The following is a 113,911-nucleotide window of genomic DNA, read 5'->3' on the forward strand; positions in this document are numbered from 1 at the left end:
ACGCGGACGTTCCCCGCGAACTCCGTCACCGTCCTCCGCATCCCGACGAGGTGAGCCGCACCATGGACACGACCACCACCACCGTCACCGACGGCCCGGGCGGCCCGTCCCGCCGCAGCATGCTGATGGCCGGCCTCGGCCTCGGCGCCCTGGCCCCGCTCGGCCTCGCCGCGACGGCGGGCCCCGCCGCCGCGGCGGCCGCACCGCAGCCCGTCCTCACCGACGCGCAGGTCTACGGCGTCACCACGCGCGACCCGCTCGTGCTGAACCGCGCGGACCCCTTCGTCACCCCCCGCACCGACGGCACGTACTTCTTCACCGGCTCGGTGCCCGAGTACGACCGCCTCGTCGTCCGCGGCGCCCCCACCCTCGAGGGCCTCGCCGACGCCGAGGAGAGCGTCATCTGGCGGCGCCCGACGAGCGGCGTCACGGGCGGGTACGTCTGGGCCCCGGAGCTCCACCGCATCGACGGCCGCTGGTACGTCTACTTCGCCGCCGGCGACGCCGGGGCGCCCTTCGACATCCGGATGTACGTCGTCGAGTCGGCGTTGGCCGACCCGCGCGACCCCGCCGGCTGGTCGGCGCCGCGCGAGGTGACGACGCCGTGGGGGTCCTTCAAGCTCGACGCGACGACCTTCGCCCACCGCGGGCAGCGCTACTACGTCTGGGCCCAGGCCGAGCCGGAGATCGCGGTCAACACGAGCCTCTACATCGCCCGGATGTCCTCGCCCTCCGACATCGCGGACGAGCCCGTCCGCATCTCGACGCCGACGCTGGCGTGGGAGCGGCAGGGGTTCGCCGTCAACGAGGGGGCCGCGGTCCTCGTCCGGAACGGCCGGGTCTTCATGACCTACTCGGCGAGCGCCACGGACGCGCGGTACGCGATGGGCCTGCTGACGGCCGACGAGGACGCGGACCTGCTCGACCCGGCGTCCTGGTCGAAGTCGCCGGAGCCGGTCTTCCGCAGCCACGCGCCGACGTCGCGCTTCGGCCCCGGGCACAACTCCTTCACGACGACGCCCGAGGGCCTCGACGTCATGGTGTTCCACGCCCGGGACTACGAGCAGATCACCGGCGACCCGCTGTTCGACCCGAACCGGCACGCCCGCGTCCAGCGGCTGTACTGGGCGCACGACGGCACGCCCCTCTTCGGCGTCCCCCTCGGGGCGGGCGCGGCGCCGCCCGTGCGGCTGTCGCCGGTGGCGCGGCCGCAGTCCTTCGTCCGCCACCGCGGCGACGTCGTGTCGGTCGACCCGAACGTGCGCGAGCTGGGGCAGACCCAGTGGCGCCTCGTGCCCGGCCTCGACGGCGGGGCCACCGTGTCGGTCGAGTCCGCGGACACGCCCGGCTCGTACCTGCGCGTCGTCGACGGCACCGTCCGGCTCGAGGCGCTCGCGGCCGGCGCGGAGGGGGCGGCGCAGGCGTCCTTCCTGCGCACCACCGACGAGCGGGGGACGGCGCTGCAGCTGGTCGGCGACCCCCGGGGCGGATGGCTGCGGCACGGCTCCCGCACGCTGACGACGGGCCGCCAGGGCGCGCTCAGCTGGTTCGCCCTCTCCTAGAGCGGGCGCCGCAGCGGGTCACCGCGGACGGGACGGCGGACGCCGTCCCGCCCGCGGTGGTGCGCCCGCACGGCCGGCACCGGCGGACGCCGCCGTCAACACCGTTGCCGAAGCGCAACATGCGACATGTCCCGAAGTGCTTGACGACGACCGATGTGAACGTTCACTCTTGCTCCTGCGACCGCAAGGGTGCGGCGCAGCAGGGGGTCCGCGAGGAGGCGGGCGCCCCTCCACCACCGGCTCCTCGAGGGAGCCCCCACCGTCTGGAGGACCACGGTGCTCACCACCACCACCCGCGCGGCCGCCGCCGCTGCCGCCGCCACGCTCGTCCTCGCCCTCTCGGCCTGCGGCTCGGGCGGCGACGCCCCGGCCGCCGGCGGGGGCGCGGGCGGCGACGACGACGCGATCGTCATGGGCTTCGCCCAGGTCGGCGCGGAGAGCGGCTGGCGCACCGCCAACACCGCCTCGATCCAGCAGGCCGCCGAGGAGGCCGGCGTCGAGCTGCAGTTCTCGGACGCGCAGCAGCGACAGGAGAACCAGATCCAGGCGATCCGCTCCTACATCCAGCAGCAGGTCGACGTCATCGCCTTCAGCCCCGTCGTCGAGACCGGCTGGGACACGGTGCTGCAGGAGGCCAAGCGGGCCCAGATCCCCGTCATCCTCACCGACCGCGCCGTCGACTCCCAGGACGACACCCTCTACGAGACCTTCCTCGGCTCGGACTTCGTCCTCGAGGGTGAGAAGGCCGGCGAGTGGCTCGTGGAGAACACGCAGGGCGAGGACCAGGTCAACGTCGTCGAGCTCCAGGGCACGACGGGCGCGGCCCCGGCCATCGACCGCAAGGAGGGCTTCGAGTCCGCCATCGCCGACGCGGGCAACATCGAGATCGTCGCCTCGCAGACCGGCGACTTCACCCGCTCCGGCGGCCGCGAGGTCATGGAGGCCTTCCTCCAGAGCCAGCCGGACATCGACGTCGTCTACGCCCACAACGACGACATGGGCCTCGGTGCCATCGAGGCCATCGAGGCGGCCGGCAAGGTGCCCGGCCAGGACATCCGGATCATCACCGTCGACGCCGTCAAGGACGGCATGACGGCGCTGTCCGAGGGCAAGATCAACTTCATCGTCGAGTGCAACCCGCTGCTCGGCGACCAGCTCATGGAGCTCGCCGAGCAGGTCGTCGCCGGCGAGGAGGTCGAGAAGCGCGTCCTCGTCGAGGAGAGCACCTTCACGCAGGAGCAGGCCGCCGAGGTCCTCGCCGACCGCCAGTACTGAGCCCGCCCCGACCGCAGCACGCACCACGGGCGGCACCGCGCGCGGCGTCGCCCCCCGGACCACGGTCCCGGGGGCGGCGCCGCGCGGTGCGGGCCCGGGCACCCCACCGGACCGCCGGAAGGACGCGGAGACGGCCATGAGCACACCAGCAGCAGCACCCGTCGTGGACGGGGCGCGCGCCCCCGGCAGCCCGGGCGCGGAGCCCGCGCCCGTCCTGCAGGCCCGGGGCCTGTCGATCGAGTTCCCCGGCGTGAAGGCCCTCCAGGAGGTCGACTTCCGCCTCCTGCCCGGCGAGGTCCACGCCCTCATGGGGGAGAACGGCGCCGGGAAGTCCACGCTCATCAAGTGCGTGACCGGCGTCTACACGCCCACGGCCGGCGAGGTCCTCCTCGACGGCCGTCCCGTCTCCTTCGCGGTGCCCGCCGCCGCCCAGCAGGCCGGCGTGAGCACCGTGTACCAGGAGGTCAACCTCTGCACGAACCTCACCGTCGCGGAGAACATCCTCCTCGGCCGTGAGCCCCGGCGGCTCGGCATGGTCGACGGCCGCGGCATGCGCGCCCGGGCCGGGGAGGTGCTGGCCCGGATGGGGCTGGCGGTCGACCCCGCGTCGACGCTCGGCAGCCACCCCATCGCCGTGCAGCAGCTCGTCGCCATCGCCCGCGCCATCGCCGTCGACGCGCGCGTCCTCGTCCTCGACGAGCCGACGTCCAGCCTGGACGCCGACGAGGTGGCCGAGCTCTTCCGCGTCGTGCGGGACCTGCGCGACCGGGGCGTCGCGATCCTCTTCGTCAGCCACTTCATCGAGCAGGTCTTCGAGATCTCCGACCGCATCACCGTCCTCCGCAACGGGCGGCTCGTGGGGGAGCACCACGTCTCGCAGACGTCGCGGCGCCAGCTCGTCGGCGAGATGCTCGGCCGCGAGCTCGCCGCCGTCGAGCAGGTCGGCCGCCGCGCCGAGGACGCCGCCACGCCCGACGCCGCCGAGCCGGTGCTGCGCGCGACCGGCCTCGGACGCCGCGGGGGCGTCGAGCCCTTCGACCTCGAGGTCCGCCCCGGCGAGGTCGTCGGCCTCGCCGGCCTCCTCGGCTCGGGACGCACCGAGCTCGTCCGGCTGCTCTTCGGCGCCGACCGGCCGGACAGCGGCGAGCTCCTCGTCGACGGCCGCCGCCTCGGCGCGGGCCCCCGCGCCGCCATCGACGCCGGCATCGCCTTCTGCTCCGAGGACCGCAAGGCCGAGGGCGTCGTCGGCGACCTGTCGGTGCGCGACAACCTCGTCCTCGCCCTGCAGGCGAGCCGCGGCTGGATGCGCCCGCTGCCGCAGCGGACGAAGGACGCCCTCGTCGACGAGTACATCGGCCGGCTGGACCTGCGGCCGGCGTCGCCGGACACGCTCGTGCGCAACCTGTCCGGCGGCAACCAGCAGAAGGTGCTGCTGGCGCGCTGGCTCGTGACGAAGCCCCGCCTCCTCATCCTCGACGAGCCCACGCGCGGCATCGACATCGGCGCCAAGACGCAGATCGCGCAGCTCGTCACCGAGCTCGCCGCGGCGGGCACCGCCGTCGTCTTCATCTCCGCTGAGCTCGAGGAGGTGCTGCGCCTGGCGAACCGGGTCGTCGTCATGAAGGACCGCCGCAAGATCGCCGAGCTGCCGGGCGGCGCCACCGTCGACGAGGTCATGGGCCTGGTCGCCCGGTCCGAGGACGAGGCCGCCGCGCCGCAGCCCCCCACCACCCCGCAGGCCGCCGACGGCCACGACGTCCGGAGGGTCCCGTGAGCACCACCCCCACCAGCCCGGCGCCGGGGACCACCGGTCGGGCCGCCCGCGGGGACGGCCCGGGCCGCCTCCAGCGCGTCACCGGCAGCCGCCTGCTGTGGCCCGTCCTCGCCCTGGTCGCCCTGCTCGCGCTCAACACCGCGGTCAACCCGGGCTTCCTGTCCGTCGAGCTCCGCGACGGCCGGCTCTTCGGCAGCCTCGTCGACATCCTCAAGAACGGCGCCCCGATCCTCCTCGTGGCGGTCGGCATGACCCTCGTCATCGCGACCCGGGGCATCGACCTGTCGGTCGGCGCGGTCGTCGCCATCGCGGGGTCGGTGGCCTGCGTGATGATCGCCGCGTCGCCGGACCCCACCAGCCCGGCCGCCGCGCTCGTCGCCATGACCACCGCCGTGGCCGTCTGCGTGCTGCTCGGGCTGTGGAACGGCTTCCTCGTCGCCGTGCTCGGCATCCAGCCGATCATCGCCACGCTCGTCCTCATGACCGCCGGCCGGGGTGTCGCCCAGCTCATCACCGACGGCCAGATCGTCACGGTGAACAACGACACCTTCACCGCCGTGGGGGCCGGCTTCCTCGTCCTGCCTGTCCCGATCCTCATCAGCCTCGCCGTCCTCGTCGCCGTCGGGCTCGTCACCCGGCGCACCGCCCTCGGCCTCTTCGTCGAGTCGGTCGGCATCAACCCGGAGGCGAGCCGGCTCGCCGGGGTCCGCTCGCGGACGATCCTCTGGACCGTCTACGTCTTCTCCGGCCTGTGCGCCGGCGTCGCCGGGCTCATGGTCAGCGCCAACGTCAACGCGGCCGACGCCAACAACGCGGGCCTGTGGATCGAGCTGGACGCGATCCTCGCCGTCGTCATCGGGGGCACCTCCCTCGCCGGCGGCCGCTACTCGCTCACCGGGACGCTCGTCGGCGCCATGATCATCCAGACGCTCACGACGACCGTGTACTCCATCGGCGTCCCGCCCGAGGTGACGCTCGTCTTCAAGGCCGTCGTCGTCATCGCGCTGTTCCTGTCCCAGTCGCCGGCGGCGCGGGGCGCCCTGCGGCCCCGCCGACGCCGTCCCCGGCCCGCCCCGGCCGGCGGTCCCCCCGCGGGGGACCCCCCCGCCGCGGCCGGCAGCACCGGCGCCCCCGCACGCCCCGAGCAGAAGGTGGGTCAGCGATGAGCAGCGACCTCCGTCACCGCCCGACCGGCGCCCCCGGCGTCCCCGGCGGGGTCCCCGGGGGCACGGCCGCCCGCGACGCGAGGGGGCACGGCGTCCGCGGCTGGGTGGACGCGCGGTCGCGCTTCGTCCCCGTCGTGGCGACGCTCGTCCTGTTCCTCGTCATGTTCGCCACGGGCTCGGTGCGGCACGAGAACTTCGGCTCGCCGCAGGTCTTCGCCAACCTCTTCATCGACAACGCGCACCTCATCGTGCTGGCGGTGGGGATGACCTTCGTCATCCTCACGGGCGGGATCGACCTGTCGGTCGCCTCGGTGCTGGCCCTGTCGGCCATGGTCGCGGCCGCGGGCCTCGAGGCGGGCTGGTCCGCGCCACTCGTCGTCGTGCTCGTCCTCGTCATGGGGGCGACCTTCGGGCTGCTGCAGGGCCTGGTCATCCACTACCTCGACGTCCAGCCCTTCATCGTCACCCTCGCCGGCCTCTTCCTCGCCCGCGGGCTCTGCTACGTCATCTCGACCGACGCGATCTCCATCCAGGACGAGACGTTCCGCGCGGTGGCCGGGACGTACTACCCGCTGACGGACGCCGTGACCATCACGCCCAACGTCCTCGTGGCCCTCGTCGTCGTCGTGGTCGCCGTCGTCGTGCTGCACCTCACCCGCTTCGGCCGGACGATCTACGCCGTCGGCGGCGGGCAGGCGTCGGCCACGCTCATGGGCCTGCCCGTGGCCCGGGCCCGCGTGGGCGCCTACGCCATCAGCGGCCTCTGCGCGGCGATCTCCGGCCTGCTCTTCAGCATCTACTCGCTGTCCGGCTACAGCCTCACGGCGCTGGGCCTCGAGCTCGACGCCATCGCGGCGGTCGTCATCGGCGGCACGCTGCTCTCCGGCGGCGTCGGCTTCGTGCTCGGCTCCGTGCTCGGCGTGCTCGTCCTCGGGGTGATCCAGACCCTCATCTCGTTCGAGGGCACCCTCAGCTCCTGGTGGACGCGGATCTTCGTCGGCGCGCTGCTGCTCGTCTTCGTCGTCCTCCAGCGCGTCGTCGTCCGCCGACGGCGGTGAGCGCCGGGACCACCGCCGGCGGGCGCCGCCCCGTCATGCAGGACGTCGCCCGTCGGGCGGGGGTCTCCCACCAGACCGTCTCCCGGGTCCTCAACACGCCGGACGACGTCCGGCCGGCGACGCTGGAGCGGGTCCGCCGGGCCATCGGCGAGCTCGGCTACCGCCCGGACCCCGTGGCCCGCAGCCTCGTCACCCGCCGCACGCGGACGCTGGGGGTGCTCACCTTCGGCACCGAGCACCACGGCCCCGCGTCGACCCTGTGGGCGGTCGAGCGGGGCGCGCGGGCCGCCGGCTACGCCGTGACGACCGCGGGCGCCGTGTCGCCCGCGCCGGACGACGTCCACGCCTGCGCCGTGCGGCTCGTCGAGCAGGGGGTCGAGGGCGTCGTCGTCGTGGCCCCCCGCGACGGCGCGGCGGCCGCCGTGGCCGCGGTGCCGCCGGGCACCCCCGTCGTCCTCGCGGCCGGCATCCCGGTGGCGGGCGTCCCGTCCGCCGTCGTCGACCAGGACGCGACCGCCCGGCTGGCCGTCGAGCACCTGCTCGGGCTCGGCCACCGGACCGTCCACCTCGTCGAGGGCCCGCCCGGCTGGGACGAGGCACGGGCGCGCACCCGCGGCTGGCGGACCGCGCTCGAGGCCGCCGGTGCGCCCGTGCCGACGCCCCTGCCGGGGGACTGGGGCCCGGCCGCGGGCCACCGCGCGGGGCAGCGGCTGGACGAGAGGGCGACGGCGGTCCTCGCGGCCAACGACCACCTGGCGCTCGGGGTGCTGCGGGCGCTCGCCGGACACGGCCGGCGCGTGCCCGAGGACGTCAGCGTCGTCGGCGTCGACGACCTGCCGCAGGGCGCGTTCTTCTCGCCGCCGCTGACGACCGTCCGGCAGGACTTCGCGGCGGTGGGCCGCGCCGCCGTGGGCATCCTCCTCGCGCAGGTGGAGCGGGGGGAGCGACCGGCGGGGGTCGTGCTGGCGCCCGTCCTCGTCGAGCGCGCCAGCACCGCGCCGCCGCCGAGGGACGACGTCCGTCCTTGACGATCGTCCGGTCTGTCCGCTTCACTCCGGTGTTAGCGCTAACTGGTCGGCGAGCCCGGGCGACGACGCCCGGACCGGTCCGCCCCGGCGCCCCTCCCAGCGCCGTCGTCCGACGGCGACGACGCCCGCGCAGACCGGAGCGACGATGCCGTCACCCCGCCCCCTTCCCCCCGTCCCCGCCCGCCGCCGGGCACCGGCCACCGCCCTCGCGGGCGTGCTGGGGCTCGGCCTCGCCGCCGGCCTCCTGGCCCCGGTCGCCGTGGCCGCCCCCGCCCCACCGGCGCCCGCTGCCGCGGCGTCGTCGGGGGAGGTCGTCCGGTACGCCTTCGACGCCGAGGGCGACGGGGGCACGCGGCTCACCGACACGAGCGGCCACGGCCGTGACGCCGTCGTGCGCGGCGGCACCTTCACTGGTGAGGGCTCCCTCCGTCTCGACGGCGACGGCGACCACGTCGACCTCCCCGACGACCTGCTCGCGGGGCTCACCGACATCACGGTCGAGGCCGAGGTGCTCGTCGACCCGGCGATGAGCGGGCAGTACATGCTCTGGGCCGTCGGCAACACCACCGGCGGCGTCGGCGACGGCTACCTCTTCGCCGACGGCGACCCCTACCGCACGGGACTGTCCCTCGGCGACTGGTCCGACGAGCAGGTGGTGCAGACCTCCTCGTCGCTGGCGCGCGGCGTCTGGACGCACCTGACCTACACGCTGTCCGACGGGACGGCGGTCCTCTACCGCGACGGCCTCGAGGTCGCGCGCACCGAGGGCGTCACCGCCGCACCCGGCGCGATCGGCGACGGGCGGACGACCGCCGCCTACCTCGGGCGGTCGGTGTACGACGCCGACCCGACCCTGCGCGGCGAGCTCCGGGAGTTCGCGGTGCACGACCGCGCGCTGTCCGCCGCCGAGGTGCTGCAGGCGTCCGGCGGCACCGCGGCCGTCGCGGACGTCACGGAGCCGTCGCTCAAGGTGCCCGCCGTCGTCGACACCGCCGCCGGCACCGTGCTGCTGCCCGTCCGGCCCGGCACCGACCGCACCGCCATGGCGCCGGAGCTGGTGCTCGCCGACGGCGCCACGTCCGTCCCGCCCTCGGGCTCGCGGCAGGACCTCTCCGGGGACCCCGTGCCCTACGTGGTGACGGGGGCCGACGGCGCCACGCGCACGTGGCAGCTCCGCGCCGTGGAGATGCGCAGCCCCTCGCTGCCGGGCCTGCACGCCGACCCGACGATCATGGCCGGCGACGACGGCCGCTTCTACCTCTACCCCACGGAGGACGGCTTCCCGGGCTGGGGGAGCACCACCTTCCACGCGTACTCGTCCACGGACCTCGTCGAGTGGACGGACCACGGCACGGTCCTCGACCTCGGGCCGGACGTGGCGTGGGCCGACGGCCGGGCGTGGGCGCCGGCGGCGGTGCAGAAGGACGGGAAGACCTACTTCTACTTCAGCGCGGACCAGAACATCGGTGTCGCCGTCGGCGACTCACCGGCCGGGCCCTTCACCGAGCCCCTGGGACGCCCGCTCGTCGACAAGGCCGACCACGGCGGTGCCCAGCAGATCGACCCCGCCGTCTTCACGGACGTCGACGGGCAGTCGTACCTGTACTGGGGCAACGGCCGCGCCTACGTCGTGCCGCTGGCCGACGACATGGTCTCCTACGACCCCGCCCAGGTCCGCGAGATCCCGGGTCTCGACGGCTTCCGCGAAGGCCTGTGGATGCACGAGCGCCAGGGCACCTACCACCTGACCTGGTCCATCGACGACACGCGCAGCGAGGACTACCGCGTCGGCTACGCCACCGGGCCGTCGCCGACGGGGCCGTGGACGAACCGCGGCGTCGTCCTCCGCAAGGACACCTCCCTCGGGCTGCTCGGCACCGGGCACCACTCGACCGTCCAGGTGCCGGGCACCGACGAGTGGCTCGTCGCCTACCACCGCTTCGCCGTGCCCGACGGCGACGGCACGAACCGCGAGGTGACGATCGACCACCTCGAGCACGGCGCCGACGGCCTGCTGCGCCCCGTGCGTCCGACGCTCGAGTCGGTGACCCTGGCCGAGGTCCTGGGGCCCGACCCGGAGCCGGAGCCGGGCGACGGGCCCGAGCCCGTCGTCGCGTACGACTTCCGGCTCGGGAGCGGGGAGGTCGTCACCGACGCCTCCGGCGGCGGGCGCGACGCCCGGGTCGTCGGCGGCGGCGCGCGGTCCGCCACCGACGGGCTCGTGCTGGACGGCAGCACCTACGTCGACCTGCCGGACGACCTCCTGCGGGGGCTCGACGACGTCACGGTGAGCACCGAGGTGCTCGTCGACCCGTCGCAGCGCGGCAGCTACTTCCTCTGGGGGCTCGGCAACACGCGCGGCGGCGTCGGCGACGGCTACCTCTTCGCCACGGGCGACCCCTACCGCACCTCGATCACCCCGACGAACTGGTCCGGCGAGGAGACGGTCGCGGGCGAGGCGGGGCCCCTGCCCCGGGGCGTCTGGCGCACGCTCACGTACACCCTCGAGGACGGCACGGCCCGGCTCTACCTCGACGGCGACCTCGTCGGCACCCGCACGGGCGTCGCCACCCGCCCCGGCGACCTCGGCGGCGGTCGGACGACCGCCAACTACGTCGGCCGCTCCCTCTACGACGCCGACGCCCGTCTGATCGGGAAGGTCCGCGACTTCCGCGTCTACGACGGCGCCCTGGACGCCGACGCGGTGGCCGAACTGGCCCCGGACCCGGCGGAGCGCGTGGCCGCCGACCTCGCGGCCCTCGACCTCGGCGACACGTCCGCCGTCACGGAGGACCTCGAGCTGCCGGCGTCCGGCCCCGCCGGCACGACGATCACGTGGGCGAGCGACGCACCCACGGTCGTCGCCGCCGACGGGACGGTCACGCGTCCTGCCTTCGGGCAGCCGGACGCCGTCGTCACGCTGACCGCCACGGCGACCGCCCGGGGGGTCTCGGCCGGCAGGACCTTCACCGTCACGGTGCCCGCGATGCCCGACGACGCGACGCTGGCCGCCGAGGCTGCCGCCGCGCTCGCCGTGCCGGACGCCGACCGGGTGCGCGGAAACGTCACGCTGCCGACGACGTCCCGCGGGGCGACGGTCGCGTGGGCGTCCTCGGACCCCGCCGTGGTCACCCCCACGGGCGAGGTGACGCGCGGCGACGGCGACGTCACGGTCACCCTCACGGCGACGGTGACGTACGGCGGGGCGACGACGACACGCGACCTCGACCTCCACGTCGTGGCCGCCGTCGACGTCGAGCCCTTCGAGGGCTACGCCTTCGCGTACTTCACGGGCGACAGCCTGGCCGGCGAGAACATCTTCATGGCCGCCAGCCGCGGCAACGACGCGCTGCGGTGGGACGAGCTGGACGACGGGCAGCCGGTCCTGCGCTCGGAGCTCGGGACCCGTGGGCTGCGTGACCCCTTCGTCGTCCGGGCGCCCGAGGGGGACAGGTTCTTCATGATCGCCACCGACCTGTCGATCGGCTCCGGCACGAGCTGGGACGACTCGCAGCGGCGGGGCAGCCGGTCGATCAACGTGTGGGAGTCCGACGACCTCGTCACGTGGTCGGAGCAGCGCCAGGTCGTCGTGTCGCCGGAGAACGCCGGCAACACGTGGGCGCCGGAGGCCTTCTGGAGCGAGGAGCTGGGGTCCTACGTCGTCTTCTGGGCGTCCAAGCTCTACCCCGAGGACGACCCGCAGAAGGCGTCGGCCCAGGCCAACCGGATGATGTACGCGACGACGCGCGACTTCCGCACCTTCACGGAGCCGGCCGTCTGGCAGTTCCCCGGCACCTCCGTCATCGACACCACGGTGATCGAGGAGGACGGGACCTACTACCGCTTCGTCAAGGACGAGGGCAGCGGCGTCACCGGCTGCACCGACATCATCCAGCAGCGCAGCCGCGACCTCCTGGCGGTCGACCTGGAGGACGGCCCGCAGACGTGGGAGACGCAGGACGAGTGCATCGGCCGCGACGCCGGCCTCCGGGCGGTCGAGGGTCCGACGGTGTTCGAGGCCAACGAGGGGGACGTCAACGGTCCCGGGTACCACCTCTTCCTCGACGAGTACGGCGGCCGGGGCTACCTCCCGCTGCGGACGGCCGACCTCGACGCCCCGGACTGGGAGGTCGCGGAGTCCTTCGACCTGCCCGCGAACCCGCGCCACGGCACCGTCGTGCCGGTGACCGCCGCCGAGCTGGCGACGCTCCGTGCCGGGCTCGACGGCGAGCCGCCCGCCGAGCCGGAGGCGCCCGGTGCGCCGACCGGCGTCACCGCGACGGCGGCCGACGGGGCGCTGGACGTCGCGTGGACGGCCCCCACCACAGGTGGCCCGGTCGCCGGCTACACGGTCACGGCGTCGCCGGGCGGGGCCACCTGCTCGACGGACGGCGCGACGACCTGCCGGGTGGGGGGTCTCGAGCGCGGGACCGCCCACACGGTCGTCGTCGTCGCCCGGGGGACCGACGGGGCCGAGGACTCCGCCCCCACGGCGGCCTCGGCGCCGGCGACGCCGGGCTGGGCGCCCGGCAGCGCCGACGGCGTCGCGGCCTCCGTCGCCGCCACGCTGTCGTGCGACATCCGGCGGACCACGCTGACGGCATCGGTGACCAACCGCGAGGCCGGACGGGTCGGCGTCCGCGTCGTCGTCCGGCGGGCGGACGGCACGCGCGTCGGCCGGCCGACGGCCGTCCGGCTCGCCCCCGGGACGACGCACGAGCACGTCGTCGCCCTGCCCCGCGGCGTCGACGACGCGACCGCCACCGTGACGGTGTCCCGCTGGCAGCGCGACGGCTCGGTCCGCTCGACGTACGAGGTGGGCACCACCGGCACCGGCTGCGCCTGACGCCGGCAGGACGACGACGCCCCCGGCGCCGCCCCGCGAGGGGGGCGCCGGGGGCGTCGGCCGTGGTGGGCGGCCGGGGTCAGGACGGGCCGCGGGGCCCCCGGGGCCGCTGGTCGTCGTCGCCGCGCCGGCGCAGGTAGCGCTCGAACTCGCGGGCGATGGCCTCGCCGCTCGCCTCGGGCAGCTCGGCGGTGTCCTTGGCCTGCTCGAGCTGCTGGACGTACTCGGCGATCTCCTCGTCCTCGCCGGCCAGCTCGTCGACGCCGCGCTCCCACGCCTCGGCCTCCTCGGCCAGGTCCTCGAGCGGGACGGCCGCGCCGACGACCTCCTCGACGCGGCCCAGCAGCGCCATGACGGCCTTGGGGGAGGGGGACTGCCCGACGTAGTGCGGCACGGCCGCCCACAGCGAGACCGCCTGCAGCCCACGGCTCGACGCCGTGTCACCGACGACGCCGACGATGCCGGTGGGGCCTTCGTAGCGCGACGGCTCGAGGGCCAGGTGCTCGAGGCCCGGGTCGTCGCTCGTCGACGTGATGGGGATGGGCCGCGTGTGCGGGACGTCGGCGAGCAGGGCGCCGAGGATGACGACCGTGCGGGCGCCGAGCGCCTCGGCGTGGTCGAGCACCTCGCGCGTGTAGGCCCGCCAGCGCATCGACGGCTCGATGCCGTGGACGAGGACGACGTCGCGCCCGCCCCCCGGGGGCCGCGCCCACGCGAGCCGCGTCGTCGGCCACGTGATGCGGCGGCGGCCGTCCTCGTCGAAGCCCGTGACCGGCCGGTTGACCTGGAAGTCGTGGTAGTCCTCGGGGTCCAGCTCGGCGAAGGTCGTCTCGCCCCAGACCCGCGCGAGGTGGTCCAGCGCGCCGCTCGCGGCCTCGGCGGCGTCGTTCCAGCCCTCGAAGGCCGCGAGCACGACGGGGTCCCTCAGCTCCGGCACCTCGGTGCCCCGGGACCGTCCCACCTGCTCGCTCACCACGTCCTCCTCGTCGGTGCCCCTCGCGGGCGCGGCGCCTGCTCGCCGGGGCCGCTCCACCCTACGGGCGCGCCGTGGACCCGCCCGTCGCACGGGCGGCGGACGGGCCCACGAGGGACGCCCTCGCCGGACATCGGGGCAACCGGCTCCCGCAGCCCGACTTCGCTGCCGAAGTCGTCGGGAGAGCACCCCATCACCCCACTTCGCTGCCGAAGTCGGCGGAAGCGCGTCCTGTCGTCCTACGTCGGCAGCGACGTCGACGGCAGAGGGCCCGTGGCCCACCTTCGGCAGCGACGTCGAGAAGGAGGGGCTCGTCGTCGGCTGCCCGGAGGGCGCCGGGGCGACGGGAGGGGCGGCTCCGGCGGCGGTACCCCGGGCGCGCCTGGGAGACTCGGGCCATGCCCACCCCCACGACGCCCGACCGCCCCGTCCCGCTCGCGGCCGCGATGCCGGCCGCGGTGCTGTGGGACATGGACGGCACGCTCGTCGACACCGAGCCGGTGTGGTGGGCGGCCGAGCGGGCCCTCGTGGAGGCGCACGGCGGCACGTGGTCGGACGAGCAGGCGCTGGCGCTCGTCGGCAGCCAGCTCGAGGTCTCGGCCGAGGTCCTGCGCGTCGAGGGCGGGGTCGACCTGCCCGTGCCGGAGGTCATCGAGGTGCTGGCGGCGTCCGTCGTCGCGGACCTCGTCAAGGGGCCGCGCTGGCGGCCGGGGGCGCGCGAGCTCGTCGCCGAGCTCGCCGAGGCCGGTGTGCCCCAGGCCCTCGTGACGATGTCGTGGCGGCACATCGCCGACGCGATGCTCGGCCACCTGCCCGAGGGCACCTTCGCCGCCGTCGTCACGGGCGACGTCTGCGAGCGCGGGAAGCCGCACCCCGAGCCCTACCTCCGCGCCGCCGAGGCCCTCGGCCTGCGCCCCGAGGACTGCCTCGCCGTCGAGGACAGCCCCACGGGCGTCGCGTCGGCCGCCGCGGCGGGGGTGCCGGTCGTCGCCGTGCCGCACGCGGTCGTGGTGCCCGCACGGCCCGGCGTCGCCGTGGTCGGCAGCCTCGCCGGGATGACCACCGGCGACCTCGCGGAGGTCCGGCGCGGCGTCCTCGACGCGGAGGGCGCACCGCCGCAGGGCGACTGACCCCGGTACGGCCCGTGTCCGACTCGTGACCTCCGGCGCCGTCGGGCTTCCCCCGGCCGGGCGGCCGCAGGGTTAGCGTCTCTTCGCCGTCGGCCGGACCGGTCGCGGCAGAGCTGACCCCAGGGAGACGACCATGGTCCGAAGCACGAGGAGCCGGGCCGCGGCCCTCCTCGCGGCGGGTGCGCTGCTGGCGACCGCCGGCTGCGTCCAGAGCGAGCGGGACGACACGGCCGGCGGGGGCGGCTCCTTCGTCTTCGCGGCGAGCTCGGACCCCGTCGTCCTCGACCCGGCCTTCGCCAGCGACGGCGAGACCTTCCGTGTGGCGCGCCAGATGTTCGAGGGCCTCGTCGGCACCGAGCCGGGCACCGCGGACCCGGCCCCGCTGCTCGCGGAGTCCTGGGAGACCGACGACGCCGGCGTCGTCTACACCTTCGACCTGCGCGACGACGTGACCTTCCACGACGGCACGACGTTCGACGCCGCGGCCGTCTGCGCCAATTTCGACCGCTGGTACAGCTGGACCGGTCTGCAGCAGAACGAGAACATCTCGTACTACTACAACTCGCTGTTCCAGGGCTTCGCCGAGAGCGAGGACCCCGAGCTCGTCGGCGGCCTCTACGACAGCTGCGAGGCGCAGGACGAGCAGACGGCCGTCGTCACCCTCACGCGGCCCTTCGCCGGCTTCATCGCCTCGCTGTCGCTGCCCGCCTTCTCCATGCAGAGCCCCACTGCCATGGAGGAGTACGACGCCGACAACCTCTCCGGCTCCGAGGACGACGTCCGCTTCAGCGCCTACGGCACCGAGCACCCCACCGGCACGGGCCCCTTCCAGTTCGACTCCTGGGAGCGCGGCCAGTCGGTCACCCTCACGCGCTACGACGACTACTGGGGCGACGTCGCCCAGCTCGACGAGGTCGTCGTCCAGACCATCGCCGACGGCAACGCCCGCCGGCAGGCGCTCGAGGGCGGCCAGGTCGACGGCTACGACCTCGTGGCCCCCGGCGACGTGCAGGCGCTCGAGGACGCCGGCTTCCAGATCGAGAACCGGGACCCGTTCAACGTCCTGTACCTCGGGCTCAACCAGGCCGTGCCGGAGCTCGCGGACCTCCGCGTCCGCCAGGCCATCGCGCACGCCATCGACAAGGACGCCGTCATCAGCCAGTCGATGCCCGAGGGCTCGACCGCGGCGACGCAGTTCATGCCCGACATCGTCACGGGCTTCTCCGACGACGTCGAGACCTACGACTACGACCCGGAGCGGGCGAAGGAGCTGCTCGCCGAGGCCGGCCAGTCCGACCTCAGCATCGACTTCGTCTACCCGACCGGCGTCTCGCGGCCGTACATGCCGAGCCCGGAGGACACCTTCGTCGCGCTGCGCAGCCAGCTCGAGGCCGTCGGCATCACGGTCAACCCGGTCGCGCTGCCCTGGTCGCCCGACTACCTCGACCGCATCCAGGGCAGCCCCGACCACGGGCTGCACCTGCTCGGCTGGACCGGCGACTACAACGACCCCGACAACTTCGTCGGCGTGTTCTTCGGCACGGAGAAGAACGAGTGGGGCTTCGACAACCCCGAGCTCTTCTCCGCGCTGGCGGCGGCCCGCGAGCTGCCCGACGCCGACGAGCAGGGCCCCGCGTACGAGGCGATCAACGACCAGATCATGGAGTTCCTGCCCGGCGTCCCGCTGGCCTCCCCGGTGCCGTCGCTCGCCTTCGCCCCCGAGGTCGAGGGCTACGAGCCCAGCCCGGTGCAGGACGAGGTCTGGAACGGGGTGACGGTCAGCTGACCGCCCCGCTCCCCGTCGCGGCCGTCGCCCCCTCCGGGGCGACGGCCGCGGCCGGTCCCCACCCCCGCCGCAACGCCGCGGCGTCCCCGACCCACGGCGAGGAGGCCGGGCCGTGCTGAGGTTCGTCGTCCGACGGCTCGCCCTCGTCGTCCCCGTGCTGCTCGGCCTGTCCGTGCTCCTCTTCGCGTGGCTCCGCGCGCTGCCCGGGGACCCCGCGCGCACGCTCCTCGGCGAGCGGGCGACGCCGGCGGCCGTCGAGCGCATCACCGTCGCCTACGGCTTCGACCAGCCGCTGCCGCTGCAGTACCTCACCTACCTCGGCCGGCTCGTCCGCGGCGACCTCGGGACGTCGGCCCGCACGGGGGAGCCGGTGCTCGAGTCCTTCCTCCTGCGCTTCCCGGCCACGGTCGAGCTGGCGCTGGCGGCCCTCCTCGTCGCCGTCCTGCTCGGCATCCCGCTCGGCTACCTGGCGGCGCGCCGTCACGGCAGCGCCCTCGACTCCTTCCTCGTCGGCGGCTCGCTGCTCGGGACGGTCATCCCCGTCTTCTTCCTGGCGTACCTGCTCAAGCTCGTCTTCGCGGTCCAGCTGGGCTGGCTGCCGACGGCGGGACGCCAGGACCCGCGCATCGACGCGACGCACGTGACGAACTTCTTCGTGCTGGACGGCCTGCTGACGGGGGAGTGGGACGCCGCCTGGGACGCCCTCGTCCACCTCGTGCTGCCCGCCGTCGCGCTCGGCACCATCCCGCTCGCCATCGTCGTGCGGATCACCCGCGCGTCCGTGCTCGAGGTGACCGGCCAGGACTACGTCCGCACCGCCGAGGCCAAGGGCCTCGCGCGCTCGGTCGTCCGCCGCCGCCACGTGCTGCGCAACGCCATGCTCCCCGTCCTCACGACGGTCGGGCTCCAGACCGGCCTGCTGCTGTCGGGCGCCGTCCTCACCGAGACGGTGTTCGCCATCAACGGGATCGGCTCCTACCTCTTCGAGTCCATCTCGACCCTGGACTACCCCGTGCTGCAGGGCTTCATCCTCTTCATCGCGCTCGTGTACGCCCTCGTCAACCTCCTCGTGGACGTGGGCTACGGCGTCGTCGACCCCCGGGTGCGTGCCGCGTGAGCGGCGTCGTGCTCCCGCCGTCCTCGGGCCCCGTGGGCCCCGGGGGCTCGGCCGGCGGTGACCCCGTGCCCGGCCTCCCGTCGGCGCTCGTGCCCGACGCGACGGCGGCCGACGAGCGCGGCACGAGCCTGTGGCGCGGCGCCTGGCGCCGGCTGCGGCGCGACCCGGCGGCGATCGTCGGCGCGGTCGTCGTGCTGGCCTTCGTCCTCGTCGCCCTGCTCGCGCCGGTCATCGCGCCCTACGCGCCGGCCGGGGCCCAGTGGGCGAACCAGGTGACGCCGTCGTCGGTGCCCGGCCCGAGCGACGAGCACCTCCTCGGGCTCGACTCCTTCGGCTCGGACCTCTTCACGCAGCTCGTCTACGGCGCCCGCCAGTCGCTCGTCATCGGCGTCGTCTCGACGGCCATCGGCCTGTCCTTCGGCGCGGCGCTCGGGCTGCTGGCCGGCGCCTTCGGCGGCTGGGTCGACACGCTCGTCATGCGGGTCGTCGACATCATGCTGTCGATCCCGAGCCTGCTCCTCGCCGTGAGCATCGCCGCGCTCGTCGGGCCCAGCCCGACCGCGCTGATGATCGCCATCGGCGCCGCGCAGGTGCCGATCTTCGCGCGGCTGCTGCGCGGGTCGCTGCTGAGCCAGCGGCGCGCGGACTACGTCCTCGCGGCGTCGTCGCTCGGCCTGCGGCACCGCACGGTCGTCATGAGCCACATGCTGCCCAACTCGCTGAGCCCGGTCATCGTCCAGGCGACGCTCGTGCTGGCCACGGCGATCATCGAGGTGGCCGCGCTGTCCTACCTCGGGCTCGGCGACCCCAACCCGACGGTCGCCGAGTGGGGGCGCATGCTCGTCCGCGCCCAGGACCGCCTGTCCACCGACCCGCACCTGGCGCTGCTGCCCGGCGCCTGCATCGCCGTCACCGCGTTGGGGTTCACGCTCCTCGGCGAGGCGCTGCGCGAGTCCCTCGACCCCACCTTCCGCCGGTGAGCGCCCCCCGCGGCGCCGGCCGCACCGCACCCCCCGGGAGCACCGTGCCCGACCCCGCCGACCGCCCCCTCGTCCCCCCGCCCGCCCGGGCGGAGCCCCTCCTCGAGGTCCGCGACCTCGGGGTGGAGTTCCGCCGCCGGGGCGCGCCGCCCGTCCGCGCCGTGGACGGCGTCAGCCTCACCGTCCGCCCCGGCGAGGTCATGGGCCTCGTGGGGGAGTCCGGCAGCGGCAAGTCCGTCACGTCGCTCGCCGTCATGGGGCTGCTGCCGCGGCGCAGCGCCGTCGTCACCGGCTCGGTGCGCCTCGCCGGCGAGGAGCTCGTCGGCGCGTCGCCGAAGCGCGTGGCCTCGCTGCGCGGGGCCCAGATGTCGATGGTCTTCCAGGACCCGATGACGTCGCTCAACCCCGTCGTGCCCATCGGCACCCAGGTCACCGAGGTGCTGCGCGCGCACACCGACGCCGACCGCGGCGCCGCCCGCGACGAGGCCGAGGACCTCCTGCGCCGCGTCGGGATCCCCGACCCGCGGCGCCGCCTGCGCGACTACCCCCACCAGCTGTCCGGCGGCATGCGGCAGCGCGCGCTCATCGCCATCGCGCTCGCCTGCAAGCCGCGCCTGCTCGTGGCCGACGAGCCGACGACGGCCCTCGACGTGACGATCCAGGCGCAGGTCCTCGAGCTGCTCAAGGTCCTCGTCACGGGGTCGGGCACGGCGATGCTCCTCATCACCCACGACCTCGGCGTCGTCGCGGGCCTCTGCGACGACGTCACCGTCATGTACGCCGGCCGTGTCGTCGAGACCGCCCGGCGGAAGGAGCTCTTCGCGCGGCCGGCGCACCGGTACACCGAGGGCCTCCTCGCCTCGGTGCCCCGCCTGGACACCCCGCGCGGCGAGCCGCTGCGGCCCATCCCCGGGACGCCGCGGGACACCGTCCCGTGGTCGCGGGCGTGCGCCTTCGCGCCGCGGTGCCCGCACGCGGGCGCCGGGTGCGACGACCCGGGGCTCGCGCTGGCCGTCCCGGCCGCGCTGCCCGCCGACCACCTCGTGCGGTGCGCCCACCCGGCGCTGCCGCAGCCGGCCGCCGCGGGGGCGGGCGCATGAGCGCGGCGCCCGGGGCCCGGCCCACGACCGGCACGGGCGACGCCGCGCGGGACGACGACGTCCTCCTGCGCGTGCGCGGCCTGCAGGTGCACTTCCCGATCCGCCGCGGCCTGCTGCTCGACCGGACGGTCGGGCACGTGCGCGCCGTCGACGGCGTCGACCTCGACCTGCGGCGGGGGCAGACGTACGGCCTCGTCGGCGAGTCGGGCTGCGGCAAGTCCACCCTCGGCCGCGCCGTGCTGCGGCTCGAGGAGCCGACCGCCGGCACCGTCGAGCTCGACGGGCAGGACGTCCTCGCCCTGGGCAGGCGCGACCTGCGGACCCTCCGGTCGCGCATGCAGATGGTCTTCCAGGACCCGATGGCGAGCCTCGACCCGCGGCAGAGCGTCGAGAGCCTGCTCACCGAGCCGCTGCGGGCCCACGGCGTGCCCGGGGGGAAGGCGGCCTGGCACGCCCGCGTCCGCGAGCTGCTCGAGGTCGTCGGCCTGCCGGCGTCCGCGGCGGCCCGCTACCCGCACGAGTTCTCGGGCGGCCAGCGCCAGCGCATCGGCATCGCCCGGGCGGTGGCGCTCTCGCCCGACCTCGTCGTCGCCGACGAGCCCGTCAGCGCCCTCGACGTGTCGGTGCAGGCGCAGGTCGTCAACCTCCTCGAGGACCTCCAGGACCGGTTGGGGTTGACGTACCTCGTCATCGCCCACGACCTCGCCGTCGTGCGCCACATCAGCGACGTCGTCGGGGTCATGTACCTCGGCGTCGTCGTCGAGCAGGCCCCCAGCGACGACCTCTACGCGCAGCCGCTGCACCCGTACACGCTGTCGCTGATGTCGGCCATCCCCGTGCCGGACCCCGCGCACGAGGACGCGCGCGAGCGCATCCTCCTGTCCGGCGACCTGCCCAGCCCGGCGGCACCGCCGTCCGGCTGCCGCTTCCACACGCGGTGCCCGTTCCGGCAGGCGACCCGGTGCCACGACGAGGTGCCGGCGCTGCGGGAGCTGGCGCCCGGCCACGTCGTCGCGTGCCACTGGGCCGAGGACGTCCGCGACGGGAAGGTCGTGGCCTCGGCCGCCGCGCACGACCCGACGGCCACGACGGCCGCCCCCGCCGCCGCGCCCGCCGCGGGCTGAGGTCGCCCCGGCCGCGGACCGCCCCCCGCCCCGGCGAGGGAAGGGTCCGCGGCCGGGGCGGGTTGCGGCGGACGTGCCCGCGCGCGACGTCCCCCTGCAGCAGCTCGGCTTCCTCACCATCGGCACCTTCGACGGCGACGACCCCGGTCCCGGGCTCGAGGCGCTGCTCGTGCAGCTCGAGCTGGCGGAGGAGCTCGGCCTCGACAGCGCGTGGCTGCGCCACCGCCACCTGCAGCACGGGGTCTCCTCGCCCGTCGCCGTCATGGCCGCGGCCTCGCAGCGGACGTCCCGCCTGCGGCTCGGGACCGCGGTGACGCCCATCGCCTGGGAGAACCCGCTGCGGCTCGCCGAGGACCTCGCGACCGTCGACGTCCTCTCGGGCGGGCGGGTCGAGGCGGGCCTCAGCGCCGGCCCGCCGATGCGCTGGGACGACGTCAAGGACGCCCTCTACCCGGCGACCGCGGACGTCGAGGACCTCGGCTACGAGCGCGTGAGCCGCTTCCTCGCCATGGTGGCCGGGGAGCCGGTGGCGCCCGCCGCGACCCTCGGCGCCGAGGTGTACTCGTCGCGGGTCCAGCCGCACAGCCCCGGCCTGCGCGACCGCGTCTGGTACGGCGCGGGCAGCCTGCGCTCGGCCACCTGGGCCGCGGAGCAGCGCCTGCACCTGCTGACGTCGAGCGTCCTCACCGGCGCGACGTCCGCCGACTTCGCGGCGCAGCAGGCCGAGCAGGTGCGCGCCTACCGCGCCCTGCACCCGGCCGGCCGTGTCTCGCAGGGCCTCGTCGTCGTCCCCACCGACTCCGCGTCGCCGGCCCAGCGCGCGCGGTACCGCGCCTACGCCGAGGCCCGGCTGCCGCGGACGACGGCGCCGCAGGGCCCGGGCCGGCTCCTCTTCGCGCCCGACCTCGTCGGGACCTCGGAGGAGATCGCGGAGCGGCTGCACGCGCACGAGGCCTTCGCCCTCGTCGACGAGGTCGCCTTCGCCCTGCCCTTCGGCTTCGAGCACGAGGACTACGTCCAGCTGCTCACCGACCTCGCGACCTCCCTCGGCCCGGCGCTCGGCTGGTCGCCGGCCACGGGCCGGGCGGGGGCGACGCCGGGGGCGACGCTGGACGGTGACGGGCCCGCCCCGCCCCGCCCGTAGGCTCGCCCGGTGCACGCCCCCGCCGCCCGACCCGAGCCCCCGGCCGCGGGCGCACCGACCCGCGACCCCGAGGGCTGGCGGCTCGGCACCGTGGCCGGCGTGCCGCTGTACCTGGCCCGCTCGTGGGTCGTCATCGCGGTCGTCGTCACGCTGCTCTTCGCGCCCGTCGTGGCGCGGACGGCGCCCGGCCTCGGCAGCGCCGGCTCCGTCGTCGTCGCGCTGACCTACGCCGTGGTGCTCGCGCTGTCCGTGCTCGTGCACGAGGTCGCGCACGCCGTCACGGCGAGGTCGGTCGGCCTGCCGCCGACCCGCATCGTCCTCACCCTCTGGGGCGGGCACACGACCTTCGCCACGGAGGCGTCGTCGCCCGGCCGCAGCGCCCTCGTCTCGGCCGCGGGGCCGCTGTCGAACCTCGCGCTCGCCGGTCTCGGCGGGCTGCTCGTGCTGCCCGCCGAGCCCGGGGGGCTGCCGTGGCTGCTGCTGTCGGCCCTGGCGCTCGCCAACCTCTTCGTCGCGGTCTTCAACGCGCTGCCCGGCCTGCCCCTCGACGGGGGGCGGGTCCTCGAGGCCGCCGTGTGGGCCGTGACGGGGGACCGGCTGCGCGCCACCGTCGTCGCGGCGTGGGCGGGGCGCGTCCTCGCCGTCGTGGCCGTCGTCGTCCTGCTCGGCCTGCCGCTGCTGCGCGGCGACCGGCCCTCGCTGCTCCTCGCTGTGTGGGCGGTGCTCGTGGCCGGGACGCTGTGGACGGGTGCCACCGCCGTCCTGCGCGACGCGCGGCTCCGGGGCCGCGTGGCCTCGCTGCGGGCGCAGGCGCTGCAGGTGCCGGCGGTCGGGGTGCCGGCCGGGGCCGTCGTCGCCGAGGTCACCCGGGCGGCCGACGCCGCGGGCGCCGCCGAGGTCGTCCTCGTCGCCCCGGACGGCCGTCCGGTGGCGCTCGTCGACCGCGACGCCGTCTCGCGCGTGCCGCGGGAGCGCTGGGAGGTCGTCCCGGCCGCGTCGGTGGCCGTGGGCCTGGCCGGTCCGCCGGTCCCCTCGTCCGCCGCCGGCCAGGGCCTGGTCGAGCTGCTCGCCCGCGCCGGGGGCCACCCCGACGCGGTGACAGGGAACGAGGTGGCCGCCGTCGTCGACGCCGCCGGCCGCGTCGTCGGGGTGCTGCGCGGTCGCGACGTCGTCGCCGCCGCCCGTCGGGAGGGAGCCGCGTGAGCGTCGAGGAGAGCCGGGCCGTGACGGAGGGATCCCGCCCCGAGGCGGTGGGCGCGTCCCAGCGGCGCGGGCTGCTCCGCGAGGGCGAGCGCGTCCAGCTGACCGACCCGCGCGGGAAGCTGCACACCATCACGCTGCGGGCGGGCGGGCAGTGGCACACCCACCGCGGGCACGTGAAGCACGACGACCTCATCGACGGTCCCGAGGGCGTCGTCGTCACGAGCACCGCGCTCGTCGACTACCTCGCCCTCCGCCCGCTGCTGGCCGACCACGTGCTGTCGATGCCGCGCGGGGCCGCCGTCGTCTACCCCAAGGACGCCGGCCAGGTCGTCGCGATGGCCGACATCTACCCCGGCGCCCGCGTCGTCGAGGCGGGCGTCGGCTCCGGCGCGCTGAGCATGTCGCTGCTGCGCGCCGTGGGGGACAGCGGCTCGCTGCACTCCTTCGAGCGGCGCGAGGACTTCGCCGACATCGCCCGCGCCAACGTCGAGGGGTTCTTCGGCGGCCCGCACCCGGCCTGGCGCATCACCGTCGGCGACCTCGCCGAGGCGCTGCCCGCGGCCGAGGAGCCCGGCAGCGTGGACCGCGTCGTCCTCGACATGCTCGCGCCCTGGGAGTGCCTGGACGCCGTCGCCGGTGTCCTCGCGCCCGGCGGGGTGCTCATCTGCTACGTCGCCACGGCCACCCAGCTCTCGCGCACAGCCGAGGACCTCCGGGCCGACGGGCGCTGGACCGAGCCGTCCGCGTGGGAGTCGATGGTCCGCGGCTGGCACCTCGAGGGCCTGGCCGTGCGCCCGCAGCACCGGATGGTCGGGCACACCGGCTTCCTCCTCACGACCCGGCGGATGGCCGAGGGCGTCGTCGCCCCGCTGCGCCGCCGTCGCCCGGCCAAGGGCTCGTCCGCCTCGACGCCGGGCGCGCGCCAGGGCGCGGCGGGGGAGCGGACCGAGCCGGCCGGCGCGGTCGACGAGGTCGACCCCACGACGGGCGCCTGGGACGCGGGCGAGGAGTGGACCCCCGAGGCGCTCGGCGAGCGCGCCGTGTCCGACAAGAAGGTGCGCCGCGTCCGGCGCGACGTGACGAAGGGGCGCCCGGTGTCCGGCGGGGACGGCGCGGACGGCGGGAGCGCCGAGGACGGGGACGACGCCGAGGCCTGAGCCGCTCGGCGGGCCGTCGCCTGCCGACGGGCCGCGACGTCGACGTCCGCGTCAGCCGAGCGCGGCCGACCGCGGAGCCTCGTGCACGCCCGGACGGCGACCGGGGAGCACCCGGCAAGGCCGCAGCCCCCGGAGCGGTGCACCACGCTCCCCGGTCGACGCCGCACCGTGCAGCAGGCTCCCCGGTCCGGCCCGGCGCCCCCGGGCGCAGGGGGCCGGTCGGGTCCGGACCCGGCGGGGGGCCGTCCCGTCGTCGGGGGGCCGGGCTACTGTCGCGGCGTCGCCACCCGAGCCGGCGGTGCGGCTGCGCCGCCGGCGGCCCCGCCCGGAGGTGTGCCCGTGGACAGCCAGCCCACCCAGCCCGAGGACCCGCGCCCCGAGCCCGGACGGCAGGACGCCGCCGCGGGCGGCGCGCCCTCGTCCCCCGAGCCCCGGCTGTGGGCCGCCGGCCCGGCCCGGGTCCGCGCGCTGCAGGACCAGGTGGGCGAGCTGGCGGCCCGCAACGAGCGCCTCGTGCGCACCCTCGGGGACGCGCGGGAGCAGCTCGTCGCGCTGCGCGGCGAGGTCGAGCGCCTCGCCCAGCCCCCCAGCGGCTACGCCACCTACCTCGGCCCGTCCGGGGAGGGGAGCGTCGACGTCCTCCACCAGGGACGGAAGATGCGCGTCGCGCTGTCGGCCGCCCTCGACGTCGCCGACCTCGGCCCCGGCCAGGAGGTCGAGCTCAACGAGGCCCTCAACGTCGTGGCGCTGCGCGGCTACGAGCGCGCGGGCGAGGTCGTCACCTTCAAGGAGCACCTCGACGGCGACCGCGCCCTCGTCGTCGCGCACGGCGACGACGAGCGCGTCGTGCACCTCGCCGCCCCGCTCGTGGGCCGCCGCCTCAAGGCCGGTGACGCCCTCGTGCTCGAGGGGCGCTCGGGCTACGTCCACGAGGTGGTGCCGAAGGCCGAGGTCGAGGAGCTCGTCCTCGAGGAGGTCCCCGACGTCGAGTACGCGGACATCGGCGGGCTCGGCGCGCAGATCGAGGTCATCCGCGACGCCGTCGAGCTGCCGTTCAAGCACCCCGACCTCTTCCGCGAGCACGGCCTCAAGGCGCCCAAGGGCGTGCTCCTCTACGGCCCGCCCGGGTGCGGCAAGACGCTCATCGCCAAGGCGGTGGCGCACTCGCTCGCGCAGCAGTCCGCCGAGCGCGACGGGCGCGAGGTGACGGCCGGCTACTTCCTCAACGTCAAGGGTCCCGAGCTCCTCAACAAGTACGTCGGCGAGACCGAGCGGCACATCCGGCTCATCTTCGCCCGCGCCCGCGAGAAGGCGAGCGAGGGCCACCCCGTCGTCGTCTTCTTCGACGAGATGGAGTCGCTGTTCCGCACCCGCGGCTCGGGGGTCAGCTCCGACGTCGAGACGACGATCGTCCCCCAGCTCCTCGCGGAGATCGACGGCGTCGAGCGCCTCGACGACGTCATCGTCATCGGCGCCTCCAACCGCGAGGACATGATCGACCCGGCGATCCTGCGGCCCGGTCGCCTCGACGTGAAGATCAAGGTCGAGCGGCCGGACGCGGAGGGCGCCAAGGAGATCTTCGCCAAGTACCTGACGCCCGACCTGCCGCTCCACCCGACCGACCTGGCGCACCACGACGGGGACCCCGACCGCACCGTCCAGGCGATGATCGCCGCGACGGTCGAGCGGATGTACAGCGAGGACGAGGAGAACCAGTTCCTCGAGGTCACCTACGCGGGCGGCGACAAGGAGGTCCTCTACTTCAAGGACTTCAACTCCGGCGCCATGGTCCAGAACATCGTCGACCGCGCGAAGAAGACGGCCATCAAGGACTTCCTCACGACCGGCACGAAGGGCCTGCGCGTCGACCACCTGCTCGTCGCCTGCGTCGACGAGTTCAAGGAGAACGAGGACCTGCCCAACACGACCAACCCCGACGACTGGGCGCGGATCTCCGGCAAGAAGGGCGAGCGGATCGTCTACATCCGCACGATTCTCCACGGCAAGAAGGGCACCGAGGCCGGCCGCTCGATCGACACGGTGACGAGCCCCGGCCAGTACCTCTGACCCGCGGGCCCGCCGCGTCAGCCGGCGCGGCGGGCCGCGACCCGGGCGATCGCCCGCCAGCCGAGCAGCAGCACGGCGAGGACGAGCGTCGTCACGAGGAGGAAGGGGGCGGGCGCGCCCTGCCCGCTCGCGAGGCGCAGCACCGCCCCGACGACGACGGCGCCCGCCAGCACGAGCACGCCCGCCGGCACGAGGCGCGTGGGGTCGCGGTGCACCCGCGGCAGCGCCCACGCCAGCACGACGCCGACCCAGAACGGCAGCGCCACGAGCAGCACCGTCCCGAGGCCGGTGCCCGCGCCGTCGCCCGCGTGCGAGGCCCGGCCGACGAGGGCGAAGACGAGGACGGCCACGAGGTCGACCGCCAGCCCGGCGGCGGGCGGGCGCGCCGGTGCCGACGGCGCGGCGGGGGAGGGACGGCGGGACGGGCGGCGGCTCACGGGGCCACCGTAGGCTCGCCGTGATGAGCAGCGACGCCGCCACGGCCGGTCCGACCGACGACGCCGGCCCGGCCCCCGCCGCGGGCCGCAGCCCGGGCACCGGCGGCCGCGCCGACGGCCCGTGGGGCCGTGACGGCGGCGTCCGCCGGGTCATGGGCCTGGAGACGGAGTTCGGCATCAGCGCGCCGGGCGAGCCGGGGGCGAGCGCCGTCGTCCTGTCCGGCCGTGTCGTCGCCGCGTACGCCCAGCCCGCCCCGGGGTCCGGCCCCGTGCGCCGGGGCCGGCGGCCCACGCGGTGGGACTACGCGGACGAGGCGCCGCTGCGCGACGCCCGGGGCTTCGAGCTCGACCGGGCCCGCGCCCACGCCAGCCAGCTCACCGACGTCCCGCCCGACGTGGCCGCCGAGGTGCGCCCGTCGGCCGGCCTCCACGTCGCCGAGGAGCTCGAGGAGGCGGGCCTGGCCAACACCGTCCTCACCAACGGCGCCCGCCTCTACGTCGACCACGCGCACCCCGAGTACTCGGGCCCCGAGGTGACGACGCCGCGCGACGCCGTCCTGTGGGACCTCGCCGGCGACGAGGTCGCCCGCGAGGCGATGCGCCGCGTCTCGGCGTCCCCGGGCCTCGGCGAGCTCGTCCTCTACAAGAACAACACCGACGGCAAGGGCGCCTCGTACGGTACGCACGAGAACTACCTCGTCCCGCGGTCCGTCCCGTTCCGGGACCTCGTGCGGGCGCTCGTGCCCTTCTTCGTCAGCCGTCAGGTCGTCGCGGGCGCGGGCCGGGTGGGCCGGGGCCAGACCGGCGAGCAGACCGGCTTCCAGCTGAGCCAGCGCGCGGACTTCTTCGAGACCGAGGTGGGCCTCGAGACGACGCTCAAGCGGCCCCTCGTCAACACGCGCGACGAGCCGCACGCGACCGCGGAGCTCTGGAGGCGGCTCCACGTCATCGTCGGCGACGCCAACCTCAGCCCCGTCGCGACGCTGCTCAAGACCGGCACGACGTCGCTCGTCCTCGCCATGGTCGAGGCCGGCGAGATGCCGGACCTGTCGGTCGAGCAGCCCGTGGCCGCCGTCCGCGCCGTCAGCCACGACCCGTCGCTGCAGCACCTGCTGACGCTGCGCACGGGGGAGCGGCTCACCGCCGTCCAGCTCCAGTGGCGCCACCTCGAGGCCGCCCGGGCCTTCGTGGCGCGGCGCCAGGGCGACGCCGTCGACCCGGACACCGCCGAGGTCCTCGACCGCTGGGAGCAGGTCCTCACCGACCTCGAGGCCGACCCGCTGCGGTGCGCCGACCGGCTCGACTGGGTGGCCAAGCTGCGGCTGCTCGAGGGGTTCCGGCGCCGGGAGGACCTGTCCTGGGACGCCGCCCGGCTGCACCTCATCGACATCCAGTACGCCGACCTCCGTCCCGAGCGCGGCCTGCACGCCCGGCTCGTGGGCCGGGGCGCGGTCGAGACGCTGCACACGCCCGCGGAGGTGGCGCACGCGGTGACGACGCCGCCGGAGGACACGCGCGCCTGGTTCCGCGGGGAGTGCGTGCGCCGCTACGGCGACGCCGTGGCCGCGGCCAGCTGGGACTCCGTGGTCCTCGACGTGCCCGGCCGGACGTCGCTGCAGCGCGTGCCCGTCCTCGAGCCGCTGCGGGGGACGCGGGCCGCCGTCGGCGCGCTGCTCGACCGCTGCGGCACCGCGGCAGACCTCGTGGCCGCCCTCACCGGCGGGCGCCCGGCGTCCTGACCGACCGCCCGTCCTCTCCGTCCTCTCCGTCCCCCCGGTGACCGGGACCCCGGCGGGCCTACCATCGGCGACGTCGGCACGGGCGGCCCGCACGGGCCCCGAGCACGGGAGCAGCCATGGCAGGCCAGGAGCAGCGCAGGCACGAGCGGCGCGAGGTCGAGACCGACGAGGTCGTCGAGCCCGTGCCCCCGGCACCGGCGGCCGGGGCCGCGACGACGTCCGCGTCCGACAGCGAGGTCGACGACCTCCTCGACGAGATCGACGACGTCCTCGAGGCCAACGCCGAGACCTTCGTCCGCTCCTTCGTCCAGAAGGGCGGCGAGTAGCCGCTCCGGCCGGACCCCGGCGCGGCGGCCGTCGGCCACGGTCCCACCTCTGCTGCCGACGTCGAACGGGCGACGTCTCCTGACCCGACGTCGCTGCCGACGTCGAACGGGAGACGTCTACTGAGCCGACTTCGCTGCCAAAGTCGAACGGGAGACGTCTCCTGGCGCGACTTCGCTGCCAAAGTCGAACGGAAGACGTCTCCTGGCCCGACTTCACTGCCAAAGTCGAACGGGGAAGGCCTCCCGGGACGACTTCGCTGCCGAAGTCGAACGAGGAAAACCCGCTGGCACGACGTCGGCAGCGACGTCGGGGTGGGCGCGCCCGGCCCGCCGCCGCGGCGACGGCGGGAGATCGGGTCCGCCTCTCGGCGGGCCCGCCGTCGGGGGCCGTGGCTAGGGTCGTCCGGGTGATGCCCGCCGCTCCCGTCCCGCCCCCCGGAGGCCCGTCGGGCCGCCTGCCCGCGGCCTTCCACGTCGCCGGCGCCGCCTCCTTCGTCGACCTCGTGGCCGGGACCGACCCCTCGTTGCTGCCGGGCCGGCGCCCGCTGCCCGCCGGGGCGCTGCCGCCGGAGCTCGACCCGCCGCACGCGACGACGATCGTCGCCCTCACCTACCCCGGCGGCGTCGTCATGGCGGGCGACCGCCGGGCCACCGCCGGCTCGACCATCGCGCACCGCGAGATCGAGAAGGTCTTCCCCGCGGACGCGCACTCGTGCGTCGGCATCGCGGGCACGGCCGGGATCGCCGTGGAGATGGTGCGGCTGTTCCAGGTCGAGCTCGAGCACTTCGAGAAGATCGAGGGCGCCGTCCTCTCCCTCGACGGCAAGGCCAACCGGCTGTCGGCGATGGTGCGCGGCAACCTCGGCCTCGCGATGCAGGGCCTGGCCGTCGTGCCGCTGTTCGCCGGCTACGACGCCGCCCTGGGCCGCGGGCGGATCTTCAGCTACGACGTCACGGGCGGCCGCTACGAGGAGCGCGGGCACCACTCCGTCGGCTCCGGCTCTGTCTTCGCCAAGGGCGCGCTCAAGAAGCTGCACCGGCCCACCCGCGGGGTGGACGACGCCGTCGCCACCGCCGTGGAGGCGCTCCACGACGCGGCGGACGACGACTCCGCCACCGGCGGCGTCGATCTCGTCCGCGGGGTCGTGCCGGTCGTCGCCGTCGTCGACGAGGCCGGGTACCGGCGCGTGCCGGACGAGCGGGTGCTCGCCGTCGCCCGCGAGGTGCTCGCCGCCCGCACCGCCCGCCACGAGGAGGACACGCAGCCGTGACGCAGCCGTTCTACGTCTCGCCCGAGCAGCTCATGCGCGACCGGGCGGATTTCGCGCGCAAGGGCATCGCCCGCGGCCGCTCGGTCGTCGTCCTGGGCTACGACGCGGGCATCGCGCTCGTCGCCGACAACCCCTCCCGGGCGCTGCACAAGGTCAGCGAGATCTACGACCGCATCGCCTTCGCCGCCGTCGGCAAGTACAACGAGTTCGAGAACCTGCGGGTGGCGGGCGTGCGCTACGCCGACCTGCGCGGGTACTCCTACGACCGGGCCGACGTCACGGCCCGCGGCCTCGCCAACGCCTACGCGCAGACGCTGGGCAGCGTCTTCACGACGGAGAGCAAGCCGCTCGAGGTCGAGATCGTCGTCGCCGAGGTCGGCGCCACGCCCGACGACGACCAGGTCTACCGGCTCACCTACGACGGGTCGGTGGCCGACGAGCGCGGTGCCGTCGTCATCGGCGGGGCGTCCGAGGCCCTGGCGGGGGTGCTCGCCGAGGGGTGGCGCGCCGACCTGCGGCTGGGCGACGCGCTGGCCCTGGCGCGCCGCGTCCTGGCCACGGACCCGGCCGCCGCCGCCGCGGGCCCGGCCCGGGAGCTCACGGCCGCGTCGCTGGAGGTCGCCGTGCTCGAGCGCGGCCTCCCGCGGCGCTCGTTCCGCCGGCTCACGGGCCCGCTGCTGGACCGGCTGCTGTCGACCGAGGACCCGACGGCCGACGCGCCGCCGGCCCCCGAGGTGGCGCCGCCGCCCGGGGCCGCCCAGGTCGCCGACCGCGCCCACCCGGGCCTGCCGGACGACCGGCCCTCCGGGCCGGCGGCGGGCTGAGCGTGCCGCCGACCGGGCGACGGGCCCGGACGTAGGGTCGCGCCATGGAGCGCCGCATCTTCGGGCTGGAGACGGAGTACGGCATCACCTGCGTCACCGAGGGCTCACGGCGGCTCACGGCGGACGAGGTGGCGCGCTACCTCTTCCGCACCGTCGTCGCGTGGGGCCGGTCGAGCAACGTCTTCCTCGGCAACGGGGCACGGCTCTACCTCGACGTCGGCTCGCACCCCGAGTACGCGACGCCCGAGTGCGACGACGTCACCCAGCTCGTCGTCCACGACCGGGCCGGCGAGCGCATCCTCGAGGGGCTCGTGGCCGACGCCGAGGCGCGTCTCGCCGAGGAGGGCACGACGGGGGAGATCTTCCTCTTCAAGAACAACACGGACTCCGCCGGCAATTCCTACGGCTGCCACGAGAACTACCTCGTGCCGCGGGCGGGGGAGTTCAGCGCGCTGTCGGACGTCCTCATCCCCTTCCTCGTCACCCGGCAGGTGCTCGTGGGCGCGGGGAAGGTGCTGCAGACGCCACGGGGCGCCAGCTACGCCTTCTCCCAGCGGGCCGACCACATCTGGGAGGGCGTCTCGAGCGCGACGACGCGCTCGCGGCCCATCATCAACACCCGCGACGAGCCGCACGCGGACGCCGAGCACTACCGCCGCCTGCACGTCATCGTCGGCGACTCGTCGATGGCCGAGCCGACGACGATGCTCAAGGTGGGCGCCGTCGACCTCGTCCTGCGGATGCTCGAGGCGGGGGCGCCGCTGCGGGACATGGCCCTGGAGAACCCGATCCGGGCCATCCGCGAGGTGAGCCACGACCTCACCGGCCGCCGCCCGCTGCGCACCGCCGGGGGCCGGCGGCTCAGCGCGCTCGACATCCAGGGCGAGTTCCTCGAGCGGGCGCGCGCCTTCGTCGAGCGCGGCGACGCCGGTGAGGTCACGGCGACGACGAAGGCCGTCCTCGACCTGTGGGAGCGCGGCCTACGGGCGGTGGCCACGGGGGACACCTCGCTCGTGGACCGCGAGCTGGACTGGGCCATCAAGAAGCGGCTCGTCGAGCGCTACCTGCACAAGCACGACCTCACGCTCGCCAGCGCCCGGGTCGCCCGGCTCGACCTCGCCTACCACGACGTCTCGCGCACCCGGGGGCTCTACCACCGCCTGGCCGAGCGGGGCCTCGTCGACCGGGTGACGACCGACGCCGACGTCGAGGACGCGCGCACCGTGCCCCCGCAGACCACGCGGGCCCGGCTGCGGGGCGACTTCGTCCGCGCCGCGACGGCCGCCGGGCGCGACTTCACGGTGGACTGGGTGCACCTCAAGCTCGGCGACCAGGCCCAGCGGACGGTGCTCTGCAAGGACCCCTTCGCCAGCGTGGACGAGCGGGTCGAGCGGCTCATCGCGGCCGTCTGAGCGGGCGACGACCGCCCCCCGCGCCCCGCCGCCACGGATCTCCCTCCGAGCGGCCCCCCAGGGGCCCGGGCTACCGTGCGGGCGGCCGGCGACGTCGCCGGCCCGACCGCCGGGCACGAGCCCGGCCCGACGAGAGGTCCCCGTGCGACACCTGCTGCACCGGCCCGCCCGGTCCCCCCGGCCCGGCCGCCCCGCGTCCCGACGCCCGGCCCTGGCGGTCACCGCCGGCGCCGCCGCGCTCGTGCTCGTCCTCTCCGGCTGCGGCGACGACAGCAGCGGCACCGACGCCGACCAGCCGGAGACGTCCGACCCCTTCAGCCAGGTCGAGGTCGTCGGCGAGCCCGACGCGCCGACGCTCGAGGTCGACGCGCCGCTCAGCGTGACGACGACCGACGTGAAGGTGATCGACGAGCCCGAGGACGCCGACGCGCCGGTCGTCGCCGAGGGCGACCTGGTCTCGATGGACGTGCTCGCCGTCTCCGGCGGGACCGGCGACACGCTGCAGTCGACCTACGGCTCGCCGACCCAGCTCGGCCTCCTCGCCGACCCCGGCACGACGGTCCAGGGCCTCGTCACCGGCGTCGTCGGCCAGCAGGTCGGCTCCCGCGTGCTCGTCGCCGTGGCGCCCGAGGACTTCCCCGTGCAGACCCCGCAGACGTCGACGACCACGGGCGACGGCTCCGTCGTCCTCCTCATCGACATCGAGGGCGCCAGCACGCCGCTCGAGCGCGCGGAGGGCGAGGAGGTCGCCGTCCCCGAGGGCCTGCCGTCGGTCGAGCGGGCCGAGGACGGTGCGCCGACCATCGGCGCCGCCGAGGGCGACCCGCCCACCGAGCTCCGCGTCGAGACGCTCGTGCAGGGCACGGGCGAGCCCGTCGCCGAGGGCGACACCGTCGCCGTCCGCTACAGCGGGGTCGTCTGGGGCGAGACCGAGCCCTTCGACTCCGCCTGGGTGGACGACCGCCCGCCGTTCGTCTTCGCCGTCGGCGCCGGCCAGGTCATCCCGGCCTGGGACCAGGGCCTGCAGGGCGTGCCCGTCGGCAGCCAGGTCATGGTCGTGGCCCCGCCCGACACCGCCTACGGCGACAACGAGCAGGGCGCCATCCCCGCCGGCTCCACGCTCGTCTTCGTCGTCGACGTCCTCGCCGCGGTGCCCACCGCGCGCTGACGCCGCCCCCGCCGGGCGCCCCGCCCGGCCGTCCCGACCGACCCCACGCACCCGGAGGTGCCCGTGACCGACAAGCCCGACGTCCAGATCCCCGCCGGCGACCCGCCCGCCGACCTCGAGCTCGAGGACCTCGTCGTCGGCGACGGCGAGGAGGCCACCGCCGGCCGGACCGTCCACGCGCACTACGTCGGCGTCTCGTGGTCGACGCAGCAGCAGTTCGACGCGTCGTACGACCGCGGCCAGCCGCTGTCCTTCCGGCTCGGCGCCGGCCAGGTCATCTCCGGGTGGGACACCGGGATCCAGGGCATGCGCGTCGGCGGCCGCCGGCGCATCACCATCCCGCCGCACCTCGGCTACGGCGACCGTGGCGCCCCGCCCGTCATCGCCCCCGGCGAGACGCTCGTCTTCGTCGTGGACCTCGCCGGGGTCTCCTGACCCGCCGACCGACCGACCGCCGTCCCGGGACCTCCCGGGCCGGCGGGCGGCGTCGTCTCACCCCGTCGTGGGGGAGGCCGCCTCCCGGCCCGCCGCCGCCGCAGCGAGGAAGGGCGCCGGGTCGACGTCCGGCCCGCGCCCCATCGTCGACAGCCCCACCGGGCTGGCCGCCAGGGCGACGTCGAGCCCCTCGACGTCCACCTCGACGAGGCGGTGGCGCCCGCCCCCGTCCGGGCCGAGCGCCCGGGCCTGCTCCCGCACCCGCTCGCCGAGCGCCCCGCCGAGCCGCGGCACGACGACGTCGGCGGCCGCCAGCGCCACCCGCCCGTAGGCGGTCAGCGAGTGGTGCGAGACGCCCCGGTGCCGCTCGCGGGCGTCCGCCCCGGACACCCGCAGCGAGGCCAGGGGTCGCCCGCCGAGCGTCGCGACGGCGTTGACGGCCTCGCCGCACGCCACCCCCGAGAAGCCCCACCGGGTGCCCGTCCCGAGGTTGCCGGGGCCCTGCGCGACGACGACGAGGTCGGCGCCGAGCACATGTCGGGCGGCCAGCAGCCCCGTGTGGAGGGTCACCGCCTCCACGTCACCGCCGAAGGACTGCCCCGTCGACACGACGGCGTCGAGCCAGCCCGCGGCCCGCAGGCCCGCCGTCGTGCGCGACAGCGCCGCCGGCAGCGCGCCGCCGTCCGTCATGACGTAGACGCACCGGCCCGGCCCGAGCCCTGCCGCCGCCCTACCGGCGCGCCACCCCGCGAGGACGGCGGGGAGCGCGGAGTGCAGGTCCGCGACGACGACCGGCAGCCCGCCGAGGTCGTCGGCGTCCACGAGCGCCCCGTGGTGCGGCGACTCCTGCTCGTCGACGCCGAGGACCATGGCCTGCAGCGGGGTGTAGCGGGCCTTGACGAGGTGGCCCGGTGCGGGCGGCGGGTCGGCGGGCAGCCGGTCCGGCAGCGCGACGACGCCCGCGGACCCGCCCGTGCCGAGGCCCCGCGCGAGCGCCGAGACGCTGAGGACCACGGCGTCACCGGGCTCGGGGGCGCCGACGACGTCGACGAGCGCCACGGCGCGGACCCGGTCGGCCGCACCCTCTCGCGCCGCCTCCTCGTCGGGGGCCCCACCGAGCCGGGGGAGCGGCACGTCGAGGTCGACCTCGACCTCGCGCGCCCCGGGCCACTCGCGCACGAGGCGGTGCACGCGCCCGCGCCGCCAGTGCACGAGGCCGCGCCGGACGCCCGCCCCGTCGTCCGTCGTCGTCGCCCCGTCGCCGCCCTCGCGCTCGTCCACGCCCCGACGCTAGGGGGGAGCGCCCCCCGGCTCGGGTAGCGTCGCCGGGTGGCTGCCGCCGAGCGCACCGAGCGCCTGCTCAACCTCGTCATCGCGCTGCTGTCGACCCGTCGCCGGCTGCGCAAGGACCAGATCCGCCAGGCCGTGCCCCAGTACGCCGCCGCGGCGACCGACGAGGCCTTCGACCGGATGTTCGAGCGCGACAAGGAAGAGCTGCGCGACCTGGGCGTCCCCCTCGTCACCGGCAGCGACGAGGCGTGGTTCGAGGACGAGGTGGGCTACCGCGTCGACCGGGACGCCTGGGAGCTCCCGGCCGTCGACGTCACCCCGGCCGAGCTCGCCGTCCTCGGGCTCGCCTCGCGGGTGTGGCAGCAGGCCAGCCTCGCCGGGCCGGCGTCGCGCGCCCTGGTCAAGCTGCGCGCCCTCGGCGTCGAGCCGGACGAGTCCTCCCTCGTCGGCGTCGAGCCGCGGGTCCGCACGACCGAGCCCGCCTTCGGCCCGCTCTACGCGGCCACGCGCGACCGCGCCCCGGTCGCCTTCCGCTACCGGACGGGGGCCACGGGCGTCACCGCGCGGCGCCGCGTCGAGCCCTGGGCCATCACCTCCTGCTACGGCCGGTGGTACCTCGTGGGGCACGACCTCGACCGGGAGGCCCCGCGCGTCTTCCGCCTCGACCGCGTCGCCTCCTCGGTGACGCGCACGGGGAAGCCCGCGACGGCGCCCGTGCCGGAGGACCTCGACGCCCGGGCCCTCGTGCGCGGCCGCACCGAGCAGCCCGCCGAGCGCACCGCCCGCGTCCGCCTCGCCGGCCGCGCCGGCGCCGGCCTGCGGCTGCGGGCCGGGGCCGCCCCGGACGCCGGGGTGGTCGACGTGCCCTTCGCCGACGTCGACGAGCTGGCCGCCGAGGTGGCCGCGCTCGGTGCCGACGCCGTCGTCCTCGACCCGCCCGACCTCCGCGACGCCGTCGCGGCGGGCCTGCGGGCCGTCCTCGCGGCGCACGACGACGCCGCGGCGGTGGCGTCGTGAGCCCCGCGGCCCGCTCGGGGCCGGGCGGCGGCCGGGTCTCCGGCCCGCCCGCGGTCGCGCCGGGAGCGGGGGCGGCCGACCGCCTCTCGCGGCTGCTCGCGATGGTCCCGTGGCTGCTCGAGCGGCAGGGCGTGGCGCTCGACGACGCCGCGCGGCACTTCGCCATCACCACCGACCAGCTCGTCGACGACCTCGAGCTGCTCTTCGTCTGCGGCGCCCCGGGCCACATGCCCGACGACCTCATCGAGGCGGAGTGGGAGTCGGGCCGGGTCTACCTCGGCAACGCCGACGCCATCTCGCGGCCGCTGCGGCTCGGGCAGGACGAGGCGCTCGCGCTCCTCGTCGGCCTGCGCACCCTCGCCGACCTCGAGCGGCCCGGGGGAGGGCAGGACGCCGTCGTGCAGAGCGCCCTCGCCAAGCTGTCGGCCGCCGCGGGGGACGCCGCGGCCGCGGCCACGTCCGTGCAGGTCGACATCACCGCCGGCGCGGACCCGGGCGTGCTCGCCGTCGTCCGGGGCGCCCTGGCGCGCGGCCGCCGCCTCCACCTGCGCTACCTCGTCGCCACCCGCGACGAGGTGACCGAGCGCGACGTCGACCCGCTGGACCTCGCGACGCTCGACGGGCGCTGGTACCTCCAGGCCTGGTGCCACCGGTCCCAGGGGCTGCGCCGCTTCCGGCTGGACCGCGTCCTCGCGGCCGACGAGCTCGAGGTCGCGGCGCGGCCGCCCGCCGACGTCGCCGACGCCCGCTTCGGCGACGAGCTCTTCGCCCCGGACGAGCGCGGGCCCCTCGTCGTGCTCGACCTCGCGCCGGCGGCGCGGTGGGTCGCCGAGTCGGTGCCCGTGGAGGACGTCGCCGAGCTCGACGCGGGCCGCGACGGCGAGCCCGTGCTGCGCGTGCGACTGCGCGTCGTCGACGACGCCTGGCTGCGCCGGCTCGTCCTGCGGCTCGGCGGCGCCGCCCGCGTGGTCTCCCCGCCGGCGCTCGCCGCCGAGGTGGCCGCGGCCGCGCGGGCCGCGCTCGCGGCGGCCGGGGACGCGCCCTCGGGCCCGGCTAGGGTCGACCCGTGACGTGGTGGGCGTGGGTGCTGCTCTGGCTGCTGCTCGTCGGCGTCTCCGCCGTCGTGCTCGTGCGCCTCGGCCTCGGCGTGTGGCGCAAGGGCACCGCCGTGCTGGCCGAGGTCGGCCGGGCGGGCGCCGTGTCCGCCGAGCTGTCCGCGCAGGTGACGCGGCTGCGGGCCGAGCAGCCGCGCGAGCCCGTCGTCACCACCGCCTTCGACGACCCCGTGGCCCTGCGGCGCGAGCGCACCGCACGGCTCGCCCAGCGGACCCGGGCCCGGCGACGCCGGTCCGGGCTCGTCGGGCGTACATTGCACCGGTAAGAGCCGACGACGACCGGTCGGGCCGAGCAGCGGCGTGACCACCGTGACGAGGAGACCCGCACCATGCGTCCCGAGCCGTGGCACATCCTGATCCTGCTGATCGTCATCATCGTGCTGTTCGGCGCCAAGCGGCTGCCGGACATCACGCGCAACGTCGGCAAGTCGATGCGGATCTTCAAGACCGAGGTCAAGAGCCTCCGGGACGAGGACACCCCGGCGTCGGGCAGCACGGGCACGACCGGCACGACCGGGTCCGCCGCCGACGAGGCGCCCCGCGCGTCGCTCGAGGGCAGCGCGGTCGACGAGGCGCGCGAGCACGAGCGCCGCCGCGCCGACGAGCACCACCGCCCCTCCGCCTGAGCGTGGCCCTCCGCACCCCCAGCCGCCGCCGCGGGCCGAAGCGGGACCCCGAGGGGCGGATGCCGCTCGGGTCCCACCTGCGCGAGCTGCGCAACCGCCTCGTCATCGCCGCGGTCGCGGTCGTCCTCGGGGCGGTCGCGGGCTGGTTCCTCTACAACCCGGCCATCGAGGCGCTCAGCGCCCCGCTGACGGAGGCCGCCGTCGCCCAGAACCGCGAGGGCGACATCGAGCTGAACTTCAACAGCGTCACGAGCCCCTTCGACCTCAAGGTCAAGGTGTCGGTCTTCCTCGGCATCCTCGTCTCGAGCCCGATCTGGCTCTGGCAGCTGTGGGCCTTCGTCACCCCCGGCCTCACGCGCAAGGAGAAGCGCTACGCGGGCGGCTTCGTCGTCGTCGCCGTCCCGCTCTTCCTCGGCGGGGCCGCGCTGGCCTACCTGGCCCTGCCCCGGGCCGTGGCCTTCCTCGTCGACCTCACCCCCGACGGCACCGTCAACTACGTCGACGCCCAGGTCTACCTGGGCTTCGTCATGCGGATCCTCCTCGCCTTCGGCATCGCGTTCCTCCTGCCCGTGGTCCTCGTGGCGCTCAACATGGTCGGGCTTCTCGCCGGGCGGACGATGCTCAAGGCGTGGCGCTGGGTCGTCGTCGTGTGCTTCACCTTCGCGGCCGTCGCGACGCCGAGCCCCGAGGTGACGGCGATGTTCACCCTCGCCCTGCCCATGTGCGCCCTCTTCTTCCTCGCCATCGGCATCTCCATGCTGCTCGACCGCCGGCGGGCCAAGCGCGAGGGCTACGCCGACCTCGCCGACGACGAGGTCAGCCCGCTGTGAGCCGAACGACCCCGACGCCCGGCCGACGCGCGTGAGCGCGGACGACCCGCTCGTCTGCCTCCTCACCAACCCCACCTCGGGGGCCGGCCGCGGCCGGGGCGCGGCCAGCGCCGTCACCGCGGAGCTGCACCGCCTCGGGGTCCGCTTCTTCGACGCCACGGGCAGCAGCGCCTCCGGCTCCCTGCGCCGGGCCCACGTGGCCGCCGCCGGGGCGGACGCCGTCGTCGTCGTCGGCGGGGACGGGATGGTCCACCTCGCCGCGGAGGTCGCCGCGGCCCACGACCTGCCCCTGGGCGTCGTCCCCGCCGGGACGGGCGACGACGTGGCCCGCGGCCTGGGCCTAGCCGTACGCGACCCGGGCGACGCCACGCGCGCCGTCGTCGCCGCGCTGCGCGCCGGCCGTACCCGCCCCGTCGACGTCCTCGCCGTGCGGGGCGGCGACCCCGCCGGCTCGCCCGAGCACCGGGGCTCGCCGCGCTCGGCCGGCAGCGACCGGTACGAGCGGGTCGTCCTCGGCGTCGTCTCCGCCGGCTTCGACGCCCTCGTCAACGAGCGCGCCAACGGGTGGAGCTGGCCGCGGGGGAGGGCCCGGTACGTCATGGCCGTGGCCCGCGAGCTGCCCGGGCGCCGCTCGCTGGACTACTCCCTCGTCGTCGACGGCGTCCCCGAGCACCGGCAGGCGCTGCTCGTCGCCGTCGCCAACACGGCGAGCTTCGGCGGCGGCATGCGGATCGCCCCCGACGCCGACCCGGGCGACGGCGTGCTCGACCTCGTGGTCGTCGCGCCGCTGCCGGCGTGGGAGCTGGCGCGGGTCTTCCCCCGGGTCTTCAGCGGCACCCACGTCGGCCACCCGGCCGTCGAGGTGCGGCGCGTGCGGGAGGTCGAGCTGGCCGCCGAGGGCGACGACCTGCCCGTCTACGGCGACGGCGAGCGGCTGGGCACGCTGCCCCTGCGGGTCGGCGTGCGACCGGGGGGCCTGCGCGTCCTCGCCTGAGGCGCGCCTACGCTGGCAGCATGCCGTCGCGACGCAACCGCCGCGGCGGGGCAGCCCCCGAGCGGGGCCCGGACCTCGACCCCGAGGTCGACGTCGTCGACCCGGCCGCCCGCTTCGCCGCCGCCCGCGCCCGCGCGCAGGCCGCCAAGGAGGGCCGCCTGGCCGAGGGCGTCACCGAGCTCGAGCGCTTCCGCGCCTCGCTGCCCTTCCGCCTCGACGACTTCCAGGTGCGCGCCTGCCGGGCGCTCGAGGAGGGCCGCGGCGTCCTCGTCGCCGCGCCCACCGGGGCCGGCAAGACGGTGGTCGGCGAGTTCGCCGTCCACCTCGCGCTGGCCCGCGGCCGCAAGGCGTTCTACACCGCGCCCATCAAGGCGCTGAGCAACCAGAAGCACGCCGAGCTCGTCGAGCGGCACGGCGCCGACCGGGTCGGGCTGCTGACGGGGGACGTCGTCGTCAACGGGGACGCGCCCGTCGTCGTCATGACGACCGAGGTCCTCCGCAACATGCTCTACGCGGGCTCCCCGGCGCTGGCCGGGCTCGGCTACGTCGTCATGGACGAGGTCCACTACCTCGCCGACCGCTTCCGCGGCCCGGTGTGGGAGGAGGTCATCCTCCACCTGCCCCAGGACGTGCGGATCGCCTCGCTGTCGGCCACCGTCAGCAACGCCGAGGAGTTCGGCGCCTGGCTGGACACGGTCCGCGGCGGCACGGAGGTCGTCGTCTCCGAGGTCCGCCCCGTGCCGCTGTGGCAGCACGTGCTCACCGGCCGCGACGGCCTCGTCGACCTCTTCGTCGGCGAGGCCGACCAGGCCGTGGCCGGCGGGTCCGTCGAGCAGGCCGACGGCGACGCCCGGCCGCAGGTCAACCCCGAGCTCACGGCGCTCGCGCGCGACGAGCAGCGCGGCGGCCGCACGACCGGCTCGCCGCCGCCCCGCGGTGGCCGTCGCCGTCGCGGGGGCTACCCGCCGCACCGGCCGAAGCACGCCGGCGGGGGCGGGGCCGACGCCCGGCCGTCGCAGCGCCCGCCCAGCCGCGCGCACGTCGTCGCCGCGCTCGACGACGCCGACCTCCTGCCGGCCATCACCTTCGTCTTCAGCCGCAACGGCTGCGACGCCGCCGTCCGGCAGTGCATGGCCGCGGGGCTGCGCCTCACGACGCCCGAGGACCGCCTCGAGATCCGCGCGGTCGTCGAGGCCGCCTGCGCCGACATCCCCGACACCGACCTCGCCGTCCTCGGCTACTGGGAGTGGCTCGAGGGCCTGCAGCGCGGCGTCGCGGCGCACCACGCCGGGCTCCTGCCGCGCTTCAAGGAGGTCGTCGAGGAGCTCTTCAGCCGGGGGCTCGTCAAGGCCGTCTTCGCCACGGAGACCCTGGCCCTCGGCATCAACATGCCGGCGCGGTCGGTCGTCCTCGAGAAGCTCGTCAAGTACGACGGCGAGAAGCACGCCGACATCACGCCGGGGGAGTACACGCAGCTCACCGGGCGCGCGGGCCGCCGGGGCATCGACGTCGAGGGCCACGCCGTCGTCCTGTGGCAGCCGGGCATCGACCCCGAGCACGTCGCGGGCCTCGCGAGCCGTCGCCTCTACCCGCTGCGGTCGCGCTTCCGCCCGACGTCGAACATGGCCGTCAACCTCGTCGGCGGCGTGGGCCGCGGACGGGCGCGCGAGATCCTCGAGACGTCGTTCGCGCAGTTCCAGGCCGACCGCGCCGTCGTCGGGCTGGCCCGCCGCGCGCGGACGCAGGAGGAGGCGCTGGACGGCTACGCCGAGGCGATGGCCTGCCACCTCGGCGACTTCGCCGAGTACGCCGCGCTGCGGCGCCGCATCTCCGAGCTGGAGAAGGAGGGCAGCCGTGAGGCCACCCGCCGCCGCCGCGCCGAGGTGCTCTCCTCGCTCGAGGGGCTGCAGGTCGGCGACGTCGTCCGCGTCCCCGGCGGGCGGCGCGCCGGCACCGCGGTCGTCCTCGACCCCGGGGCCGACGCCGGTCTCGAGGGGCCGCGCCCGACCGTCCTCACCGAGGACCGCGAGGTGCGGCGCCTGCAGCTGCAGGACGTGGCCGGGGCCGTGGAGGTGCTGGCCCGGGTGCGCGTCCGGCGCGACTTCAACGCCCGGGACGCCGGCGCGCGGCGCGACCTGGCCGGGGCCGCCCGGGCGGCGCTCGCCGAGGCCGACCCGCCCGCCCGGCAGCGGGGGCGCCGCCGCGACGACGGCCGCGGCGGCGACGCCGTGGAGACGGTCGAGGCGCTGCGCCGCGAGCTGCGCCGCCACCCCTGCCACGGCTGCCCCGACCGCGAGCAGCACGCCCGGTGGGCCGAGCGGTGGTCGCGGCTGCGGCAGGAGACCGACGGCCTCGTCCAGCGGATCGAGGGCCGCACGAGCGGTATCGCGCGCGTCTTCGACAAGGTGTGCGACCTCCTGCTCGAGCTCGGCTACCTCGCGCCCGTGCCCGTGGACGAGGCGGCTGCCGAGCCGGACGGCCGCCGGGCGGTCGACGAGGTCGCCGTCACGCCCGCGGGGCGCCGGCTCGGCCGGGTCTACGCCGAGAAGGACCTGCTCGTCGCGCAGTGCCTCCGCGAGGACGTGCTCGCGGGCCTCGACGGCCCCGGCGTGGCCGCCGTCGCCTCGGCTCTCGTCTTCGAGGCGCGGCGCGAGGAGGTCGGCACGGGGCCGCGGACGCCGTCCGGTGTCGTGGGCGAGGCGCTGCGCGCCGTCGTCGGCCTCTGGTCGGACCTCGAGGAGCGCGAGCGCGCCCACGGCCTGACGCCGACGTCGGCGCCCGACGTCGGGCTGGCGCTGCCGATGCAGCGGTGGGCCCGCGGGGCGTCGCTGCAGGAGGTGCTCGACGAGGCCGCCGGCCTCGAGCTCGGCGCGGGCGACTTCGTGCGCTGGTGCAAGCAGACGGTCGACCTGCTCGACCAGCTGGCCGGCGCGGCGGGGGACGACCCCCGCGGCCGCGAGGTCCGGGCGGCGGCGCTCGACGCCGTCGACCGCGTCCGCCGCGGCGTCGTGGCCTACTCCGTCGTCACCTGACCCGCCCCACCGACCCGGCCCGATCCCCCCGGTCTTCGTGGCCCTCCACCGCCCTGAGGGGTCCTCCCGCCGGTGGAAGGCCACGAGGACCGGGGACGGGGCGGGCGGGCTCAGTCGGGGAGGGCGTCGGTCGGCAGGCCGAGCGCCACGAGCAGGCGGCGCAGACTCGACGTGATGCCGTAGCGGCGGGCCAGGCGGGCCACCGCGTCCGGGTCGGCGACGGCCGTGGGCAGCGCGTCGTCGTGCGCGGGGAGGTCGGCGTCGCGCAGCACGCGGACGACGGCGGGCGCGGCGTCGAGGTAGTCGGCGGCCTCGGTGAGCCGGGCCAGCTGGGCCGGGCGGAACGAGGCGTCGCGGCGGGCGACGGCGTCCCGGACGCCGTCGAGGTCGCCGAAGCGCTCGAGCAGCGTCGAGGCCGTCTTCTCGCCGACGCCCGGCACGCCCGGGAGCCCGTCGCTCGGGTCGCCCCGCAGGACGGCGAGGTCGGCGTAGCGGTCGCCGTCCTCGACGCCGTACCGCTCGCGGAGACGGGCCGCGTCGACGACCTCGAGGTCGCGGATGCCGCGGGAGGTGTAGAGGACGAGCACCTGGTCGCCCTCGTCGCCGCCGCCCGCGAGCTGGAAGAGGTCGCGGTCGCCGGTGACGACCTCGACCCGCCGGCCGGCGGCCACGGCGCGCGTCGTGAGGGTGCCGATGACGTCGTCGGCCTCGCAGCCCGGTGCCCCGACGCGGGGGACGCCGACGGCGGCCAGCGCCTCGGCGATGACGGGCACCTGCGGGCCCAGCGTGCGGGGGGCGTCCTCGCCGCCGTCGGCCGCGACGCGGTGCTCCTTGTAGGAGGGCACCGCCTCGACGCGCCAGGCCGGCCGCCAGTCGTCGTCCCAGCAGGCGACGAGGCCGGCGGGGCGGCGGTCCGCGACGAGCCGCGCCGTCATGTCGAGGAAGCCCCGCAGCGCGTTGACCGGCGTCCCGTCGGGGGCGGCGACCGAGTCGGGGATGCCGTGGTAGGCGCGGAAGTACATCGACGCGGCGTCCAGCAGGAGCAGCGGCGCGTCCGGGCGGCGGTCCATGCGCGGGAGCCTAGGACGCCGGGACGACGGTCCCCGCCGCCGCGCCCCCGTCCGTCGTGCGGCGCGGGCGCCCCGGCGGGAGCGGGCGCCGCGGGCACGGCAGACTCCCGCCGTGACCAGCGCAGCCGTCCCCGCCGACGCGGCGCCCCGCCGCGTCCTCTACCTCGCAGCCTCCGTCTACAGCCCCGCGGACCCCTTCGCGACGGCCGTCCTCGTCGAGGGCGACCGGGTCGCGTGGGTCGGCTCCGAGGAGGCCGCGGAGGCGCAGCGGGCCCGCGCCGACGTCGTCGTCGAGGCCCCGGACGCGCTCGTCACGCCCGCCTTCGTCGACGCCCACGTCCACGTCACGGAGACGGGTCTCGCCCTCGAGGGCCTCGACCTCACGGCCGTGGGCGACGCGGGGGCACTGCTGGCCGCCGTCGCCGACGCCGCCCGCCGCAGCCCCGGCGCCGTCGTCCGCGGCCACGGCTGGGACGACGCCGCCTGGGCCGGGCCGCTGCCCACCCGCGCCGAGCTGGACCGGGCCGCCGACGGCGCCGAGGTGCTGCTCTCGCGGGTCGACGTGCACTCCGCCCTCGTCTCGACGGCGCTGGCCGAGCGGGCGGGGCTGCGCGACGGCGGCGGCACCGAGGGGTGGGACGGCGGGGCGCTCGTGACCCTCGCGGCGCACGACGCCGCCCGCGACGCCGGCCGTCGCCTCACCCCGGCCGAGCGCGGGCGGGCCCAGCGGCGCGCCCTCGACGCCGCCGCCGCCACGGGCGTCGCCGCCGTCACCGAGTGCGCCGCACCGCACGTCGGCTCGCCGGACGACCTGCGCTCGCTGCGGGCGCTCTCCGACGCCGGCGACGTCCCCGAGGTGCTCGCCTACTGGGGCGCGCTCGCCACCGACGAGGCGTCGGCCCGCGCGGCGCTCGCCGACGTCGAGGGCGCCGGCGTCCTCGGCCTCGCGGGGGACCTCTGCGTCGACGGCTCGTACGGCTCGCGGACGGCGTGGCTGCGCGCGCCGTACGCGGACCTCGAGGGCACCGGCCTGCCGGTGGACCACCGGGGCGACCCCCACCTCGACGCCGCGCAGGTGGCCGCCCACCTCGTCGCCTGCACCCGCGTCGGCGTCCAGGGCGGCTTCCACGTCATCGGGGACGCCGCCGCGGACGCCCTCATCGAGGGCCTGCTCGCCGCCGAGCGGGAGGTCGGCACGCCCGCGCTCGCCGGCGCCCGCCACCGTGTCGAGCACCTCGAGGCCGTGGACGCCCGCGTCGTCGCCGAGCTGGCCCGCCTCGGTGTCGTCGCCAGCGTCCAGCCCGCCTTCGACGCCGTCTGGGGCGGTCCGGACCGGCTCTACGCCAGCCGCCTCGGCGTCGAGCGCGCCACCGCCCTCAACCCCTTCGCGGCCCTGGCCTCGGCCGGCCTGCCCCTGGCGCTGGGCTCGGACAGCCCGGTGACGCCCGTCGACCCGTGGGCGGGGGTGGCCGCGGCGGCGTCGCCGTCCACCGCCGGCCACGGGCTGTCGGCCCGCGCCGCCTTCCTCGCCGGCACCCGCGGCGGCTGGCGCGCGGCGCGGCGCGAGGGCGAGGGCGTCCTCGTCCCCGGCGCCCTCGCCACCCTCGCCGTGTGGTCCGTCGGCGACCTCGTCGTCCAGGCCGCCGACAGCCGTGTCTCCAGCTGGAGCACCGACCCGCGCTCCGGCGTCCCCGGCCTGCCCGACCTCTCCCCGGGCGCCCCGCGCCCGCGCTGCCTGCGGACGCTGCGCGCCGGCCGGGTCCTCCACGACGCCGGCGAGCTCGCGGCCTGACGGGTCCCGCCCCTGACGTCCCCGGCGGACCCGCCGGAGGCGTCAGGGGGCGACGGCGAGGTGCGCCGCGGGGAGCAGCGGGTCCGCGAGGAGCGGGGCGAGGGCCACCTCGGCCGCCCCGACGAGCGTCGAGCCCGTGCCGAGCCCCGCGGGACGGACGTCGACGTGCCCCCGCAGCGCGGGCAGGACGAGGCGGTCGACCCAGGGCATGACGTCGTCCTCGACGGCCGGCCAGAGGTCCTGCCACAGGCCCGCGCCGAGCAGCACCGCCCGCGGGTCGAAGACGTTGACGATGCTCGCGAGGCCCCGGGCGAAGGAGCGCGAGACGCGGTCCCGGGTACGACGGGCCGCCACGCCGCCGCGGTCGAGCCGCTCGAGGACGCGGGCGGCGACGTCGGGCGCGTCCGCGTCGAGGTCGAGCGGCGCCGCCCAGGCCGACGCCTGGCTCTCCGACTCCCAGCACCCGCGGCTGCCGCAGTGGCAGGCGCGGCCCTCGGGGTCGACGCCGATGTGCCCGACCTCGCCCGCGAAGCCGTGCCGGCCCGTGAGCCGGTTGCCGCCGCTGATGATCCCGCTGCCGAGGCCCCAGGTGCCGCAGAGGTAGACGACGTCCGTGGTGGACCGGGCGCCGCCGCGCAGGTGCTCCGCGACGACGCCGAGGTCGGCGTCGTTCCCGAGCTCCACGGGCAGCCGGCGGCCGAGCGCGGCCGCCAGCGCGTCCGCGAGGGCGTCGCCGAAGGGCGCCTCGACCCAGCCGAGGTGGGGGGCGAGGCCGACGACGCCGGTGCCGGCCCGGACGGTGCCCGGGACGGCCGCGCCGACGCCGACCAGCCGCGCCCGGTCCGCCGCCGTCGGGACCAGCCGCGCCGCCAGCGACGCGGCGGCCGAGGCCGCGCGCGCGGGGCCGACGACGGCGGGCAGGTCGTCGTCGAGGCGGCCGAGGACCTCGCCGCCGAGGCCGACGAGCGCCACCCGCACGCGGTGGACGTCGGCGTAGACGGCCAGCACGGTGGGGGATCCGGGCGCGGGCCGCACGAGGAGCGACGGCCGGCCCACGCCGCGGCCCGACGAGGCGTCGGGCCGGCGCTCGACGAGGAGACCGGCCTCGACCATGTCGCCGACGAGGTCGCCGACGGTGGAGCGGGAGAGCGCCAGCGTCGTCGTCAGCTGCGCCCGGCTCACCGCCCCCGCGTGGTGCACGGCCTGGAGGACGGCGCTGAGGTTGTGCCGACGGAGGTCGTCGACGCCGCGGCCGGTCGGCCCCCGGCGTCCGGCGGCGCCCCGCAGGCCCACGGCGCGGCCCGGTCCGGAGCGGCCGGGGGTCCCCGGCGGGGAGGTGGGGGCGGGCGGGGCGGGCACCCCCTCAGGATGCCCGCCCCCGACGTCCGGCCCGGCCGGCGTCACCGCGTCACCGCCCCGACGGCGGCCGCCCGGGAGCCGGGCGGCCGCACGAGGCGGCCCACGTCAGCGTCCGGCGGAGGAGCGCCGGCGCCGCGAGACGGCGTCGACGGCCGCGGCGAGGAGGAGCACCGCGCCGGTGACGAGGAAGTTGACGTACGCCTGCTGCCCGAGGAGACCGAGCCCGTTGGCGATGACGGCGATGACGAGCCCGCCGATGACGGCGTTGCTCACCTTGCCGCGGCCGCCGAAGAGGCTCGTGCCGCCGATGACCGCGGCGCCGACGCCGAGCAGCAGCGTGTTGCCGCCGCCCGAGCCGGGCGCCACGGAGTTGAGGCGGGAGGCGTCGATGATCCCGGCGAGGGCGGCCAGCGTGGAGCCGACCATGAACACCGAGATGCGGATGCGCAGGACGTCGATGCCGGCGCGGCGGGCGGCCTCGGGGTTGCCGCCGACGGCGTACACGTGGCGGCCGTAGGCCGTGCGGCCCAGCACGAGCGACAGGACGACGAGCAGCACCGCGATGAGCGGCACCGACCAGGGCATGCCCGCGAGGACGATGCTCGGGACGCGGGCGCGGTTCTGGGAGAGCACCGCGGTGACGGCGAGCACGGCCACGGCCACGGCGGCGACGCGGAGGACGACGACGCCGAGGTTGTCGCGGGTCAGCCCGCGACGCCGCTGGCCGGACCACTTGCGGAGGCTCAGGGCGGCGTACGCGACGACCGCGACGACGGCGAGCACCCAGCCGAGGACGACCGGCACGTTGCCGTTGGCGATGGCCACGACGACGGGGTCGCGGACGGCGATGGTGCCGCCCTGGCCGATGAGGCGCAGCGTGACGCCCTGCAGCCCGAGGAAGAGCGCCAGCGTCACGACGAAGCTCGGGATGCCGACCTTGGCGACGAAGAGCCCGATGAGCGTGCCGATGACGAGACCGGTGAGGAGGCCGGCCAGCACGCCGACGAACCAGGGCAGGCCCGCCTGGCCGAGGACGAGGGCCATGACGGCCGCCGAGGCACCGCCCGCGACGCCGGCCGAGAGGTCGATGTCGCCGAGCAGGAGGACGAAGGTCAGGCCCATCGCGAGGACGACGATGGACGACGCCTGCACGAGGAGGTTGGCCACGTTGCCGGCGGTGGGGAAGGTCTCGGGGCGCAGCACCGAGAAGAGGACGAGCAGCACGCCGAGCCCGAGCAGCGCCGGGAGCGATCCGATGTCGCCGCCCTTGAGGCGTGCGACGTACGCGTCGACGCCCTCGCGGAAGGTCGGGGCCTTCGCCGGCTCGGCCAGGGGGCTGCTGCCGCCCGTGGCACGCGCCAGCTCGACGATGCGGGCCTGCTCGGCGGACAGCTGCCCGCGGTCGCCGTCGGTGCCGGCGGTCGCGGGGGCGGGGGTCTGGTGGCTCACGGGGGGCTCCTTCACAGCGCCGCGGTCGGGGAGGCGCCGGTGACGGCCGGCTGCAGGCCCAGGTCGCCGGAGCGGCCCGTGGTGATGAGCTCGACGACCTGGCTGCTCGTGACGTCGCGGGTGCGGACCGTCGCGGCCGAGCGGCCGAGGTAGAGCGCCGTGATCGAGTCGGCGACCTCGAAGACGTCGCCGAGGTTGTGGCTGATGAGGACGACGCCGAGGCCGTTGTCCGCGAGCCGCCGGACGAGGTCGAGGACCTGCCGGGTCTGCGCGACGCCGAGGGCCGCCGTCGGCTCGTCGAGGAGCACGACGCGCGAGTTCCACAGGACGGCCTTCGCGATGGCGACGGTCTGACGCTGGCCGCCGGACAGGCTCGCGACGAGCTGGCGGACCGAGCGGATGGTGCGGACGGACAGGCTCGCGAGGGTCTGGCGCGCCAGCTCCTCCATCGTCGTCTCGTCGAGGAGGCCGCCGGCCTTCTTCTCGCGGCCGAGGAACATGTTCTGGACGACGTCGAGGTTGTCGCACAGCGCGAGGTCCTGGTACACGACCTCGATGCCGAGGTCGGCCGGGTCCTTGGGGCCCGTCACCGTGACGGGGCGGCCCTCGAAGCGGTACTCGCCCGCGTCGGTCGTGTAGATGCCGGCGACGCACTTGACGAGGGTCGACTTGCCTGCGCCGTTGTCGCCGACGAGGGCCGTCACCTCCCCGGCGCGCACGTCCAGGTCGACACCGTGCAGGACCTGCACGGCGCCGAAGCTCTTGTCGATGCCGCGCAGCGAGAGCAGCGGCTCGCCGGCGTCCGGCGGGGTGGGGGGGTGGCTCACGGAGGTCCTCCTCGTCGAGGCCGGGTCAGAGCGGAGGGGGGAGCGGGGCGTCGGTCGGCGCCGGGGCCCACGGGCGGGCACGACGGCGCGTCCCGCGGGGGCTGCCCGCGGGACGCGACGTCGTCGTGCCCGGTCGTGCGGTGGTGCGGTCGAGCGGTGGGACCTCGGGTCAGGAGATCCCGAGCTCGGTGCAGTCGGCCGCGAAGTCGCCGGTGCACAGCTCCTCGGCCGTGACGAAGCCGTCGTCGACGACCGTCTTGACGTTGTCGCGGGTGATGGCCTGCGGCTCGAGGAGGATGGAGGCCACGTCGCGGCCGCCGGTCTCGTCGCGGACGGTGCCCGTGGTGGGGGGCTCCTCGCCGTTGATGAGGGCGATCGCCGTGTCCGCGAGGCCCTGCGCCTCGTCGGTGACGGCCTTGTAGACCGTCATGCACTGGGTGCCGGCGAGGATGTTCTGCAGCCCCTGGACCGTCGCGTCCTGGCCCGTGACCGGGACCTGGCCCGCGAGGCCGTTCTTGGCGAGGATCGAGATGGCCGCGTTGCCGAGGCCGTCGTTGGCGGCGAGGACGCCGTCGATCTCGCCGGCCTGCGTGAGCATCTGCTCGAAGATCGTCGCGGCCTGCTGGTTGTCCCAGTCCGGGACGGCCTGCTCGGCGACGACGGTGTAGTCGGTCATCGGGTCGAGGACGCTGTGGGCGCCCTCGGCGAACAGCGTCGCGTTGTTGTCCGTGGGCGAGCCGTTGAGGTAGACGATGTCGGCCGCCTCGGCGCCGAGGCAGTCCGCCAGGCCCTGGCCCTGCAGCTCGCCGACGACGGTGTTGTCGAAGGAGACGTAGTAGTCGGCCGAGCCGCCCAGCGTGAGCCGGTCGTAGTCGATCGTCTGGACGCCGGCCTGCTTGGCCTTGGCCTCGATGGCGGCGCCCGAGTCGGAGTCGAGGTTGACGATGGCGAGGACCTGGACGCCCTGCGTGATCATCTGGTCGGCGATGGTCTGCATGCCGGCCGCGTCGCCCTGGGCGTTCTGGATGACGGCGTTGATGCCCGCGTCCTCGAAGGCGGCCTCGAGCAGCGGCTGGTCGAAGCTCTCCCAGCGGGCCGAGGACTCGGTGTCGGGGAGGATGACGCCCACCTGGGGCGAGTCCGAGCCGCCGCCGGTGCTGCTGCCGCCCGTGGCGCTGCCGCCGCCGGCGGTGGTCCCGCCGTCCGAGCCGCAGGCGCCGGCCAGCAGGACGACGGCCGCCGCGCTCGCCGCGCACAGGGCCCTGGTACGTGCCTTCATGGATGCTCCCTCGCATCGTGACCCCCGGGTCGCCGTCGGCCCGGGATAAGTCGCGAGCCCGAACATATGCACGTCCGGGCCGATCGCGAAGGCTCGTGACGAGATCGTGACCTCGGGTCGCCCGCTCGGGGGGTCGTGGCCGCGCGGCCGCGACCGCGAGCACGCCCGACGACGCCGGTGCGCGGGACCCCGCCGACACGCCGCACGACACGCCGGGGGAGCCGGCCGGGGCCAGGTCACGGACGGGTCTCGCCACGTCGCGCTGACCTGCGGCGACGGGACGTCGTCGCAGGTCAGAGGGGGTCTCCGGGTCGACCGCGGGCGGTTGACAGGGCAGCCCTGCCGAGTACTTTCGTCGTCAGCCACCGGAGCCCACGGGTCGAGGTGGAGCAGCGACGGCCCCCGCCCGCCCCGTAGACAACGTCCCGCAGACCCCGGCGCCACCGAGGCTCGGACGGACCGAAGGGCGGGCGGGGTCCGTCCGCCGCCCGCACCGCCGCGGTCGGCGCCGCCCCTCCCGGCGAGGGCCGCCGCGGACACCCACGACCCGGCCCGCGCCCCGGGGACGTCCAGGTCCAGCACCTACCCTGGCCGCGTGATGGTCCGCCTGTCCCCGACGGCCCGCGTCCTCGCGGCCGTCCTCGGCGGCCTCGCGCTCTCGGCCGCCTTCCCCGGCACCGACTGGTGGTGGACGGCCGTCCCGGGCGTCGCCCTCCTCGTCGTCGCCGTGGCCGGCGCCGGCGTCCGCGCGGGGCTCGGCCTCGGCCTGCTGCACGGCCTGGCCTTCTTCCTCGTCCTCCTGCGCTGGACCGCGGAGTTCGTCGGCCCCGTGGCGCACGCCCTCGCCGTGCTGCAGGCCGGCTTCGTGGCCCTCGCCGGGGCGCTCCTCGTCCTCGTGCTGCGCCTCGGGACGCCGCCGCACCGGGTCGGCCACGGGTGGGCGGCGTCCGGCGCCGTCCGGCTGTGCCTTCAGGCCGCCGCGGCCGGCGCGGTCTGGACGGGCACCGAGGCGCTGAGGGCCCGCCTCCCCTTCGGGGGCTTCGGCTGGGGCCGGCTCGCCTTCAGCCAGGCCGACGCCCCCACCCTGGGCCTCGCCGCGCTCGGCGGGGCGCCGCTCGTCACCTTCGCCGTCGCCACCGCCGGCGCCGCCCTCGGCCTGGGCCTGCTGCGCCTGGCGCTGCTCGTGGGGGAGCGCCGGGCCGCCCGGGCGCACCGCACGTCGCCGTCCTCGATGACGCCCCGCCGCACCGAGGGGAGCCGCCGGGTGCGGGGCCGCCGTCCGGCCGTCGTCGTCCCGCTCGTCCTCGCGGCGGGCCTCGTGCTCGTCGGGGCGGCCGTGCCGCGGCCCACCGGGGCGGAGGCGGGGACGCTCGTCGTCGCGGGGGTGCAGGGCGACGTCGCCGAGCCGGGCCTGGAGTTCAACGCCGAGCGGCGCGCCGTCCTCGACAACCACGTGCAGGGGACCCTGCGCCTCGCCGAGCAGGTGGCGGCAGGCGAGGTGCCGCAGCCGGACGTCGTCGTCTGGCCGGAGAACGCGAGCGACATCGACCCCTTCGCCAACCCCGACGCCGCCGCGCAGATCCGCCGGGCGGCCGAGGCCGTGGGGGCGCCGGTCCTCGTCGGCACGCTCGTCCGCGGCACCGTGGGCACCGGGCTCCCCGAGACCGGCCCCGGGGACGACGGGCTGCGCAACGTCGTCCTCGAGTGGGACCCGGAGACGGGCCCCGGCCAGGCCTACGCCAAGCGGCACCCCGTGCCCTTCGCCGAGTACGTGCCCTACCGCGACGTCTTCCGGATGTTCAGCTCGCAGGTCGACCTCGTGCGCGCGGACATGGTCCCCGGCACGGAGCCGGGCGTCTTCGACGTCGCGGGCAGCCGCCTCGGCGTCCTCATCTGCTTCGAGCCGGTGGAGGGCGACCTCGTCGACGACGTCGTCCGCGCCGGCGCGCAGATGCTCGTCGTGCCGACGAACAACGCGACCTTCGGGTTCACCGACGAGAGCGTCCAGCAGCTGGCCATCTCCCGCGTGCGCGCGGTGGAGGAAGGACGGGCCGTGGCCCACATCTCGACCGTGGGGGTCTCGACGATCGTCGCCCCGGACGGCAGCACGGGGCGCCGGACGGCGCTCTACACCCCGGACGTCGTCGTGGGCGAGGTGCCGCTGCGCACCTCCCTCACCCTCGCCGCCCGCGTCGGGCAGTGGCCCGAGCTGGTCCTCTCCCTCGCCGGGGCGGCCGCGGCCCTCGCGGGCGCGGCGACGACGGCCCGGCGCCGGCGGGACCGCCCGGCCCCGGGCGGCGGCCGCCGTCACGACGACGCCGTCCCGCCCGTCCCCGCGGGCGCCGGAGGCCCCCGGTGAGCCGGGCGACCCCGGGCGCGCGGCCGGCCCGGCGCCGCCGCTGGCTGCTCGCGGTGCCGCCGCTCGTCGTCCTCGTCGAGCTGGTGGGCATCCTCCTCGTCGGCGAGGCGGTCGGGGCGGGGTGGACGCTGCTGCTGCTGCTCGCGGGCGCCGTCCTCGGCGGTGTGCTGCTCGTCCGCGGCGGGATCGGCGGTGCCCGGCGCGCGGTCGAGCACGCCCGGCAGCGCGGGACGGCCGAGGGCACGGGACGCGAGCTCGCCGACGCCGGCCTGCTGTCCCTGGGCGCGCTGCTGCTCGTCCTGCCGGGCTTCGTCTCCGACGTCGTCGGGCTGCTCTGCGTCCTGCCCTTCACCCGTCCGCTCGTGCGACGCCTGCTGGGTGCGGCGGCCGCGGCGACGGCGTACCGCGTCGTCGGCGTCCGACGCGGCGACGTCGTCGCCGGACGGGTCGTCCTCCGGCCCGACGCGGGGGGCCCCGGCAGCGCAGGGCCCGTCGTGGGCCGGGTCCTGCCCCCGGGCGAGGACCCCTCCGGGCCGCGGCCCGGCGCCTGACCCGCGGCGGCGCCGGCCCGGGTCCCGCACGACGAGGGCACGACCAGGGCACGACGGAGGCACGACGAAGGCCGCACCCCGAGGGGTGCGGCCTTCGTCGTCGCGCCGGGGCGCGGACCCGGGTGTCAGGGGGCCGGGCGCAGGTGCCGGGAGGGCGGCCGGGGCCGCCTGCCGCCGGTCAGGCCGTGCGCTTGGCGTGCAGCAGACCGCTGCGCAGGAGCTCCAGGCGCTCGTCGAGCAGCACCTGCAGGTCCTCCTTGCTCCGGCGCTCCAGGAGCATGTCCCAGTGCGTGCGCGCCGGCTTGGTCGGCTTCTCCTCCGGGCGCGAGGCGTCCAGGAGGAGGGCCTGCTCGCCGCACCGGCACTCCCACAGCGCAGGCACGTCGGCCTCCACGGACAGCGGGACGACGGTGCGGTGGTCGTTCGGGCAGACGTACTCCTTCATCTGCCGCGGCGCCGGCTCCACGCCGGCGTCGGACTCCAGGCTCGCTGCGCCCAGTCGGGTGCCCCTCAGGCTCCGGTCGGCCATGCGTCAGCCACCTCCATCTCTGCGATACCACGGTCGCCGCGGTCCTGGCGGCGTCCGTCCTCAGGGGCAACGGTGCCGGGCGGCGGCGTGTTCCGCCCGTCGACCGACGAATACCCCGGGCCACCACGTCGGGCGGTCACCTGCACTTCGGCGCCGGGACGCGGACGGATGCCCCGCCGGACGACGTGTCAGACGACGCGCGGCTGCTCGCGCCCCGCCTCGGCGACGCCGCGACGCACGTCGACGCGCCACAGCAGGAGCCCGCCGAGGACGAAGAAGACGACGAGCGCCCCGACGGCGGGGCGGTAGGACCCGGTCGCCTGCACGACGAGGCCCACGACGAGCGTCCCGACCCACGACGTCCCGCGCTCGGCGGCCTGGTAGAGGCTGAAGTACTGCGCCTCGCGGCCCACCGGCACGAGCTGGGCGAAGAGGGACCGCGAGATCGCCTGCGTGCCGCCGAGGACGAGCCCGATGGCCACGGCGACGAGGAGGAAGAGGTCGAAGCGGCCGGCGGGGAGCCCGTACGCCACGCCGACGACGACGACCCACGCCCCGAGGGAGGCGAGGATCGTCCGGCGCGCCCCGAAGCGGCCCGCCAGGCGCCCCATCAGCAGGGCGCCCAGCACGGCCACGGCCTGGACGAGGAGGATCGCGGTGATGAGCTGGGACTGCGCGAGACCGAGCTCGGCGCTGCCGAAGAGGCTCGCGGCGTAGATGACCGTCTGGACGCCGTCGTTGTAGAGCAGGAACGCCAGCAGCATGAGCAGGGTCACGCGGTGGCCGCGCGCGTGCCGGACCGTCGCGGCCAGCTCGCCGAGGACGCCGCGCACCGCCGCCCCCGGGCGCGGGGGCGCCGGCGGGGCGCCGTCGGGGGCACCGGCGTCGGGCGGGCGGGCCAGCGGCCGGTCCCGCAGGCCGAGGACGGGCACGAGCGAGAACACCCCCCACCACACGCCCGCGGACAGCAGGCTGAGCCGGACCGCGTCGCCCTCCGTGAGGCCGAGCGCGTCGTGGCCGCTGACGAGCGCGAGGTTGGCCGCCAGGAGGACGAAGCCGCCGACGTACCCGACGGCCCAGCCGCGGCTCGAGACGCGGTCCCGCTCGTCCGGTCCCGCGAGGTCGAGCAGCAGGGCGTTGTAGACGACGAGGGAGGCGCCGAGGCAGCTGCCGGCGACGACCTGGAGGAGGACGCCGAGCTGCCAGTCGGTCCCCGTGACGAGGGCCATCGCCGCGGCGGCCAGCGCGCCGACGAGGGCGAAGGCGCCCAGGAGCAGTCGCTTGCGGACGACCCGGTCCGACAGGGCCCCGACGAGCGGCAGCAGCAGCGCGCTGACGGCCGTGGAGACCGACGTCGTGTAGAGCGCGAGCGAGCCGGGGGCCACCGGGACGCCGAGCACGGACAGCGTCGCGTCGCAGTCGACCCCGGCCGGCAGGTCGGGGCAGGCGGCGGCCGTGGCGACGGCCGTGAGGTACGGGGCGAAGAGGACCGTGCCCGTCGTCGTGACGAAGCCGGAGTTGGCCCAGTCGTAGACGTACCAGGCGCGGCGCTCGCGGCGCAGCGACCGCGCGTCGGCCGGGGCGGTGCTCACGCGCGACCGCCGTCCGCGGCACGGCCGTGGACGAGGTCGACGAGCAGGTCGGTGCGGTCGGTGACGAGGCCGTCCACGCCGGCGTCGAGCAGCCGCCCGGCGGTGGGGACGTCGTCGACCGTCCACACGTGGACCCGGCGGCCCGCCTCGTGGACGGCGCGGACGAAGGCGGGGGTGGCCACGCCCACGGGGACCTGGAGGACGTCGACGCCGCGCAGCGCCGCGGCCACGGCGCGGCGCCGTGCGGGCCCGGGCAGGCGCGTGCGGACGGCGGCCACGACGGCCGCCACGACGGGCGCGCCGCCGGAGGCGGCCGTGCCCGGGGGAGCGGACCGCAGGACCCCGCGACGGCGCACCTCGGAGAAGCTGGCGACGACGACGCGGTCCCACGCCCCGGCCTCCTCGAGCGCCCGCGCCACCGGCCGGACGGCGCCCGCGGCCTTGACGTCGAGGTTGAGGCGCACGGAGGGCAGCTGCTCGAGCACGTCGACGAGCCGTGGCAGGGGCTCGCGGCCGCCGACCCGCAGCCGGGCCACCTCCGACCACGGCCGCCGGGCGACCTCGCCGGAGCCGTCGGTCGTGCGGTCGAGGCGCTCGTCGTGGAGGACGACGGCCACGCCGTCCGCGGTGGCGCGGACGTCCGTCTCGACGACGTCCGCGCCGAGCTCCGTCGCGGCGACGAAGGCCGCGAGGGTGTTCTCGCGGCCGTCCCGCGAGAAGCCGCGGTGCGCGAGGAGGAGCGGACCGCCGCCGGGCCGGGCGAGCACGGGCGGCACGGGCCGTGCCCCGCGGCCGCCCGGCCGGGCGGAGGTCACGAGCCGGACGTCTCGGCGAACTCGAAGTGCCACGGCTCCGGCTTGGAGCCGCCCTGCTGCGCCCACGACGGGTGGAACCACCCGAAGAGCGGGGCGCGCTGCGCCATCCACTCGTGCTGGGCGGTGCCGAACCGGTTGACGCCGCCGCACAGGTCGACGGCGCGGCCGAGGCCGTGCCGGCTGGTGCCGGGCTTGGCGGCCAGGCCCGGCTTCGAGGCGCGCAGCGAGATCTGCGTCTCGAGCGGCCGGTAGGAGTCGGTGACGCAGATGGGCGTCCCGAAGGTCTGCTCGTAGCTGCGGCTCATGGTGTCGAAGGCCGCCGCGGCGTCGCCGCGGAGGTGGTGGCCGGGCGCCGTCGACAGCTCGCAGAGCGCCGTCAGGGGGATCTGGCCGTTGGGGTAGGCGCTGAGGTCGTCAGAGGCGCAGCCGCCCACGAGGCCGGTGAGGTCGACCGGGCCCGACAGGACGGTGGCGGAGGCGGCGGCCAGCGCGGCGGCCTCGGCCTCCCGCTTCTTCGCCTCCTCGACGGCGACCCCGAGGTCGGTGCGGGCCTGCGCGAGACGGGCGTCGACCTCCGCGACGAGGGTGCGCTGCTCGTCGAGCGCCTCCTCCGCGGCGGCGGCCTCGGCGTCGGCGGTCGCGCGGGCGCTGTCGGCCTCGGCCTGCGCCGCGTCGGCCCGGGCGAGGGCGCGCCGGGCGATCTCGTCGGCGTCGAGCGCGCCGGTGACGGCGACGCTGCGGGTGCGGCCCACCGCCTCGAGCATGCTCAGCTGGGCGCCGACCTCGTCGGTCGTCGCGCTGCCGAGGAGGGCCGAGGCGACCGGGAGGGAGCGGGCGTCCTCGCCGCCGCGGTAGGCGGAGCTGGCCCAGCGGCCGACCGCGCTGCGCTCGGCGGCGACGGTGGTGGCGGCGGACGCGGCCACCTGGCGCTGGCGGACGACCTCGGCGCTGGCGGCGTCGGCCCGGGCGCGGGCGGCGTCACGGGCCTCGAGGGCCGCACCGGCCCGCGCCGAGACCTCGGCCAGCCGGGCGGACGCCTCCGACGAGGCGGCGACGGCGGCCTCGTAGGCGGCCACGGCGGCGGGGTCGGGGGCGGCGGCGCTGTCCTCGGCGCCCTCGACCGCGCCGTCGCCGGCGGGGGAGGAGCCCTCGGGGCCGTCGGCCGGGTCCGCGTCGTCGGTGGTGCCGGCGTCCGTGGCGCCGTCGGTCGTGCCGTCGGTGGTGCCGTCGGTCGTGCCGTCGGTCGTGGCCTCGTCGGAGGTCGCCGTGCCGGCGGTCGCGGAGGCGCTGACGGCGGCGTCGTCGGTCGCGGCGCCCGTGGAGGAGGCGGCGGCCGGCAGGGCCAGCCCGGCGGACAGCGCGGCGGCGCCCAGCAGCGCCACGACGGCCCTGCTCGTGCTCGTGCCGGTCCGTGCCCCTCGCGTCCCGCGCCCCGTGCTCACCGTCTGCTCCTCGCCCACCGCGTCCACCACGTCTGCCACGTCCGGGTCATCGGCACGGGAGGCCCGCTCCTGGAGCGGGGCCCGGCCGGCGTCTCAGTGCTTCGTCGCGTACATCGCCTCGATGTCGTCGGCGAACTCGGCGAGGACGACGGGCCGCTTGACCTTCATGCTCGGGGTCAGCTGGCCGCCCTCCTCGGTGAGGTCCACGGGGAGCACGCGGAGACGCTTGATCCCCTCGGCGGAGGAGACGGTGGAGTTGGCCGTGTCCACGGCCCCGCGCAGCTCGGCGAGGAGGTCCGCGTCCTCGGTCAGCTCGGCCACGGGCTTCTCCGGCCGGCCCTTCTGCTGCAGCCAGGCGGCGACGGACTCGGCGTCGAGCGTCACGAGGGCGCCGATGCTGCTGCGCCCGTCGCCCACGACGACGGCCTGGCTGACGAGCGGGTGCGCGCGCAGGCTGTCCTCGAGCGGGCCCGGCGAGACGTTCTTGCCCGACGACGTCACGAGGATGTCCTTGGACCGGCCGGTGATGGTGAGGAAGCCGTCGGCGTCGAGCGCGCCGAGGTCGCCGGTGGCGAACCAGCCGTCCTCGCCGAGCACGGCGGCCGTCGCCTCCGGGTTGCCCAGGTACTCGCGGAAGACGTGGCCGCCGCGCAGCAGCACCTCGCCGGCGTCGGAGATGCGGACCTCGAAGCCGGGCAGCGCCCGCCCGACCGTGCCGACGCGCTGCTGCGTGGGCGTGTTGACGGTGGCGGCGGCCGTCGTCTCGGTGAGGCCGTAGCCCTCGAGGATCGTCACGCCGATGCCGCGGAAGAAGTGCCCGAGGCGCTCGCCGAGCGGCGCGCCGCCGGACACCGCCCACTCCGCCTGCCCACCGAGCGCGGCGCGGAGCTTGACGTAGACGAGGCGGTCGAAGAGCGCGTGCTGCGCCCGCAGGAGCAGCCCCGGCCCGCCGGTGTCCTGGGCCCGGCTCCAGGCGCCCGCCACGTCGGCGGCGCGCTGGAAGATTGTGCCCTTGCCCTCCGTCGTGGCCCGGCGCCGCGCGGTCTCGTAGACGCGCTCGAAGACGCGCGGGACGGCGAGGACGAAGGTGGGTCGGAAGGTCGGCAGGTCGCGCGTCACGCGCGCGACGTCGCTGTGCCCCACCCGGATCCGCGCCATGAGCACGGCCACCTGGATCATCCGCCCGAAGACGTGGGCCAGCGGCAGGAAGAGGAGCGTCGACGAGCGCGGGTCGCGGAACAGCTCCGGGAGGAGCTCGACGGCGGTGCCGCACTCCACGAGGAAGTTGCCGTGGGTGAGCACGCAGCCCTTGGGCCGGCCCGTCGTCCCCGACGTGTAGATGAGGGTGGCGACGTCGTCGCGCCCCAGGGCGGCCCGGCGGCGGGCCAGCTCGGCGCGCCCCTCCTCGGCCCCCGCACGGCCCCCGGCGACGAGGTCGGCCAGCGAGCCGAGCGTGCTGCTGGCACCGCCGTCGACGACCCACGCCTCGCGCAGGGCCGGCAGGTCCTCGCGCACGGCGGCGAGGGTGCGGGCGTGGCCCGGCGTCTCGACGACGCAGGCCACGGCCCCGGAGTCCTGGAGGATCCAGCGCAGCTGGTCGGGCGCGCTCGTCTCGTAGACGGGGACGACGACGGCGCCGGCCAGCCAGCAGGCCGCGTCGACGAGCGTCCACTCGTAGCGGGTCCGGGCCATGAGCCCCACGCGGTCGCCGGGCTGCACGCCCGCCGCGAGCAGCCCCAGCGCCACGCCCTCGGCCTCGTCGTGGAAGGCCTTCGCCGACACCGGCGCCCAGCCGTCGCCCGAGCGGCGGGCGAGCACCTCGCGGCCCGGCTCCTCGGCCGCGGCCCGCACGACGACGTCCGCCAGGTTCGCGGGAGCGTCGTCCTGCCACCACCAGCGCCGTCCGGAGGGGGCGGTCTGCTGCGGTGCGCTCATGGGGCGCAGCCTAGGAGGTCGGCGCGGGCCGGGGGAGGGGACGGGGCGCCCCGTCCCGGTGACGTCGCGTGCCCGCGGCACGGGTCCGCGGTCGCCCCCGCCCCCGCGCAGGCACCAGAGTGGCCCCCGCGCCCGGGGACCCGCGGGCGTGCGACGTCAGGAGAACACCCATGAGCATCCTCGACCGGCTGCGCGGCGCCCGGCGCCGGCAGGCCCCCGCGGAGGCCGCCGTCCACCACCCCGAGCACGAGCCCGCCGCCGTGCCCGGGACGACGCCCCCGCCGCCGTCCGCCGACGTGCAGCCCTCGCGCCGCCCCGGGGCCCGCCCGGCCGGGCCCCGGCCGGAGGACCGCGTGGACGCCGTCGTCGAGATGCGCCCGTCGAGCAAGCAGCCGCGCACGCGGTTCGGCCAGCTGGAGCGGGCGGCCACGGCCGTCGCCCTGTGGGTGCTGCGGGTCCTCGTCATCGTCGCCGGCCTCGTGGGCCTGGTGTGGGTCCTGCGCGAGACCTGGTCGATCGTCCTGCCGGTCGTCCTCGCGCTCATCCTCACGACGGTGCTGTACCCGCTGGCCCGGCTCCTGCGCCGGCACATGCCCGACGCGCTCGCGGCCCTCGTCGTGCTGCTCCTGTTCTTCGGCGCGATCATCGGGCTCTTCTCGGTCCTCATCCCCCGGGTGATCGACCAGGCGAGCGGCCTGTCGGACCAGGTGGTGTCCGGCTTCGAGCGCCTCCAGCAGACCTTCGTCTCCGCGACCCAGGACGGTTTCCTCGGCATCGAGGGCGACCAGATCAGCACGTGGGTCGACCAGGGCGTCGAGCGCGTGCAGCAGAACGCGCAGACCATCGCGAGCTCGGTGGGGTCCGGCCTGCTCACGGGGCTCTTCAGCGTCGGGTCCGGCCTCGTGACGTTCCTCCTCGTGCTCGTCCTCACCTTCTTCTTCCTCAAGGACGGCCACCGCTTCCTGCCGTGGCTGCACCTCTGGACGGGGACCCGCGTCGCGGAGCACGCCGACGCGCTGCTCGGCCGCACGTGGAAGACGCTCGGCGGCTACATCGGCTCCCAGGCCGCCGTGGCGCTCGTGGACGCCGTCTTCATCGGCCTCGGGCTCTTCTTCCTCGACGTGCCCTTCGCCCTGCCGCTGGCCGTCCTCATCTTCTTCGCCGCCTTCATCCCCATCGTCGGTGCGGTGACGACCGGGGCGCTCGCCGTCCTCGTCGCCCTCTTCGCCAACGGCCTGACGAACGCGTTGATCGTCCTCGGCATCGTGCTGCTCGTGCAGCAGCTGGAGAGCAACGTGCTCCAGCCGGTCCTCGTCGGCAAGACCCTCGCGCTGCACCCCGCCGTCGTCATCGGCTCGGTCACCGTCGGCGGCACGCTCTTCGGCATCATCGGCGCCTTCCTCGCCGTGCCCATCGCGGCGGTGGGGACCGTCGCCCTGCGCTACGTGCGGGAGGCGGTGCGCGGCGAGGAGCCGCAGAAGGACCACGGCGACGGCGACGGCTCGGCGCCGATGGGCGGGGAGACCGGGAAGAAGGTCGACGAGGTCTCGAAGCGCAAGGACGCCGACGCGCGCGACGTCGTCGACCAGCAGGCCTGACGCGCCGCGTCGACGTCGCCCTCAGACGGCGACGTCGACGCGGAACAGGCGCCGGGGGTCCTGCAGCCGGGCCGGCGGCAGGACCGCCGACCGCGCGACCCGCCCGCCCCACCGCACGGCCCGGCGGTGCGGCGCCGGGGCGCCCTTGCGCGGGACGAAGGTGTACTCGCCGACGACCTCGCCGACGAGCAGCGCCTGCTCGCCCTCGATGGGCAGCCCCACCTCGTCGCCGACGGCGACGTCGTGCACGAGCGCCTCGAGCTGCCGCAGCTCCTTGCCGGGCCGGCGCTCGGGGTGCACCCGGCGCAGGAGGGCGCGGACGTCCGCGGGGGGCACCTCCTTCGGCTCCTCGTCCTTGGCCGCCGCCTTCTCGGCGGCCGCGGCCTCGGCGAGGCGCTGCGTCTCCGCCACCCCCTCGACGACGTCGACGTCGACGCCCGAGCCGGTGGACAGGCCGATGACGCCGTCCGCGAGGAAGGCCACGAGGGTCTCGGCGTCGCCCGGCCGGACCACCCACAGCGGACGGCCCTCGGGCCGCTCGACGGGCGCGGGCTCGCGCGGCTCGGGCCAGGAGTACGGGAGGTCGTCGGGCTCCTCGTCGCCGAAGAACGGCCGGTAGGTCTCCGGCTCCTTGCGCAGCAGCGCCGAGCGGTGGCTCTGGTGCACCGCCTCGTCGCCCAGCCAGGACGGCAGCAGGCCGGCGGCTGCCAGCTCCTCCTGGGGGACGCCGACGACCTCGGGCGCGAACTCCCCGATGAGCTCCGCCGTCCCGTCGGCGTGGCCGCGGCCCTGCCAGGCGTCGACGCACGCGAGCCCGTAGGAGACGAGCGCCGGCGTGCAGCCGCGCCACATGAGCACCGCGGGGTGGCTCGCCCAGCCGTAGTCGGGCAGCTCCAGCGCCCGGAGGATCTGCAGCGTCTCGACCCGCTGCTTGCCCAGCCGGGGGGAGTCGAGCACCTCGGCGCTGCGGGCGAAGTCGGCGTAGGGGAGGAACGTCTGCACGGGGCCATCCTCGCCGGGACGGGCGTCGCCCGCGCCCGCGGAGCCCGGGTGGCCGGCGCCGCCGTACGGTCGGCGCGTGGACGCCCCTGCCGCCCTGCGCGCCGCCCACCTCGTCGACGCGTCCACGCTGGCCGCGCTCCTCGCCGGCGACGCGCCGCCGGTCGTCCTCGACGTCCGGTGGGCGCTGGGGGCGCCGGACGGGCGGGCCACGCACCGCGCCGCCCGGGTGCCGGGCTCGACCTACGTCGACCTGGAGACCGAGCTGGCCGGCCACGGGGCGCCGACCGACGGTCGCCACCCGCTGCCCGACGTCGCCGACCTGCAGGCCGCGGCCCGGCGCTGGGGCGTGGGCGCGGGGCAGGCGGTCGTCGTCCTCGACGACGTCGCGGGCCTGTCCGCCGCCCGGGCCTGGTGGCTGCTGCGGTGGGCCGGCCTCGCCGACGTCCGGCTGCTCGACGGTGGCCTCGCGGCCTGGCGGGCGGCGGGGCTGCCCCTGGCGTCGAGCGACCCCGTGGCGCCGGCACCGGGCGACGTCGTCCTCCGCGGCGGCGCGCTGCCGACGGTCGACGCCGACGGCGCCGCGGCCCTCGCCTCCCGGGGGCGGCTGCTCGACGTGCGGGCGGGGGAGCGCTACCGCGGCGAGACCGAGCCGGTGGACCCGCGGGCCGGCCACGTCCCCGGCGCGCTGAGCGCCCCGACGGCCGAGACGCTCGACGCCGCAGGCGCTCTCGTGCCGTCGACGACGCTCGACGAGCGGTTCGCCGCGCTCGGGACGGCCCCGGGGGAGCGGGTGGGGGTCTCGTGCGGGTCGGGCGTCACCGCGGCCCACGCCGCCCTCACGCTCGTGCTGTCCGGGCGGGAGCCGGTGCTGTTCCCGGGCTCGTGGTCGGCGTGGGCCAACGACCCGGCCCGCCCCGTGGCCGTGGGGGCCGAGCCGTGGGGGAGCGACGGCCCGACCTCGGCGTGAGGCCGGCCCGGTCGGCCCCGGTCAGGCAGGGGCGCCGGCGAGGGCGCCCGGGGGGCGCTGCATCGGCGGGACGTCGTGGCCCGGCACGTGCGGCACGGGCTCGGAGAGGTCGGCGCCGAGCGCGACCTGCCGGTTGTCGGCGTCGACGTGGACGACGCGGGGGGAGTGGCCCGCCCGCTCGGCCTCCTCGAGCTCCACGTAGCTCATGATGATCACGAGGTCGCCGGGCGAGACGAGGTGCGCGGCAGCGCCGTTGATGCAGATCTGACCCCCGCCGGGCTCGCCGAGGATGACGTAGGTGACGAGGCGCGCGCCGTTGGTGACGTCGACGACGTGGACCTGCTCGCCCTCGACGAGGTCCGCCGCGGACGCCAGCTCGGCGTCGATGGTGATGGAGCCGACGTAGTCGAGGTCGGCCTCCGTCACCGTCGCGCGGTGGATCTTGCCGTTGACCACTGTGCGGCGCATGGGTGCCGTCCCTCCCGTCGTCGGCCCGTGCCCCGCGTGCTGCAGGGCGTCCCCTGGACCCGGCGAGCGTAACGACCACGGGGCCCTGGTCCTTCCGTGGTCACGGGGCGCCGCGGCCCCCGCGACGGGCGGGGACCGCGCCCCGTCGTCAGAGGACGGTCCCGCCGGTCTCAGTCTTGGCGGTCGCGGGGCGTCGTCGTGAGGGCCAGCACGAGGCCGAGGGCGGCGACGAGCCCGACGACGACGCACGCCACGAGCAGCCCGTGGTCGCGGGCGAGCATCGGGCACGCGGCGGGCGCGTCGTCGTCAGGGCACGTACGCCACGGCTGGAGCACGAGCAGTGCGAAGCCGCCGGCGCACAGGACGCCCACGGCGGCCGAGACGCCGACGACGACGGCTCGCCACCGGCCCCGGGTCGGGCCCGTCCGGTGCGGCGTCGGTCGGGCGGCGGTCGGCGGTGGCACGGTGGGCTCCTCGGGGAGGTCGGCGGGGCTGCATCGTGGCCGCCCGCCCCTCTCGGCGTCCTGAGAAGCCGTGATGTCGAGCGCCGATAATGAACGTTATGACATCACAGTGCCGGGTCAACGGCGGGCACCCCTCCCCGCACGACCGGGAACCCGACCCACTGCCGCTGCGTCAGCAGCGGCATGACGACGACGTCGCCCCTCCCTCGCGCCGGCGTGCTCGTGGCGGTCGGCACGCTGCTGGCCCTCGCGGGCTGCGGCACGCCCGACGCCGCACCACCGGCCGACCCCGGCCCGACCACCGTGCGCGTCGAGGCGACCCGTCCCACGTCCGGGACGTCGGGCCCGCTGCCGCCCCTGCCGTCCGCCGAGGAGGTCGTGGCCGCCCGGGACGTCGAGCACCCGATCGACGGCGAGATGGGCACCGAGCCCGAGGTGCGGAAGCTCTTCCCGGGCATGACGTCGGACGAGGTGCTCTCCACGCTGCGGGCCCAGATCCGCGTCGGTGACGCGGGTCGGGCGCTCGGCGAGCTGGCACCCGCCGACTACGCCGACGTCGGGCTCGAGGACGGCGGCGTCTCCCCCGTCATCTTCATGCTGACGCCCCGCGGCGTGGAGCTCGCCGAGGAGGTCGCGCGGCTGTCCGACCTGGACGCCGAGGTCCGCCTCACCACGACCACCGGCGCCGCGCTGGGCGAGGCCTCCGGGCTGCTCCAGGCGGACGAGACGCTGCAGGACCTGGACCTCGACGTCCGGTCCGAGGTGCACGGCCTGGCGGTCGACGTCGAGCACGACGACCACGCGGCCGCCGTGGCCCGGGTCCGGGCGCTCCGCCTGCCCGCCCCCGTCGACGTGGTGCCTGTCGACGAGGTCGTCGAGGAGGTGTTCTGCCACGAGGGCGGCTGCGTCGGCCACGACGGCGCGGCCGTGTCGCTCGACGCGCCCGGCGGCTGAGCCTCCGGTCCGTCGTCCGGTCCGTCGTCCGGTCCGTCGACCCGGGCCGGGCAGACTGCCGTCCGTGAGCCTCTCGTCGTCCGGGACAGGTCCGGCGCACCCGGTGCCGCCCCGACCGGTGACCGTCGTCGTGTGCGGGCTCGGGTCGGTGGGGTCCGCGCTCCTCCGCCTCGTCGCGGCGAGGGTCGAGCAGGTGCGGCGGCAGCACGGCGTGCGGCTCGTGGTCGTGGGCGTCGTCGACTCCCGCGGCGCCGCCCTCGACGCGGCGGGCCTCGACGTGCCGACCGTCCTCGCCACCAAGGAGGGCGGGGCGTCGGTCGGGGACCTCCCCGACGTCGGCGTCCCGGGCGCGGACGCCGCCCAGGTGCTGTCCCGGCTCGGGGCCGCCGGGCACCCGGTGGACGTGGTGGTCGAGGCCGGCCCCGCCGACCTGCGCACCGGCGGCGCGGGCCTGGCGGCGGTGCTGGCCGCCCGCGCCGCCGGGGCCGCCGTCGTGCTGGCCAACAAGGCCCCGCTCGCCCTCGCCTGGGAGCAGGTCGTCGAGGCCCCGGGACCGGCGGTCCGGTACAGCGCCTGCGTGGGCGCGGCGCTGCCCACCGTCGACCTCCTGCGGTCCGTCGCGGTCTCCGCCTCCCCGGTCCGGCTGGAGGTGGTCCTCAACAGCACCTGCCAACGGGTGCTGGGCGACGTCGAGGCCGGCCTGAGCGCCGCGGAGGCCGTGGCGGCCGCGCAGGCGGCGGGCCTCGCCGAGGCCGACCCCTACCTCGACGTCGACGGGACGGACACCGCCGTCAAGCTCGTCGTCCTCATGGCCGCCCTCGGGCACCGGGTGCGGCTGGACGAGGTGTCCGTCACCGGCGTCCGGGAGGTGACGGCGGACCTCGCCACCCGGGCCCGGGAGCGGGGGGAGATCCTCGTGCTGATGGGGACGGCCGTGCCCGCGCCGCGTCCCCGGGAGGGCTGGACGCTCGAGGTGGCACCGGTAGCACTCCCCCGTCACCACCCGTTGGCGCGGATGGACCGCCACGAGACGGGCCTCGTCGTCCACACCGACGTCGCCGGCACCATCGCCGCCAGCGGGCGGCACGAGGACGTCACCGCGACCGCCGCCGCCGTGCTCCGTGACGTTCTCGTCGTCGCAGGGACGTCGACCCCCCACGCACCCCGGCCTTGAGGGCCGAGCACCGCCGGACGGGTGTCACACGGCGGCGGCCCCATCTGCGCGGCGCACGTGCACCAGGACCGCCGCGGCGACCGCGGCCAGCTCCCCCTCGGCCATTCCAAAGCCGCACGAAGGAGGCACCCGTACTGACATAATGCTAATTATCGGCTCAATTGCCACTGGGGTCGACAGCCTCAGCGCCGCCCGTAAGGACTGGCATAGGCCGCCCGCCACATCGCCACACGTGGAACTACGGCGTCGCACCGGAGTCGACGGACCCCACCTCCTCCATGAGGGGCGCAGAACCCGGCGCCGTCGACGTCTCGGCCTGTGTATTGACCACACCAAAAGGCACATGCACGCTGGCGACGACGTCTGCCGCACCCTCAAGGTGCGACATCTGGTCGTCAAAGAAGATGTGTGGGCGCAGAATCTCTAGCACCCTGGACTTTGCTATGCCACCAAGGAAAAAGGCGTCATTCACGCGGACGCCCCATTGCTTTAGGCTCGCGAGGGCCCGTTCGTGAGAGGGGGCATTCCGGGCCGTCACGATGGCAACATGTACTCGAATGCGATAAGACGGATCTTCGAGACGCTTCGCCTCTTCGCGGTCTTGGATACGATTGATAGCCGCCAGAAAGGCCTTCAGTGGGCCATCACCCAGAGGAGTGGCCACGTTGGCCACCTCATGCCTGTGAAACTCAGCCAGGCCGGCTCGCTGCATGACTGCCTCGGAGGAGTCGTCCGCCACGACGCCATCGAAGTCGAAGGCGATGCGCAAGTCACCAGAGCCCGCATCGGAAGCAGTAACGCGCGAGGGCAAGACTCGGCCAGCCGGGCGGCCGGCCTCTACGGCCTCCCTCACTGCACCCTCGTCCCCGGAGAGGAAAAGAGACATGTTGAAGGCTGGCATGAACTTGTGCGGTGATCGACCTTGACGGAAAACCGCTCTAGTGATCGGCAGTCCATGCGCAGCGATCGACTTCATGACGCGAAGACCAGTGTCGGGATCGTTACTTGACATGACAATCACTTCGACTAGAGGGTCACCCTCATCAGCGAGGTCATTCAAGGACAACAACCGCTCAATAAAGGCGAAGGCGGCGCCCGGCGCGAGCGTGTCCTCAAGGTGAGCCTCCTGGTACTTTCGGTAGGCGGCCTCGCCTTCAGCTCGAAACACCGCATCCGACTCGGCGAGGTCGAAGAGGGCGCTTGACGCGATGCCTACTACTAGACGCTGCTCCAGCTGATAAGCCGCCATACCTGAGACTCCCCCGTAACAAGTAGCGTGCGCCGTTCTAGGTCTGGGCCGCCGGTAGGCACACCCTAGGGATAAGAACGTGACATCCGCAGCAAGCCCCTTGGCTTCCTTCCGCTCGCTGGTCGCGTAGCCCCTCGCCGGCGCGTCCCGAAAGCGGCGCGGCGTCCGAGCAACCGCTCGGGCCCCGGGGTCCTGACCGCGCCGTAGCCTCGCACCGGTGGAGCGGGTGCTGATCTTCGGCCGCGGAGCGGCGGGGAAGTCCACCATGGCGCGGGCTCTGGCCGAAAGCACCGGCCTCCCCGTCGTCGAGCTCGACCAGCACTTTTGGAGCGATGGCGTCCGGCCGCTGCCCGGCGACGAGTGGATCTCCGTCCAAGAGCGCCTGGCCGGTCGTGATAGGTGGGTCATGGACGGGGACCTGGGGCCCCACGACCTCCCGGCGCCCCGACTCTGCCGGGCCGACACCGTCCTCGTCCTCGACCTGTCCCTGGCCCGCTGCGCCTGGCGAGCCGCGCGTCGCTCCCGCGAGCAGGCCGACTTCTGGTGGTGGGTCGTTACCTGGCGATGGCGCAGCCGCCCCCGCGTGCTTGACGCCATCGCCACCCACGCCCCCCAGGCGAGAGTCCACCTGCTGCGCACCCCGGCCCAGGTGCGCAGCTTCCTCGCTACCGCCTCGACCGACGCCCGGTGACGGAGACGTTCCGGCGGACACTCGCTGACCGGCCAGCGATCGTCATCCGGTCAGCGTCCCGCTGACGATCGTCTATCGGAGCGGCCTACGCGCTACCGAGGGGCCACTGGACCCAGTCCTGCCCCGCTCCCTCCCTAGTGGCACGGCTGCCCGCCGGGATGGTGAGGGCGACGGCAAGGGAGTGGTCGGCTTCGACGAGCTCCTCCCGGTGCACTGCGGCAGGGACCGTGTCGTCGGTGACGTCCCCGCCCAGGAGCTGCCAGCCGCCGTCAGCGGTGTGCCAGACGACGGTCACGGCGGCTCCATCCAAGACCGCTTGGGTCGTGACGACCAGCTCCTCGTTCTCGGCGGCCGCTGGGGACGGCGGCACGTCGGGGCACGGCAGCGCGAGCAGGTCTTCGTCGACGGGGCCTCGTAGCTGTTGGAGCGATGAGGGGTTGGCGTAGCCCTCGTGCCAGGGGAAGCGGCCGGTGGAGTCGGTCCAGACGACCTGGAGCACGGAACGGCTCCCGTACAGCTGCCGCACGGCGTCGAGGTCACTGGCGTCCTGGACGGGGATGACGGCGACGGGCAGTCCCTCGCTGCCGTCGGGGTGGCCGGCCTCGAGGTGCTGGCCGGCCTCGAGCACGAGTCCCTGCTGGACGACCCGGCGTCCCAGCTGGTCGAGCAACGCGTGGGCCGACTCCGGGGGCAGTCCGGTGCACAGCAGCTCCGGTTGGTCCTTGAGGCTGAGGCCGACCGTGTACGCCAGCGCCCCCTCGTCGCTGGCGGGATGAGGCCCGGCCACCATCCGCACGGCCACGCCGTGCTCAGCGACCATGCCCTCCAACTCGGCGAGGATCCCGTCCACCTCCGCACCGGCCGCCTTGGGGTCGTCACTCATGGCCAGAATCTATGGCTGACAGCCACCCTGTGAGGAGCGCTCAGAGGCCAAGCCCACGAATGAGCGACAGCGCGCCAGTTCGCACAATGGCCTCGCCCGCCGGTGCCGCCACTGACCGGATGAGGATCGTCATCCGACACGCTCCGCGAGCTCATCGTGTGCGGGATGCCGAGCGGGACGGCGGTCGGGCGTCCTAACTTCGCGGCATGGCGATCGTGAGCGGCCCGTCGAGCCGTTGGTCATGGGGCGCCCTCTGGCTGTGGCTGGCCGCTGTTGGACTACTGGTCCTCGCAGCCGTCATGGCGCTGCCCATGGTGTTCGAGTCGAGCCCCGGGGAGAGGGCGGAGGCCGTGAGGGGTCTCTGGCCAGCGGTCGTAACCGTCGCTCTCGCCGGCGTGGCAGCGGCCGTCGCTGGCTCTGCGTGCCTGCGACGAGTGCCCCGCTGACCGATCGGCCCGGCGGAGCGTGCCAGCAGGCGATCCTCAACCGGTGTGCCTCGCGGTCGTAGCGTCGACGCATGAGGCAGGACGACAGGGCGGAGCGTCTGCTGGTCCGGCTCTTCCCCGACTACGGCGCGGAGTGGCCGGTGTGGGGTTCAAGGGGTGCAGGCCGGCAGGGGTTGCTCTCCCCGGCGCACTTCCCCGGCCTCCCCGCCGACCTCGTCGAGGACCTCAGAAGCTGGCAGCGCCGATGGGAGGACAAGCACCCCGAGCCATGGATCGACCGCCGCCCTCCCCAGGCCGCGGAACGCCAGGCCGAGCTCGACCGGCTCGCGCAGCGCCTCGCGGCTGAGGTGAGCGGCACCGCTGACGTCCAGACGGACACCTGGTCCAGCACCGGCTGAACGACTGCGGGCGGCATCCAGCCAGCTCCGAGCCGCCCCCGCTGACGATCGCTGGCCGGTCGCTACCAAAGTTGCGGTTGCGCGCTGCGGGAGGATGCCGACATGCAGACAGCTGAGGGCGTTGAAGTCCCGCGGCCGCTGACGCGGCGCGAAGAGGCTGTCCTCGTCGCCATGATCAAGAACGCGAATCCCTGGGACGACGACGTCCCGGTCACGGACGCCGACCGGTCCCGCTGGCTCGCGCAAGTCAGCGGTACCCGCGCCGGTCGCCCCTGTGGATGTGGGACGTGCCCGTCCATCGGGCTCACGAACGCTGACGGTCTGACGCCTGACTTCTCGGAGAGCCGCGTGGTGCTACAAGCCAGCGCCACGGGCGCACTGCTGTTGCTCTTCGTCGACGACGACAGCCTCAGCGAGTTGGAGCTCGCCCCTCTGAGCGAGAAAACGTCCTTCCAACAATTCCCCGATGCGACGGGTCTCGCCTTCCCGTAGATGCCGCTCCGGCTGTGGATCGGCATCCGGCACGCTCCGCGATCCCATCGCTGGCCGGTCAGCGTCCCGCTGACGATGGCGTCCGGACACGGCCGCGGATGGACCTGTGACTGGTCAGCTCGCGTCGTCGTCGAAGCGGATCGTCAGCGTGCTGCTGCAGGCCCCGTCCTGGTCCGGGCCGTCGTGATCGACCGGTTCTACGCCGGTCGGCCACGCCCGCAGCGCGCGGTAGCTGTAGCCGTCCTGGTCGGCCGGCTCCCACTCGAGCTCGACGTCCTGGCCCGGCGGCAGGCTGCGGAAGCCGTCGATGGCGATGCTCGACCAGTGCGTCCAGCACCCACCGGGGGTCTCGGGCGCGTCGAGGACGCCCCAGCCCTCGCCCTCGTCCCACTCGCGCACTACCGCCGTGACCGCCACGGGCCCATCGTGCCCACGCCGGGAGGCGTCGGGGTCCAGCTGCGCCGGATGACGATCGTCGTCCGGTCAGCGTCCCGGTGATGAAGGCCGCACCCTCACTACCGCCTCAGCGTCACCTTGGTCGCTAGGCGAAGCGCCAGATCGCCACAACGGCGCACAGGGCCAAGAAGGACCCGTACATGATGATCTGACCTCGGGTGCTGGCGGGCCGCCAGTTACCGCCCTTCACCCAGGGCATTACTTCTTGTTCCTGCGCAGGAACATGACAACCGCAATGACGGCGAAGATGGCAATGAGAACAAAGAAGAACTCCATGCTGATGGAGCCGCCGCTAGTACCCACTGTCACCTCACCACTAATGGCGGCCGCGCCCACGCTGCCCGCTCTGGGGCGGCGACCATAGCCAGGCCGACGACGATGCGCCCCCCAGCAGCGACACACCACTCGTCCGTGTTGCCACCTGTAGCACCCGTCTCACTTGACGACCGTCTACCGGTGACGCCACAGGTCAGCGGCCCGTCGAGGCGTCGCTTGGCAGCGGGCGTCCCGATAGCCCTGTCCGGTTTGAATTTTCACTCAGGGGCGTCATACGGACGGCCCCGGTGGCGGCGCGAGAGTCGGTTGGCCTCGCGGGCGAGCTGGACGATCGAAGGTCCCGACCATGCGGCGAACCTGGGCGTCGCCGTCAGCGGCGCGCCAGCTGTAGCTGCTCGCGCGTCCACGGGCCCGCGCCGTGCAGCCACCGGTCCAACCAGTGAGGCCACCGGACCCATCGGCGGTTCCACTCCTGGAGGAAGCAGGCCTCGGCGTAGTCCAACGGGGTGACGACGCCTGCCGTGGCGGTGCCCGCGGGCGACCGGCGCACGGCGTCGTCGACCAGCGCCTGCAGCGCGGCGGCGTCGACCTCACCGGTGAGGGTGAGCACCACGCGCTCCTCCTTCCGCACGCTCGCGATGGCCAGGACCGCGCCGTCGACTCGATAGGCGGCCACGTACTCGCCGTCCTCGACCATCAGGAACTCCATCGACCCAGCCGCATACGCCGCATCGGCGTAGACGTCGAGGTCACCGTCACGGTCGAGCACGAAGACCGCCCCGCCGACCGGCGCCTCATCACGAGCCACCGCCGACCCCCTGCTCATCCGTCGCCCGCGAGCCCAGGACGTTGCGGTAGATGGTGTTGCGGGAGACACCGAGGTGGGCGGCAACGCCGGTGACGGTGGCGCCCGGCTGGGCGAGCAGCGCCCGGGCCGCCTCGATCCGCTCGGGGCCCATGACGGTCGGGCGGCCGCCGACGCGGCCGCGGGCGCGGGCGGCCTCGAGCCCGGCGATGGTCCGCTCCCGGATGAGCTGACGCTCGAAGTCCGCCAGGGCCCCGAAGATCGAGAACACCAGCCGACCGCCGGCGGTGGTGGTGTCGATGGACTCGGTCAGGGACCGGAAGCCCACTCCCCTGGCCTCGAGCTCGTTGACCGTGGCGAGCAGGTGCGGCAGGGACCGGCCGAGCCGGTCCAAACGCCAGACGACGAGGGTGTCGCCGGGCAGCAGCCGCTCGAGGAGCTGGGCTAGCTGAGGCCGGTCGTCGCGGGAGCCGGAGGCGACGTCGGTCCACAGCCGGGCGCAGCCGGCAGCGGTCAGCGCATCGTGCTGGAGCGAAGCGTCCTGCGAGGTCGTCGAGACCCGGGCGTATCCGTGGGCGTGAGGCACTCCCCCACTGTGCCGGAAAGGCCGACCACCGGGTTGTGGCACGCCGAGGTTTCCGCCACGGGTTTTGGCACGTCCACTATCAGCGTGTCGCGCTCTCGCCGCCCGCCCCCGGCGACTGTCCCTCAAACCATCGGTTTAGTTGTGAGGCGGTCGGGTTGTCGCTTCCTCACAACGACACCTCCCCCGACGGCGTGGCGGACCTCGTGATCAGTCGGTTGCGGCGAGGGCCTGGTCGACAAGCTCGCGGAAGTGGTCGGGCGAGGTCGGCTCGATGCGCTGGCCGTCGAGGAAGAACGTCGGGGTGCCCTGGACGCCGAGGGCCTGGCCGTCGGTGAGGTCCTGGCCGACCCGCTGCAGGGTGGCGGGATCGGCCACGGCCGCGTCGTAGGCGGCCAGGTCCAGCCCGAGGTCGGCGGCGTAGCCGCGGAAGACTTTCGCTTGGGAGGCCTCCTGGTGAGACCAGTCCTCCTGGGTCTCGTACAGCCGCTGGTACATGACCTCGAAGGCGTCCTGGCCGGCGGCGGCCTCGACGGCGACCGCGGCGGTCTCGGAGTTGGGGTGCCCGGGCAGCGGGAAGTACCGGGCGACCACGCTCAGGCGACCCTCGTACTCCGCCCGCAGCTCTTCCACGGTGGGGTAGACCTCGGCGCACGCCTCGCACTCCAGGTCCAGGAACTCCACCAGCACCGGCGCTCCGGACCCGGCGTCGGACAGGTAGTGACTGTCCTGGCGGACCAGCGGCACGTCGGCCTGCGCGGTCGGGGTCGGTCCGCCACCGCCGGAGACGACCGTGAGGACCACCAGCGCCGCGACCACCGCTAGGAATCCCCCGGCGGCCAGGGTCAGGACCCGCGACAGCCTGCTGGGACGACGTCGGCGGGGCGGCGTCACACGGCCCGGTGCAGTGCTCATCAGATGTCCTCCAGCAGCCCTCGGTCACCGGTCATGGCGACGGCTCACCATAACGAACTAATGAACGTTAGAGTTACTGACGTGGAGAGAGTCGACGACTGCGACCTGCTGTGCCTGGACCTGCCGCACGCCGAGCGGGTCCGCGCGGCCGTGCCGGCCCCGGGCGCCCTCGACGACGCCGCGGCGCGGGCCAAGGCGCTGTCGGACCCGACCCGGCTGCGGGTCGCAACGGCCCTGGCGACCGGCGGAGCCATGTGCGGGTGCGACCTGGCCTGGGTGACCGGGCTGGCGACCAACCTGGTCTCCCACCACGCCCGGGCGCTGCGCGCCGCCGGGCTCGCGAGCTCACGGCGCGACGGCAAGCTCGTGATGTATCAGCTCACCCCAGCGGGGGTCGCGCTGCTCGGCGCGCTGACCGGCACCGGCGCTCTCACCCACCTCGCCAGTACCGCCGGTGCCGCTGGTGTCGCCGGCGCGCCGGCCGACCAGGGAGCGGCGACCCGATGAGCACCCCGACGCGCCCCGCGGCGCCGGTCTTGAACGGTGCCCGGCGGGCGGTGCTGACCCGCCGGGTCCGCTGGGTCGTGGCCATCACGATCACCTGGAACGTCGTCGAGGCCGTCGTGGCCATCACCGCCGGCCGCGACGCGTCCTCGACCGCCCTGGTCGCGTTCGGGCTCGACTCCGTCGTCGAGGTGCTGTCCGCCGCCGCAGTGGCGTGGCAGTTCTCCGCCCCCGACCCCCAGGCCCGCGAACGGGTCGCGATGCGGTTGATCGCGGTGTCCTTCGTCGGCCTGGCCCTGTTCGTCTCCGTCGACGCCCTCCGCACCCTGTTAGGCACTGCCGAGCCCAAGCACTCGACCATCGGCATCGCCTTGGCCGCGCTCAGCCTCGCCGTGATGCCGTTCCTGTCCTGGTTCGAACGCCGCACCGGCCGCGAGCTCGGCTCAGCCTCAGCCGTGGTCGACTCCAAGCAGACGCTGCTGTGCACCTACCTGTCCGCGGTCCTGCTGGTCGGACTGCTGCTCAACTCCACCCTCGGGTGGACCTGGGCCGACCCGATCGCGGCCCTGGTCATCGCCGCCGTCGCCCTCAAGGAAGCCCGCGAGGCCTGGCGCGGTGACGCCTGCTGCGCCCCCACCGCCCTGACCGCTCACGCCGACGACCCTGCACCGGTCGACGGCCAGGTCGATCCTTCGCCTGGGGCTCAGCCGGGGGTTCAGGGGGCCGGGTGCGAGGACGGCCGCTGTTCGGTGCCCACGGGCTCGTCCCGTCGAGGCCGGCCCGCGCCCATGTCTTCGCCCGTGCCCACGCCCACGCCCACGGCCACGGCCACGGCCACGCCGGGGTCATAGCCGACCGGTCGTCGCCCGTCTGCAGTTGGTCGGGTTCTGGTCGTCGGGCGAGGCGACCACCTCCTCCCACCTGGGAATAGGGTACCCCCCGGGGGTATTGTGGTGGGCATGGTTCATCTGCGTCACGGCCCGCGCGTCGCCGCCCACGGCTCGTCCGACGGCTCTCATGGCGACCACGCCCCCACCGGCACGACGGCCGAGCACACGTGCCCGATGCACCCCGAGGTCCGCCAGCAGGGGCCGGGGGCGTGCCCGATCTGCGGGATGGCGTTGGAGCCGGTGACGGTCACTGCCGAGGACGGTCCGAGCCCGGAGCTGGTCGACTTCACCCGGCGGCTGTGGGTCGCGGTGGTGCTGACGGTGCCGGTGGTGGTCCTCGAGATGGGCGCCCACCTGTTTCCAGTCGTGCACGACTTCGTACCGCCGGCGGTGTCGGTGTGGGTGCAGCTGGTGCTGGCGACCCCGGTGGTGCTGTGGGCGGGGTGGCCGTTCTTCGTGCGGGGTGTGGCCTCGGTGCGCAGCCGGCACCTGAACATGTTCACGTTGGTCGCCCTGGGGACCGGGGTGGCGTGGGCCTTCAGCGTCGTGGCGGTCCTGGCGCCGGGGATCTTCCCGGCGGCTTTCCGCGGCATGGGCGGGACGGTCGACGTCTACTTCGAGCCCGCCGCTGTCATCGCGACGCTGGTGCTGCTGGGGCAGGTGCTCGAGCTGCGGGCCCGCGACCGCACCTCCGGGGCGGTGCGCGCCCTGCTGGACCTGACCCCGCCGACCGCCCGCCGGGTCGAGACCGACGGCAGCGAGCACGACGTCGACCTGGCCGACATTGCCGTGGGCGACCTCGTGCGGGTGCGCCCCGGGGAGAAGGTCCCGGTCGACGGGACCGTCGAGTCCGGCCGCGCGAGCGTCGACGAGTCGATGGTCACCGGCGAGTCGATGCCGGTGACCAAGACCGGCGGTGACCCGGTGATCGGGGGGACGCTGGCCTCCGGCGGTGGGCTGCTGGTACGCGCTGGCGCTGTCGGCGGCGACACTGTCCTGGCCCGGGTAGTCGACCTTGTCTCGGCCGCGCAGCGCTCCCGCGCCCCGATCCAGGCGACCGTCGACAAGGTCGCCGCGGTCTTCGTGCCCGTGGTCATCGCCGTGGCCGTGGCCGCCTTCGTGGTGTGGGCGCTGGTCGGCCCCGACCCCGCCCTGGCGCACGCCTTGATCGTCGCGGTCAGCGTGCTGATCATCGCCTGCCCGTGCGCGCTGGGGCTGGCCACGCCGATGTCGGTGATGGTCGGCGTCGGCCGCGCCGCCGGCGCCGGCGTGCTGGTCAAGGACGCCCAAGCGATGGAGCGGCTGGAGAAGGTCGACACCGTCGTGGTCGACAAGACCGGCACCCTGACCCAGGGCCGCCCCGAGCTCACCGACATCCACGCCGTCGAGGGCGCCGACCCCACCCGGGTGCTGCGGCTGGCCGCCGCGCTCGAGCGGTCCTCCGAGCACCCCCTGGCCCACGCCGTGGTGACCGCCGCCGACAGCCAGCCCGACGCGCGGACCGCTGGAGGCCCAGTGGTCAGCGACTTCGCCGCCCCCGCCGGGCGTGGGGTGTCCGGGGTCGTCGACGGCCACCGCGTGCTGGTCGGCAGCGCCGCCCACCTGCGCGAGCACGACGTCGACCCCTCTCCGCTGGAGGGCGACGCCGACCGGGTCCGCGCCGGCGCGGCGACCGGCGTGCTGGTCGCCGTCGACGGCGCCCCAGCCGCGGTCCTGGCGATCGCCGACCCGATCCGCCAGACCACCGCCGAGGCGCTGGCGGCGCTGCGCGCCGACGGGCTCGAGGTCGTAATGCTCACCGGTGACGCCCACGCGACCGCCGCCGCGGTCGCCGGGCAGGTCGGCATCGACCGGTTCGAGGCCGAGGTCACCCCCGAGCGCAAGCACGAGGTCGTCGCCGAGCTCCGCGCCCGAGGGAGGGTCGTGGCGATGGTCGGTGACGGCGTCAACGACGCCCCCGCCCTGGCCGCGGCCGACGTGGGCGTGGCGATGGGCACCGGCACCGACGTCGCCCTGGAGAGCGCCGGGGTCACCCTGCTGCAGGCCGACCTGACCGCCCTGGTCCGCGCCCGCCGGCTGTCGCGGGCGACCATGCGCAACATTCGCCAGAACCTGGTCTTCGCGTTCGTCTACAACGGCGCGGGCATCCCGATCGCCGCGGGCGTGCTGTACCCCGCGACCGGTCTGCTGCTGTCCCCCGTCCTCGCCGCGGCCGCGATGGCCCTGTCGTCCTTCAGCGTCATCACCAACGCCCTGCGGTTGCGCACCACCACCACCTGAGCCGAACCTGCCCCGAACCCACATCGAGGCCACCGGCGCCCGCGCCGGTGGCCCGATCGACACCCCACCGGACCCGAGAGGAGGCCTGCACCGATGAGCACGCCGACGATGCGGCCCTCGGGCTCGCTGACGCATCCGGCACCCGCCGGTCAAGCTGCTGGTGGGGCCGGCAGCCGGGGTCCGGGTGGGAGCACGCGCGGGCGCGCGAGCCGGAGTGGGCGGCGCGGTAAGGCCGCCGTCGTCCACGGTCGCGGTGAGCACCGTCGCATCCCGACGGTGGCCGACGCTGCGCAATGGGCGGCCGTGATGCTGCTGGCGACCGGCGTGGTCGTCATGCATGCCGTGCTCGGCCTGGCCCCGGCCTCCTCGACGTCCCTGGCCGGCTCCCCCGCCTCCACCTCGGCTACTCCTGCGGCCATCACCCAAACCGTCACCGAGACCGTCACCCGGACCGGCCCCGAGACCGTCACCCAGACCATCGGGTCGACGTCGATGTCCACGTCTGGCGTCTCGTCGGGTGTCGCCGCCGCTCAGGTGTCGCCGGACGCCGGCCACGGCGGTCCGGCCGACCCGTCCGGTCATGACTGCGTGCACTGCCAGGGCGCGGACCACGCGATGTCGTTGGGGCACCTGTGCTTGGCGGTCGTCGGCGGGTTGCTGCTGGCCGGTGCTGCTGCGTGGGGCCGGCGCCGTCACCGGCTGCCGGTGCTGGACCTCGACGTCCGGCGCAGCGAGCAAGGGCTCCGCCCACCGGCGCGGGCGGTGCTGGGCGTCCCACCCTGGAGTCATCTGTCCTTGGCGCAGCTGTCCCTGCTGCGGGTGTGACAGGTCACCGGAGCCGTCGACCCCGACGCGCTCCGGGCCCTGTCATCACGCGTGAGCACCACGTGCTTCGCGTGCATCTACCCCGCAGCACACAGCCGCAAGGAGAACTTCGTGAAGATCCGCACCGTGATGCCCGCCCTCGCCCTGACCAGCGCCCTGGTCCTGGCCGGTTGCGGCGACGACGACGCCCCGATGCCCGGCATGGACATGGGTTCAGGCAGCACCTCCAGCCCCACCAGCAGCTCCTCGGCCACCGAGGGGGGCGACAACGAGCACAGCCAGGACACCCCGACCGGCGAGGCCGCCGACGTGATGTTCCTGCAGATGATGTACCCCCACCACGCCCAGGCGACCGAGATGGCGGCGCTGGCGCAGGGCCGCACCGACAACCAGGCCGTGCTGGACCTGGCCACCCAGATCGAGCAGGCCCAGGGCCCGGAGATGGAGGAGATGGCCCAGCTGCTCGAGAGCCTCGGTGAGCCCGCACCCTCGGCCGACATGAGCGCGATGGAGGGCATGGACCACGGCTCGGGGTCGATGAGCGGGATGATGGACGAGGAGGACATGACCACTCTGGAGGCCGCCTCGGGCCGCGAGTTCGACCAGATGTGGCTGTCGATGATGATCGAGCACCACACCGGTGCGGTCGAGATGGCCCGCACCGAGCTCGAGAACGGCGCCGACCCGCAGGTCAAGCAGCTGGCGACCGAGATCATCGAGGGCCAGGAGGCCGAAATCACCACGATGACCGAGCTCGTCAACCAGCCCCCTCGCTGACCGCCCCCGCAGCACCCGGGACTTCACGGCAGGTCGGCCCTCGGCCCGCGTCCTGCTCGCCACACCGCGTGGCGGGCAGGACGCGGGCCTGCCCTCGACGGAGACATGCCGCCAGATCGCGGCCCGTAGAAGCACCCCCGAGCCCCCCCTCCCCCGAGCCACCCGGACCACCTCAGAGCCACCCCTGGGGCTACCGCAGAGGTAAGCGGTACTCGATCAGCGCGGCACCGTCGCGCTCGACCTCCCGGGCCCGCTGCCATCCCAGCCGGTCGTAGAAGCCGGCCGCCCCCGCACGCTCCCGGTCTGACGCCTGCCCCCGCAGCCCCGGCGCCGGGCGGGCCTGCGCGATGGCGTCACGGGTCAGCAAGCACACCTCGGTGGCCCCCTCCTGCCGGGCCGCCTCGACCGCGGCCTCGAGCAGCTCGCGCCCGACCCCTCGACCGCGCACAGCCGGAACGGTGACCAGGGCGTAGACCACGGCCGACCGGGCGGGACCGACCGGCTCCCCCTGACCACCGCCGCCGCCTCGAGGACCAGCCGCGGTAGCAGCAGACGGCGCGGCCGGCGGGGCGCCGTGACCGCGTCCGGTCGGTCGAGGGCGCCGGCGCAGCAGCCGGCGGGCGTAGCGACGGCCACGGGTACGCGCGAACAACATCGCTACCACCGGCCGCCGGAGCAGGGCCGCGACGCCCGCAGCCCCCAGCCGCCACCGGCCGGTCCGCAGCACCTCCTCGACGTACCGGTCGGCCCGGGTCGCCACGAGGGCGAAGCCCACGACCTGGCCCAGGTCGTCGACCGCGACGACCCCGCGGCCATGGGGCACCGCCACGAAGGTGCGATGCCACCGCCGCAGGAAGCCGGCACCCAGCTGCGGGAACAGGCCCACCGACAGGTACTGGTGGTGCAGCCCGGCGGTCACCTGACAGTCGTCGTCTCTCATCGGCCGCAGCGCCGTCCTGGCCATCTGCCTGGACGAGTCGGCACTGCGGTAGTCGTCGTGCCCCCGGTGACCCGGGTCGTGCTGAAAGCGCGCGGGCATGCGTCATCGGCCCTCTGGTGACGAACGAGCACTGCCGCGGCCCCGAGGCCGGCGACGGTGATGACCTCAGAAGGCGGTCAGACCCTCCGCAGGCACAGCTGCGCCAAGGACGGGCCCGCCGGCACCCACACCGAGCCACGCACCAGCGGAGGACCCCGGAGCCCGTGCGCCCGGGTGGCCCACGCCAGCAGCGCCACCCCGACGACCCCGACCACCCACGACCGGTCAGCATCGGCTCGACCGGACCGGCCCGCCGCGGCAGCCACCTCTGCCCTCTGCCCGGCCAGGTGACCGCTGGGATGAGCACCCGAGTGCTCCCCCGATCCCGAATGCCCTACATGCTCGGACTGGCCTGGGTATCCCGCAGGAGCATCACCGTGCACGTGAGCGGCAAGACCCCCATGGACCGCAGCTGACCGCGTGTCGGCAGGCCCGTCCGCGCCCGTCTGATGGTGGTGAGCCCCTAGGACGGCGACCACCACCACGACCAGCACGGCCGCCAACCACGCCCCCGGCAGCCGTGGGGCGCCCGCGTGCGGGAGACGGGGCACGGGCATAGCCGCAGGGTAGAGACGCCACCTCACCCTGGTCGGCAGCCCTGACCGACGCCACGACCGAGGCCCCGACCGCCCGCGCGACACGCGCACCAGTCGACAACTGTCCCAGAAAGGGTGTCCGTTGCTCCACTGCTCCAGAAGCTCGCGTCATGTGGCACAGGCAATCGAACGCCCCTCGACAACCCCGCCACCCGGTGTGCCAGAAACCATCGAATGACGCCACGGACAGTCGGCTTGGAGGTTTCGACAGGAAGCCGGATGCAGAGCAGGGCCGGCGGCTGGTTGCCGTCGGCCCTGTTGTTGGTGGTGTGCGTCAGGACGGGCGGGCGGCCTCGGCCTGTCGGGCGGCCTTGACCGGCTCGGGGGTGGTGCGGTTGTCGATCGCGGCCTGCTTGGTGGCCTCGTCGCCGCCGACGACGTGGTCGTCGCCGGCGATGAGCGCGTCGTAGCCCTGCTGGGCGACGAGGGTCTTGTCGTTCTTCCAGGAGTTGTCGCCGAACTTGGTGTTGCCCATGCCGGCGTTGGCGTGGAACTCGCTGTTGGTGGCGCCAGGGAGCAGGGCGGTGACGGACACGCCGGTGTCCTTGAGCTCTTCGCGCAGGGACTCGGCGAAGGAGAACCCGAAGGCTTTGGACGGGCCGTAGACGGTCTCGTAGGGGGTGGGGGTGGTCGCCGAGACCGACGAGACGACCAAGATCCGCCCGTCACCGCCTGCGACCATGTGCTGCACGACCCGCTTGGCCATGTGGACGGTGCCGGTGACGTTGATCGCGATGAGCTTGAGCTCGTCGTCCAGGTCGGTGTCGACGAAGGCACCGCCGACGCCGATCCCGACGTTGAGCGCGGCCGCGGCGACGGGGCGGCCGAGGTCGGTCACGAAGGTCCAGAAGCCCTCGACGCCGTCGTAGGTGCCGGCGTCCCCGCGGAAGGGGTAGGCCTCCACACCCAGGTCCGCCAGGGTCTTGGCGGAGTCGAAGACCCGCTCGCTCTGCCCGGAGATCGCCACGTCGTAGCCGTGGGTGGCGAACTGCTTGGCCAGCTCCAGGCCGATCCCGGAGGCGCCGCCGGTGACCAGGGCCAGAGGGCGGGCGGCGGCCGTGCCCGTGGTGGTGGTGGTGTCGCTCATCGGTGCTCCTTGCTCGAGGGGGACGTCGCTGCGCGTGCTCGCGCTCGTGCTGGCGCCGTGGTGGGTGTGGTGAATGCTGGGTCAGACGTGGTCGCGCCAGGAGTGGCGGGGGGTGAAGCCGAGCTCGTCGCGGGCGCGGGCGTTGGACAGCAGCGAGCCGTGCTCGGCGATGCGGCCGCGGACCTCGGCGCGGGGGTAGCGGGCGGCGATGATGTCGGCGGTCGGGATCGGCATGACGGTGTCGTCGGCCACGATCAGGTAGGCGCGGAAGCCCCGGGGCTCGTGGCGGACGGCGAGCTCAACGGCCTGGCCGACGTCACGGGCGTCGACGTAAGACCAGATGTCCCACGCGCGGGCGTCGAGGTCGTCGGCGAACGAGGGGTACTCGGCGTACTCCTGCACGGTCTGGACGTAGGAGATCCGCAGCGCGGTGATCCGCAGGTCGGGGTCGCCGGCGGTGAACTCCTCGGCGACGTGCTCACCGACGACCTTGGACAGGCCGTAGGCGTTGCGGCCGCGGCGGGGCGCGTCGTCGTCCAGCGGCAGGTAGGGCAGGTCGTCACCGAAGGGCACGCCCAGGACGGTCTCGCTGGAGGCGATGACGATGTCCTTGATCTTCAGCCGCCGGCAGGCCTCCACGACGTTGTAGAACGCCATCACGTTGTTCCCGAAGGTCTGGGTGTTGGAGACCAGCCGGGGGTGGGGCACCGCGGCGAGGTGGACCACGACGTCGAAGGCCCGGTCCTGGGTGTCTCCCAAGACGTCCCAGCCGACCGAGCCGAGGGCGTCGAAGGTCTGCCCGTAGTCGCCCAGGTCGGCGACGATCGAGATGATGTCGTCGCGCTGGGCCGAGGTGCGGTCGATCCCGACGACCTCGTGACCGGCGGCCAGCAGCGCGTCGACGGCGTACCCGCCGACCTTGCCGTTGATGCCGGTCACCGCGACCCGCAGCTTCTTGGCGGTCTCCATGTGCTCCTGCTGGGTGCTGGTGCTGTCGCTGCTGGTGGCGTCGGGGGCGGTCACGCGGCGTCCCCGGTGGAGGTCTCGTCGGCGCCGCGGCTGAGGTACTCACGGGCGGCGATGTCGTCGCGGACCATGTCGAGCTTCTCGCGGATGCCGTCGTAGGCGATGGCGCCCAGCGGCAGCCGCAGCGGCGGGGTGTCCTCGTGGGCGACGGCCACGATCGCGGCCGCGGCGCGGGCGGGGTCACCGGGCTCGGCGCCGGCGCCCTGACGGAAGGTGCGGCGCTGGGCGCCGGCGGTGGCCGCGTAGTCGGCGATCTCGTCCTCGGGGGTGACCTCGGCGGCCGAGGACCCGGCCCAGTCGGTCGCGAACGGGCCGGGCTCGACGATGACCACGCGCACGCCCAGCGGGGCGACCTCCTGCGCGAGGGCCTCCGACAGGCCCTCGACGGCGAACTTCGAGGCGTTGTACCAGCCGACCGCGGGGAACGAGCGCATCCCGCCGACCGAGGAGACGTTGACCACGGTGCCGGTGCGGCGGTCCCGCATCCCCGGCAGCACCGCGTTAGTCACCCCGACGAGGCCGAAGACGTTGATCTCCATCATCCGGCGGTACTCGGCCTCCTGGCTCTCCTCGACCGCGGCGAAGTACCCGATCCCGGCGTTGTTGAAGAGCACGTCGATCCCGCCGAAGGCCTCCTCGGCGCGGGCCACGACGGTCGCGACCTGCTCGGCGTCGGTCACGTCCAACGCGAGGGCCAGGACCTGGTCGTCGTCGACGCCGGCGGTTCGAGCCAGGTCGGTCAGGGCGTCGGTGGAGCGGGCAGTGGCCACGACCCGGTCGCCGCGGCGCAGCGCCTCCAGGGCGACCTCGCGTCCGAAGCCACGCGATGAGCCGGTGATGAACCAGGTGTGCATGAGGGCCCTCCAGCCGGTTGAGCAGACGGTGGCGCCGGACAGCTGCCCGACGCGCTTGCCTGAACAGGCAACCGCCCACCACCAGGGCCGAGGAAGGGTCGCCGCACCCTAGGAGCCGGCGACCCACCCACACCCCTTCTTCCGGGTTGCGGCCGGGGCGAGCATGGGGCGGTGGCCACCAACCAGGCGCTGAGCTCGTTCCTGACCGCCAAGCGCGCCGCCGTCAGCCCCGCCGAGGCCGGCGTGCCCGTCACCGGGCCCCGCCGGGTGCCCGGGCTGCGCCGCGAGGAGGTCGCCTACCTGTCCGGCGTCAGCGCCGACTGGTACGTCCGCCTCGAGCAGGGCCGCCAGATCACCCCCTCGGAGTCGGTCCTGGCCGCCGTCGCCCGGACCCTGCGCCTGGACGACGCCGAACGCGACTACCTGTTCAACCTCGCCGGCCACCGCTCCGACGGCCGTCGCCGTCCGCCCCGCGCGACCGTCCGCCCCGGCGTCACCCGCATGATCGGCGCCCTGGTCGACCAGGCCGCGTTCGTCCTGGGCCCCCGCATGGAGGTCCTCACCGGCAACGACCTCACCTGGGCACTGATCCACGACTTCCCCGCCGAACCCGACGACCGCCAGAACCTGCTCCGCTGGCTGCTGACCGACCCCACCGCCAAGGACCTCTACCTCGACTGGGCCGTCGTGGTCTCGGAGATGGTCGGCGTGCTCCACCTGGAGTCCAGCGCCCACCCCAAGGACGCCGCCATCGCCGCCCTCGTCGGCGACCTCGCCACCACCAGCGCCGAGTTCCGCACCTGGTGGGCCGACCCCCGACCCCAGGGCCGCACCTCGGGCACCAAGCGCTTCGCCCACCCCGTCGCCGGCCCGCTGACCATCGACTGGGAAGCGTTCACCCTGCCCGACGAGCCCACTCAGACACTCTTCATCTACACCGCCGCCGACCCCACCTCGCGCGACGCCATGCGCTTCCTGGCCACCTGGCAGACCAGCCGTACCACCACGTCCTGACCGCGGCCGGCGCTCAGCGCAGCAGCTCGGCCCCGCGACGTAGAACGTCGATACGGCTCGCTCGGCCGGCACCTGCTCGCCGCGCTGTCTGCACCATGGGCCCGGTACGCCTCGCGGCCTCCGTTCCGGGCCACCTCCCTCGAGACCGTGCAGGCAGGCCGGCCGAGAGCGGCTGCGATGCGCCGCAAGCTCAAGCCGGCGGCCAGGCCACGGGAGATCTCTTCCCGCTCGACCAGCGACAGGTGCCTCGACGAGCGGCCAGCGGGATGGACCCGAACCCCGCCGGTAGCGCCGAAGTACCGGCTGACGCGGTACGTCGGCTCCCCGATGTCCCGAGCGATCGAGCGGACCGACTGGCCGGTCCTCCAGGCCGTCCAAGCCTGGTCCTGCTGGGCGGGCGTGAGCGCGGGGCTCGGCACGGGCACCTCCACGGGTCGTGGCCATCGTGGGTGGTGCATCGACCGGTTGAGGCCGCCATCGATTTTGCTCTGAGGCAGCCGTGTTGTGCCCTTTCCACAACCACACGCCGCTGGCGAGACCGAGAGAACCCATCAGTCGGCCGCGAGGGCCTGGTCGACGAGCTCGCGGAAGTGGTCGGGTGAGGTCGGTTCGATCCGCTGCCCGTCGAGGAAGAAGGTCGGGGTGCCCTGGACGCCGAGGGCCTGGCCGTCCATGAGGTCCTGCCCGACCCGCTGGAGGGTGGCCGGGTCGGCCACGGCGGCGTCGTAGGTGGGCAGGTCCAGGCCGAGGTCGGCCGCGAACCCGCGGAAGACGTCTGCCTGGGAGGCCTCCCGGTGGCTCCACCGCTCCTGCGTCTCGTACATCCGCCGGTACATGCCCTCGAAGGCGCCCTGGCCGGCGGCGGCCTCGACCACGACCGCGGCCGTCTCGGAGCTGGGGTGCCCGGGCAGCGGGAAGTACCGCGCGACCACGGTGAGGCGCCCGTCGTACTCGGCCCGCAGCTCCTCCACCGTCGGGTAGACCTCGGCGCACGCCTCGCACTCCAGGTCCAGGAACCCCACGAGCACCGGCGCGCCCGGACCGGCGTCGGAGAGGTGGTGGCTGTCCTCGCGCACCAGGGGGACGTCGGCCTGCGCGGCCGGCGTCCGCCCGCCACCGCCGGCGACGACGGTGACGACCACCAGCGCGGCGACCGCGGCCAGGAAGCCGCCGGCGACCACGGTCAGCACCCGCGACAGCGTGCCGGGACGACGGCGACGGCCCGGGGCCGGCCTCGGTGCGGTGCTCATGACCGGGTCCTCCAGCGGTCGGGGCGCGCCCCCGTGGGTCGTCGGCGCGGTCACCGGCAGGGCGACGGCTCACCCTAACGCTCCAACGACGGTTAGGGTGATCGGGTGGAGCGAGCGGACGACTGCGACCTGCTGTGCCTCGACCTGCCGCACGCGGAGCAGGTCCGTGCGGCCCTGCCCGCTCCCGAGGCCCTGGACGGCGTCGCCGCGAGAGCCAAGGCGCTGTCCGACCCGACCCGCCTGCGCGTCGCGACGGCGCTGGCGACCGGCGGGGCGATGTGCGGGTGCGACCTGGCGTGGGTGACCGGTCTGGCGACCAACCTCGTCTCCCACCACGCCCGGGCGCTGCGGGCCGCCGGCCTGGCCGCCTCCCGCCGCGACGGGAAGCTCGTCATGTACCGCCTCACCCCGACCGGCACCGCGCTGCTCGAGGCCCTGACCGGCGCCGACGCCGCCTCCGAGCGTGCGGGGACAGTCCGGTGATCGCCCACAGCGCGCCGGCGACGCCCGACCTCAACGCAACGCGCCGAGCCGTGCTGACCCGCCGGGTCCGCTGGGTCGTGGCCGTCACGATCACCTGGAACGTCGTCGAGGCCGTCGTGGCCCTCACCGCCGGCCACGTCGCGTCCTCGACCGCGCTGGTCGCCTTCGGGCTCGACTCCGTCGTCGAGGTGCTGTCGGCCGCCGCGGTCGCGTGGCAGTTCTCCGTCCCCGACCCGCAGGCCCGCGAGCGGGTCGCGATGCGCCTGATCGCGGTGTCCTTCGTCGGTCTGGCCCTGCTCGTGTCGGTCGACGCCGTCCGCACCCTGCTCGGCGCCGTCGAGCCCGAGCACGTCCGGGTCGGCATCGTCCTGGCCGCCCTCAGCCTGGCCGTCATGCCGTTCCTGTCGTGGTTCGAGCGCCGCACCGGCCGCGAGCTCGGCTCCGCCTCGGCCGTGGCCGACTCGAAGCAGACGCTGCTGTGCACCTACCTCTCGGCGGTCCTGCTCGTCGGGCTGCTGCTCAACGCCACCCTCGGCTGGACCTGGGCCGGCCCCGTCGCCGCCCTGGTGATCGCCGCCGTCGCCCTCGGGGAGGCCCGGGGGGCCTGGCGCGGCGACGCCTGCTGCGCCCCCACCGCCCTGACCACCACCCGCACCGACGACGGCGGCGGCGCAGGGAGCGCGTGCACCGACCCTTGCTGCTCCTCCGACGCAGGCGCCACGAGGCAGGCCACCCCGGTCCAGCTCTCGGCACGCCGGCCCTGACACCAGGCGCACGGCCGCCGGCACGGGGCCGACCCCGTCGACGACCCCGTGATCAGCGGCGCCGCACGTGCGCCAGGACCGCCGCGACCACCGCGTCCGGCTCCCGCTCGGGCACCCAGTGGCCGGTCGGCAGCACCCGGTGCTCGTAGGGGCCGCGGACGAGGTCGGCGGTCCCCTCGACCGCCGCCCGGGCGTAGAAGGGGTCGTCGCGACCGGACAGGTAGGTCACGGGCACCCCGACCCGTCCGACGCCTCCGGAGAACGGGAGGGCGCGGTACCAGCCGAGCGCCGCGGTGAGGCGGCCGCCCTCGCCGGCACGAAGTGCGTAGCCCGCGGCGAGCTCGTCGGCCAGGCCGGTGCGCCGCAGCGTCTCCCGCAGCCCCCGGCCGCCACGGCGCAGCAGCACCCGCTCGGGGAGCCACGGCACCTGGAAGCCGAGGACGTACGCCGAGCGCAGCAGCTGGTCGGACCGGGTGACGGCGCCGACCATCGCCGCCGGGTGCGCCTGCGAGAGCGCCGTCAGCGACGCCACCCGGTCCGGGTGCCGCGCCGCCAGCGCCCACGCCACGACGCCGCCCCAGTCGTGACCGACGACGTGGGCGCGGGCCACGCCGACGGCGTCGAGCAGGGCGACCGCGTCGGCGACGAGCTCGGGCAGCGCGTACGGCCGCCGCCCGCGCGGCCGGGCACCCGGCGAGTACCCGCGCTGGTCCGGCGCCAGCACGCGCACCCCCGCGGCGGCGAGCCGGGGCGCGACGCCGTCCCAGGCCGACCGGTCCTGCGGGAAGCCGTGGAGGCACAGGGCGACCTGACCGCCGGTTACCTCCCCCGGCCGGCCGGCCGGGGCGGTGTCGGTGACGTCGAAGGTGAGGCCGTCGCGCCGGAAGGTGTCCACCGCCCCACCGTGCGGCCCGACGGCCCGGGCCGCCGCCCGGGCCGTCGGGTGCGTCGGACGAGGGGTCAGGCCGTGGGGGCCGACGCCCGCCCGATGACCCGGTCGTAGAGGACCGCGGCCGCGATGCCGCCGACGACCGGCGCCAGCAGGTACAGCCAGGCGCTGCCGAGCTCGCCGCTGACGAGCATGGGCCCGAGCGCGCGCACGGGGTTGACGGCGCCGCCGGTGACCGGCCCGCCGATGAGGACGGCAGCCGCGAGCGCGAAACCGATGCTCGTGCTCGCCGCCGCGCCCGAGGCCCGACGGTCGCTCGTCACGGCGATGATGACGAAGACGAGCAGGAAGGTGATGAGCGCCTCGACGAGGAAGGCGCGCCCGTCGGAGACGCCGTCCGCCGGGGCGGGTGCCCCGAGCGCCGCGACGGAGCGGGCGTCGGGACCGAAGGCCGCCCACGTGGCGAGGGCGGCCAGGACGGCGCCGGCGAGCTGGAAGCCGACGTAGACCGGCACGGCGCGCCAGGCGAACTTGCCGGTGACCGCGAGGCCGAGCGTGACGGCCGGGTTGAGGTGGGCCCCGCTGACGTGCCCGAGCGCCCCGACGAGCGCCGCGAGGACGAAGCCGAAGGCGAGCGCGATGGCGAGGCTGTCCGGCGGCGCCCCGCCGATGGCGGTGCCGAGCGTGGCGGCGACGGCCGTGGCCGTCCCGGTGAAGACGAGGAAGAAGGCGCCGATCATCTCGGCGAGTCCCGCCCGCGTGAGGTTGAGCGTGCCCGTCGCCTCGTCGGCGGAGGACGTCCGCGGGTCCGCCGCGTCCTCGAAGGACGTGTCGCGTCGTCGTGCCATGGGGGTGCGCTCCTCGTGCTTTACGGCGTAAGCCAGAACAGGTCGCACGGACCGTAAGTGCCACCGGGCCGCGGCGCGCGGCGGAGGCGTCACCCGGGCGGGTGGCGCCCTCCGGGAGGGCGCCGGTGAGGCTCGCCGCGCGGCACGATGCCGCCGTGAGCGCTGCCGACCCCTCCTCGCCCCTCGTCGTCGTCCTGCCGCACGTGGGCGAGGCGCTCGTCGCGGCGCCCGTGGCCGTCCTGGTCGTCGCGGCGGCCGTCGGCGTGGTGCTGCAGGTGCGCGAGCGGCGGCGGCGGGCGGCGTCGCGCCGGCCCTGACCGCCCGCGTCGGGCCCGGGCCCGCTCCGGCGGACGGCGGGCGACCGCCCTCAGGGGTGGGCGTGCTCCTCGTGCCCGTGGTGGGACAGCGGCTCGAGCTGGAACGTCGAGTGGTGCACCGCCACGGCGAAGTGCTCGGCCACGCACCGCTGGAGCACGTCGAGCACCTGGGGCGCGTGCCCGTCGTGGAAGCAGCCGTCGTCGAGGACGACGTGGGCGGAGAGCACGGGGAGCCCGCTGACGATCTCCGAGGCGTGGAGGTCGTGGACCCCCCGGACGTGCGGCAGCGCCAGCAGGTGCCCGCGGACGTCGTCGAGGTCCAGGTCCCGCGGGACGGCCTCGAGGAGGACCCCCGTCGTCTCGCGGAGGATCGACAGCGTGCGGGGCACGACGAGGGCGACGACGACGAAGGACGCGACGGCGTCGGCCCGCTGCCACCCGGTGAGCAGGACGACGAGCGCGGACACGAGCACGGCCACGGACCCCACGCCGTCGGCGAGCACCTCGAGGAAGGCCGCCCGGGTGTTGACGCTCGCCCCCCGCCCGCGGGCCAGCACGGCGAGCCCGACGACGTTGACCGCCAGGCCCACGGCGCCGAAGACGAGCACGAGGCCGGCCGCCACCTCGGGCGGCTCGGCGAGGCGCCGGACCGCCTCGACGGCCACGAGGACGCCGACGGCGAGGAGCAGCCCCGCCTGGACGGTGGCGCCGAGCACCTCGGCGCGGCGCAGCCCCCACGTGCGCCGCGACGTCGGCGGGCGCAGCGCCAGGGTGGCCGCGAGGACGGCGATGCCGAGCCCGACGACGTCGGTGAGCATGTGCGCGGCGTCGGCCAGCAGCGCGAGGCTGCCGGTGACGAGCCCGCCGACCACCTGGACGACCATGACGGTCGCCGTGAGGCCGAGGACGACGAGCAGGCGGCGGCGCTGGTCCTGCGCGCCGTCGGGCCCGGCCGAGGGGCCGTGGTGGTGCCCCGCGCCCATCAGGCCGCCCCGGCGCCGTGCGTCACGCCGACGATCCAACCACCGGGGGCGGTGCCGGGGCGGTGCGCCCCCGCCGTCGGGTCAGGCGCGGTCGCGCACCCAGGCGAGCGGTCGGCGGACGGTCGAGAGCGGGCCGAAGCCGCGGCGGTAGGAGCTGGTGCGGATCGAGCCCACCTGGAAGAGGACGAACACCACGAGCCAGAGCAGGCGCGCCTGCGCGGGGGCGGTGAGGAGCAGGACGGCGGCGGCCACGACGAGCGCCCCGACCTCCACGGCGACGACCGCGGCCAACGAGCCCGGCGCCAGCCAGGGCGCGCGCCCGTCCCACGCGCCGCCGCCCGGCCGGCTGCGGAGGTGCAGCACCGTGGGTGCCGCCGCGCTGACGACCGCCGCCGTGCCGAGGACGGCGCCCGCGAGGGGCCCCGCTCCCCCGCCGACGGCGACGGTGGCGTAGGCGCCGAGCACCGCGAGCGCGCCCGCGACGTCCCAGACCTTCCAGTCGGCCCACGACGAGGCGGGGCGGTCCCGGGCGACGACGAGGGACGCGGGCTCCGCCGGGACGGCGGCCGTCGTGCCCTCGGCCCGCAGCAGGCCGGCGTGCTGGAGCAGGAGGCCGACGTGCGCCCGGCGCTGCAGGCCGGCCGCCGGGGGCTCGCCCCGGCCGCGCAGGAACGTCGTGGCCTCGAGCGCCCACGCCGTGCAGACGGTGGCCGTGTAGGTGGCGAGCACGGTGACGACGAGGAGCAGGCCCAGGACCGCGGGCAGCTCGCCCTGCGAGGCGGCGTGGTAGCCCGCCCAGACGCGCAGCCCGTAGCCGAGGGGGATGCACAGCAGCACGGGCAGGCCGAGCCGGCGCGCGTCGGTGCTGCCCGGCACGACGTCGGGCCCGCGGCGGATGCGCTCGCGGCACACCTCGTAGGTGCCCGAGACGAGCACGAGGAGGACGAGGAAGGCGACGGCGGCCTGACCGGCGGCGCCGGGCAGCCAGACCGCGAGGCCGACGGCGAGGACGACGCGGGCGACGAGGCTCCCCCAGACGACCGCGGCCCGCAGCGGGGTCCAAGGGAAGGTCAGCCGGCCCCGGTGCGTCTTCTCCGGGTGGGCGGCGTCGGCCGCGCGGTCGCGGAGGTCGTTGAGCTGGTAGCGGGCCTGGTAGGCGAGGACCTCGACGAGCAGCCACAGGACGACGAGCTGGCCGAGCAGCGCGCCCGTGGGCAGCCGGCCCTCCGCGACGACGGCCACGGCCGCGCCCAGCGGCACCAGCGGCAGCTTGAGGAGCACCTCCCGGGCCCGCGGCATCAGCGCGCGGGAGACGACCTGGCCGCGCGTGCTGCGCAGCTCCTCCGTCGTCGGTCCCACGTCGTGCCCCCGCCCCTCCGGTGACGGCTCGTCGCCGTCCGCCCGGCTCCCGACCGCCATGACCCCCGTCGCGCTCACGGTCAGTCACCGTAGGGGCCGCCGCCGACCGCCGGGGCCGTCCGTCGGGACGTCACCCGTGAGGACCACCGGCGTTCACGAGGACGACGCAGCGCTGTCGTCGCCCTGGGCCATCATCGGCGCGACCACCGTGCCCTGGAGGACCCCGTGCCCGTGCCCGACCACCTCGTGTCCACCGACTGCTTCGACACGGTCATCACCCGCGCCCTCGGCGAGCCCCGCCAGGTCGGGTACGTCGTCGCGGCGCGCCTGCGCGCCGCCGGGGTCGTCGACGTCGACGGCGAGGAGTACGTCGAGGCGCGCGAGCGCGGCGAGCACCTGGCACGGCGGCGGCGCGGGCCGGGCCGGTCGCTGGCCGACGTCGCCGCCGAGACGGTCGAGCTCCTCGGCCTGCCGGCGACGGCCGCCGGCGACCTGCTCGCGGCCGAGCTCGACGTCGAGGCGGAGCTCACCCGCGAGGTGCCGGGCAGCGCGGCCGACCTGTCCGCGCGGAGGGGCGGGGGCGCACGGGTGGCGTTCCTCTCCGACACCCCCCTCACCGGGCCCCAGCTGGACGTCCTGCTGCGCCGCTGCGGCGTGGTGGGCGAGGGCGACCTCGTGTGGACCTCGAGCGACCTGGCGGCGGAGAAGGGCGAGGGCGAGGCCTACGCGGCGGTCGTCGGCGCGCTGGGCGGCCGCCCCTCCCGGTGGGAGCACCGCGGCGACAACCGCCGCTCGGACGTCCTCATGGCGCGGCTGTCCGGCGTCGAGGCGACGTGGGCGCCCGCCGCGGCCCTGACGCCGGACGAGCACCGGCTGGACGCCGCGGCCGCGGCCACCGGCGGCACCTCCTCGGCGCTCGCCGGTGCGGCGCGCCTCGCCCGCCTGCGCCTGGCGGCGGACGGTCGGGGGGACGACCGCACCGGCACGGCCACCGCCGTCGTCGCGCCCCTCCTCGTCGGCTACGCGCTCTGGGCGCTGGGACGGGCCCGGGCGGCCGGCGCCCCCGCCCTGCGGGTCGTCGGCGCCCCGGTGGGGACGACGTCGCTCGAGGAGGTGCTCGCGGCGCTGGCGCCCGTCGTCGCCCCCGACCTGCGCCTGCTCCGCGGGGACGACGACGCCGTCGCGGGCGAGGTGCGGCTGCACCCGCCGCACGTCCGGGGCGACGCGCCCGGCCTGCGGCTCGTCCGCGACGTCGGCGGGCGCCCCGACGACGGCTCGGCCGGGTGGCTGCGGGACGACACGGCCGGCACCGGGGTGGTCGAGCCGGTCCTCGACGCGGCCCTGCTCGTGGCCGGCCTCGCCGCGGCGCCGCACCCCGGCCCGGGCCTCGTGGCCGCGGAGCTCGCCCGGGTGCTCGGCCGGCTGCCCGAGCTGCGGCCCGGTGCGGACCTGCGCGGCCCCGTCCTGCGGGTCGCCCGTCGCCTCGCGGACGCGCCCACGCCCGAGGAGGCGCGGGCCTGGGCCGGCGTGCTGCCTGCCGCGACCGCCTGGCCGGCCGCGCGGCGCGCCGCCGCTCCGCGCGCGAGGCGGACCGTGCTCCGGGCCGCCGACCGGGCGGCGGGCGGCGCCGGTCTCGTCCGCCACAAGGTCCGCCGCGCGGCGGCGGTCCTCGGCGCCCGGCGCCGGTGGCGCGGGGTCAGTCGCGGAGGGTGAGGACCTCCGGCCCGTCCGGGGTGACGACGCACGTGTGCTCGACGTGGACGCCCCGGCCGCCGGTGGCGCTGCGGAGGGTCCAGCCGTCGTCGTCCGTGACGAGCTCGTCGGTGTCGACCATGACCCACGGCTCCAGCGCGACGAGCAGGCCCGGCTTGATCGGCATGCCGCGCCGGGCGCGGCCGTCGTTGGGCACGTGCGGCTCCTGGTGCATGGTGCGCCCGACGCCGTGGCCGCCGAAGTCGGTGTTGACGCGGTAGCCGGCCCCGCGGAGGACGCCGCCGATGGCCGCCGAGACGTCGCCGAGACGGTTGCCGACCCGCAGGGCGTCGATGCCCGCGGCCAGCGCCTCGTCCGTCGTGTCGATCATGTGCTGCTCGGCCGGGGTCGGCTCGGCCCCGACGACGACCGTCAGCGCCGAGTCGGCCACCCAGCCCTCGACCTCGACCGCCAGGTCGAGGCTCAGCAGGTCGCCGCGCTGCAGCCGGTACGGGTGCGGCCGGCCGTGGAGGACCGCGTCGTTGACCGACGTGCAGATCCAGTGCGCGAAGGGGCCGCGGCCGAAGGAGGGCGCGTAGTCGACGTAGCAGGACGTCGCGCCGGCCTCCGCGATGCGGCGGGCGACGAGGGCGTCGACGTCCATGAGGTCGGTGCCGACGCCCACGGAGTCGCGCAGCTCGGCGAGGACACCGGCGACGAAGCGGCCGGCCGGGCGCGCCCGCTCGACCTCGGCGGGGCTGAGGAGCTCGATCACGGCGTCGACGCTAGCGCGCCCGGCCCGGACGTCCGGACCGGGCGGCGGCGGGGCGGCGCGGCCCGCACGAGCGCGCCGCCCCCCGCTCGACCCGTCGGGTCAGGCGCGGAAGACCCGGTCGGCCAGGGCGGTGGCCCGGTTGCTCGGGCGCTGCTGCTCGCCGGCGAAGGAGCTGATGCCGACGAGGGCCCCGGTGAGCGAGGGGATGACCCACTGCAGGGCGTGCAGCTGGCGCTGGGCGTCGGCGACGTCGGGCGGCGTCGCGGCGGTGGGGCTCGTCCCGGCGGCGACGGGGACGTCGGTGCGCTGCGAGACGACCTTGCCGAGCTTGCGGCTGTAGGCCGTGACGCCGAGGGCGGCGACCGTGAGGACGGTCTTGGTGACGCTCATCGTCGCCACGCTGGGCTGGTCGGTGATGCGGTCGCGGTTGCCGATCACCTGGCCGACGCTGCCGACGAGGTGGGCGCCGATGGCGGCGGCGTTGACCGGCGTCCACCGGTCCCAGCCGACGTTGGCGACCTTGCCCGCCTCGCGGGGGTCCCCGGGCGCGGCCGCGGCGGCGTTGAGGGCCACCGCGTTGGCGAGCGTGCCGCCGAACCAGGCGGCGAGGCCGACGTCGTGCAGGACGCGGGAGACGGTGCTGGGTGCCACGGTGAGACCTCCGGGTGGGGGCGGGTCGACCCCCGTGGCCGGCCCGTCGTCGTCCACCCTGCGCGCCGCCCGCCGGGGCCGCACGGCGAGACCGGGCCGGCGCCGGCGGCGGGCCGGGGTCAGTCCTTGGCGCGGAGGGCGGTGCGGCGGAGCACGAGGCCGTCGTCGGTGAGCTGCTTCTGCCGCCACACGAGCAGCCCCATGGTCACGCCGAAGGCGATGAGCACCCACCCGCCGTACGTCGCGGGCCGCATGACGGCGAGGACGACGCCCCCGACGAGGGCGACGACCCCGAGCACCGCGACGAGGCGGCGGACGAGGACGGTCAGCGTCGACTGGTAGATCTCGTTGGTGCTCACGGGCGCGAGGGTAGAGGGCGGGGTCCCCGGCGGCCCCCGGGCGGCCCGAGCCGGGCGCGTCACGGCCGTGGGTCAAGCCCTCGGGCTTGACCTGGCACCATCAAGCACCCAGGCTTGACCGGTGACCCGTCCCGTCGTCCTCACCGTGGACCAGCGCGGCAGCCGGCGCGGCGCCGACGCGGTGCCCGCCCTGCTGGAGCGGCTCTCGGCCCTCCGGCCGGCTCCCCTGCGGCCCTTCGAGCGGACGGCCGGCGACGAGGTGCAGGGCGTGCTCGACGACGCGGGCGCCGTCGTCGCGGCCGTCACGGCCCTGGCGGACGACGGCCGGTGGAGCGTCGGCGTGGGCGTCGGCGCCGTCCGCACGCCGCTGCCCGCCAGCACGAGGGCGGGGGCCGGCGTCGCCTTCGAGGCCGCCCGGCGCGCGGTCGAGGCCGCCAAGCGCGTCCGGGAGGGCGTCGCCGTCCGCGGCGGGCCCGACGACGCCGAGCCCGCCCCTGCCGTCGTCGACGCGGAGACCGCGCTGCTGCTCCTCGTGGACCTGCGGCGGCGCCGCTCGGCGGCCGGGCGGGAGGTCGTCCGCCTCGTCGAGGAGGGCCTGCCCGCCGGGCGGGCGGCGGAGCGGCTCGGGATCACGCCGCAGGCGGTGAGCCAGCGGCTCGCCGCCGCCCGCTGGTCCTCCGAGCAGCGCCTCGTCCCGCTCGCGGTGCGCCTCGTGGCGGCGGCCGCCGGCTGAGCCGGCCCGGCGGGCGGGCGCGGGCCCCCGGTCGTCGGTGGCCTGCGCCAGGGTGGGGACGTGGTCGCCCTGCTGCTCCTCCTCGTCGCGCTGACGGCCGCGCCCGGCTGGCCGCAGACGGCCGACCTGCTGCGGCGCCGCGGCCTGCTGGGCCTGCGGCGGGCCGCCCTCGTCGCGCCGCTGGGGCTCCTCGCGGCCGCCGCCGTCCTCGCGGCCGCGGTGGGGACGCCGGCCGGTGGCCCGCTCGGCCCGCAGGGGCTGGGCGCCACGGCCGTCGTCGTGCCCGCGGCCGTCGCCGCCGCCGTCGTCGCGGGCGGCCCGTGGACGACGGCGGTCCTCGAGGCCGTGCGCCGGGGGCAGCGGGCCGACGCGACCATCTCTGCCGTCGTGCTCAGGGGCGGCGCCGCCATCGGCGCCCTCGAGCGGGCGGCCGTCGCCGCGACGCTCCTCGCGGGCTGGCCGGAGGGGCTGGCCGTCGTCCTCGCCGTCAAGGGGCTCGGCCGCTACGACGAGCTCCGCGCCTCCACCGACGCGGCGGAGCGCTTCATCGTCGGGACCTTCGCCAGCGGCCTGTGGGCGGCGGCCTGCACGGGCGTGGCCCTCCTCGCCACCCGTTGAGCGGGGCGGACGCCGGTCAGCCGACCGGCGGACGCCCGCGGCGCGGGCGCCGCGAGCGCAGCCACCAGAGCCCGAGGACGGGCAGGACGAGCGGGACGAACCCGTAGCCGCTGCCGTAGCCGGACCAGACGGTGGCCTCGGGGAAGTCGGCGGCGTCGACCTGGCTGAGCGTCCCGACGGCGAGGACGCCGACGAGCTCGACCGTCACGGCGACCAGGGCCACGCGGCGCGAGCGCTCGCTGGAGCGGACGAGCGCCACCGTCGCGACGACGTAGACGGCCGCGGCGAAGGCCGACAGCAGGTAGGGCAGCGGCGCGCTCGGGAAGTCGGTGACGAGCTGGAAGCCCGCCCGGAAGCTCGCCGAGAGGGCGAACACCGCGTAGACGGCCACGAGGATGCGCCCCGGCCCGCTGCTCAGCGCCGGGCCGCCCCGTCGTCCCGTCGTCGACCCGTCCACGCGCCTCACCCGTTCCAGACCTGCTCGAGCCGCAGCACGAGGACCGCCGTCGTCACCGCCGCCACCGCCAGCACGCCGTTGCCCCAGCGGCTCCGGTCGGCGAGCCCCCAGAAGACGCCGGCCGGCAGCAGCAGCACGATCGTCAGGAGGTAGCCCACGAAGGTCGCCGTCGACAGCGGCCGGGTGCCGGTGACGACGAGGACGACGGCGACCACGCCCTGCACGAGCAGGCCGACCTCGAGGGCCGCCGCGAGGAGCAGCTGCCCGCCGGAGGGGCGCGCCGCCCGGACCGCGCCGACGAGGGACCACACCGCCAGCACGAGCGAGGCCGCGCCGAGCGCGACGGCCAGGGGGGTGAGCACGGCGAGCAGCGTAGGAGGGCGGCGCCGCTCCCCTAGCCTCGCCCGGTGACCATCCCCGACGACGCGACGCCCCCGGCCCTCGGCGACGGGCCGCACGGCCTGGCCCTCGGGCCCGGCCGGTACCCGCTCCTGCTCGTGCGGCACGGCCAGACCGACTGGGCGCGGGACGGGCGGCACACGGGCCGCACCGACGTCCCCCTCAACGCCGTCGGCGAGGAGCAGGCCCGGGCGCTGCGGGCGCTCCTCGCGCCGTGGGACGTGCGGGCCGTGCGGGTCAGCCCCCTCCAGCGGGCGCGCCGGACGGCCGAGCTCGCCGGGCTCGGCGACGGGCTCGAGCTCGTCGAGGACCCCGACCTCGTCGAGTGGGACTACGGCGGCGTCGAGGGCCTGGCCACGCCGGAGATCCGCGAGCGCCTCGGCTTCGAGTGGAAGATCTTCGACCACGGCGTCCCGCCGGGGCGGACCCCGGGCGAGCTGGTGCAGGACGTCGCCGCACGGGTGGCGCACGCGCTGGCCCGGGTCCGGCCGCTGCTCGACGAGGGGCCGGTCTGCGTCGTGGCCCACGGCCACTCGCTGCGCGTCCTCGCGGCCACCTACCTCGGTCTCCCGCCCGCCACGGCGGCGGCCCTCGAGCTGAGCCCGGCCTCGCTGAGCGTGCTCGGCGAGAACCACCGGGTGCCCACGGTGCGCCACTGGAACCTCCAGGCGCCCGGCGCCTGAGCCCGCCCCCGGGCGGTGCCGCCCCGGCGGCCCCGTCCCGTCGTCGCCGGGCGCACGGTCCCGGCGGTGGCAGACTCGTCGCCCGTGCGCCCGGGGCGTGCCCCACGACCACGGGGCCGGCCCGCCCGGCGGACCACCGGACGGACAGACAGGACACGCGCGTGACGGGCAACACCACCATCAGCCACGAGGGCACCGCCCTGCTCGGGACCAGCGCCGTCGAGGCGCCCGTGGTGGTGACCTCCGACGCGATGGAGGAGCGGCTCGCCGAGACGCTGACCCGGCTGCGCATGCGGCCGGGCACCCTGTCGTCGCTCGCGGGCATCCAGGAGCGCCGCTGGTGGGGGCCCGACGAGGACGCTGCCCAGGGCGCGGCGCGGGCCGGGCGCGAGGCGCTCGCCGCCGCCGGCGTCGAGCCGGGCCAGGTGGACCTCCTCATCAACACCTCGGTCTTCCGCGCCAACCTCGAGCCGTCCGTGGCCGTCGGCATCCACCACGCGCTGGGCCTGCCGTCGTCGGCGCTGAACTTCGACATCACCAACGCCTGCCTCGGCTTCGTCAACGCGCTGACGCTCGCCGGCACCCTCATCGACAGCGGCCAGGTCCGGTACGCGCTCGTCGTCGACGGCGAGGACGCGCGGCCCGTGCACGAGTCGACCCTGCGGCGCCTGTCGGCGCCCGAGGCCGTCCGGCGCGACTACCTCGACGCCTTCGCCACCCTCACGCTGGGCTCCGGCGCCGCCGCGGCCGTGCTCGGTCCCGTCGGGGCGCACCCCGACGCCCCGCGCGTCATGGGCGGCATCTCGCGCGCGAGGTCGTCCGCCCACGAGCTCTGCGTCGGCGGCAACGACGGCATGGTCACCGACGCCCGCGGCCTGCTCGAGGAGGGGCTGCTCCTCGTCGGCGAGGCGTGGGACGACGCCCTCGCCGACGGCTGGGCGTGGAAGGACATGGACCGCTACGTCATGCACCAGGTCAGCACCGTGCACACCCGTGCCCTCGTGGAGCGCATCGGCATCGACCCCGAGCGCGTCCCGCTGACCTTCCCGCGCTGGGGCAACGTCGGCCCCGCGGCTCTGCCCATGACCCTGGCCACCGAGGCGCCGACGCTGCGCCGCGGCGAGCGCGTGCTCTGCATGGGCGTCGGCTCGGGCCTCAACACGGCCATGACGGAGATCCGCTGGTGAGGGGCGCCCCCTCGCCCGCCTCCCCCTCCCCCGCCGCGGCGGCCGCGCCCGGCGCGCCCGCCGTCGACGTCGCGGCCCTGCCCGGCGTGGACCCCCGGTGGTCGCGCCTCGTCGCCGCCCCGAGCGCCGACGGCACCCGCCGGACGTGGCACCTGCTCGACGGCGCCGGCGCCCTCGACGGGCGCGAGCCCGCCGGCACCGTGCTCGCCGTCCACGGCAACCCCACCTGGTCCTACCTGTGGCGCGACGTGGTCCGCGCGGGCGTCGTCGGGGACGCCGCGGGCCGCCCGTGGCGCGTCCTCGCCGTCGACCAGCTCGGCATGGGGCTGTCGGACCGCCGTCCCCGTGCCGGCGGCGGGCCGTGGCGCCTCGCCGACCGGGTGGCCGACCTCGCCGCGCTCGTCGACGTCCTCCGCGCCGGCACGGACGACGGCTTCCCGCCGGTCGACGGGCCGCTCGTCGCCCTCGGCCACGACTGGGGCGGGGTCGTCGTCAGCGGCTGGGCCGGGGAGCACCCCGACGAGCTCGCGGCGCTCGTCCTCACGAACACCGCCGTCCACGCCCCCGCGGGCGACGCCCTCCCGCCCGCCCTGCAGGCGGTCACCGCGCCCGGGCTGCACGCGCTCCTCACCTCGCGCACCGACGCCTTCGTGCGCGCCGCGGCCGCGCAGCCCGCCCGTCGCCTGCCCGACGCGGTCCGCGCCGCCTACCGGGCCCCCTACCGCAGCGTGGCCGACCGGGCCGCCGTCGAGGGCTTCGTGGCCGACATCCCCTGGCGCGCCGACGACGTCAGCCGTCCGGCGCTCGAGCGGGTGTCGGCCGGAGTGAGCGCCCTCGGCGCCGCCGACGTCCCCGCGCTGCTCGTGTGGGGTCCCCGCGACCCCGTCTTCGGCGAGCGCTACCTGCGCGACCTGCGCGGCCGCCTGCCGGGCGCCGACGTCCACCGGGTCGAGGACGGCGGCCACCTGCTGCCCGAGGACGTCGACCTGGGCCCGCTCCTGCTGCGCTGGCTCGCGGCGCGGGGGCTCGGCGCGGGCGGCACGCCCGTCGTCTCGGGGCCCGCGCCGGCCGGCGTGCGCGCCCCGCTGTGGGCCGAGCTCGAGGCCCGGACCGGGGACGACTCCCCCGCCGTCGTCGAGCTGTCCGCCGACGGGGCCGCGCCCCGCGTCGTCAGCTGGCGCGAGCTCGGGCACCGGGTCGCCGAGGTGGCGGTCGGCCTCCACGAGGAGGGGGTCCGGCCCGGCGACCGGGTCAGCCTCCTCGTGCCCCCGGGCGCCGACCTCACGACCTGCCTCTACGCCTGCCTGCGCCTCGGCGCGGTCGTCGTCGTGGCCGACCAGGGCCTCGGCGTCCGCGGTCTCGGCCGCGCGGTCCGGGGCGCCGGCCCCCGCCACGTCGTGGCCGTCGAGCGCGGCCTCGTGGCCGCCGCCGCCCTGGGCTGGCCCGGGAGCCGCACCGGTGCGGGCCCCCTCGGGCCCGTGGGGCGCCGGCTCGCCGGGACGACGCTCACCGGGCTCGCGGCGCGCGGCCGCCGCAGCGCGCTCGGCGGCGTCGAGGGCGGGCCCGCCGCGGGCCGGCCGACGCTCGCCACGGTCCGGCTGCCGGAGCCCGACCCCTCCGCGGACGCGGCCGTCCTCTTCACCTCCGGGTCGACCGGGCCGGCGAAGGGCGCCGTCTACACGCACGAGCGGCTCGCGGCGATGCGCGACGCCGTCGCCGCGGCGTACGACGTCGACCGGCGCACCGCCCTCGTCGCGGCCTTCGCGCCCTTCGCGCTCCTGGGCCCTGCGCTCGGCGCCGTCTCGGCGAGCCCGGCCATGGACGTCACCGCACCGCGGACGCTCACCGCGCGGGCGCTGGCGGACGCCGTCGCCGCCGTCGACGCCACCGTCGTCTTCGCCTCTCCCGCAGCCCTCGCCAACGTCGTGGCGACCGGCGGGGACCTCGACGCCGCCGGCCGTGAGGCGCTGGCCGGGGTCCGGCGGCTGCTGTCGGCCGGGGCGCCCGTGCCCGTGGCGCTGCTGCGCGACGTCGCCCGGCTCGTCCCGGGGGCGTCGCTCCACACCCCCTACGGCATGACCGAGGGGCTGCCCATGACCGACGTCCGGCTCGAGGAGCTCGAGGCCGCCGCCGCCCCCGGCGGCGTGGACGACGGCGTCCTCGTCGGCGGGCCCCTGGCCGACGTCGAGGTGGCGCTCGCGCCGCTCGACGGCGAGGGGACGCCGTCGGACCGACCGGTCCGCGACGCCGGCACCACCGGCGAGGTGCTGCTGCGGGCCCCGCACACGAAGGCGCGCTACGACCAGCTGTGGGCCACCGAGCACGCCAGCCGCCTCGTGGACGACGAGGGGCGCACGTGGCACCGCAGCGGGGACGTCGGCGTCCTCGAGCCCGACGGCCGGCTCCGCGTGCGGGGCCGGACCGCGCACCTCGTGCGGACGGCCGAGGGCGTCGTGACGCCCGTGGGCGTCGAGCTCGCCGCGGCGTCCGTGCCCGGCGTCGCCCGGGCCGCCGCCACCGGCGTCGGCCCGGCGGGCACGCAGGCGCTCGTCGTCGTCGTGGAGACCGTGCCGCCCGCCCGCCGGGCCGGCGGGGCGGCGCCCGACCTCGTCGACGCGGTGCGGCGGTCCGTGGCCGCCCTGCCGGAGCACCCCGCCGTCGCCGCCGTCCTCGTCGTGCCCGGGCTGCCGACCGACGTCCGCCACGACTCGAAGGTGGACCGGACCCTCGTCGGCGCCTGGGCCGCGGAGCGTCTGGCCGGTCGTCCGGTGCCGCCGCCGTGGGGCGGGGGCGGCCTGCCCGCCCGGCTCGGCCGCGCCCGCCGGGCCCTGCGGGGACGGCGATGAGCGACGACGTCCTCGTCACCGGCGCCAGCGGGATGCTGGGGCGCGCCGTGGCCCGCACCCTCGCCGACGCGGGGCACCGGGTCCGGACGCTGCAGCGCAGCCCCAGCGGGCTGGCGGGGCCCCGCTCGGGCACCGGGGGGACGGTGGCCGACGTCGCGCTCGACCTCGGCGACCCGGGGTCGGCCCCGGCGCTGCGGGAGGCGCTGACGGGCACGGACGTCGTCGTCCACCTCGCCGCCAAGGTCTCGGTCTCCGGGCCGTGGGCCGACTACCGGCGCACCAACGTCGAGGGCACGCAGCGCCTGCTCGACGCCGCCCGCGGCGCCGGCGTGCGCCGCTTCGTGCAGGTCTCGTCGCCGTCGGTGGCCCACGCGGGCGACCCCCTCGTCGGCGCGCCGGCGGGGGCGGCCGACCCGGACGCGGCCCGCGGCTCCTACGCGCGCAGCAAGGCGATGGCCGAGCTGGCGGCCCTGGCCGCCGACGGGCCCGACCTCGCCGTCGTCGCCGTCCGGCCGCACCTCGTGTGGGGCCCCGGCGACACCCAGCTCGTCGCCCGCGTCGTCGCGCGCTCGCGCGCCGGCCGCCTGCCGCTGCTCGACGGCGGGACGGCGCTCGTCGACTCGACGTACGTGGACGACGCCGCCGAGGCGGTCGCCGCGGCGGCGGCCCGGGCGGGCGACGCGGAGGTCCACGGCCGCGCGCTCGTCGTCAGCAGCGGGGAGCCGCGGACGGTCGGCGAGCTGCTCGCGTCGCTGTGCCGCGCCCACGGCGCCCCGGCGCCGGAGCGCTCGGTGCCCGCCGGCCTGGCCCGCGCGGTCGGCGCTGCGGTGGAGGCGGTCTGGGCGGTCCGCCCGGGGCTCGGCGGCGCCGACGAGCCGCCCATGACGCGCTTCCTCGCCGAGCAGCTGTCGACGGCGCACTGGTTCGACCAGCGCGAGACCCGCCGCCTGCTGCGGTGGTCGCCGCGGGTCGGCCTGGACGAGGGCTTCGCGCGCCTCGCCGCGGCCGCGGGCTGAGCGACGGTGACCGGCACCCCGCCCGGGCGCCCTCCCGTGGCCGCCGTGCCCACCGGCGCGGTCCCGGTGCCCGACCTCGTCCGGTCCGTGCTCCCCGGCCGGCGGCTGGACCCGGTGTGGCGCAACGAGGCCGGCGGGCTCACGTGGCGGACGGACGACGCGGGCCCGGCCCGCCACGTCAAGTGGACCCCGCACGGGGCGGCCGCCCTGGACATCCCCGCGGAGGCGGGGCGCCTGCGCTGGCTCGCCGGCCGGGTCGTCGTCCCGGAGGTCGTCGCCGTCGAGCACGACGACGGCGGGACGGTGCTCGTCACCGCCACGCTCCCCGGCCGCAGCGCCGTGGACCCGCGGTGGCTCGCTGCCCCCGAGGTCGCCGTCACCGCCGTCGGGCGGGGCCTGCGGGCGTTCCACGACGCGCTGCCGGTCGAGGGCTGCCCCTTCTCGTGGACGGCCGAGCACCGGCTGGCGCGGCTGCGCCCCGACGTCCCCGCCGAGGTCCGGGCCCGGCTGGGCGACGTCCCCGACGTCGACCACCTCGTCGTCGCCCACGGCGACGCGTGCATGCCGAACACGCTGCTCGACGACGACGGCCGCCCCGCGGCGCACGTCGACGTCGGCGCCCTCGGGCTGGCCGACCGCTGGGCCGACCTCGCCGTCGCCTCGTGGAGCACCGCCTGGAACGTCGGGCCCGGCTACGAGGACCTGCTCCTCGAGGCCTACGGGGTCGAGCGCGACGACGCCCGCGTCGCCTACTACCGGGAGCTCTGGGACGCGAGCCCCTGAGCGCTCCTCCTCACCCCTCCCCCTCCCGCGACGTGCGGCCATGACGCGCCGTCGCACCGCGACCTCCCCCCGACGTGTGGCCATGACGCGGTCCGCGTGGGTCCACGGACCGCGTCATGGCCACAGGTCGCGGGTCGGGGTGACGGTTCGCCGCCGCACGTGCGCCGGCGAGGGCGTCGGTAGCGTGCCGCCATGCCGCAGATCGCCACCAACACCTCGGTCTCCCGCGAGGAGATGCTCGAGTTCTGCCGTCCGCGTCACCGTGTCGTCCTCATCACGCACCGACGCTCGGACGGCGGGCCGCAGGCCTCTCCCGTATCGTGCGGCGTCGACGCCGAGGGGCGCTTCGTCGTCTCGACGTACCCGGAGCGGGCCAAGTCGGGCAACGTCCGGGCCACCGGGCGGGCCAGCGTCGTCGTGCTGTCGGACGAGTGGGACGGGCCGTGGATGCAGGTCGACGGCGACGCCGAGCTGCTCGAGCTGCCCGACGCCCTCGAGCCCCTCGTCGACTACTTCCGCTCGATCTCCGGCGAGCACCCGGACTGGGACGAGTACCGCGAGGCCATGGCGCGCCAGGGCAAGGCGCTCGTCCGCATCACGCCGACCCGCTGGAGCCCGGTCGCCACCGGCGGCTTCCCCGCCCGGCTGGGCTGACGGGGCGCGAGGCCGCCGGCCGTCCCGCGGGACGGCCGGCAGCCCGACGGCTCACCGCCCGGGGACGGTGACGGCCTGGGAGGTGCGCGACCAGATGTACGGCGTCTCCCACGTCGTCACCCGGTACGTCGCGGCGTACCGGTTGGTGAAGGTGTAGTCGATGAGACCCGTGCCCGGGACGGTGACCGAGCGCAGGTACTGCCAGGTGCGGCCGTCCTTGCCCAGGATCTCGACGGTCGCCTTCCGGTCGCGCAGCGGCTGGAACGAGGCCTTCGACGCGTCGTAGTACGAGGCCTGGACCCTCAGCGTGACGTCGTCCCCGGAACGGCTGCCGCGCAGGCTCGCCCGTGCGCCGTACTTGAGGGCGACGGTCACCGGGGCGACCTCGACGTCCGGGTCCTGGTCCAGGTCGCCCGAGAAGGTCCAGCGGCCCACCGGGTACTCCAGGCCGACCTCCCACGTGCCGGTCGAGGTCGCCCCCTCCGGCACGAGGACGGCGGTCCGGATGCCCCGGGGGCCGGCGAGGTCCAGCAGGTACTCGTCGGTGCCGCCGCAGCGGTCGAGCCCGACCGCGACGTCCTTGGAGAAGGCGTCGATCGAGATCCTCGCCGGCACCTGCGGTGCCGTCCGGCACAGCTCCGCGCTCCCGTGCCCGCCCTCAACCGGCGTCGCGGACGCCGGTGCCACCGCCAGCCCCCCGAGGACGACCGCCGTCACCAGGGCCTGCGCCGCGCGACGACCCACCCGCTCGATGCTCATGTGTGCTCCTCCCGTCGGCACCCCTGCGGCGCCGTCCCGGGCAGCCAAGTGCACCCCGCGCGCCGTGTCCCGGCAGGAGGGCGGTCGTGGCGTGATCGTGACGTGCGGTCGTGGTGGGAGCCCCGCCGCCCGGCGCGGGCAGCACCGCGGCGAGCAGGACGGCCGCCCCGGCGAGCACCGCACCGGCGAGCCCGAGCCCCTCGGCCAGCCGGCCCGCCGCCGTCGCCCCCACCGCCTGACCGGCGGTGAGCCCGACGAAGAGGGTCGCCGTCGTCGCGCCGGCCGTGGCGGGACGCAGGTCGCCGGCCCAGGCGATGAGGACGCCGCTGAGCGCGGTGTACGAGGCGCCGAAGAGCGCGCCCGCCGCGCCCGCGAGGAGCACCGACGACGGCGCCAGCGCGAGGACGGCGGCGCCGACGGCCGAGCCGACCACGGTGAGCAGCCAGGCCCTCCGGAGCCCCAGCAGCCGCACGGCGTCACCGCTGAGGGCGCCGAGGACCGCCGCCGCCCCGAGCAGGACCCACAGCGCGGCGGTGGTCCGCTCCGGGAGCCCGCCGACCTCGCCGAGCAGCCCGCGACCAAAGGTCCAGACCGCGGCGCTGCCCGCGCCCGCCAGCCCGGCCGCGGCGAGCGGCCGCAGGAGGTCGCGCCACGTCCCCCCGTCGGCCGGGGGCGCCGCCGCGGGCGCCGGCCACCGCGTACGGCGGTCGACGACGACGGCGACGAGGACCACCGCCACGGCTGCCCCCGCCCAGACCGGGCGCCACTGCGTCGGCGCGAGGAGGACGCCGACGCCCGCGACGGCCACGCCCAGCCCCGTCCCGCCGTTGACGACGGCCTGCGCCCGGGCCGCCCGCCCGGCCGGGACCGTCCCCGCGACCGCCACGACGAGGGCCGGTGACGCGGCCCCCGCCGCCCCGCCGGCCACGAGGACCCCGACGGCGAGGACCGGCGCCGAGGGGGCGACGGCCACGACGAGCGCCCCGACGGCCGCGAGCGCCGCGGACAGCCGCAGCACCGGTCGGCCCCCCGCCCGGCGGACGAGGCCGCCCGCCAGCAGCGCGACGACGCAGTACGCCCCGAACGCCCCCGTGGCGACGGCCCCCTGCAGCGTCGGCGCCAGGTCGAGCTCCGCCGCGACGACCGGGAGGTGCAGCCCGTAGCCGAAGCGGACGACGCCGTACGTGAGGGCCACCAGCACGGTCCCGCCGGCGACGAGGCCCGTGGTCGCCGCGGCCTCCCCCGGCACCTCTGGCTGTAACGTCCGTTTCACCATAGTGGTCGTTACAGTAGGGGGCGTGGCGACGACGAGCACGCGGCCCCCCGCCCGCGACCGGCTGCTGGACGCGGCCGAGACGCTCTTCGCCGAGCAGGGCATCGCGGCGACCGGCGTGGACGCGGTGCTGCGCCGCGCCGGCGTCGCCCCGGCGACCCTCTACGCGCACTTCCCCGGCAAGGACGGTCTCGTGGCCGCCTACCTCGAGCGGCGGCACCGGCGGTGGCGGGCGGTGTGGGACGAGGTGCTCGAGCGCTGCGGGGAGGACGTCGACGCCCGCGCCGTCTCCGTCGTCGACGCCCTCGCCGAGCTCCACCGCCGCGACCTGCCCGGCCGCGGGTGCGCCTTCCTCGCCGCGTCGGTCGAGGTGACCGACCACGACCACCCCGCCCACCGCTGGCTCGTCGAGGACAGCCGGCTCCTCGCCGACCGCCTCAGGACGCTGGCGGCGGCGACGGGGGCGGACGACGCCGACGCCCTCGCCGCCGAGCTGCTGCTGCTCTACGACGGCGCCCTCGCCGCCCGCGCCCGCGCCCTCACCGCGGGCCGTGGTGGCCCGGTCGCCCCGCCGGACCTCGCCGCCGTCCGCGCCCTCGCCGTCGCGGCCGTCGGGCGCCACCGCCGCACCTGACCGGACGGCCGGGCGGGCGAGCGGGGCTCAGGCCGGGACCGCCCAGGTGGCCACCGGCTCGCCCGCTCGCATGAGCTCGGCGTAGCGCACGAGCATCGTGTGCAGCGCCTCGCGGCGGTCCGTGCCACCCCGCTCGGCGGCCGCGACGGAGTCGTGCTGCCACTGCGCGCCCGTGCGCCGCGTCCGCGCGCGCTCCTCGAGCACCCCGAGGTAGCGGTCGCACACCGCCGCCTCGATCCCCCAGTCCCGCAGGCCCTCGTGGACCAGCGGCAGGAGCGTCCGCAGGACGAGGTCGTCGGCGTCGCGCTCGACGACCTCGCCCGTGCGCTCGTCGGGCCACGGCAGCCGCGAGCGCATCCCCCGCCGGGCGCCCGCGTCGAGGCCGGCCTGCGCGACGGCGAAGGGGACGGCGTCGGGGCCCTCCCACGGGCGGTGCTCCCGGGCGGCGAGGGCGCGCACGGCGCCGAACCAGAAGGCGGCGTTGGCCACCATGTCCACCACCGTGGGGCCCGAGGGCAGCACCCGGTTCTCGACCCGCAGGTTGGGGGCGCCGTCGACGACGTCGTACACCGGGCGGTTCCACCGCCAGACCGTGCCGTTCTGCATCCGCAGCTCGGGCAGCCGCGGCACGCCGCCGCGGGAGAGCACGCGCAGCGAGTCCTCCTCGCCGAGCTCGGGCAGCAGCGGCGGGTAGTGCCGGACCGCGTCGGCGAAGAGGGCGTGCGCGGACGTCGTCCACTCGCGCCCGAGGAGCACGCGCTCGCGCACGCCCTGGGCGGCCAGCTCGGGCGCCCGTGAGTCGGTCGACTGCGCGAAGACCGGCAGCCGTGACTCGTCCCACAGCCGCCGCCCGCCGTAGAACGGCGAGTTCGCGGCCAGGGCCACCTGCGCCCCCGCGAGAAGCTGGGCGGCGTTGTGGACGGCGGGGAAGTCCTCGGGCGTGGTCTGCAGGTGCAGCTGGACGGAGGTGCACGCCGCCTCGGGGGCGATGGAGGCGGAGTGGGCCAGCAGCCGCTCCTCGTCGCCACGGATGTCGAGGAGCAGGTCCTCGCCGCGCTGGGCCCGCACCGCCTCGTCGAGGGCGCGGTAGCGCGGGGAGCGCGTCATCCACCCCTCGGTCTGGTCGTCCGGCAGGAGCGTCGGGACGATCCCCACCATGACCACGCGCGCCCCGTGCGCGCGGGCGGCGACGTCGGCGGCCTCCAGCCGGGCCCGGAGGTCCTCCTCGAGCGCCTGGGCGCCGCCCGCGTGCATCCGGGCCGGCGGCACGTTGAGCTCGATGGTGTGCGACCCGAGCTCGGTGGTGACGAGCGGGTCGGACAGCGTCCGCAGCACGTCGCGGTTGGCCCGGGACGGCCGGGCGTCGGCGCCGACGAGCGCCAGCTCCACCTCCATGCCGGTGAGCGTCCCGTCGGTGCGGAAGGCGTCGGCGTCGAGCAGCCGCTGCAGCACCTCGAGCTGGCTCCTCAGCCGCTCGCGGTACCGGCGCCGCCCCTCGGGCGTGGTGGCCGTGCCCGAGACCTCGTCACCCACGGGTCGATCCGACCACAGCCCGCGACGGCCCGCCCGGCGCAGCGGCGCCGCGCCCGACGGGGACGCCCCCGGGCCGCGGGGCCGGGTCAGGCGTGCAGCCGCTCCGTCCGCGCCCCGGTGACGAGGCGGTACCGGTCCGGGACGCACGTGAGGACGAGCACCTGGCAGGACGCCCCGGCCACGGACAGCGCGCGGGCCATGCCGTCGAGGCGCCGGGGGTCGGACCAGCCGAGCGCGTCGTCGACGACGACGGGGACACCGGCGCCGCCGCTGACGAGGACGGCGCACGCCAGCCGTCCGAGCAGGGCCAGCTGCTCGCGCGCACCGGCCGAGAGCTGCTCGAAGGGCACCGTGACGCCGCCGAGGGTGCGGGAGACCACCCGCAGGTCGGGGCCCACCTCCACCTGGACGTCGGGGCCGAAGACGGGCACGGCCAGCCGGTGCAGCTGGGCGCGCAGGGGCTCGACGTAGGCGGCGTGGGCGGACGCCCGGGCCGCCTGCAGCGCCTCGTGCAGGGTCCTCGCCGCGGTCGCCCGCCGGTCCCACGCCACGAGGGCCCGACGGGCACGCTCCTCCTCGGCCCGCGCCTGCCCCAGCTGCTCGGCGAGGCCGAGACCGCCCTGCGCCTCGAGGACCGCCGTGAGCGCGCCCACCTCGTCCTCGTGCGCGCGGAGCCGCTTCTGCCCGTCGAGGAGCCGCGCCCGGCGCAGGTCCAGCTCGGCCTGGGCGTCCGCCACCCCGGCGACGGCGACCGCCGCCTCGGCGACGGCGAGCGAGGCCGCCGCCTCCCCGCGCCGCCGCAGCGCGTCCTCGGCGTCCTCGGCGGCCCGGTCGTCGGGCAGCGCGGCGCGGGCCCCGGCCAGCTCGTCGAGGACGACCCGCTCGCGCGCGTCGGCCGCCGTCGCCGCGGCGGTGCGGTCGGCGGAGCGCGCGGCCGCGCCGTCCACGGCCTCGCGCGCCGCCTCGAGCCGCACCCCGGCGCGGACGACGGCGAGGTCGGCCGCACCGAGCGCCCCGTCGGCCTCCTCCCGCCGCCGGCGCAGGTGCTCCCCCGTCGCCGCCCCGGCGTCGGCGGCGGCGTCGTCGGCGCCCGCGGCGGCGTCGGGCGACCCCTCGAGGTCGTCGGCGCGCGCGACCCGTCGGCGGGCGGCGTCGAGGTCCTCCCCCGACGCCGCCCGCCGGGCCGCGTCCCGGGCCCGCTCGAGCTCTGCCGTGGCCTCCCGGCGGGCGCGGGCGGCCGTGGCCGCCGCCGCCGCGTCGTCGACGCCGAGGCGGGCGCACAGCCCGGCGAGGGCGTCCTCGGCCCGGCGGGCGTCGGCCTCGGCCCGCTCCTGGTCGGCGGAGGGACGGGCGCTCACGCGGACCCCGCCCGCCTCGAACCAGGTGCCGCCGACGAGCCGGACCTCCTCGGGCCCCTCGTCGAGCACCCGCTCCCCGTCGGACGTGAGCAGGGTCCGACCGGCGCCCTCGAGCACGACCACCGGGGTGGCCGCGCCCGCCCGCGCGGCGGCCACGGCGAGGGCCCGCGCGGCGTCCTCGACGAGGGCCAGGGCGGCGTCGTCGACCGGTGCGGCGGCGACGGCCTCCTCGGCCGCGGCCACCCGGCGCTGCGCGGCGACGGCGTCGGCGAGGACCGCGCGCAGGCGCGTCACCTCGACCACCTCGGCGTGCCGCTGCTCGGCGGCGAGGGCGTCCTCGCGCTCCTCCCGACGCGCCGCGGCGGCGTCCCGGGCGAGCTCCAGCTCCCGGGCGACCGCACGCAGGTGGTCCTCCGCCGCCGCGAGGTCGGCCGCGGCCGTGGCCGCGGCGACGTCGCGCTCGGCCGCGGCCTCCCGCGCCTCCTCGGCCCGCGCGAGCAGCGCGCGGCGGCCCGCCCGTTCCCGCTCGGCGGTGGCCGCGGCGGCGTCGGCCGCCGCCAGGGCCCCGCGGGCCACCTCGACGGCCCGGACGACCCCGTGGAGGTCGGCGACCCGCTCCTCCGCGTCCCGGACGGCGGCGGCGTCCTGCGCCCCCGCGGCCCGCTCGTCGGCGGCGTCGGCGCGGGCCCGGTCGAGGCGCTCGACGACCCGTTCGACGCCCGCCACCTCGGCCTCGAGGGCGGTGACGCGCGCCGAGGCGGCGGCGACGTCGGCCTCGAGCGTCCGCGCCTCCGTCCGCCGACCGCCGGTCGGCGTCCAGTAGCGGAGGAACTCCTCCTCGGCCCGCGCGACGAGCGTCTCCTCCCGCTCGCCGCCGACGGTGCCGGCGACGGTGGCGTCGAGGGCCTGCGCGAGCGACGAGCGCGCCTGGAGGTCCGCCTGCTCGAGGGGCACGCCCTGCTGGAGGCGCAGGGCCCGCCACAGCGGCAGGTCGACCTCCGCGCCGAGGACGGCGAGCACCCAGTCGTGGGCCTCCCGCCCGGCGAGCTGCTCGGGCGCCGGCTCGTGCACGACGAGCCGGGTGGACGGCTGGCGGTGCCACTGCTTGCGGTACGTGAAGCGGTGGGCGCCCGCCTGCACCTCCGCCTCGACGACGGTGGGCACGTCCTGCCCGACGGGCTGGGTGCGTCTCACCGCCTTCTTCCGGGCGTCGTCGTACTCGTCGAGAAGCATGTCGAGCGCCTCGACGAGGCTCGTCTTGCCCACCTCGTTGTCGCCGGCGAGCACCGTGACGCCGGTGGGCGCCGGCGTCACCTCGCGGTCGGCCACCCCGCGGAAGTTCTGCAGCCGCAGCCGCAGGACCCTCATCCGGCGGCCGCCAGGCGGTGGAGCAGGGACAGCGCGTCCTGCGCCGCGACGGCGTCGGGCGTCACGGGGACGCGGCCACGCTCCCCGCCCGTGCCGCCGGCCACGAGGTCCGCCACGGCGGGGGCCTCGGCGCGCGCCGCCAGGGCCTCCGCGGCCTCGCGGGCGAAGCCGGTGAGCGCCAGGGCGTCCAGGTCGTCGGCGTCCGGCCGGACGACGAGGTCGCTGCGCCGCTCCCACACCTGCAGGGCGCCGAGGAGGTCGGCGGAGTGCTCGAGCAGCGCGTCGACGCGGGCCTTCTGCGCCAGCGAGAGGGTGCCGACGACGGCGAGCTTGAGCGCCGTGCGCGACTTGTCGGGCAGCCCGGCGAGCAGCCGCTCGAGCTCGTCGACGTCCTCGTCCGTGCTCAGCTCGCGCCGCTCGCGGTGGAAGCGCCACCGCCCCACGGGGACCCGCGTGACCTCGGGGGCCGGACGGCCGCCGGGGCCGGGCAGGAGGAGGTCCTCGTCGCCGAGGTCGACGACGAGCACGTTGCCGGGGTCGAGCTCGTCGTGGTCGGTCGGCTCGGGCGCCCCGGCGTACCAGACCCGCCCCGTCCGCCCGACCTCCGTCGTCGAGTGCCGGTCCCCCAGGCAGACCGCGTCGAGGGCCCCGGCTTCGAGGAGCCGCTCGAGGGCGGCGAGGTCGACGAGCGCCGGGTCGGGCGACGACGACCCGAACTCGAGCACCGTGCCGTGCGCGACGAGCACGCGGCGCACGCCCGGCTCCGCCGCGAGCCCCTCGCAGGCCCGGGCGGCGAGGTCCTCGACCGGGCGCTTGCTGCGCCACGGGGCGGAGAGCACCTGCACCCCCGCGACCTCGACGGGCGTGCCGTCGAGCACCGTGACGTGGGGCGGCGCCAGCCGCCGGAAGAGCGCGGACGTCATGACGCTGCCCGCGTCGAGGGGGTCGTGGTTGCCCGGCAGCAGGAGGACGGGGACGGGGACCTCGGCCATCGCCTCGCACGCGCGGGCGACGACGTCGCGGCCCACGCGGTTGGTCTCGAAGACGTCCCCCGCGACGACGACGAACGCGCAGCCGTGCTCGGCGGCCACGGCCCCGAGCCGGCGGACCGCCTCGAAGCGCGCCTCGGTGGAGCGGGCCTGCGCGGCCGGCGAGAGGTAGTGCCGCGTCATGCCGAGCTGCCAGTCCGCGGTGTGGAGGAACCTCACCGACCGACCTCCCCGTGGTCCCGCCGCCGGGCCCCGACGGCCCGCCCCCGCGCGCCCTGCGCGGCCGTGCCGACGCTAGCCGCGGGGACCGACAGCGCCCCGGCCCCGCGCCGCGGGGGCCCGTGCGGCAGGCGGCGGCGTCATCACCCGTCCGGGGGACGTCGGGCGCCCGTCCCCGCCCCACCAATCCCGCGGCGCCCCGGGGGCGAACACCCCTCGCCGGACGCCCCGAGGGGCGCCCCGGTGGTCGGCGGGTCCACCGCCGACCTGCGGATCGACGACCCCGGGGAGTGGCACAGTGGGCGAGGTGTCCTTCCTGAGACCAGAGCGACGGCGCTCCCGCACCGAGGCGGCGTCGGCCGACGTCCTCGGCGACCTGCTGCGCCGCGTGGCCCGCGGCGACGAGCAGGCCTTCGAGAGCCTCTACGACGCCGTCGTCGGGCCTGTCTACGGCGTGGTGCTGAGGGTCCTGCGTGACCCGGCCCAGTCCGAGGAGGTCGTGCAGGAGGTCCTCGTCGAGGTCTGGCGGCAGGCCCCCCGGTACGACCCGTCGCGCGGCACCGCCCGCGGCTGGGTCCTCACCGTGGCGCACCGCCGGGCGGTCGACCGTGTGCGGTCGGCCCAGGCGAGCACCGACCGCGAGGACAAGGTGGCCTCGCGGGACACCGCGCGCCCCTTCGACGTCGTCTCCGAGGAGGTCGAGCACCGGCTGGAGACCGAGCAGGTCCGCCGGGCCCTCGACGTCCTCACCGACCTCCAGCGCGAGTCCGTCGAGCTCGCCTACTTCGGCGGGTACACCCACCGCCAGGTCTCCGACATCCTCGGCGTCCCCCTGGGCACCGTGAAGACACGACTTCGTGACGGGCTGATCCGCCTGCGCGACGAGATGGGAGTGGTGGCGTGATGACCGTGCTGCCGCCGCAGAGCCCCTGGCGCACCGGGGACGACGCACGTGACCTGCTGGGGGCCTACGCCCTCGACGCCGTCGACGACGTGGAGCGCGCCCGCGTGGAGCGCCTGCTCCGCGAGGACGCCGACGCGGCCGCCGAGGCCGCCTCCTTCCGCGAGACGGCGTCCCGCCTCGCGGTCGCCGTGGCCGCGACACCGCCGCCGGCGCTGCGGGCCCGCGTCCTCGCCGAGGTGGCCCGCACCCGGCAGGAGGCGCCGAGCGCCGTCCGTCCCGCCGACCGCCGCCGGGCCGGCGCCCGCTCGGTCCGCCTCCTCGCCGCCGCGTGCGGCGTCCTGCTCGTCGGCTGCCTTGGCCTCGGGGCCGCCCTCGTCGGCCAGGACGACCCCGCGCCGGCGCTCGTCGCG

At 76.4% G+C, this 113,911-nt stretch carries 105 protein-coding genes (2 of these 105 running past the window's edge); 63 read left to right on the forward strand and 42 right to left on the reverse strand.

The features are described 5' to 3' along the window. The 8 genes from EDC03_RS00480 to EDC03_RS00515 form a co-directional block, all read left to right on the forward strand. Window positions 1–54 carry the final stretch of an alpha-L-arabinofuranosidase C-terminal domain-containing protein gene (locus EDC03_RS00480; RefSeq protein ID WP_123378265.1) on the forward strand. The gene continues 2,487 nt to the left of window position 1, outside the view, so the window shows 54 of its 2,541 coding nt (coding positions 2,488–2,541); the start codon falls outside the window, past its left edge; it ends in the stop codon at window positions 52–54. Between the two features lie 8 nt (window positions 55–62). Then, complete coding sequence (locus tag EDC03_RS00485) at window positions 63–1,562, forward strand: family 43 glycosylhydrolase (protein WP_123378708.1); 1,500 nt, start codon at window positions 63–65, stop codon at window positions 1,560–1,562. Between the two features lie 276 nt (window positions 1,563–1,838). Beyond that, complete coding sequence (locus EDC03_RS00490) at window positions 1,839–2,837, forward strand: ABC transporter substrate-binding protein (RefSeq protein ID WP_123378266.1); 999 nt, start codon at window positions 1,839–1,841, stop codon at window positions 2,835–2,837. A gap of 136 nt (window positions 2,838–2,973) precedes the next feature. Further along, the gene (locus EDC03_RS00495) at window positions 2,974–4,611 is read left to right on the forward strand and encodes a sugar ABC transporter ATP-binding protein (protein ID WP_123378267.1); all 1,638 of its coding nucleotides are present in this window, start codon (window positions 2,974–2,976) and stop codon (window positions 4,609–4,611) included. A 92-nt stretch (window positions 4,612–4,703) separates the two neighbouring features. Beyond that, a complete protein-coding gene (locus EDC03_RS00500) occupies window positions 4,704–5,777 on the forward strand; it encodes an ABC transporter permease (protein ID WP_422393778.1) in 1,074 nt (357 codons plus the stop codon). Further along, on the forward strand, window positions 5,774–6,835 hold the full coding sequence (gene yjfF / locus EDC03_RS00505; RefSeq protein ID WP_123378269.1) for a galactofuranose ABC transporter, permease protein YjfF: 1,062 nt from the start codon (window positions 5,774–5,776) through the stop codon (window positions 6,833–6,835). The genes EDC03_RS00500 and yjfF overlap by 4 nt, the downstream gene beginning before the upstream one ends. After that, entirely contained in the window at window positions 6,832–7,863 is a 1,032-nt protein-coding gene (locus EDC03_RS00510) for a LacI family DNA-binding transcriptional regulator (RefSeq protein WP_199719814.1), read from the forward strand. The genes yjfF and EDC03_RS00510 overlap by 4 nt, the downstream gene beginning before the upstream one ends. Window positions 7,864–8,008: 145 nt before the next feature. Next, window positions 8,009–12,709: a family 43 glycosylhydrolase gene (locus EDC03_RS00515; RefSeq protein WP_123378270.1), complete on the forward strand. Its 4,701-nt coding sequence runs from the start codon at window positions 8,009–8,011 to the stop codon at window positions 12,707–12,709. A gap of 79 nt (window positions 12,710–12,788) precedes the next feature. On the opposite strand, the gene EDC03_RS00520 is transcribed toward EDC03_RS00515, so the two are convergent. Further along, complete coding sequence (locus EDC03_RS00520; RefSeq protein WP_277872049.1) at window positions 12,789–13,682, reverse strand: PAC2 family protein; 894 nt, start codon at window positions 13,680–13,682, stop codon at window positions 12,789–12,791. Between the two features lie 398 nt (window positions 13,683–14,080). On the opposite strand from EDC03_RS00520, the gene EDC03_RS00525 reads away from it, so the two are divergent. The 10 genes from EDC03_RS00525 (at window position 14,081) to arc (ending at window position 26,490) form a co-directional block, all read left to right on the forward strand. After that, on the forward strand, window positions 14,081–14,812 hold the full coding sequence (locus tag EDC03_RS00525; protein WP_123378271.1) for an HAD family hydrolase: 732 nt from the start codon (window positions 14,081–14,083) through the stop codon (window positions 14,810–14,812). Window positions 14,813–14,945: 133 nt separating this feature from the next. Further along, window positions 14,946–16,598 (forward strand): ABC transporter substrate-binding protein, encoded by a 1,653-nt coding sequence (locus EDC03_RS00530; RefSeq protein ID WP_123378272.1) that lies wholly within the window; start codon window positions 14,946–14,948, stop codon window positions 16,596–16,598. Window positions 16,599–16,710: 112 nt separating this feature from the next. Further along, window positions 16,711–17,715: an ABC transporter permease gene (locus tag EDC03_RS00535; protein ID WP_123378273.1), complete on the forward strand. Its 1,005-nt coding sequence runs from the start codon at window positions 16,711–16,713 to the stop codon at window positions 17,713–17,715. Window positions 17,716–17,780: 65 nt separating this feature from the next. After that, complete coding sequence (locus tag EDC03_RS00540; protein ID WP_199719815.1) at window positions 17,781–18,695, forward strand: ABC transporter permease; 915 nt, start codon at window positions 17,781–17,783, stop codon at window positions 18,693–18,695. 44 nt (window positions 18,696–18,739) lie between these two features. Further along, window positions 18,740–19,795, forward strand: coding sequence for an ABC transporter ATP-binding protein (locus tag EDC03_RS00545; protein WP_123378712.1), 1,056 nt, complete (start codon window positions 18,740–18,742; stop codon window positions 19,793–19,795). Then, window positions 19,792–20,919, forward strand: coding sequence for an ABC transporter ATP-binding protein (locus tag EDC03_RS00550; protein WP_123378713.1), 1,128 nt, complete (start codon window positions 19,792–19,794; stop codon window positions 20,917–20,919). Before EDC03_RS00545 ends, EDC03_RS00550 begins: the two co-directional genes overlap by 4 nt. A gap of 73 nt (window positions 20,920–20,992) precedes the next feature. Continuing rightward, a complete protein-coding gene (locus EDC03_RS00555; protein ID WP_123378274.1) occupies window positions 20,993–22,063 on the forward strand; it encodes an LLM class flavin-dependent oxidoreductase in 1,071 nt (356 codons plus the stop codon). A 9-nt stretch (window positions 22,064–22,072) separates the two neighbouring features. Continuing rightward, a complete protein-coding gene (locus EDC03_RS00560; RefSeq protein WP_123378275.1) occupies window positions 22,073–23,266 on the forward strand; it encodes a site-2 protease family protein in 1,194 nt (397 codons plus the stop codon). Then, complete coding sequence (locus tag EDC03_RS00565) at window positions 23,263–24,423, forward strand: tRNA (adenine-N1)-methyltransferase (RefSeq protein WP_277872050.1); 1,161 nt, start codon at window positions 23,263–23,265, stop codon at window positions 24,421–24,423. Before EDC03_RS00560 ends, EDC03_RS00565 begins: the two co-directional genes overlap by 4 nt. A 339-nt stretch (window positions 24,424–24,762) precedes the next feature. Beyond that, on the forward strand, window positions 24,763–26,490 hold the full coding sequence (gene arc / locus EDC03_RS00570) for a proteasome ATPase (protein ID WP_123378276.1): 1,728 nt from the start codon (window positions 24,763–24,765) through the stop codon (window positions 26,488–26,490). 17 nt (window positions 26,491–26,507) lie between these two features. Here arc and EDC03_RS00575 read toward each other — a convergent pair whose 3' ends face one another. Then, window positions 26,508–26,927 (reverse strand): DUF3054 family protein, encoded by a 420-nt coding sequence (locus EDC03_RS00575; RefSeq protein WP_199719817.1) that lies wholly within the window; start codon window positions 26,925–26,927, stop codon window positions 26,508–26,510. A gap of 152 nt (window positions 26,928–27,079) precedes the next feature. On the opposite strand from EDC03_RS00575, the gene dop reads away from it, so the two are divergent. From dop to EDC03_RS00610, 7 genes are all read left to right on the forward strand, one after another. Continuing rightward, a complete protein-coding gene (gene dop, locus EDC03_RS00580; RefSeq protein WP_123378716.1) occupies window positions 27,080–28,666 on the forward strand; it encodes a depupylase/deamidase Dop in 1,587 nt (528 codons plus the stop codon). A 116-nt stretch (window positions 28,667–28,782) separates the two neighbouring features. Next, the gene (locus EDC03_RS00585; protein ID WP_123378277.1) at window positions 28,783–28,992 is read left to right on the forward strand and encodes a ubiquitin-like protein Pup; all 210 of its coding nucleotides are present in this window, start codon (window positions 28,783–28,785) and stop codon (window positions 28,990–28,992) included. Window positions 28,993–29,402: 410 nt separating this feature from the next. Continuing rightward, a complete protein-coding gene (prcB, locus tag EDC03_RS00590; protein WP_123378717.1) occupies window positions 29,403–30,263 on the forward strand; it encodes a proteasome subunit beta in 861 nt (286 codons plus the stop codon). Next, window positions 30,260–31,087, forward strand: a complete 828-nt coding sequence (gene prcA, locus EDC03_RS00595) for a proteasome subunit alpha (RefSeq protein ID WP_123378278.1) — start codon at window positions 30,260–30,262, stop codon at window positions 31,085–31,087. Before prcB ends, prcA begins: the two co-directional genes overlap by 4 nt. A gap of 44 nt (window positions 31,088–31,131) precedes the next feature. Further along, on the forward strand, window positions 31,132–32,499 hold the full coding sequence (pafA, locus tag EDC03_RS00600; RefSeq protein ID WP_123378279.1) for a Pup--protein ligase: 1,368 nt from the start codon (window positions 31,132–31,134) through the stop codon (window positions 32,497–32,499). Window positions 32,500–32,641: 142 nt separating this feature from the next. After that, window positions 32,642–33,667 (forward strand): FKBP-type peptidyl-prolyl cis-trans isomerase, encoded by a 1,026-nt coding sequence (locus tag EDC03_RS00605; protein WP_123378280.1) that lies wholly within the window; start codon window positions 32,642–32,644, stop codon window positions 33,665–33,667. A gap of 63 nt (window positions 33,668–33,730) precedes the next feature. Then, the gene (locus EDC03_RS00610) at window positions 33,731–34,102 is read left to right on the forward strand and encodes an FKBP-type peptidyl-prolyl cis-trans isomerase (RefSeq protein ID WP_123378281.1); all 372 of its coding nucleotides are present in this window, start codon (window positions 33,731–33,733) and stop codon (window positions 34,100–34,102) included. A gap of 57 nt (window positions 34,103–34,159) precedes the next feature. On the opposite strand, the gene EDC03_RS00615 is transcribed toward EDC03_RS00610, so the two are convergent. Then, a complete protein-coding gene (locus EDC03_RS00615) occupies window positions 34,160–35,314 on the reverse strand; it encodes a DUF3866 family protein (RefSeq protein ID WP_123378718.1) in 1,155 nt (384 codons plus the stop codon). Between the two features lie 117 nt (window positions 35,315–35,431). Here EDC03_RS00615 and EDC03_RS00620 point away from each other — a divergent pair, with 117 nt between their 5' ends. The 7 genes from EDC03_RS00620 to EDC03_RS00650 all read left to right on the forward strand — a co-directional run bounded on the left by EDC03_RS00620 (window position 35,432) and on the right by EDC03_RS00650 (window position 43,006). Further along, window positions 35,432–36,409, forward strand: a complete 978-nt coding sequence (locus tag EDC03_RS00620; protein WP_123378282.1) for a helix-turn-helix transcriptional regulator — start codon at window positions 35,432–35,434, stop codon at window positions 36,407–36,409. Next, window positions 36,406–37,479, forward strand: a complete 1,074-nt coding sequence (locus EDC03_RS00625) for a helix-turn-helix transcriptional regulator (protein WP_199719819.1) — start codon at window positions 36,406–36,408, stop codon at window positions 37,477–37,479. Before EDC03_RS00620 ends, EDC03_RS00625 begins: the two co-directional genes overlap by 4 nt. Continuing rightward, window positions 37,476–37,790 (forward strand): hypothetical protein, encoded by a 315-nt coding sequence (locus tag EDC03_RS00630; RefSeq protein ID WP_123378283.1) that lies wholly within the window; start codon window positions 37,476–37,478, stop codon window positions 37,788–37,790. The genes EDC03_RS00625 and EDC03_RS00630 overlap by 4 nt, the downstream gene beginning before the upstream one ends. A gap of 63 nt (window positions 37,791–37,853) precedes the next feature. Next, a complete protein-coding gene (gene tatA / locus EDC03_RS00635) occupies window positions 37,854–38,150 on the forward strand; it encodes a Sec-independent protein translocase subunit TatA (protein ID WP_123378284.1) in 297 nt (98 codons plus the stop codon). Window positions 38,151–38,209: 59 nt separating this feature from the next. Then, the gene (gene tatC / locus EDC03_RS00640; RefSeq protein ID WP_123378720.1) at window positions 38,210–38,980 is read left to right on the forward strand and encodes a twin-arginine translocase subunit TatC; all 771 of its coding nucleotides are present in this window, start codon (window positions 38,210–38,212) and stop codon (window positions 38,978–38,980) included. 31 nt (window positions 38,981–39,011) lie between these two features. Further along, window positions 39,012–39,974 (forward strand): diacylglycerol/lipid kinase family protein, encoded by a 963-nt coding sequence (locus EDC03_RS00645; protein WP_123378285.1) that lies wholly within the window; start codon window positions 39,012–39,014, stop codon window positions 39,972–39,974. Window positions 39,975–39,994: 20 nt separating this feature from the next. Next, on the forward strand, window positions 39,995–43,006 hold the full coding sequence (locus tag EDC03_RS00650; RefSeq protein WP_123378286.1) for a DEAD/DEAH box helicase: 3,012 nt from the start codon (window positions 39,995–39,997) through the stop codon (window positions 43,004–43,006). A gap of 110 nt (window positions 43,007–43,116) precedes the next feature. On the opposite strand, the gene EDC03_RS00655 is transcribed toward EDC03_RS00650, so the two are convergent. Next, window positions 43,117–44,076, reverse strand: a complete 960-nt coding sequence (locus EDC03_RS00655; protein ID WP_123378287.1) for a 5'-3' exonuclease — start codon at window positions 44,074–44,076, stop codon at window positions 43,117–43,119. Window positions 44,077–44,188: 112 nt separating this feature from the next. Between EDC03_RS00655 and EDC03_RS00660 the strand changes: the two genes are divergently transcribed. Further along, a complete protein-coding gene (locus tag EDC03_RS00660) occupies window positions 44,189–45,868 on the forward strand; it encodes an amidohydrolase (protein ID WP_241966946.1) in 1,680 nt (559 codons plus the stop codon). Window positions 45,869–45,910: 42 nt separating this feature from the next. On the opposite strand, the gene EDC03_RS00665 is transcribed toward EDC03_RS00660, so the two are convergent. The 4 genes from EDC03_RS00665 to EDC03_RS00680 all read right to left on the reverse strand — a co-directional run bounded on the left by EDC03_RS00665 (window position 45,911) and on the right by EDC03_RS00680 (window position 50,782). Continuing rightward, a complete protein-coding gene (locus EDC03_RS00665; RefSeq protein WP_123378289.1) occupies window positions 45,911–47,227 on the reverse strand; it encodes an ROK family transcriptional regulator in 1,317 nt (438 codons plus the stop codon). Window positions 47,228–47,332: 105 nt separating this feature from the next. After that, complete coding sequence (locus EDC03_RS00670; protein ID WP_422393779.1) at window positions 47,333–48,559, reverse strand: sugar ABC transporter permease; 1,227 nt, start codon at window positions 48,557–48,559, stop codon at window positions 47,333–47,335. A gap of 128 nt (window positions 48,560–48,687) precedes the next feature. Further along, on the reverse strand, window positions 48,688–49,503 hold the full coding sequence (locus EDC03_RS00675) for an ATP-binding cassette domain-containing protein (RefSeq protein WP_123378291.1): 816 nt from the start codon (window positions 49,501–49,503) through the stop codon (window positions 48,688–48,690). Window positions 49,504–49,672: 169 nt separating this feature from the next. Next, a complete protein-coding gene (locus EDC03_RS00680) occupies window positions 49,673–50,782 on the reverse strand; it encodes a sugar ABC transporter substrate-binding protein (RefSeq protein ID WP_123378292.1) in 1,110 nt (369 codons plus the stop codon). 598 nt (window positions 50,783–51,380) lie between these two features. Here EDC03_RS00680 and lnt point away from each other — a divergent pair. After that, window positions 51,381–53,141, forward strand: coding sequence for an apolipoprotein N-acyltransferase (gene lnt, locus EDC03_RS00685; RefSeq protein WP_123378293.1), 1,761 nt, complete (start codon window positions 51,381–51,383; stop codon window positions 53,139–53,141). Then, on the forward strand, window positions 53,138–53,692 hold the full coding sequence (locus EDC03_RS00690) for an FxsA family protein (RefSeq protein ID WP_123378294.1): 555 nt from the start codon (window positions 53,138–53,140) through the stop codon (window positions 53,690–53,692). The genes lnt and EDC03_RS00690 overlap by 4 nt, the downstream gene beginning before the upstream one ends. A gap of 178 nt (window positions 53,693–53,870) precedes the next feature. Here the strand turns inward: EDC03_RS00690 and EDC03_RS00695 are convergent, their stop codons facing one another. The 5 genes from EDC03_RS00695 to EDC03_RS00715 form a co-directional block, all read right to left on the reverse strand. Beyond that, a complete protein-coding gene (locus EDC03_RS00695) occupies window positions 53,871–54,221 on the reverse strand; it encodes an RNA polymerase-binding protein RbpA (protein WP_123378295.1) in 351 nt (116 codons plus the stop codon). Between the two features lie 188 nt (window positions 54,222–54,409). Next, complete coding sequence (locus EDC03_RS00700) at window positions 54,410–55,813, reverse strand: MFS transporter (RefSeq protein ID WP_123378296.1); 1,404 nt, start codon at window positions 55,811–55,813, stop codon at window positions 54,410–54,412. Continuing rightward, window positions 55,810–56,628: a glycerophosphodiester phosphodiesterase family protein gene (locus EDC03_RS00705; RefSeq protein ID WP_241966947.1), complete on the reverse strand. Its 819-nt coding sequence runs from the start codon at window positions 56,626–56,628 to the stop codon at window positions 55,810–55,812. The genes EDC03_RS00700 and EDC03_RS00705 overlap by 4 nt, the downstream gene beginning before the upstream one ends. After that, window positions 56,625–58,109 (reverse strand): M15 family metallopeptidase, encoded by a 1,485-nt coding sequence (locus EDC03_RS00710; protein ID WP_148057967.1) that lies wholly within the window; start codon window positions 58,107–58,109, stop codon window positions 56,625–56,627. Before EDC03_RS00710 ends, EDC03_RS00705 begins: the two co-directional genes overlap by 4 nt. Before the next feature lie 54 nt (window positions 58,110–58,163). After that, a complete protein-coding gene (locus EDC03_RS00715) occupies window positions 58,164–60,005 on the reverse strand; it encodes an AMP-dependent synthetase/ligase (protein WP_123378298.1) in 1,842 nt (613 codons plus the stop codon). Between the two features lie 170 nt (window positions 60,006–60,175). On the opposite strand from EDC03_RS00715, the gene EDC03_RS00720 reads away from it, so the two are divergent. Further along, a complete protein-coding gene (locus tag EDC03_RS00720) occupies window positions 60,176–61,603 on the forward strand; it encodes an AI-2E family transporter (protein WP_123378299.1) in 1,428 nt (475 codons plus the stop codon). Window positions 61,604–61,624: 21 nt separating this feature from the next. On the opposite strand, the gene EDC03_RS00725 is transcribed toward EDC03_RS00720, so the two are convergent. After that, complete coding sequence (locus tag EDC03_RS00725) at window positions 61,625–62,605, reverse strand: MSMEG_6728 family protein (RefSeq protein WP_123378300.1); 981 nt, start codon at window positions 62,603–62,605, stop codon at window positions 61,625–61,627. Between the two features lie 76 nt (window positions 62,606–62,681). Between EDC03_RS00725 and EDC03_RS00730 the strand changes: the two genes are divergently transcribed. Further along, window positions 62,682–63,572, forward strand: coding sequence for a sulfurtransferase (locus EDC03_RS00730; RefSeq protein ID WP_241966948.1), 891 nt, complete (start codon window positions 62,682–62,684; stop codon window positions 63,570–63,572). A 21-nt stretch (window positions 63,573–63,593) separates the two neighbouring features. Here the strand turns inward: EDC03_RS00730 and panD are convergent, their stop codons facing one another. Then, window positions 63,594–64,040, reverse strand: a complete 447-nt coding sequence (gene panD, locus EDC03_RS00735) for an aspartate 1-decarboxylase (protein WP_123378301.1) — start codon at window positions 64,038–64,040, stop codon at window positions 63,594–63,596. 170 nt (window positions 64,041–64,210) lie between these two features. Next, window positions 64,211–64,504 carry a hypothetical protein gene (locus EDC03_RS00740; protein ID WP_123378302.1) on the reverse strand — a complete coding sequence of 98 codons (294 nt, stop codon included), beginning with the start codon at window positions 64,502–64,504 and terminating at the stop codon, window positions 64,211–64,213. Between the two features lie 183 nt (window positions 64,505–64,687). On the opposite strand from EDC03_RS00740, the gene EDC03_RS00745 reads away from it, so the two are divergent. Together EDC03_RS00745 and EDC03_RS00750 are read left to right on the forward strand one after the other, a co-directional pair. Continuing rightward, window positions 64,688–65,458 (forward strand): hypothetical protein, encoded by a 771-nt coding sequence (locus tag EDC03_RS00745; RefSeq protein ID WP_148057968.1) that lies wholly within the window; start codon window positions 64,688–64,690, stop codon window positions 65,456–65,458. A 64-nt stretch (window positions 65,459–65,522) separates the two neighbouring features. Further along, window positions 65,523–66,632 (forward strand): homoserine dehydrogenase, encoded by a 1,110-nt coding sequence (locus EDC03_RS00750; RefSeq protein WP_148057969.1) that lies wholly within the window; start codon window positions 65,523–65,525, stop codon window positions 66,630–66,632. 238 nt (window positions 66,633–66,870) lie between these two features. Here the strand turns inward: EDC03_RS00750 and EDC03_RS00755 are convergent, their stop codons facing one another. Beyond that, window positions 66,871–67,881, reverse strand: coding sequence for a 5'-nucleotidase (locus EDC03_RS00755; protein ID WP_123378305.1), 1,011 nt, complete (start codon window positions 67,879–67,881; stop codon window positions 66,871–66,873). A gap of 217 nt (window positions 67,882–68,098) precedes the next feature. Between EDC03_RS00755 and EDC03_RS00760 the strand changes: the two genes are divergently transcribed. Further along, window positions 68,099–68,572, forward strand: a complete 474-nt coding sequence (locus tag EDC03_RS00760; protein ID WP_148057970.1) for an isopentenyl transferase family protein — start codon at window positions 68,099–68,101, stop codon at window positions 68,570–68,572. An 85-nt stretch (window positions 68,573–68,657) separates the two neighbouring features. On the opposite strand, the gene EDC03_RS00765 is transcribed toward EDC03_RS00760, so the two are convergent. Next, window positions 68,658–69,455, reverse strand: coding sequence for a DUF4262 domain-containing protein (locus EDC03_RS00765; protein ID WP_123378307.1), 798 nt, complete (start codon window positions 69,453–69,455; stop codon window positions 68,658–68,660). A 517-nt stretch (window positions 69,456–69,972) separates the two neighbouring features. On the opposite strand from EDC03_RS00765, the gene EDC03_RS00770 reads away from it, so the two are divergent. Both EDC03_RS00770 and EDC03_RS00775 read left to right on the forward strand, forming a co-directional pair. Next, a complete protein-coding gene (locus tag EDC03_RS00770; RefSeq protein WP_123378308.1) occupies window positions 69,973–70,299 on the forward strand; it encodes a hypothetical protein in 327 nt (108 codons plus the stop codon). A gap of 102 nt (window positions 70,300–70,401) precedes the next feature. Then, on the forward strand, window positions 70,402–70,791 hold the full coding sequence (locus EDC03_RS00775; protein WP_123378309.1) for a hypothetical protein: 390 nt from the start codon (window positions 70,402–70,404) through the stop codon (window positions 70,789–70,791). A 114-nt stretch (window positions 70,792–70,905) separates the two neighbouring features. On the opposite strand, the gene EDC03_RS00780 is transcribed toward EDC03_RS00775, so the two are convergent. The 4 genes from EDC03_RS00780 to EDC03_RS00795 all read right to left on the reverse strand — a co-directional run bounded on the left by EDC03_RS00780 (window position 70,906) and on the right by EDC03_RS00795 (window position 73,826). Continuing rightward, a complete protein-coding gene (locus tag EDC03_RS00780; RefSeq protein WP_123378310.1) occupies window positions 70,906–71,208 on the reverse strand; it encodes a S1 domain-containing protein in 303 nt (100 codons plus the stop codon). A gap of 685 nt (window positions 71,209–71,893) precedes the next feature. After that, a complete protein-coding gene (locus EDC03_RS00785) occupies window positions 71,894–72,331 on the reverse strand; it encodes a hypothetical protein (RefSeq protein ID WP_148057971.1) in 438 nt (145 codons plus the stop codon). Continuing rightward, complete coding sequence (locus tag EDC03_RS00790; protein ID WP_123378312.1) at window positions 72,321–72,914, reverse strand: recombinase family protein; 594 nt, start codon at window positions 72,912–72,914, stop codon at window positions 72,321–72,323. The genes EDC03_RS00785 and EDC03_RS00790 overlap by 11 nt, the downstream gene beginning before the upstream one ends. Window positions 72,915–73,121: 207 nt before the next feature. Next, the gene (locus EDC03_RS00795) at window positions 73,122–73,826 is read right to left on the reverse strand and encodes a DsbA family protein (protein WP_123378313.1); all 705 of its coding nucleotides are present in this window, start codon (window positions 73,824–73,826) and stop codon (window positions 73,122–73,124) included. Between the two features lie 81 nt (window positions 73,827–73,907). Between EDC03_RS00795 and EDC03_RS00800 the strand changes: the two genes are divergently transcribed. The 5 genes from EDC03_RS00800 (at window position 73,908) to EDC03_RS00820 (ending at window position 79,102) form a co-directional block, all read left to right on the forward strand. Beyond that, the gene (locus EDC03_RS00800; RefSeq protein WP_199719820.1) at window positions 73,908–74,333 is read left to right on the forward strand and encodes an ArsR/SmtB family transcription factor; all 426 of its coding nucleotides are present in this window, start codon (window positions 73,908–73,910) and stop codon (window positions 74,331–74,333) included. Further along, window positions 74,330–75,181 (forward strand): cation efflux transmembrane domain-containing protein, encoded by an 852-nt coding sequence (locus EDC03_RS00805; RefSeq protein WP_199719821.1) that lies wholly within the window; start codon window positions 74,330–74,332, stop codon window positions 75,179–75,181. Before EDC03_RS00800 ends, EDC03_RS00805 begins: the two co-directional genes overlap by 4 nt. A 108-nt stretch (window positions 75,182–75,289) precedes the next feature. Further along, window positions 75,290–77,500 carry a copper-transporting P-type ATPase gene (locus EDC03_RS00810; protein ID WP_123378315.1) on the forward strand — a complete coding sequence of 737 codons (2,211 nt, stop codon included), beginning with the start codon at window positions 75,290–75,292 and terminating at the stop codon, window positions 77,498–77,500. Window positions 77,501–77,776: 276 nt separating this feature from the next. Next, on the forward strand, window positions 77,777–78,325 hold the full coding sequence (locus EDC03_RS00815) for a hypothetical protein (protein ID WP_123378316.1): 549 nt from the start codon (window positions 77,777–77,779) through the stop codon (window positions 78,323–78,325). Between the two features lie 51 nt (window positions 78,326–78,376). After that, window positions 78,377–79,102 carry a DUF305 domain-containing protein gene (locus tag EDC03_RS00820; RefSeq protein ID WP_199719822.1) on the forward strand — a complete coding sequence of 242 codons (726 nt, stop codon included), beginning with the start codon at window positions 78,377–78,379 and terminating at the stop codon, window positions 79,100–79,102. A 190-nt stretch (window positions 79,103–79,292) separates the two neighbouring features. On the opposite strand, the gene EDC03_RS00825 is transcribed toward EDC03_RS00820, so the two are convergent. The 4 genes from EDC03_RS00825 to EDC03_RS00840 form a co-directional block, all read right to left on the reverse strand. Then, a complete protein-coding gene (locus tag EDC03_RS00825; protein ID WP_158674153.1) occupies window positions 79,293–80,021 on the reverse strand; it encodes a GNAT family N-acetyltransferase in 729 nt (242 codons plus the stop codon). A 990-nt stretch (window positions 80,022–81,011) separates the two neighbouring features. Further along, complete coding sequence (locus EDC03_RS00830) at window positions 81,012–81,824, reverse strand: SDR family NAD(P)-dependent oxidoreductase (protein ID WP_199719823.1); 813 nt, start codon at window positions 81,822–81,824, stop codon at window positions 81,012–81,014. An 81-nt stretch (window positions 81,825–81,905) separates the two neighbouring features. After that, window positions 81,906–82,847, reverse strand: coding sequence for an NAD-dependent epimerase/dehydratase family protein (locus tag EDC03_RS18320; protein WP_123378318.1), 942 nt, complete (start codon window positions 82,845–82,847; stop codon window positions 81,906–81,908). Beyond that, a complete protein-coding gene (locus EDC03_RS00840) occupies window positions 82,844–83,704 on the reverse strand; it encodes an oxidoreductase (RefSeq protein WP_123378319.1) in 861 nt (286 codons plus the stop codon). Before EDC03_RS00840 ends, EDC03_RS18320 begins: the two co-directional genes overlap by 4 nt. 171 nt (window positions 83,705–83,875) lie before the next feature. On the opposite strand from EDC03_RS00840, the gene EDC03_RS00845 reads away from it, so the two are divergent. Further along, entirely contained in the window at window positions 83,876–84,718 is an 843-nt protein-coding gene (locus EDC03_RS00845; protein ID WP_123378320.1) for a helix-turn-helix transcriptional regulator, read from the forward strand. Here EDC03_RS00845 and EDC03_RS18515 read toward each other — a convergent pair. Together EDC03_RS18515 and EDC03_RS00855 are read right to left on the reverse strand one after the other, a co-directional pair. After that, a complete protein-coding gene (locus EDC03_RS18515; RefSeq protein WP_123378321.1) occupies window positions 84,637–85,176 on the reverse strand; it encodes a helix-turn-helix domain-containing protein in 540 nt (179 codons plus the stop codon). The genes EDC03_RS00845 and EDC03_RS18515 overlap by 82 nt on opposite strands. A gap of 93 nt (window positions 85,177–85,269) precedes the next feature. Beyond that, window positions 85,270–85,968, reverse strand: a complete 699-nt coding sequence (locus EDC03_RS00855) for a DsbA family protein (RefSeq protein ID WP_123378322.1) — start codon at window positions 85,966–85,968, stop codon at window positions 85,270–85,272. A gap of 105 nt (window positions 85,969–86,073) precedes the next feature. Here EDC03_RS00855 and EDC03_RS00860 point away from each other — a divergent pair, with 105 nt between their 5' ends. Beyond that, on the forward strand, window positions 86,074–86,451 hold the full coding sequence (locus tag EDC03_RS00860; protein WP_123378323.1) for an ArsR/SmtB family transcription factor: 378 nt from the start codon (window positions 86,074–86,076) through the stop codon (window positions 86,449–86,451). Beyond that, window positions 86,451–87,215 carry a cation efflux transmembrane domain-containing protein gene (locus tag EDC03_RS00865; RefSeq protein ID WP_123378725.1) on the forward strand — a complete coding sequence of 255 codons (765 nt, stop codon included), beginning with the start codon at window positions 86,451–86,453 and terminating at the stop codon, window positions 87,213–87,215. Before EDC03_RS00860 ends, EDC03_RS00865 begins: the two co-directional genes overlap by 1 nt. Before the next feature lie 52 nt (window positions 87,216–87,267). On the opposite strand, the gene EDC03_RS00870 is transcribed toward EDC03_RS00865, so the two are convergent. Together EDC03_RS00870 and EDC03_RS00875 are read right to left on the reverse strand one after the other, a co-directional pair. Then, complete coding sequence (locus tag EDC03_RS00870; protein ID WP_123378324.1) at window positions 87,268–88,110, reverse strand: alpha/beta fold hydrolase; 843 nt, start codon at window positions 88,108–88,110, stop codon at window positions 87,268–87,270. Window positions 88,111–88,175: 65 nt separating this feature from the next. Beyond that, window positions 88,176–88,952: an MIP/aquaporin family protein gene (locus EDC03_RS00875; protein WP_123378325.1), complete on the reverse strand. Its 777-nt coding sequence runs from the start codon at window positions 88,950–88,952 to the stop codon at window positions 88,176–88,178. Window positions 88,953–89,107: 155 nt separating this feature from the next. Between EDC03_RS00875 and EDC03_RS17420 the strand changes: the two genes are divergently transcribed. After that, window positions 89,108–89,269, forward strand: a complete 162-nt coding sequence (locus tag EDC03_RS17420; protein WP_158674155.1) for a hypothetical protein — start codon at window positions 89,108–89,110, stop codon at window positions 89,267–89,269. A gap of 50 nt (window positions 89,270–89,319) precedes the next feature. On the opposite strand, the gene EDC03_RS00880 is transcribed toward EDC03_RS17420, so the two are convergent. After that, window positions 89,320–90,252 (reverse strand): cation diffusion facilitator family transporter, encoded by a 933-nt coding sequence (locus EDC03_RS00880; protein ID WP_123378326.1) that lies wholly within the window; start codon window positions 90,250–90,252, stop codon window positions 89,320–89,322. A gap of 81 nt (window positions 90,253–90,333) precedes the next feature. Further along, window positions 90,334–91,689, reverse strand: a complete 1,356-nt coding sequence (locus tag EDC03_RS00885; RefSeq protein WP_148057972.1) for a hypothetical protein — start codon at window positions 91,687–91,689, stop codon at window positions 90,334–90,336. 147 nt (window positions 91,690–91,836) lie between these two features. On the opposite strand from EDC03_RS00885, the gene EDC03_RS00890 reads away from it, so the two are divergent. Next, window positions 91,837–93,324: a hypothetical protein gene (locus EDC03_RS00890; RefSeq protein WP_148057973.1), complete on the forward strand. Its 1,488-nt coding sequence runs from the start codon at window positions 91,837–91,839 to the stop codon at window positions 93,322–93,324. Here EDC03_RS00890 and map read toward each other — a convergent pair. The 3 genes from map to EDC03_RS00905 form a co-directional block, all read right to left on the reverse strand. Then, a complete protein-coding gene (gene map, locus EDC03_RS00895; protein ID WP_123378329.1) occupies window positions 93,308–94,078 on the reverse strand; it encodes a type I methionyl aminopeptidase in 771 nt (256 codons plus the stop codon). The genes EDC03_RS00890 and map overlap by 17 nt on opposite strands. Before the next feature lie 99 nt (window positions 94,079–94,177). Then, entirely contained in the window at window positions 94,178–94,729 is a 552-nt protein-coding gene (locus tag EDC03_RS00900; protein ID WP_123378330.1) for a hypothetical protein, read from the reverse strand. 119 nt (window positions 94,730–94,848) lie between these two features. Next, window positions 94,849–95,088: a hypothetical protein gene (locus EDC03_RS00905; RefSeq protein WP_123378331.1), complete on the reverse strand. Its 240-nt coding sequence runs from the start codon at window positions 95,086–95,088 to the stop codon at window positions 94,849–94,851. Between the two features lie 121 nt (window positions 95,089–95,209). On the opposite strand from EDC03_RS00905, the gene EDC03_RS00910 reads away from it, so the two are divergent. Then, window positions 95,210–95,821: a hypothetical protein gene (locus tag EDC03_RS00910; RefSeq protein ID WP_123378332.1), complete on the forward strand. Its 612-nt coding sequence runs from the start codon at window positions 95,210–95,212 to the stop codon at window positions 95,819–95,821. Window positions 95,822–95,881: 60 nt separating this feature from the next. Further along, complete coding sequence (locus tag EDC03_RS00915; RefSeq protein WP_199719824.1) at window positions 95,882–96,439, forward strand: hypothetical protein; 558 nt, start codon at window positions 95,882–95,884, stop codon at window positions 96,437–96,439. Between the two features lie 16 nt (window positions 96,440–96,455). Here EDC03_RS00915 and EDC03_RS00920 read toward each other — a convergent pair whose 3' ends face one another. Further along, window positions 96,456–96,896, reverse strand: a complete 441-nt coding sequence (locus tag EDC03_RS00920; protein ID WP_199719825.1) for a hypothetical protein — start codon at window positions 96,894–96,896, stop codon at window positions 96,456–96,458. 5 nt (window positions 96,897–96,901) lie between these two features. After that, window positions 96,902–97,258, reverse strand: a complete 357-nt coding sequence (locus EDC03_RS00925; RefSeq protein WP_123378334.1) for a hypothetical protein — start codon at window positions 97,256–97,258, stop codon at window positions 96,902–96,904. Between the two features lie 45 nt (window positions 97,259–97,303). On the opposite strand from EDC03_RS00925, the gene EDC03_RS00930 reads away from it, so the two are divergent. The 6 genes from EDC03_RS00930 to EDC03_RS00955 all read left to right on the forward strand — a co-directional run bounded on the left by EDC03_RS00930 (window position 97,304) and on the right by EDC03_RS00955 (window position 104,464). Beyond that, window positions 97,304–97,978: a histidine phosphatase family protein gene (locus EDC03_RS00930; protein ID WP_199719826.1), complete on the forward strand. Its 675-nt coding sequence runs from the start codon at window positions 97,304–97,306 to the stop codon at window positions 97,976–97,978. Between the two features lie 161 nt (window positions 97,979–98,139). Continuing rightward, entirely contained in the window at window positions 98,140–99,165 is a 1,026-nt protein-coding gene (locus EDC03_RS00935; protein WP_123378335.1) for a 3-oxoacyl-ACP synthase III, read from the forward strand. Then, window positions 99,162–102,011: an alpha/beta fold hydrolase gene (locus tag EDC03_RS00940; RefSeq protein ID WP_123378336.1), complete on the forward strand. Its 2,850-nt coding sequence runs from the start codon at window positions 99,162–99,164 to the stop codon at window positions 102,009–102,011. Before EDC03_RS00935 ends, EDC03_RS00940 begins: the two co-directional genes overlap by 4 nt. Further along, entirely contained in the window at window positions 102,008–103,027 is a 1,020-nt protein-coding gene (locus EDC03_RS00945; RefSeq protein ID WP_123378728.1) for an NAD-dependent epimerase/dehydratase family protein, read from the forward strand. The genes EDC03_RS00940 and EDC03_RS00945 overlap by 4 nt, the downstream gene beginning before the upstream one ends. Window positions 103,028–103,072: 45 nt before the next feature. Next, the gene (locus tag EDC03_RS00950) at window positions 103,073–103,810 is read left to right on the forward strand and encodes an aminoglycoside 3'-phosphotransferase (protein WP_199719827.1); all 738 of its coding nucleotides are present in this window, start codon (window positions 103,073–103,075) and stop codon (window positions 103,808–103,810) included. 192 nt (window positions 103,811–104,002) lie between these two features. Next, complete coding sequence (locus EDC03_RS00955; protein ID WP_123378338.1) at window positions 104,003–104,464, forward strand: PPOX class F420-dependent oxidoreductase; 462 nt, start codon at window positions 104,003–104,005, stop codon at window positions 104,462–104,464. Window positions 104,465–104,515: 51 nt separating this feature from the next. Here EDC03_RS00955 and EDC03_RS00960 read toward each other — a convergent pair whose 3' ends face one another. After that, window positions 104,516–105,223: a hypothetical protein gene (locus tag EDC03_RS00960; protein WP_148057974.1), complete on the reverse strand. Its 708-nt coding sequence runs from the start codon at window positions 105,221–105,223 to the stop codon at window positions 104,516–104,518. Then, entirely contained in the window at window positions 105,123–106,499 is a 1,377-nt protein-coding gene (locus tag EDC03_RS00965) for an MFS transporter (RefSeq protein ID WP_158674157.1), read from the reverse strand. The genes EDC03_RS00960 and EDC03_RS00965 overlap by 101 nt, the downstream gene beginning before the upstream one ends. A 22-nt stretch (window positions 106,500–106,521) precedes the next feature. Between EDC03_RS00965 and EDC03_RS00970 the strand changes: the two genes are divergently transcribed. Next, entirely contained in the window at window positions 106,522–107,130 is a 609-nt protein-coding gene (locus tag EDC03_RS00970; protein WP_123378341.1) for a TetR/AcrR family transcriptional regulator, read from the forward strand. A gap of 27 nt (window positions 107,131–107,157) precedes the next feature. On the opposite strand, the gene EDC03_RS00975 is transcribed toward EDC03_RS00970, so the two are convergent. The 3 genes from EDC03_RS00975 to EDC03_RS00985 all read right to left on the reverse strand — a co-directional run bounded on the left by EDC03_RS00975 (window position 107,158) and on the right by EDC03_RS00985 (window position 112,597). Next, entirely contained in the window at window positions 107,158–108,663 is a 1,506-nt protein-coding gene (locus EDC03_RS00975; protein WP_123378342.1) for a glutamate-cysteine ligase family protein, read from the reverse strand. A gap of 86 nt (window positions 108,664–108,749) precedes the next feature. Further along, on the reverse strand, window positions 108,750–111,389 hold the full coding sequence (locus EDC03_RS00980) for an ATP-binding protein (RefSeq protein WP_123378343.1): 2,640 nt from the start codon (window positions 111,387–111,389) through the stop codon (window positions 108,750–108,752). Beyond that, entirely contained in the window at window positions 111,386–112,597 is a 1,212-nt protein-coding gene (locus tag EDC03_RS00985) for a metallophosphoesterase family protein (protein WP_199719828.1), read from the reverse strand. The genes EDC03_RS00980 and EDC03_RS00985 overlap by 4 nt, the downstream gene beginning before the upstream one ends. Before the next feature lie 316 nt (window positions 112,598–112,913). Here EDC03_RS00985 and sigK point away from each other — a divergent pair, with 316 nt between their 5' ends. Both sigK and EDC03_RS00995 read left to right on the forward strand, forming a co-directional pair. Next, a complete protein-coding gene (gene sigK / locus EDC03_RS00990; RefSeq protein ID WP_123378730.1) occupies window positions 112,914–113,501 on the forward strand; it encodes an ECF RNA polymerase sigma factor SigK in 588 nt (195 codons plus the stop codon). Continuing rightward, window positions 113,501–113,911: the 5' portion of an anti-sigma factor gene (locus tag EDC03_RS00995; protein ID WP_148057975.1), read on the forward strand. It continues 291 nt past the right edge of the window; only the first 411 of its 702 coding nucleotides appear in the window; it begins with the start codon at window positions 113,501–113,503; its stop codon lies beyond the right edge, outside the window. The genes sigK and EDC03_RS00995 overlap by 1 nt, the downstream gene beginning before the upstream one ends.

This window comes from Pseudokineococcus lusitanus (assembly GCF_003751265.1).
In the GTDB taxonomy this organism is placed as follows: domain Bacteria; phylum Actinomycetota; class Actinomycetes; order Actinomycetales; family Quadrisphaeraceae; genus Pseudokineococcus; species Pseudokineococcus lusitanus.

What these genes read in the sequence shown, in the direction of transcription:
- EDC03_RS00965 (WP_158674157.1), bottom strand. Translation starts at nt 106,499, where the DNA reads ATGGTGAAACGGACGTTACAGCCAGAGGTGCCGGGGGAGGCCGCGGCG.
- EDC03_RS00495 (WP_123378267.1), top strand. Translation starts at nt 2,974, where the DNA reads ATGAGCACACCAGCAGCAGCACCCGTCGTGGACGGGGCGCGCGCCCCC.
- EDC03_RS00805 (WP_199719821.1), top strand. Translation starts at nt 74,330, where the DNA reads ATGAGCACCCCGACGCGCCCCGCGGCGCCGGTCTTGAACGGTGCCCGG.
- dop (WP_123378716.1), top strand. Translation starts at nt 27,080, where the DNA reads ATGGGCCTGGAGACGGAGTTCGGCATCAGCGCGCCGGGCGAGCCGGGG.
- EDC03_RS00880 (WP_123378326.1), bottom strand. Translation starts at nt 90,252, where the DNA reads ATGGGCGCGGGGCACCACCACGGCCCCTCGGCCGGGCCCGACGGCGCG.
- EDC03_RS00775 (WP_123378309.1), top strand. Translation starts at nt 70,402, where the DNA reads ATGCAGACAGCTGAGGGCGTTGAAGTCCCGCGGCCGCTGACGCGGCGC.
- EDC03_RS00585 (WP_123378277.1), top strand. Translation starts at nt 28,783, where the DNA reads ATGGCAGGCCAGGAGCAGCGCAGGCACGAGCGGCGCGAGGTCGAGACC.
- EDC03_RS00525 (WP_123378271.1), top strand. Translation starts at nt 14,081, where the DNA reads ATGCCCACCCCCACGACGCCCGACCGCCCCGTCCCGCTCGCGGCCGCG.
- EDC03_RS00745 (WP_148057968.1), top strand. Translation starts at nt 64,688, where the DNA reads ATGACGACGACGTCGCCCCTCCCTCGCGCCGGCGTGCTCGTGGCGGTC.
- EDC03_RS00960 (WP_148057974.1), bottom strand. Translation starts at nt 105,223, where the DNA reads ATGAGCATCGAGCGGGTGGGTCGTCGCGCGGCGCAGGCCCTGGTGACG.
- EDC03_RS00485 (WP_123378708.1), top strand. Translation starts at nt 63, where the DNA reads ATGGACACGACCACCACCACCGTCACCGACGGCCCGGGCGGCCCGTCC.
- tatC (WP_123378720.1), top strand. Translation starts at nt 38,210, where the DNA reads ATGCCGCTCGGGTCCCACCTGCGCGAGCTGCGCAACCGCCTCGTCATC.
- lnt (WP_123378293.1), top strand. Translation starts at nt 51,381, where the DNA reads ATGGTCCGCCTGTCCCCGACGGCCCGCGTCCTCGCGGCCGTCCTCGGC.
- yjfF (WP_123378269.1), top strand. Translation starts at nt 5,774, where the DNA reads ATGAGCAGCGACCTCCGTCACCGCCCGACCGGCGCCCCCGGCGTCCCC.
- EDC03_RS18515 (WP_123378321.1), bottom strand. Translation starts at nt 85,176, where the DNA reads ATGCACCACCCACGATGGCCACGACCCGTGGAGGTGCCCGTGCCGAGC.
- EDC03_RS00980 (WP_123378343.1), bottom strand. Translation starts at nt 111,389, where the DNA reads ATGAGGGTCCTGCGGCTGCGGCTGCAGAACTTCCGCGGGGTGGCCGAC.
- EDC03_RS00530 (WP_123378272.1), top strand. Translation starts at nt 14,946, where the DNA reads ATGGTCCGAAGCACGAGGAGCCGGGCCGCGGCCCTCCTCGCGGCGGGT.
- EDC03_RS00765 (WP_123378307.1), bottom strand. Translation starts at nt 69,455, where the DNA reads ATGAGTGACGACCCCAAGGCGGCCGGTGCGGAGGTGGACGGGATCCTC.
- EDC03_RS00755 (WP_123378305.1), bottom strand. Translation starts at nt 67,881, where the DNA reads ATGGCGGCTTATCAGCTGGAGCAGCGTCTAGTAGTAGGCATCGCGTCA.
- EDC03_RS00550 (WP_123378713.1), top strand. Translation starts at nt 19,792, where the DNA reads ATGAGCGCGGCGCCCGGGGCCCGGCCCACGACCGGCACGGGCGACGCC.
- EDC03_RS00955 (WP_123378338.1), top strand. Translation starts at nt 104,003, where the DNA reads ATGCCGCAGATCGCCACCAACACCTCGGTCTCCCGCGAGGAGATGCTC.
- EDC03_RS00945 (WP_123378728.1), top strand. Translation starts at nt 102,008, where the DNA reads ATGAGCGACGACGTCCTCGTCACCGGCGCCAGCGGGATGCTGGGGCGC.
- EDC03_RS00855 (WP_123378322.1), bottom strand. Translation starts at nt 85,968, where the DNA reads ATGAGCACCGCACCGAGGCCGGCCCCGGGCCGTCGCCGTCGTCCCGGC.
- EDC03_RS00795 (WP_123378313.1), bottom strand. Translation starts at nt 73,826, where the DNA reads ATGAGCACTGCACCGGGCCGTGTGACGCCGCCCCGCCGACGTCGTCCC.
- EDC03_RS00715 (WP_123378298.1), bottom strand. Translation starts at nt 60,005, where the DNA reads ATGAGCGCACCGCAGCAGACCGCCCCCTCCGGACGGCGCTGGTGGTGG.
- EDC03_RS00695 (WP_123378295.1), bottom strand. Translation starts at nt 54,221, where the DNA reads ATGGCCGACCGGAGCCTGAGGGGCACCCGACTGGGCGCAGCGAGCCTG.
- tatA (WP_123378284.1), top strand. Translation starts at nt 37,854, where the DNA reads ATGCGTCCCGAGCCGTGGCACATCCTGATCCTGCTGATCGTCATCATC.
- EDC03_RS00875 (WP_123378325.1), bottom strand. Translation starts at nt 88,952, where the DNA reads ATGGCACGACGACGCGACACGTCCTTCGAGGACGCGGCGGACCCGCGG.
- EDC03_RS00650 (WP_123378286.1), top strand. Translation starts at nt 39,995, where the DNA reads ATGCCGTCGCGACGCAACCGCCGCGGCGGGGCAGCCCCCGAGCGGGGC.
- EDC03_RS00680 (WP_123378292.1), bottom strand. Translation starts at nt 50,782, where the DNA reads ATGAAGGCACGTACCAGGGCCCTGTGCGCGGCGAGCGCGGCGGCCGTC.
- EDC03_RS00770 (WP_123378308.1), top strand. Translation starts at nt 69,973, where the DNA reads ATGAGGCAGGACGACAGGGCGGAGCGTCTGCTGGTCCGGCTCTTCCCC.
- EDC03_RS00830 (WP_199719823.1), bottom strand. Translation starts at nt 81,824, where the DNA reads ATGAGCGACACCACCACCACCACGGGCACGGCCGCCGCCCGCCCTCTG.
- prcB (WP_123378717.1), top strand. Translation starts at nt 29,403, where the DNA reads ATGCCCGCCGCTCCCGTCCCGCCCCCCGGAGGCCCGTCGGGCCGCCTG.
- pafA (WP_123378279.1), top strand. Translation starts at nt 31,132, where the DNA reads ATGGAGCGCCGCATCTTCGGGCTGGAGACGGAGTACGGCATCACCTGC.
- panD (WP_123378301.1), bottom strand. Translation starts at nt 64,040, where the DNA reads ATGCGCCGCACAGTGGTCAACGGCAAGATCCACCGCGCGACGGTGACG.
- EDC03_RS00515 (WP_123378270.1), top strand. Translation starts at nt 8,009, where the DNA reads ATGCCGTCACCCCGCCCCCTTCCCCCCGTCCCCGCCCGCCGCCGGGCA.
- EDC03_RS00810 (WP_123378315.1), top strand. Translation starts at nt 75,290, where the DNA reads ATGGTTCATCTGCGTCACGGCCCGCGCGTCGCCGCCCACGGCTCGTCC.
- EDC03_RS00720 (WP_123378299.1), top strand. Translation starts at nt 60,176, where the DNA reads ATGAGCATCCTCGACCGGCTGCGCGGCGCCCGGCGCCGGCAGGCCCCC.
- EDC03_RS00840 (WP_123378319.1), bottom strand. Translation starts at nt 83,704, where the DNA reads ATGCACACCTGGTTCATCACCGGCTCATCGCGTGGCTTCGGACGCGAG.
- EDC03_RS00655 (WP_123378287.1), bottom strand. Translation starts at nt 44,076, where the DNA reads ATGGACCGCCGCCCGGACGCGCCGCTGCTCCTGCTGGACGCCGCGTCG.